We start from the raw sequence: 115,343 nt of genomic DNA, 5'->3' as shown, positions 1-115,343 counted from the left end.
CGCAGCAGGTCGCGTTCCTCCCCGTGACCGCGCTCCACGGCGTAGCGGGAGCCGCCGGTGAGCAGGCGTTCCAGCTCGCCGGGGCCGTCCGGCCGCCATACGCCGCCGGGCCCGGCCCCGCGCGGGATCGCCCGGTCCAGGCCGTCCATGACGGCGGTCAGCGCGGGGCGGAGCGCCGCGCCGTCGCAGTCGGCGGCGAGCAGCCGCACCCCGCAGGAGATGTCGAAGCCGACGCCGCCCGGCGAGACCACCCCGCCGGCGTCGACGTCGGTCGCGGCGACCCCGCCGATGGGGAAGCCGTAGCCCCAGTGGATGTCCGGCATGGCGTACGAGGCGGTGACGATCCCGGGCAGCTCGGCCACGTGCACGACCTGCTCCAGGGACTGGTCGGCGTCCGCGAGCAGGCCTGGGGAGGCGAACACCACGCCGGGCACCCGCATGCCGGCGTGCGGTGCGATGCGGTAGCGGAAGGCGCCTTCCTGGACCAGTTCCATCTCGACCTCCGCCCCGGTACTGCTCGGCGTCCGCGGACCGCCGGACGGGCAGGCCGGCTCCCCCTCCGGCGGTGTGCGGCACGAGTACCCGTGCGCGTGGGTGGGTCACACGGCGGGAGCGGCCCGGGTGCCCGGGGTGAGCTGCTGCTGGACGAGCGGGCCGTAGCGGTCGGCGAGGGCGTCGGTGTCGGCCCCGCGCAGGTGCGGTCCGCGGGCGATGCCGTACATCACCCCGACACCGACCACCGCGGCGACGGCCAGCTCGGCGCGCAGCCCGGCGTCGGGGCCGGTCAGCCGGGCGGCGAGGCGCTCGGTCACCTGGGCACGGAAGTTGGCGCGCAGGAGGTCGCCGAGATCTCCGTGGAGCGGGGCGAAGGTGATGCGCAGCAGCGGATCGGTGCCGCGCTCGCGCTGGCTGGTCAGCACCTGGCGGACCATGTGCCGGCCCAGGGCGTCGAGCGGGGCGTCCAACAGGTCGTCGGCGTCGGTGTCGAAGGACATGACGCGGGCGAACAGGTTGTCCTTGTTGCCGAAGTACTTCAGGATCAACGGCGGGCTGACACCGGCTCGTTCGGCTACGGCCTTGAGGGTGATGTCGGCGTGCGCCTGGCGGGTCAGCAGATACCGGCACGCCTTCAGGATCGCCGCCTTGGTGGCCTCGGCGTCGCGGCGGGCGGGGGCGGTCGTACCGGGTCGGGGCGGGGTGGTGCTCACGCTCCTCATGTTCCCTCCAGCGCCGCGTCGCGGGCGCCCCGGGTGCTCCGGGGGTTCCGGACGCGCCGGTGGCGGCCGCGGGGACCGTCGCCCGGGATGGCCAGGGCGGCCACGCAGGCGGCGAGGGCGACGCCGCTCGCCATGGCGAAGGCGAGCAGATAGCCGTTCAGGGTGGGTACGGGGATGCCGGCCACGGCGCTGCTGTGGTGGACGAGGACGGCGGCGACGGCCGCGCTGGAGGTGGCCTGGCCGATGGTGCGCATGAGGACGTTGACGCCGTTGGCGGAGGCGGTCTGCCCGGCGGGGACGGCCCGCAGGATCAGGGTGGGCAGCGCCGAGTAGGCGAGGGTGGTACCGGCCGTCACCACGGTCGCGCCCAGGATGATCATCCAGAGTTCCCGGCTGTCGGCGATGCGGACGGCGTAACCGAAGGCGATGACGGCGGCGCCCAGGGCGAGGGTGATCCGGGGGCCGCGCGCGGCCGAGATCCGGGCGGACAGCGGGGAGAACAGCAGCATGGTGATGCCGCCGGGCAGCAGGCACAGCCCGGTCTCCACGAGCGACAGGCCGAGGCCGTAGCCGGTGGCCTTCGGGGCCTGTACGAGCTGGGCGGTGACCAGGGAGTTGGCGTAGAAGGCGAATCCGACCAGCAGCCCGGCCACATGGGACAGGCCCACCTGCGGGCGGCGGACCAGCCGCAGGTCGACCAGCGGCCGTTCGGCGCGCAGTTGCTGCCACCACCAGCCGGCCAGGACCACGACGGCGCCGAGGAACAGCCCGAGCACCCGGGGGCTGCTCCAGCCCCAGGTGCCGCCCTGGGACACGCCCAGCAGCAGGCAGACCAGCCCGGCGGCGAGGCCCAGCGCGCCGGGCACGTCGAAGCGGCCGGGCTCGCGCACGGGTGACTCGCTGACCGCCCACCAGGTCGCCGCGACCCCGAGGGCGCTGAGGGCGCTGGTCATCCAGAACATGGTGTGCCAGTCGGCGTACTGCACGACCAGTGCGGCGAGCGGCAGGCCGAGGGCGGCGCCGATGCCGACGGTGGAGCTCATCATCGCCACCGCCGAGCCCCGGCGCTCGGGCGGGAGTTCGTCGCGCAGGATGCTGATGGAGAGCGGGACCACGGCGGCGGCCGCGCCCTGGAGCGCGCGGGCGGCGATGAGCACCCCGATGTCGGAGGTCAGGGCGCACATCACGGAGCCGACGGTCATCAGGACGAGTGCCGAGATGAGCACCCGGCGTTTGCCGTACATGTCGCCGGCCCGGCCGAGCACGGGGGTGAGGACGGCGCCGGAGAGGAGGGTGGCGGTGACCATCCAGGAGACGGCGGCGGCCGAGGCGCCGGTGAGCCGGGGCAGGGCCGGGAGCAGGGGGACGACGACGGTCTGCATGATCGCCATGAGGATGCCGCCCGAGGCCAGCACCGGGATGGTCAGCCGGTCCCGCAGCCGGGGTGGCTTGACTGCGGGTGGGGGTATCGGGGCGGGGTGGTCCATCGGTTCTCCTGCGGACGGCACATGGGCGGCGAGGTGAATGACGATTCACCCTAACGGGTGAATGGTCATTCACCAACGCTTTAATGTCCGCGCCCCCGGCTTTTCGTGCCGGCGTGAGAACCGTCAGACGAGGTTTTTCTCCAGGGCCAGGAGATAGTTCCGCATGAAGTGGTCGCGGATGCCGTCGGAGGCGGGCGCGAAGGCGTCGGCGGTCACCCCTTTGGCCCGGTCACCGAGGGCCGACAGCATCGGCATGGTCTCGTGCACCTTGCCGTGGGAGTCGATGTAGCGCAGTGCCCGGACATGGGTGAAGGCCGGCTCGGGCGGGAGCTGGGGGACGATGTCGTTGTTGTTGACGAAGCGGTACATGCGGCCGCCGAAACCCTTGTGGAAGGCCTCGGCGAGCAGTCGGTCGCAGGTGCGCGGCTGGCCATAGGTGTAGACGCCGTCCGCGGCCAGGTGCGGCTGCTCCAGGTAGAGCCGGGCGCCGGCGAGCATGGCGAGGGCGCCGCCGAGACTGTGCCCGGTGAAGTAGACGGTCTGGCCGTCGGTGCGCAGCTCCGCGAGGGCGTCGCGGACGCCGGGGTAGACCGATTCCAGGGCCTCGGCGAATCCGTCGTGGACGTATCCGTGCCCGCCGGGGCCGGGCCGCGGCGGGGTGGTGGCGTCGGAGAGCCAGTCCTTGATCTGGGCGGGTTCGGTGCCGCGGAAGGCCGTGATGATCATGTGGTCGCTCGCCAGGGTGTACGCCTGGGTGTCCTGCAACGGGAAGGGCGGGGTGAAGCGGGTCTCGTGGTGGCGGACCTGGTCGAAGCCCCACTGGGCGGCCTGGTCCTCGATGACGGCCCGGTCCTTGTAGGCCAGGTCGGCGGCGCGGGCCAGCCAGTAGGCGCGCTCCAGGCTGTAGCCGGACGAGGTGTGGTCGAAGGCGGTGGGTACGGCCATGCAGGAGGGTCCCTTCCGGGGTGTGGGGGGGCGGCAGCCGGTCCGCCGGTCAGCTCCGGCCGGCGGTGGAGCGGGCGTGCTGGAGGGCGCGGGCCGCCCGGGGGCCGAGCCAGCGCTTGAGCCGGCGCAGCACCTCGAGCTGTCCGGCGGCCTTGTCGAGGCCGTAGTACAGCTGCGGCGGGACGTACGGCAGCAGCGGCGAGTGGCGCTGGCCGAGCAGGGCGAACATGCGGTGCGGGGGCAGGTCGATGTAGCGGGGCAGGTTCTCGTACCACTGGGCGCTGTACCGGGCGGCGCTCTGCGCGGACAGCAGCTCGGACGTGCGGCGGCGTTCGTAGGCGGCGAGGGCCTGGGGCAGGGTGGTGTGCTCGGTGAGGGCGGTGGCCAGGCACATGGCGTCCTCGAGGGCGAGGGTGGTGCCGGCGCCGATGGAGTAGTGGGTGGTGTGGGCGGCGTCGCCGAGCAGCACCAGGTTGCCGTGGTGCCAGCTGCGGTTGGTGACGGTGCGGAAGGTCTGCCAGCCGGCTCCGGGGCGGCCGATGAGGGGGTGGCCGTCGAGGACGCCGGCGAAGAGCTTCTCCAGCAGGGCGAGCCCCTCGCTGCGGTCCGCCCGGTCCAGGCCGAGGCCGGTGCGGGTCTGCGGGGAGCATTCCACGACGCAGGTGCTGTGCTCCTCGCTGTAGCCGTAGCCGTAGGCCCAGATCCAGCCGTGCTCGGTCTCGGTGAAGGCGAAGGTGAAGGCGTCGAAGACCTTGGTGGTGCCGAGCCAGACGAAGGAGTTGCGGCCGGAGGCGATCTCGGTGCCGAAGCGGCCGGAGTGGCGGCGGCGCAGGGCGCTGTGCACACCGTCGGCGGCCACGACGAGGTCCGCGTCGGCGGGCGGTTCGGTGATCTCGCTCTCGTACTCCAGCCGCACCCCGAGGGCGCGGGCCCGGTCGGCGAGCAGTTCGAGCAGCCGGTGCCGGCCGATCCCGTAGCCCTCGTCGCCGCGGTGACGGGTGGTCAGTCCCCGTACGTGGGCGACGCCTTCGCTCCAGCGGACGGAGTGCTCCTCGATCGCCCGGGCCGACTCGGGGTCGTGCGCCCGGAGCCGGTCGAGCAGGCTGTGCCAGTAGGTGACGCCCCAGCCGTAGGTCGAACCCTCCGGGTCGCGCTCGTGGACGGTGATGTCCCGGGACGGGTCCTGCCGTTTCAGCAGGATGGCGAGATACAGGCCCGCGGGCCCGCCTCCGACGCAGACGACCTTCACGTGCACACCCCTGACAGTCACTCGATGTGGTCGATCGGCACCGCACAGTAGCAGGGGCAGGCGGGTCGTCCGATCGCGCCAGTTTGACGTCGTGAGCCACGCCACTCGGACGGACCGTCCGCGCGAAAGATCACCGGAAAGCCGGGCGGACGGGCAAGGAATTCCCCGTTCCGGAGCAGATCGGCAGATCGGCACAGCAAGATCAACTTGGTTCAACACTGTACGACATGTGGCCAATTGTCCGGATCGTAGCCAACCCGTTCCGGGGGATTTCTCCGCTTCGCCGACCCCCCGATAGGCATGCGACGTCACCACCGCACCACCCGTTCAGGAGGATCCGCATGCCACAGATCACCCGCCGCCGCGCGCTCACCGCCGCGGCCGCGCTCGCCGCGACGGCCTCGGCCGCCGCCGTCGTCGCCCCCGCCGCCGCGGCCGCGGCCGGCCACGAGCACCCCCGCTCGGACACGTTCGACGAGGTCTACCGGGGCCGCCGGATACAGGGCCGGCCGATGGCGATGGACGGCGGCCACCACCACGAACACGGCGGCGGCTACGAGGTGTTCATCGACGGCATGCCGCTGCACGTGATGCGCAACGCGGACGGCACCTGGATCAGTGTCGTCAGCCACTACGACCCGGTGCCCACCCCCCGCGCCGCCGCCCGCGCCGCGGTGGACGAGCTCCAGGGCGCCCCGCTGGTGCCCATGCAGATGGCCATGCCCACCAACTGACCGCCCCCGCAAGGACTTCCGGAGCACCACGCACCATGACCGTACGCAAGAACCAGGCCGCCCTGACCGCCGACGAGAAGCGCCGGTTCGTCGCCGCCGTCCTCGAGCTCAAGCGCAGCGGACGCTACGACGAGTTCGTCCGCACGCACAACGCCTTCATCATGTCGGACACCGACTCCGGGGAGCGCACCGGCCACCGCTCCCCCTCCTTCCTGCCCTGGCACCGCAGATTCCTGCTCGACTTCGAGCAGGCCCTTCAGTCGGTGGACTCCTCGGTGGCGCTGCCGTACTGGGACTGGAGCACCGACCGCACGGTGCGTGCCTCGCTGTGGGCGCCGGACTTCCTGGGCGGCACCGGGCGCAGCACGGACGGCAGGGTGATGGACGGCCCGTTCGCCGCGGCCTCCGGGAACTGGCCGATGAACATACGCGTCGACGGCCGTACGTTCCTGCGCCGCTCGCTCGGCACGGCCGTGCGCGAACTGCCGACGCCCGCCGAGGTGGAGTCGGTGCTGTCGATGGCGACGTACGACATGGCGCCGTACAACAGCGCCTCGGACGGCTTCCGCAACCATCTCGAGGGCTGGCGCGGGGTCAATCTGCACAACCGGGTGCATGTCTGGGTCGGCGGGCAGATGGCCACCGGGGTCTCCCCCAACGACCCGGTGTTCTGGCTGCACCACGCCTTCATCGACAAGCTGTGGGCCGAGTGGCAGCGGCGGCACCCGGACGCGGGCTATGTGCCCACGGGCGGCACGCCGGACGTGGTGGACCTGGACGACACCATGAAGCCGTGGAACGACGTGCGCCCGGCGGACCTGCTGGACCACACGAAGTTCTACACCTTCGACCGCTGACCGGTCCCCGGGCTCGTCAGGCCTGCGCGGTACGGCACTCCGGGTGACCCCAGCCCTGCGCGTTCTTGGCGATCTTCTCGCCCGCCGCGTAGGAGCGGCCGCACGGACAGCGGCCGGGGAACTTCGCCTTGATGGTGCGCGAGGAGGCCGCGCCGCCGGTGCGCCGGGGCGCCTTCGCCCGCGGGGCGGACGCCTTCGGGGTATCGGGCGAGGGCGGCGGCGCCGCCGAGCCGAGCGCGCTGCCGGCCGCCTCCTGCACGGAGGCGGCCTGGCTGGCCGCACGGTCGGCGAAGTCGTTCAGCGGGTCGCCGTCGACCTGGTGGGCCGGGACATAGCGGAACTCGACCGAGCGGCCGTCGAGCAGGGTGTCGATGCGGACCACCAGGTCCTGGTTGGCGACCGGCTTGCCGGCGGACGTCTTCCAGCCGTTGCGCTTCCAGCCGGGCAGCCAGGTGGTGACGGCCTTCATCGCGTACTGGGAGTCCATCCGGATCTCCAGCGGCACGTCCGGGTCGACGGCGGCGAGCAGCCGCTCCAGGGCGGTCAGCTCGGCGACGTTGTTGGTGGCCCGGCCGAGCGGGCCGGACTCCCAGCGGGCGGGGGTCCGCTCGTCGGCGTCCGCGACCACCCACGCCCATCCGGCCGGTCCCGGGTTTCCCTTCGAAGCCCCGTCGCACGCGGCCACCACACGTTCACGCATACGCCCGATCATGCCATGACCGCGCCGCCCGCCGGTCCGGGCCCGGTCAGACCTCCACGACCTCGGGCCGCTCGCCCTCGGTGGTGGTGATGTCGATCACCGAGAAGTTCGCGCCCTGCGGGTCGGTGAGCGCGGCGAACCGGCCGAACGGGCTGCTCATCGGGCCGAAGCGGAGGATGCCGCCCAGCTCGCGGGCGCGCGCCACGGCCGCGTCGCAGTCGGCCACGGTGAAGTAGACGTTGATGTACGACGGCACCTCGGGCGGGAAGTCGTCGGTCATCCGCATCCGGCCGAGGACGGTGTCCTCGCCGACGTCGAAGAGACGGAAGTCGACCGTCTCGTCGCGCATGTCCTTCATCCGGTAGCGGAAGACGCCGGCGAGGAAGCCGTCGGTCTTCTCGGGTTCCCTGGTGAAGACCTCCGCCCAGCAGTAGGCCCCCGGCGTCCCGGTCGCCTCGAAGCCCTCGTGGGTGCCCGCCTGCCACACGCCGAAGACGGCTCCGCTGGGCTCCCGGGCCAGGCACATGGTGCCGAACTCACCGACCTTCATCGGCTCCATCAGCACCTCGCCGCCGTTGTCCCGGATCTTCGCGGCGGTGGCGGCCGCGTCCGGCGAGGCGAAGTACAGGCACCACGCCGACTGGCCCTCCTGGCCGGGCATGGGCGGGACGACCGCGGCGACCGCCTTGCCGTCGGCGTAGGCCTGTGTGTAGTTGCCGTACTCCGACGAGGACTCGCCGAAGGTCCAGCCGAGGACGTCGCCGTAGAACCGCTTGGCTCCCTCGACGTCGCTGAACATCGCATCCGCCCAGCAGGGCGTTCCTTCGGGTGGTACGGCCATGCTCCCGGCCCTCCTGGTCGGTCCCGGGCGGAAGACCCGCCCACGGCGCGGATCGTCCCCCCTGGGGCGTTTCATCCCGGTCTTCACGCTAGTCATCCCTCGGTCGGGGCGCTCGGCGAACGGGTGCGCGAGGGGGCGGCCGGGGGCCCTGACGCGGCCCGAAACCCGGGCCCAGGGGCGCACGGCGCCGGTCCGACGGGGGCGGGGGCCGCCCTCGGTGGTTCTGCGCTGTCCGGAACCGTAACCGCCCCTTTCGCGCCGTACCAGGCGATCACCGGGCCTGTTTGGCTGGTCCCGGAGCGCACACCGCCATCCCACCGACCGATCCCGTCACGCCTCTTCCTTCACTGCTGGAGGGAATGTGTCCACACCGGACAGCGCCGTCGGATCCACCGTCGACGAACCCGTCCCCGGCCCGCCCGGCGCCGAGCGGGCCACGAGTCTGAGCACCCATGCGGCACGCCAGCTCGCCACGACCACCAAGTCCGCACCGCAGATGCAGGCCATCACCTCCCGGTGGCTGTTGAAGAGCCTGCCCTGGGTGGACGTCAGGGGCGGCACCTACCGTGTCAACCGGCGGCTGCAACTGCGCACCGGTCGCGGCCGGGTGCACTTCGAGCAGAACGGCGCCGACGACATCCGGGTCATCCCGGAGACGCTGACCGAACTGCCGATACTTCGCGGCTATCCCGACACCGACGTGCTGCGGGAGCTGGCCGGCCGGTTCCAGCCCCGCCAGGTGCGCGCCGGGCAGGTGCTCTTCGAGGCCGGGCAGCCGGTCACGGAGGCCTACCTGGTCGTGCACGGCCGGTTCACCCGCTACACCACCGGCAAGTACGGCGACGAGGAGATCACCGGGGTCGTCACCGACGGCGACCAGATGGGCGACGAGGCGGTCGGCCAGCCCGACCCGCTGTGGCTCGGCTCGGTGCGGGCCGAGACGGCGGGCGTGGTGCTCGCCCTGCCCTGGGGCGTCGTCCAGGAGTTCATCGAGCGGGTGCCGTCGCTGGCCGAGCATCTGCGGGCCTATGTCGAGCAGCAGCGCCGGCCCATGAACCGCAAGGGCGAGGCCGAGGTGCCGGTGCAGGCCGGCCATGTCGGCGAGCAGTCCCTGCCCGGCGGCTTCGTGGACTACGAACTCGCCCCGCGCGAGTACGAGTTGTCCCTCACGCAGACCGTGCTGCGGGTGCACACCCGGGTCGCCGACCTCTACAACGACCCGATGGACCAGACCGCGCAGCAGCTGCGGCTGACGGTCGAGGAGATCCGCGAGCGCCAGGAGTGGGAGCTGGTCAACAACCGGGAGTTCGGGCTGCTGCACAACGTCGACTACGGGCAGCGGATCAGCACCTTCACCGGGCCACCGACCCCGGACGACATGGACGAGCTGCTGTCCATGCGGCGCAAGACCAAGGTGTTCCTCGCCCATCCCAAGGCGATCGCGGCGTTCTTCCGGCAGTGCAACCGGCGCGGGCTGGTGCCCGGCACGGCGAGCGTCGACGGGCACGAGGTGCCGGCCTGGCGCGGTGTGCCGATCTTCCCGTGCAGCAAGATCCCGGTCAGTGACGACCACACCAGCAGCATCATCGCGCTGCGCACCGGCGAGGCCGACCAGGGCGTGATCGGCCTGTACCAGACGGGCATCCCTGAGGAGTACCAGCCGGGGCTGAACGTGCGGTTCATGGGCATCGACACGGCCGCGATCATCAACTACCTGGTGACGGCGTACTACTCGCTGGCCATCCTCGTGCCCGACGCGGCCGGGATCCTGGAGAACGTCCAGATCGGCAGGGTGCCCGAGTGACGATTCCGACCAGTTCCCGCGTGACGGCACGGAGCACCGTATGAGCACTTCCCGCACCGCCTCCGCACTGCCGGGGCCGCCCAACCTCGCCCGCAGCCTGCGCTCCCGGCGCGGGGGCGCGATCCCCGGGCTGCTGTACCGGCCCGCGGTCCCCGCCGACCCGGAGAAGGTGCGCGAGATCGACCGGCGGCTGGAGGCCTGGGCCCGCGCGGAGGACCTGTTCCCGGCGGCCTGGCAGGGCGACTTCAGCGGCTTCCAGTTCGGCCGGGCGGTGGTGCTCCAGCATCCGGGCGCCGCCGACCTCGAGCGCCTCACCGTGGCGGGCAAGCTGCTGCTCGCCGAGAACATCGTGGACAACTGCTACTGCGAGGAGGACGAGGACCGCGGGGGGTCGCACCGGGGGCTCGGGGCCCGGCTGATCATGGCCCAGGCGGCGCTCGACCCGTTTCACGGCATCCCCGAGCTGGAGGAGGAGTGGCGCCGTGGGGTGCGGGCGGACGGTCCGCTGCGCTCGTACCACTTCGCCCTGCGGGACTTCGCGGTGTTCGCCACGCCCAGCCAGACGGACCGGTTCGTGCACGACATCGCCCGGCTGCACCTGGGCTATCTGGCCGAGGCCGCCTGGGCGGAGACCCGGTACGCGCCGCGCGTCTGGGAGTACCTGGTGATGCGGCAGTTCAACAACTTCCGTCCGTGCCTGTCGATCGTCGACGCCGTGGACGGCTACGAGCTGCCCGAGCAGGTCTACGCCCGCCCCGAGATCCAGCGGATCACCGCCCTGGCCTGCAACGCGACGACGATCGTCAACGACCTGTACTCCTTCACCAAGGAACTCGCGAGCGACCCGACGCATCTCAACCTGCCGCAGGTCGTCGCCGCCGCCGAGCGGTGCGGGCTGAAGGCCGCCTATCTGAGGTCGGTCGAGATCCACAACCGGATCATGTCGGCCTTCGAGGAGGAGTCGGCCCTGCTGTCCGCGACCTCACCGCTCGTGGAGCGCTATGTCCAGGGCCTCGCGGCCTGGGTGGCGGGCAACCACGAGTGGCACGCGACCAACACCCACCGCTACCACCTGCCCGACTACTGGTAACCGCCGCCGGAACGCCGTCACATGTGCGAGAAGGAGTCACCCTTGACCACCGTCCCCGCCGCCCGGACCACGCCGGTTCCGGTCCCCGCCCAGTCCACCTACCAGAGTCGGGTCGCGGAGTACTGGAACGCCGAGGAGAACCCGGTCAACCTGGAACTCGGCAAGATCGACGACCTGTACCACCATCACTACGGCATCGGCGAGGCCGATCTGTCGGTGCTCGACGAGCCCGATCCCGACCGGCGCCGCCGGCGCATCACCGCCGAGCTGCACCGCCTGGAACACGCGCAGGCCGAGCTGCTCGCCTCCCATCTCGGACCGCTCTCCCCCGCCGACCGGGTCTTCGACGCCGGCTGCGGCCGGGGCGGCGGCAGTGTCGTGGCGCATCTGCGGTACGGCTGTCATGCCGACGGCGTGACGATCTCCGCCAAGCAGGCCGGGTTCGCCCATGACCAGGCGCGGGCGCGCGGCATCGACGACAAGGTGCGCTACCACCACCGCAACATGCTCGACACCGGCCTGCCGACGGGCGCGTACGCGGCCTCCTGGAACAACGAGTCGACCATGTACGTCGAGCTGGACCTGCTCTTCGCCGAGCATGCGCGGCTGCTGCGCCGGGGCGGCCGGTATGTGGTGATCACCGGCTGCTACAACGACACCTACGGACAGGCCTCCCGCGAGGTGTCCCTGATCAACGCCCACTACATCTGCGACATCCACCCGCGCTCGGCGTACTTCCGGGCGCTGGCCCGCAACCGTCTGGTGCCGGTCCACGTGGAGGATCTGACCGCGGCCGCCATCCCCTACTGGGAGCTGCGCAAGCAGGCCGACCATCTGGTCACGGGCATCGAGGACACCTTCCTCGACGCCTATCGCAACGGCAGCTTCCAGTACCTGCTGATCGCGGCCGACCGGGTCTGAGCCGGAGCCGCACCCCGGGTGCGGCTCCCCGTCCTACTCGCCCGCGTACGCCCGCTCCAGGGCGGCCACGTCGAGCTTCCCCATGGCCATCATGGCGCGCATGGTGCGGGCGGCCTTCTCCTGGTCCGGGTCGCTGATGAGGTCGATCAGACGGCCGTAGACGACCTGCCAGGAGACGCCGTAGCGGTCCTTGAGCCAGCCGCACGGGCCGCCCTCGCCGCCGTTCTCGGTGAGCCTGTTCCAGTAGTGGTCGATCTCCTGCTGGTCGGAGCAGTGGATCTGGAACGAGATCGACTCGTTGAACGTGAACTGCGGGCCGCCGTTGAGGGCCACGAACTTCTGGCCGTTGGCGGTGAACTCCACGGCGAGCACGGAGCCGGCCGGGCCGGGGCCGGCCTCCGTGTGGCGGCCCACCCGTTCGATGCGGGAGTTCTTGAAGACCGACACGTAGTAGTGCGCGGCTTCCTCCGCCTGGCCGTCGAACCAGAGACATGTGGTGAAACCGTCGGTGGTCATGAGCGCTCCCGGATGTCGTCGTACGGTCACCAGTGTCGACCGGTACTCGCCGGGAAACTCATCGGCCGGGCCGCCCGCAGTCCGTCCGGGTGACCCGGCGGGCCGGTCAGGCGGCCAGGCAGAGTCCCTGGTACGACCGCTGCGGGGCCCTCGCGGCACGGCGGGCCGGCGTCATGCGCCGGGTCAGCTCGCCGTGCGTGAGCGACAGCAGGTCGCCGAGGCCCAGGCCGAGGGCGTGCGCGGCGGCGGCGAGGACCTCGGACGAGGCCTCCTTGCGGCCGCGCTCCACCTCGGACAGATAGGGCAGCGAGATCCGGGCGGCGTCGGCCACCTCCTTGAGCGTGCGCTGCTGCGCCAGCCGCTCGCGGCGCAGCACCTCGCCGACAAGATCACGCCACAGGGGCTCGCGGGGCGCGGGCGCCGGCTCCTTCGGGCGGGCGGCCGGACGCAGGGGGACCACTCGGGCTGAGGTGCTCGTCTGGTTGCTCACCCGGTCAGCCTAGGAGCCGGGCCGGGAGCGGTGCAGGCGTACGGATTCCGCCGTGAGGGAAATCCGCCCGCATGCGGACCGTGACAGCGGGTACCCGCCCTGTGAGAGAGCCCGCGGACCGGCATGAATCGCCGGGTCACGGGTATGGGAGACAGACGCCGAACCATGACTTTCGTGGGAAACGTGACTTTTGTGGGAGAGGTAATGAACACCGCCGCGATCCGGCCGGCAGCAGAGGTCGTCGAGGAGACCGAGCGGGACGGGACGGGTGCGGGGTCACTGCCTGGTATCGCCGACCCCGCGTCCGTGGCCCCGCGTGACGCCCGCGAGCTGTCCCGCCAGTTCTTCCGCCGTCTGACCGAGCTGGAGGAGGGGACGGCGGAGTACCAGTACGCGCGCAACACCCTCATCGAGATGAACATGTCGCTGGTGCGGTTCGCCGCCGGGCGGTTCCGGGGCCGGGGCGACGACATGGAGGACATCGTCCAGACCGGCATGATCGGTCTGATCAAGGCCATCGACCGGTTCGAGCTGGCCCGCGAGGTCGAGTTCACCTCGTTCGCGCTGCCGTACATCGTCGGCGAGATCAAGCGGTTCTTCCGGGACACCACCTGGGCGGTGCACGTACCGCGCCGGCTCCAGGAGCTGCGGGTGGAGCTGGCCAAGGCCCGCGAGGAGCTGTCCAGCCGGCTGGACCGGGACCCCACGGTCACCGAGCTGGCCACGCTGATGAACCTCACCGAGAAGGAGGTCGTCGAGGCCCAGCTCGCCTCCAACGGCTACCACTCCGCCTCCCTGGACGCCGCGCTCACCGGTGACGGACCCGAGGGCGGCGAGGCCGTGCTCGCCGACTTCATCGGCGTCGAGGAGGAGGGGCTGCGGCTCGTCGAGGACTTCCACGCCCTGGCGCCGCTGATGGCCGAGCTGAGCGAACGGGACCGGCAGATCATCCATCTGCGGTTCGTCGAGGAGGCCACCCAGGCGGAGATCGGCGAACGGCTGGGCTGCTCCCAGATGCATGTGTCGCGGCTGATCAAGCGGATCATCATGCGGCTGCGCGAGGGCATGCTCGGCGAACTCGGCTGCGCCTGACGGGCCGGCGGGCCCTGGCCCTGAGGGGCCCGCCGTGCCTGACGGGCCAGATGGCCTAAGGGGCGCGGGCCGTGCCTGCGCCCGGCAAGGTCGGCGGCCGGGCGCTCAGCGCCTCAGCTCGAAGCGGGCGCGCACGCGCTTGCCCACGGGGACCCGCTCCACGGTGACCTCGGAGGCGAGCGCGTGCACGATCTCCAGACCGTGCCGCCCGACGCGCCGGGGGTCCTTGGGGTAGAGGCGGGGCAGGGTGCTGCTGCTGTCGTACACGTACACCGTGACGGCGTGGTCGGTGCCTTCCAGCTCCAGGATGTACGGGCCGTTGCTGTGCCGGTCGGCGTTGGTCACCAGCTCGCTCACGACCAGGAGCAGCTCGCCGTCGGCCTGTGAGCCGACCTGGGCACACCATTCGGTGCGCAGCTGCTCCAGAAACCGGGCGGCGAAGGCCCGGGCCTCGGCGATGCAACCGGGTTCACCGGTGTAATGCGCCGCTCGCCGCAGCGGCTCCACGGGTACGTCGAAACCAGTCGGTATCACTGTCCCGCCCAGGTCCTTGGTCATGCTGTCTCTCTCGGAACTCCCGGTACGGCCGATCGCCATTGCAGCAGTCCTTGTACCCCGAGCCCGGCCCGGCAGTCCCCTGAGGCGTTCGCCCACCGCGCACAATGCGCTGGCTCACACCGCCGGACCGCTCAGCCGACCGGTGCCGAGCCGCCCTGCGACTCGCCGGGTGCCTCGCCACCGGGCGAGGCGGGGGCCTGCTCCGACCCCGGTGCGCTCTGCGACTCCGGCCCGCTCTGCGAGGCCGGTGCGCCCGACGAGGTCTCCGCACTGGACGAGGGCGCGGGCGCGGAGCCCGAGCCGGAGCTGGAGGACTCCTTCGACGGGGACTCCTTCGACGGCGAACCGGACGAGGGTGCGGCCGGGCCGGAGGAGGACGACTCCGAGGACGACGACTCCGACGGCGACGTCAGCCCCTCGTGCGACTTCGGCTTCGACGACGAGGGGGACGGCGAAGAGGACGACGAGGAGGACGACGGCGACGTCAGCTCCTGGGGCTTCTTCGACGAGGAGGACGACGAGGACGACGAGGACGACGAGGAGGACGAGGAAGAGGAAGAGGAAGACGACGACGAGGAGGACGGGGACGAGGAGGACGACCAGGGAGAGGAACCCGACGGGCGGGGCTTGCCCGACGAGGGCCTCGGGACGCACGGCGTCGACGGGACGCCCGGCGCCCCGGTCGCACCCGGCGAGGGCGGACACGGCACCCTCGGGATCCACGGGTGCGGGATCACCGGCGGTTTGGCGTGCTGGTCGTGCCGGCAGTGCTGGTCGGCGCGGTGCCGGTGGATCCAGTCGTGGTGGTGGGAGTCGTACAGCACGAAGACGTTGACGACGACCGGTGCGGGGGTCACGACCACCACGTTCGAGGGCCGGTACGTCGGCCAGCGCTGCCCCACGAAGTGCGGGGCGGTGCGCTCCGGGACCGGCGAGGTCAGCGGGTTGCCGCAGGCGCAGCGCACCCGGGGCACGCCGTGCGCGTCCACCAGTACGGCGGTGCCCGCCTGGAGGACGGACTGGTAGCTGGTCGCGGCGCCGTCGTGGTAGCCGTGGTTGGTGACGCGGGTGTCGACGCGCAGCTGGACCGGGGTGAGCGAGCGCAGGAAGGCGGGGACGCCGGACGGCTGGACCCCGGCCACGGAGGCGAACGCGCGGGTCTTGGCGGGGTCGGCCCGAAGAGCCTTGATCTGGGCCTCCACATCGCAGGAGGCGACCTTCTCGGTGCCGCCGTACAGGCCCGGCGCGCCGCCCTCCACTCCCTGGACCGCGTTGGCCGCGCCGGACGGCGCGGCGGAGGCGGGTGCGGAGGGTGCAGGCGGTGCGGAGCTCTGCTTCGCGGTCGACGTGGTGAAGGGGTCCTGGCCGGTGCTGCCGGCGGGCTGGAGGAAGACCTCGCCGCCCTTGGCGGAGGAACCGCCGCCCCCCGGCCGGGTGAGGACCAGACCGAGAACGACGGCGGCGACGAGGGCGGCGGTGAGCGCCGCGACGCGCGGGACGGACTTCCACCACGGCCGGCGCGGTCCGTGCGGACCGGTGGCGCCGCTCGGCGGTCCGGCGGGCGGCGGTCCGGCGGGCGGCCGGGAAGAGCCCGACAGCGGGCCGGAGGGCGGCCCGGTGGGGCGGCCGGAGGACGGAGGTTCGACGCTCACGAGCACTTCTTCCCGTCGCGATCGTCCCGATGCGCGGCTTTTCTCAGTCACGTTCGGATTAGTGCTAATAGCTGCACGTTGCTCCCATTGTGTGCCGCAGAGCCGTCCGGCTCGCAAGCCGACGCGGACGGCCCACCCGGCGGGCGCGGGGCCGCGGGTCTGTCTAGCGTGACTGGCGTGAGCCCTCCGACCGTCTCCGCGCGGCCCGTCGCCCCTCATGGCTGGGTGCAGGGCGTGGCCGTGGTGCTGACCGGACTGGCCGTCATGGTACTGGTGGCGGCGCTGGGGCTGTGGGCGGCCGGCGCGGCGGATCTGCCGGACGGCGCGTTCCCGCGGGTGGTGGCCGCGACGGTGGTGGCCGCGGTCGGCGGCAGCGTGGACCTCTCGGGCAACGCCGGGGCGCTCGCCGAGAGCCGGGCCGGGCTGAGCGTGATGCCGCTGTCGGTGACGCTCGCCGGTGCCCTGGTGGTCGGCGCGGGCTTTCTGCGCCCCCTGCGGCACCGGGCGGTCGCCTCGGCCGCGGAGCTGGCCGGCTGGGCCGCCCGGATCGCGGTGCCGTGGCTGGCGGCGCTGATCGGGCTGGCCTTCGCCGCCCGGCAGACCTTCGCGGTCGATCTGGGCAGCGGCACCCTCAGCGACCTCGCGGGCCTGTTCGGCGCCGCGCCGACGGTCGGGTTCACCACGGACGTGCCGCTGACGGTGCTGTTCGGGCTGCTCTGGCTGGCGGGGGTGCTGCTGCTGGCGCTGCTCGTCGCGTGCGGGGCCCCGCTGCCGGGCCGGCTGCTGCGGCTCCAGGAGTCGGTGCGCCCGCCGGCCCACGCGATGGTGGTCCTGCTGCTCGCCGCCGTCGGCGTGGTTCTCGTCGCCTCGCTGGTCACGGCGGCCGTCCACGGACGGCTCCGCGCGATCCTCGCGCTGATCCTGCTCGGCCTGCCCAATCTGTCCTGGCTGGCCCTGACGGTGGGGCTCGGGGCGACCTGGAACGGCCGGGTGGACGGCCCGTTCGGGCTGCCGATGCCGCATGTACTGGACGCGATTCTGCGCACGCCCGACGTCTCGGCGCTCAATCTGCGCTCGCTCACCGCCCACGACGGCCGGTGGTGGTGGCTGGTGGCCGTGGACGCGGTGCTGCTGCTCGCCGTGGCCTTCCGGGCGGCGGTCCGCTCCCCGGCCGTCCCGCCGTGGCGGCATGCGGTGCAGCTGGCCGTGGCGCTGGCACTGACGGTGCTGATGATCTGTCTGACGGGGCGGATCTCGGCGCACTACGGGCTGTCCCTGCTGGGCATCGGCGACCTGGGCGGCAGTCTGTCCGGCGAGGTGTTCCTGGAGCCGCAGCTGTGGCAGGCGGTGGGGCTGGGCGCGCTGTGGGGTCTGGTGACCGGCTTCCTGGGCGCGCTGCCGGCCCGGCTGGTGCGCCGCGGGCGAGGGACGAGCACCCCGCCGCCGGCCGACTAGGTCTCCTGTCCGCCTTGTCCGGGCAGCATCTCTAGGCCGCCGTGTCCCGGGCGCGGAACACCGGTGCGGCCCAGCGCGGCGGCCGGGGCGGCACGGTGACCGTGCGGTCCACCTCGGTCGCGGGATGGTCGTCGGCGGGCGCGGGGGCCAGGGTCGCGCGGAGGGCCGCGATGAAGGCCAGGCAGGTGTCGTAGCGGGCGTCCGGGCTCTTGGCGAGGGCCGTGGCGAAGACGGGGTCGACGGTGCCGGGGAGGCCGGGGCGAATCCCGCTGGGCGGGGGCGGCTCGTCGTACTGGTGGGCCCACAGCAGCGCCATGTCGTCCTCCCGCTCGAAGGGCGGGTGGCCGGTGAGCATCTCGTGGACGACGCAGGCCAGGCCGTAGACGTCGCAGCGGCCGTCGACCGGGCGGCCGGAGATCTGCTCGGGGGCCACGTAGTCGAGGGTGCCGACGAACTGGCCGACGCTGGTGAAGCCGGTCAGCGACAGCGACTTCTTGGTGAGCCCGAAGTCCGTGAGGTAGACGTGCTCGGGGTGGTCGCTGTCGGTGCCCTCGGCGACCAGGATGTTGCCGGGTTTGACGTCCCGGTGGACCAGTCCGTGCTCATGGGCGGCGTCGAGGGCGGAGGCGACCTGCGCGGCCATCCGCACCGTGTCCGGCAGCGGCAGGGGCCCGCGCAGGTCGAGCAGATGCCGCAGGTCGCTGCCGGAGACGTACCGCATGGCGATGTAGAGCACGCCGTCGGTCTCGCCGGCCTCGAAGACCGGCACGATGTGCGGGTGGTCGATCGCGGCGGCGACGCGGGACTCGTGGGTGAAACGCTGCCGGAAGGTGTCGTTGCGGGCGAGTTCGGGGGCGAGGAGTTTGAGCGCGACCGTGCGCTCCAGGCGCAGGTCGCGGGCGCGGTAGACGACGGCCATGCCGCCGCGCCCGATCTCGCTCTCGATCAGGTAGCCCGCCACCTGCCGGCCGATCAGCTCCGAGGGACGGCCGGAGAACAGGCTGGTCCGGCCGGCCATCAGGGTTCACCCTCGGAGGCGACGAGCCGGGTCGGGGTGTGCCCGGTGGCGTCCTCCCCGGTGACGGAACGGTCGGTGGCGTAGGTGGTGAGGCGCCGTCCGTCGGCGTACTCCCAGCGGCCCTCCTCGGCGTCGTAGAGCCACATGGACGTGCCGTCGAGCACGATGCCGAGCCGCAGTCCGCGGGTGCGCTCCTCGAAGGCCTCGCCGTCCAGGGTGCCGGCGGCCAGCTCCGCGACGGCCGCCCGGTAGCCGGCCAGGGCCTCGGCGGCGCGGTCCAGCAGGGGGCGGGGGTCGGCGGTGCCCGCGGTGCCGTCGGCGGCGGGCGGGTCCTCCGGTACGGCGACCAGCCGGCGGCCGTCGACCCAGGCGGCCCAGCCGTTGGCGCAGCGGATGTGTCCCCAGTCGCCGCGCCACTCCACCAGCTGGACGGGGAGCAGCGGGTCGAGGGGCATGGTGGGGCGGGCCGGGTCGGGGGCCTCCCAGGCGGGCAGGCCGCGCGCCGGGACGACGTGCGTGGGCCGGAATCCGGGGGTCGTCATCGCCGCCTACCTCCGCATCACGGCCGGCTCCTGCCGGCGCAGCAGCCGGGCCACCACCAGTCCGTAGACGGCGGACAGCACGAGCAGCATGGCCAGGTCGAGCAGCCAGACGCCCGGCGCGTGCCGGAACAGCGGGTCGGCGGTCAGCCGGTCGGGCATGATCCGGGAGAGTCCGACGGTGCCGGCCATGGCGCCGAGCGCCCAGCGGGCGGGCACCAGCCAGGAGAGCTGGTCGAGGCCGGGGACGCCGTGCAGTCTCAGCAGGGCGCCGCAGAAGACCACCTGGACGATGGCGAGCAGCACCAGCAGCGGCATCGTCACCTCCTCCTTGCGCACCAGCGCGGAGACCAGCAGCCCGAGCATCATCGCGGTGAAAGCCAGCAGGGCGACGGCGAGGGTGAGTTCGGCGAGCGGCGGCAGCAGGACGCCGCGGCCGCCGGGGGCGTTCAGGTCGACGCCGAGGAGGCCGACCAGGGTGAGGACGACGGCCTGGGCGACCGTGACCGTGCCGAGCACCACCACCTTGGAGAGCAGATAGCTGGATCTGGGCAGGCCGACGGCGCGTTCTCGCCGGTAGAGGGCGCGTTCCTTGACCAGTTCGCGCACCGCGTTGGCGGCGCCGGTCAGTACGGCGCCGACGCAGAGGATGAGCAGCGCGTTCATCGCGGTGTCCCGGGCGAGCCGGCCGCTCGCCAGGGCGCGGGCCATGGCGCCCATCACGAAGGGCAGGGCGACCATGACGAGCAGGAAGGTGCGGTCGGCGCTCAGGACGGCGGTGTAGCGGCGGATCAGGGTGCCGAGCTGGGCCCGGGCGGAGCGCGGGCGGGGCGGGGGCGCGGGGCTGACCGGGGCCGGTCCGGGGTGGTGGGGCCGGCCGGTGGATCCGGTGACGTAGTGCCGGTGGAACGGCGACTCGCGGTACTGCCGGGCCCAGTCGCGGTCCGCGTCGCGGTCGAAGGCCTCGAAGGCCTCGGGCCACTGCTCGCAGCCGAAGAAGGCGAGGGCGTCGCCGGGCGGGCCGTAGTAGGCCACCGTGCCGCCGGGGGCGAGGACGAGGAGGCGGTCGCAGACGCCGAGGCTGAGGACGCTGTGCGTGACCACGACGACGGTACGGCCGTCGTCGGCAAGCCCGCGCAGCATGTGCATCACGGAGCGGTCCATGCCGGGGTCCAGGCCGGAGGTCGGCTCGTCCAGGAAGAGCAGCGAGGGCTTGGTCAGCAGTTCCAGGGCGACGCTGACGCGCTTGCGCTGGCCGCCGGAGAGGCTGTGCACGGGCTGGCCGGCGCGCTGCTCCAGGCCCAGTTCGCGGATGACCTCGTCGACCCGGGCGCGCCGCTCGGCCGGGTCGGTGTCCTCGGGGAAGCGCAGCTCGGCGGCGTAGGTGAGGGCGGCGCGCACGGTGAGCTGCGGGTGCAGGATGTCGTCCTGCGGGACGAGGCCGATGCGCCGGCGCAGCTCGGCGTAGTCGCGGTAGAGGTCGCGGCCGTCGTACAGGACGGTGCCGCGGTCGGCGGGGCGCTGGCCGGTCAGGGCGTTGAGCAGGGTGGACTTGCCGGCGCCGCTGGGGCCGACCACCGCGAGCAGGCACTTCTCCCCCACCGGGAAGGACACGTGGTCCAGCAGGACCGTGCGGTCCTTGCCGACGGTGACGGTGAGGTCCTGGACGTCGAGGGAGACCTGGCCGGTGTCGACGTACTCCTGGAGCTGGTCGCCGGCCGGGCAGAAGGCGGAGTGGCCGATGCCGATGATGTCGCCGGGGGCGACCCGGGCCCGGGTGACGGGGCGGCCGTTGAGGTAGGTGCCGTTGTGGCTGCCGAGGTCGATGATCTCGTGGCCGCCGTCGGGGTGGGCGCGCAGTTCGGCGTGGTGGCGGGAGACGGTGAGGTCGTCCACGACGACGTCGTTGCCGGGGGCGCGGCCGATGCGGACGGCGGTCAGGGCGGGCAGCGGGCGGACGCTGCTGGGCCGGCGGAAGGTGCCGGTCCGCTCGGGCAGGGATACCGCCGAGGGGCGGCCGGGAGCGGGTTCGGGGGCGGGCAGGAGCAGGGCGCGGGGGCCGTCGACGGGGTTGCCGAAGCGGATCTCGCTGCCGGGTGCGAGCTCCCATTCGCGGACCCGGTGGCCGTGGGCGTAGGTGCCGTTGGTGCTCCCGGTGTCGGCCAGGGTCCAGTGGTCGTGGTCGCAGCGCAGCACGGCGTGGTGCCACGAGACCCGGGCATCGTCGAGGACGATGTCGCTCAACGGGTCGCGTCCGACGTGGTAGTCGTGGCCCGGACTCATCACCGTGGACCCGGTGTCGGTCTCCAGGACGAGTTCGGGCACAGCCGGGGCGACCGACCGCTCCGCCATGGCCAGAATTCTACCGATCCGCTCAGATGTGCGCCTGCTTGTACCGGTCCGTCCGAGCGGGATGGACATGGACACGTGTCACGCGAGCTCGACCAGCGCGGGGCCGACGCGTTGCATCCGGAGCGCGTCCACGGACTCGGCGAGCAGTTCGTACTCGGTGGTGTCGTCGCTGGCGGCGATCCGCACCAGCCGCCCGGCCGCCAGCTCGTCGGCGGTCCGCTCCTGCCGGGCGTCGTCGGCGCACCAGGCGCGCAGCAGGGCGGGGACGTCGGCGACCGTGTCCGCGACCGGCACCAGCGCCCCGGCCGGGATGGCGGGGTCCCCCGGGCTCGGGTCGAGCCGCTCCGCGATCCAGGACGCCCGGTCCCGCAGCCACCACAGGGCCAGGGCGAGCGTCGGCGCGCGATAGGTGCCGAGCGGTACGCCGATGCGCCTGCCGTCGCACATGCCGTACGCCGTGACATGGCACAGGAACTCGTCGTGCACGTCTCACTCCCCCGTCGCCTCGCTTACCGGGCGGGCCTCGCTCTTCGTGCGGCTCCTGTGGGGTGATGTGTCCCTGACGTTCGAGTATCGCCACTTCCGACACACTGTCACCATGACTTTTTGGCCAGTCTGTCGGCATATTCGCCGTCCGTTGTGGCCGGAACGAGGCTGGTCGCACGAGCCGCCGGGGCATGACCCCGGAGGTAATCGACCGGCCGCCGAGGTGCCGGGCATGGTGGTCACACCGGATCGGCGAAGCCCGGATCCGGGCCCCGACCAGGAGAGACGACCTCGATGGAGGCTGATTCACCATGTCCGTGAACACCGATCGCTACGCGACCGCCGCCGCCCGCTACTTCGAGGCGTGGAACGCCACCGAGCCCGAGGCCCTGAGGAAGGCGGTCGCCGCCGCGTGGACCCCGGACGGCGGTTACACCGACCCGCTCGCCGACGTCCGCGGCCACGAGGGCATCGCGGCCGTGATCACGGCGGTCCACGAGCAGTTCCCGGGGTTCGTCTTCCGCCCGCTGGGCGCGGTGGACGGGCACCACGACACCGCGCGCTTCGGCTGGGAGCTGGTGAACGAGGCCGACCAGTCTGCGCCGGTGGCCGGGTTCGACGTGGTCACGCTGGACGAGGAGGGCCGGATCCGGCAGGTGCTGGGGTTCCTGGACCGGGTGCCGGCCGGCGCCTGACACCCCCCGGTCAGGAGGGGATGACCCCGGGCCGGAACGGCTCGACGCCGACGATGTGGCGTACCCGTTCCGGCTCGACCAGGACGTGCACGCGCTGCTCGCCCTCGATCAGCCAGGGGTAGCGGTCCAGGCCCAGGTACTTGTGGGTCAGCCGGTCCATCCCGCGTTCGGCCGCCTCGCCGGTCACCAGCCGCACCGCGCGGCCGGAAATCTGCACCCGGTCGTAGGGGTTGTCGGGGTCGGCGTGCGAGAGGTGGACGCGGGCGTCGTGGCGGAGGTTCTCCTCCTTGATCCGGCCGACCGAGGTGTTGAGGACGATCAGCCCGTCCTCCAGGCCGACCCACATCGGTGTGACATGCGGAGCGCCGTCCGGTGTCACCGTGGCGACGTACCAGAAGTTGGGTCCCACCAGCCGCGCCCGCACCCGCTCCTCCAGCCGAACCGTCATGCCCGCTCCTCCTCTTGATCACTGTCTGGCACAACCACTGTGTCACAGAGGTGCATTGACGATGCGTCACCAGTGCCCGCAAGGCCGTACCCGCCGCGGCGGAAGGGGCGCAGCCAGGCGCAGGCCGCCGCCATGCCGAGGGCGCCGACGGCCAGTGCGGTCCGGGAGCCGGCCGTGGCGGTCAGCCAGCCCCCGAGGAGACCGCCGACCGGTGCCGCACCCATCACGATCGTGCGGATCGAGGCGTTCATCCGGCCGTGCAGGGACCGCGGGGTGAGCGAGGTACGCAGGCTGCGCTGGGTGATGTTGAAGACGATGACCAGGGCGCTCATCACGAAGTGCGCGGCCGCGATCAGGCCGGGTGCCAGGGCGTGCGGGGCCAGGGTCGCCGCCGGCACGACCGCCGACGCCGCCCCCGCGACGGCGAGCGAACCGGTCAGCGCCGTGGGCACGCCGAGCCGGTCGGCGACGCGGGCCGCGGCCAGGGCCCCGGCGCAGGCTCCCGCCCCGGAGGCGGAGAAGACCAGGCCGACCTGGAACGGGGTGAGCCCCACGGTGCGGGTGACATGGACGAGGAAGGCGGGTTCGCTGAGGAACAGGAAGAGGTTGAAGGTGCCCGAGGCGCCGGTCAGAGCGCGCAGCGGCGGGCTGCCGAGGACGAACGCCGCTCCGCCGCGCACCTCCCGCCACACCGCGCCCCGCTCCTTCGGTGCGCGGGCGGCGGGTGGCTCCGGCGGCAGCCGCCAGGTGAACAGGGCCGACAGCAGACAGGTCGCCGTGCCGGCCAGGATCGCCAGGGGCGCGGTGCACAGCTGGACGGCCATGCCGCCGAGCGAGTTGCCGAGGACCAGCGATCCCGAGGTGCTCAATTCGATCCTGCTGTTGCCCCGGACCAGTTCTTCGGGGCGCACCAGGGCCGGCAGGAACGCGGCGTAGCCGATGTCGGAGACCACCGCGCAGGCTCCCGTCAGCAGGGCCACGGCGATCAGCAGAGGCACCGAGAGCACACCAGACAGGTAGCACAGCGGGATCACCAGCAGCAGACCGCCGCGCGCCAGGTCGGCGAGGATCAGCAGCGGACGCTTGGCGCGGCGGTCCAGCCACACCCCGGCGAACGGGCTGACCACCAGATAGGGCAGGGTGCCGGCCATGCTGAGCAGCCCCACCCCCACCGGGCCGCTGTGCAGGGCCAGGGCCGCCAGAGGCAGCGCGACCACGGTGATGTTCGCGCCGAACTGCGCGACGGTCTGCGCCAGCCAGAGGGCGCGGAAGCCGGCGTTGTACCGCAGCCGTGTCATGGTCGGCCCGCCTCCGCCCGCAGGTCGGCGATCACCTGCGGATGGCGGACGATCCCGTCGTGGTCGGCGGCCACCTCGCGCAGGTCGAAAGTGCCGCGCACGCGCTCCCGCCAGGGCCGCACATCGGTGGCGTCGGTGCCACGGTGGAAGAGGACCCGGCCGTCGTACACCGGCGGCCGGTAGCGGCCGAGCGCGAGGACGTTGGCCCGGAAGACGTCGAAGTCCGCGCCGGGCGCGTCGCGCAGGTACCAGGCGCGCAGCGTCTCCTCGTCCGGGGGTTCGGCGCCCGGGAAGCCGCTGTCCAGCAGGGCGAGCAGCGCCACGGTCTCGCCCTCGGCGCGCAGCCGGCAGGCGATCTCGAAGGCGACGACACCGCCGAACGACCAGCCGCCCAGCCGGTAGGGGCCCCGTGGCTGCACCCGCCGGATCTCCGCCAGATACTCCGCGGCCATGGTCTCGATCCCGGTCGTCGGCCCGGTGGCGGCCAGGGTGTACACGGCGCCGAGCGCGGCGGCCAGCTCCCGGTAGCAGAGGATGGTGCCGGCCACCGGGTGCACCAGGAACAGCGGCGCCCGCTCCCGGGCCGTGCCGGAGCCGGACCGGTCCAGCAGGGCCGCCTGCCCGGCCACGGTCGGATGGCCGAGCACCTCGCCGACCGGCAGCCGGGCACCGAACTCCTCGTGCAGCAGCGCGACCAGCCGCAGCGCCGTCAGGGAGTCACCGCCGGCCAGGTGGAAGTCCTCGTGCACTCCGACCGGGCCGGTGCCGAGGGCCCGTTCCCAGACGGCGGCCACGCGGGCCTGAGTGTCGGTGACGGGGGGCGCCGGCGCCGCGGCGCGGTGCCGGGCGGGCTCTGGCAGGGCCGCCCGGTCGAGTTTGCCGTGCCGGGTCAGCGGCATCCGCTCCAGCCGCACCACCGCGGACGGCAGCATGTGGGCCGGGAGCCGGTCCCGGGCGAAGCCGATCAGTTCGGCCGCGCCGACCGGCTCCCCCACCACGTAGGCGACCAGCCGCCCGGCGCGCGGGACGACCGCGCACTCGCGCACCGCCGGGTGGCGGGCGAGTACGGCCTCCGTCTCGCCCGGCTCCACCCGGAAGCCCCGGATCTTCACCTGGTGGTCCACCCGGCCGAGGAACTCGATCTCACCGTCCGGCAGTTGCCGTGCCAGATCGCCGGTGCGGTACATGCGCCGCGCCGTCCCGTCCGGCAGGGTGTGTACCGGGAACCGCTCGGCGGTCAGCTCGGGCAGGCCGTGGTAGCCGACCGCCAGCGGGACGCCGGCCACATACAGCTCGCCCTGGACGCCGAGGGGCACGGGCAGGCCGTACCGGTCGAGGATGTACGTCTCGGTGTTGGCGATGGGGCGCCCGATGGGGACCGTCCCGCGCCCGTCGGGGACGCAGGCCCAGGCGGTGACCTCGATGGTCGTCTCGGTCGGCCCGTAGAGGTTGTGCAGCGCCGCGCCCGGCAGCGCCGCCATGAACCGTTCCTGCACCTCGTACGGCAGCGCCTCGCCACCGCTGATCACCCGGGTGAGGCTGGTGCAGCGCGCGGAGGCAGGGTCGTCCAGGAAGGCCTGGAGCATGGAGGGGACGAAGTGCACGGTGGTGATGGACTCGTCCTGGATCAGCCGGGCCAGGTAGCCGGGGTCGCGGTGTCCGCCGGGTTCGGCGAGCACCAGCGTGCCACCGCAGGCCAGTGGCCAGAACAGCTCCCAGACGGAGATGTCGAAGGTGTACGGCGTCTTCTGGAGCACCTTCTCGCCGGGCGCCAGCGGGTCTTCGGCCTGCATCCACAGCAGCCTGTTGCACACCGCGCGGTGCGTGACCACCACACCCTTGGGCTCGCCGGTCGAGCCGGAGGTGTGGATGAGGTAGGCGGGGGCGTCCGGGTCGGCCTCCGGGACCTCGGGCGTGTCCGGGGCGTCGGGCGCCGCGTCCTCCGGGACGGACCCGTCCTCCAGTGCGGCCACGTCCTCCTCGGTCAGCAGGAGCCGGACGTCCGCCCGCGCGGCCAGGGCCGCCCGCCGCCGTGGCGGGTCCGCGGGGTCGAGCGGGACATAGGCGGCTCCGCACTTGAGGACCGCGAGCAGTGCGACGGGCAGCCGCGGCGAGCGGTTCAGCAGCAGCCCGACGAACTGCCCCGGGCCCACCCCGCGGTGGCGCAGTGCCCTGGCCAGCCGGTCGGCGCGCCGGTCGAGTTCGCGGTAGGTCAGGGCCTCGCCCGCGCAGCGTACGGCGGTCAGCCCGGGGGTGCGGTGCGCCTGGCCGGTGACCAGCTGGTGGATCAGATGCGGCTGCGGATAGTGCCGCTCGGTCCGGTTCCAGGCCCGCTGCTGCTCCTGCTCGGCGCCGGACAGCAGGACGCAGCGGGTGTGGTCGGCGTCGGGCCGCCGGGTCATCGCGTCCAGTGCGGCCAGGTAGTAGCCGTGCGCCAGCGCGGTCTGCCGCTCGGTGAGCTGTGCCGCGTCGTAGCGCAGGGCCAGGTGCAGCCGTCCGGTGGCGCTGTCGACGGAGAACTCGGCGCCGAAGGGGAACTCCACCTCTCCGGCCCGTTCCTCGGCGAGGATCTCCACCCGGGAGTGCGGGGCGTTCCGTTCGACGTGGAAGTGCGTGAAGTTGAAGAAGGCCTCGAACAGGGCCGGGCGTCCGGTGCCACGGAGGATTTCGGCGAGGGGGTGGTGGCGGTGGCGGTGGATCTCCAGGTCGGCCGCGGCGACCTGGCGGATCAGTTCCGTCCAGGTGCCGGCGGTGAGCCGGGCCCGCAACGGGAGGGTGTTGAGGAACAGGCCGATGACCCGGTCGCCGTCGCGCTCCTCGGTCCGGCCGTGGTGGACCACGCCGCTGACCACGTCGTCGGTGGCCGTGAGCAGGCCCAGCACGCGCAGATGGGCGGCGAGCAGCACGGTGCGCACCGGGACGCCGAGGGTGCCGGCGAGTTCCGTCACGGCGGTCGACAGGCGTTCGCTCACCGGCAGTTCGAGGTGGCGCATCGCGGCGGGCCCGGACGAAGGCCGCCAGCGGGGCAGCCGGGCGAGGGTCGTGCCGTCCAGTCGTCGGCTCCAGAAGTCCCGGTGTGCCGGGTCCGCGCAGGCAGCCTCCTCAAGGGCGACGTAGTCGCGGAAGCGGGCGGCGGGCGGCGGGACCGGTCCGGTGCGGGTGTAGCGGTTGAGGAGTTCGGTGAGCAGCGAGCGCTCGCTCCAGCCGTCCAGGACCGCGTGGTGCTCGGTGACGAACAGCCGCACGGTGTCCTCGGACAGCCGCTGGACGTGGAAGCGGATCAGGGGCGGCTTCCCGAGGTCGAAGCGTGTCGTGCGTTCGTGTGCGAAGCGGGCGGCGACCAGGGCGTCCTGGTCCGGGCGTCCGCGCAGGTCCTCGACGGTCAGCGGGGTGGGGACGCGTTCGTGCACCAGCTGGACCGGGCGGCCGAAGCCGGTCGGCGCGAACGAGGTGCGCAGCAGCTCATGGGCCTCGGTCAGTCCCGCCACGGCGTCGTACCAGGCCCGTTCGTCGAACGCCGTGTGCAGGAGGTAGCTGCTGACGTTGTGGTAGAAGCCCGACCGCTCGTAGTGGACCACCATGCCGCACTGCAAGCGGGTCATCGGGTAGGCGTCGGTGACGCCGGGGCCGATCCGCTCCCGGTCCGCCGCGTCGAGCAGCGCGAACGGCTCCGGCCCGGCGGTCTCGGCGCCGGGCTCCGGCCCGGCCGCGGTGACGACTCGGGCGAGGGAGCGAATGGTCTGATGCTGCATCAGGTCCGCGACGTCGAAGCGCAGTCCGCGACTTCTGCCGCCGGCGACGACCTGGATGCTGCGGATCGAGTCGCCGCCGAGGGCGAAGTAGTTGTCGTCCACGCCGATCCTGGGCCGGTCCAGGACCCGCTGCCAGATCTCCGCGAGCGCCGCCTCGGTGGGGGTGGCGGGGGCGGTGAAGACCTCGACGGCGGACTCCCGTGGGTCGGGCAGGGCCCGCCGGTCGACCTTGCCGTTGGCGGTGAGCGGCAGCCGGTCCAGCGTCACCAGATGCGCCGGGACCAGATGGCCGGGCAGCCGGGCCGCCAGCTGCTCACGCAGCGATGCCGGGGTGCGGTCCGTGACGGCGTAGCCGACGAGCCGGCCGTCCCGGTGGGTCACCAGGGCGTCGAAGACGCCGTCGAGGGCGGCCAGCGCGGCCGTGACCTCGCCCGGCTCGACCCGGAAGCCCCGGATCTTCACCTGGTCGTCGATCCGGCCGTGGTACTCCAGGCTGCCGTCGGGCAGCGCGCGGACGAGGTCCCCGGTGCGGTACCGGCGGCCGTCGGGCAGCTCCGGGAACCGGTCGGCGGTCAGGTCCGGCCGGTGAAGGTAGCCGAGGGCCAGGCCGGCGCCCGCGATGTGCAGTTCGCCGACCACGCCCGGGGGCACCGGCCGGCCGTGCCGGTCCAGGATGTGCGTGCGCAGGTCGGGCAGGGGCACGCCGATGGGGCTGCCGGCGCCCTCGCGCTCGGCGTCCGCCGCGGTCAGCGGGCGGTAGGTGGCGTGCACGGTGGTCTCGGTGATGCCGTACATGTTCACCAGCCGCGGCGCGTCCTCGGCGTGCCGGGTGTACCAGTCCCGCAGCACCGCGGGGTTGAGCGCCTCCCCGCCCAGGACGACATGGCGCAGGGACAGCTGTCCGGTCGCCTCCCGGTCCGCGTGGATCAGCTGGGTGAACGCCGACGGGGTCTGGTTGAGCACGGTGACCCGTTCCCGGCACAGCAGGTCGTGGAGGCCGGCCGGGCTTCGGCTGGTGTCGAAGGGTACGACGACCAGCCGGCCGCCGTGCAGCAGGGCGCCCCACAGTTCCCAGACCGAGAAGTCGAAGGCGTAGGAGTGGAAGAGCGTCCACACGTCGTCGGCGCCGAAGCCGAACCAGGCGTCGGTGGCGGCGAAGAGCCGGGCGACGGCGCGGTGCGGCACCAGGGTGCCCTTGGGCCGGCCGGTGGATCCGGAGGTGTGGATGACATAGGCCGGGTCGTCCGGCCGTACCCCGCTGTCGGGCGCGGTGGCCGGGTACCGGGCGAGGGCCGGGTCGGTCGGCCGCACCAGGGGGCCGGTGTAGCCGGGGACGGGGTCGACGGCGACCACGAGGTGCGGCCGGGTGTCGTCGAGCAGGAGGCGGGTCCGGGCCGGGGGGTCGGCCGGATCCAGCGGTACGTAGGCGCCGCCCGCCTTGAGGATGCCGAGCAGGCCGACGACCAGCTCGATGGAGCGTGGCGCGCTCAGGCCGACCAGGACGCCGGGGCCGACGCCGAGGTCCCGCAGCCGGTGGGCCAGCCGGTTGGCGCATCCGTCGAGTTCGCCGTAGGTGAGGCGCTGCCCGGCGCAGCAGACGGCCACCGCGTCCGGCCGCTCCGCCGCCCGCGTGGCGAACGTCTCGTGGCAGCAGGAGGTCACCTCGAAGGCGCGGGGGGCGGGGCCCGGCGGCGGGGCTGCGACCGGGAGGCCGGCAAGGGGCCGGTCGGGGTCGTCCAGTACGGCGGTGAGCAGCCGGCGGTAGTCCTCGGCGAACTGCGCCACCAGCCGGGCGTCGAGGGTGTCGCCGCGGTACTCCAGCGCGCAGTGCAGGTCCCGGCCGTCGTCGCGGATGTCCAGGGTGAGCGCGAACTTGGCGTGCACCCAGGGGAAGTCCACCGGTTCCAGGACGATGCCGGGCAGGGGACTGTGCGCCGGCCGGCCTTCGTGCAGATGGAAGGCCGCGCGGAAGAGCGGGGAGTGATCGGTGCCGCGGGCGGCGCCGACGGCGTTGACCACCTCGTCGAAGGGCAGGTCCTGGTGGTCCAGGGCGTCGAACACGGTGTCGCGCACGGTCCGGGAGAGCGCGCGGAAGCCGGATGGTCCCCCCACGTCGGTTCGGATGGCGACCGTGTTGGCCAGCAGCCCGACCGTGCGGTCGAACTCGGCGTGGTGGCGTCCTGCGACGGGGGTGCCGACGACGATGTCGTCCAGGCCGGTGTAGCGGCCGAGCAGTACGCTGTAGGCGGTCAGCAGGATGGTGAACGGCGTGCTGTCGTGCTCGGCGGCGAACGCGCGCAGCCGGGGGACGAGACGGCCCGGCAGCCGGAAGCCGTGGCTGCCGTCGGGCCCGGGAGCACCGAACAGCGGCGGGAACCCCATCACCGGCAGCTCACCGCCCAACCGGCGCTTCCAGTAATGCCGTTGCTCATCGGCCTCGGGGCCGGTCAGCCACTTCTGCTGCCGGGCGGTGAAGTCGCGGTACTGCGCGGCGGGCCGGCCCCGGTCGGTGAACAGCTCGTCAAGGAGCACGTCGACCGACCAGCCGTCGGTGACGATGTGGTGCATGCACAGCAGCAGAAGCCACTCGTCCGGGCCCCGGCGCAGCAGCCGGAACCGGACCAGCGGGCCGGTGTGCAGGTCGAACGGGCGGTCGCGCTCGGCCTCCAGCCACCGCTGGACGTCCTCCTCCGGCAGCCGGGCGTGTGCCGCCCCGGCCGGCTCCAGGCAGTCGAAGTCCAGCCGTCCCTCGGGGTCCACGATCTGGGTCAGCCGGCCCTCGTGGAGCGCGAACCGGGTGCGCAGCGCCTCGTGGGCGGCGAGCAGGCGGTGGGCGCCCGCGGCCAGGGCTGCGGTGTCGAGGCTGCCCCGGATCGCGTGGCACATCGGCACGTGATAGCGGGGCGACCCTGCGGCCAGCTGCTCCAGGAAGTACATGCGCTGCTGGGCGCTGGAGGCCGGGTGTTCCACTGGGTGCTCCTATTCGGTGGGCAGGACGCCATGGGCGGCCAGGAAGGCGAGCGCCGCCTCGCGGGTGCGCGGGTCCCGCAGCAGAGAGGTGCGGTCGCAGGCGATCCGCACATCACCGCCGGGGGTTTCGGCGGAGACGATGTTCAGTGCGGGGCCCGGCCGCTGCGGCGGGGGCGCGGTAAGCGCGGCGAGCAGATGGGTGAGCCAGTCGAGGCAGGAGACGGTCAGCTGGGCGGCGAGCGCGTCGGCCTCGCCGGCCGGGCAGCCGTCGGCCCGCAGGGCCTGCGACACATGGCCGGTCAGGTTGCGGCGGGCGGCGGTGAGGAAGCGGTCGGGACGGTGGACCAGGGCGGCGAGTTCCCCCGTCTCCGGTGCCGTCGCGCTCGCGCCGAGCTGGGCCAGCGTGGTCCGGTAGGCGTCGAGCACGGTGGCGGCGGTGACGGGCTCGGCGTCGAAGAGGACGACCGGCGGCCGGTGGCCGCCGGTGGCGAGCCGGGTGGCCAGTGCGCCGGCCAGCGGGGCCGAGGCACAGTAGGCCAGCACCGCGCGGCACTCCCCCGCGGGGCGGCGCGCGAGCAGTTCCGCCAGGTATGCGGGGGCGGCCTGGGCGGTGGGCGGCGGCGCCAGCAGCTCGGCCAGGCGCAGTCCGGTCGCCGCGGTGAGCCCCAGTTCGGCCACCCGGGCCTCGCGGCGCAGGCCCGGGTAGTCCAGCACGCAGAGGTAGCCCTCGTGGCGGGCCGCCGTCGCGGTCACCACGGGAACCTGGTCCGGGTGAAGGGGTAGCCGGGCAGCGGTGCGCGCGGCCCGGGGCCGGTCAGCGCGGCCCAGTTCAGCCGCGCGCCGCGCCGGTACAGCTCGGCGAGTGCGGCAGGGCCGTACGACAGCCAGCCGCTGCCCGGCAGGACGCGCCGGCCGAGCCCGGCCAGGGGCGCGTTCGGGGCGATCTCCACGAAGTCCCGGCAGCCGGCCGCGCCGAGGTCGCGCAGCGCGGGGTCGAACAGCACGGTGAACCGGGCCTGGCGGACCAGGAAGTCCGCGTCCGGGAGCCAGCCGGCCGGGAGCAGCTCGCCGTAGGCCGGGCTGGCCAGCGGGATCGTGAGCGGACGCCAGTCGATCCGGCGGGCCTCGGCGGCGAGGCCGTCGAGGACGGGGTCGAGCAGGGCCGAGTGGAAGGCGGTGGTCACGGCCAGCCGGCGGTACGGCACCTGCCGCCGGTCCAGCCAGGACTCGGCGCGGCCCACGGCCTGTTCCGTCCCGGACAGCACCTGTGCGGTGGGCGCGTTGACCGCCGCGAGGTCGGTCCCGGTCGCGGCCGCCGCGTCCAGAGCCAGGTCGAGCGGGGCGGCGAGGGCGAGCATGGCTCCGGGCCCGGTGGACCGGGTCAGCCGGTCGCGGGCCGCCGCGAACCGGACGGCGTCGGCGACGGTCAGCGCGCCCGCGGTGCAGAGGGCGGCCAGTTCACCGAGGCTGTGTCCGATGACGTACTGCGGCTCGACACCCGCCGCCTGCCAGAGCCGCACCAGGGTCAGCTGGTGCACCAGGTGGCCGGCCTGCGGCCGGCCGAGCAGCTCGCCGTGCTCCGCCAGCAGCGCGCGGACCGCCGGGTGTTCCCGGTGCCGCCCCAGGTCCGCCGGGCCGCCGCCCTGCCCGGAGAACGCGAAGGCGAGGGGTCCGAGCGGGGTGGCGGGCGGCGGTGGCTGGTCGAGGAGCGGGTCGAGGGCCCGGGCCAGGTCGCCCGCGGTACGGCCGGACACCGCGAGCCGCCAGGCCGGATGAGGCCGCCCCAGAGCGAGCCGCCGGGCGACGTCACCGGCGGGCACCGGCCCGAGCCGCCCCAGCCACTCCCTCATCTGCCGTCCGACCCGGCCCAGCGACTCGCGGTCGGGCGCACTGAACGGCACGAGAACCTCGCCGGGGGGCGGGGTGGGGCGATCGGGGTGAGGTGCGGGCGGTTCTTCCAGGACCACGTGGGCGTTGGTGCCGCCGAAGCCCAGGGCGCTCACGCCGGCGCGTCTCGGGGTGGTGCCGGACGGCCAGGCCGTGTGTTCGGTGACCAGGGTGAAGGGGCTGTCCGCCCAGGGCAGTCGGGGGTCGGGCGCGGTGGCGTTCACGGTGGGCACCAGCTCGCCGTGGGACAGCATCAGCACGGTCTTGACCAGACCCGCCATCCCGGAGCAGGTGTCGAGATGGCCGACGGAGGGCTTGACCGAGCCCAGTCCGCAGCGGTCCGCGCGCCCGCCGGCCGGGGTCAGGGCCTGGGCGAGGGCCGCGAACTCGGCGGGATCACCCACCTCGGTGCCGGTGCCGTGTGCCTCGACATATCCGATGGTCTCCGGGCCGACGCCGGCACGTGCGAGGGCCTGGCGGACCGCCTCGGCATGGCCGCGCACCGAAGGCGCGGTGAAGCCCGGCTTGGCCCGGCCGTCGTTGTTGACCGCCGACCCGAGGAGGACCGCGTGCACCGGGTCCCCGTCCGCCAGCGCCCGGTCCAGCCGCTTGAGCAGGACGACGGCCACCCCGTCGCCCCCGACGGTGCCGTCGGCCGCCGCGTCGAAGGCCCGGCACACCCCGCTCGGGGAGAGGATGTACCCCGGGTCGGGGCGGTACGCGGGGACGGGGGTGTAGCGGACGGCCGCCGCACCGGCGAGCGCGAGATCGGCGTCTCCGGTCAGCACCGCCTGGGCCGCCAGGTGCACGGCGACCAGGGAGGTGGAGCAGGCGGTCTGCACGGTGACGGCGGGCCCGGTCAGGCCGAGCCGGTAGGCGACCCGCGTGGCCAGGAAGTCCCCTTGACCGCCGATCAGGTCGCCGACCGCCTCGACGGGGTCGTCCGTGGCGGCCGCCCGGGAGTGGTACGGCGGCTGCGGGCCGTAGAGGTTCATGCCGCAGCCGGCGTAGACCCCGATCCGGGTCCCGTCGTCGGCGCTGTGCGCGTGACCGCCGTCCTCCAGCGCGTGGTGGCAGCATTCCAGCAGCAGGCGGTGGGCGGGGTCGGTGCGCCGGGCCTCCTCCGGGGTCATCCCGAAGAAGGCGGCGTCGAAGGCGTCGGCGTCGGCCAGCGGCTCGCCCACCGAGCAGATGCCGGTGCGCAGGTTGTGCCAGAACGCGCCGACGTCCGGCGCGCCGGGGAAACGCGCGGCCATGCCGATCACGGCCACCCGGCGGTCCTCGCCGACGGGCACGGCGGCTCCGTCGACTCCAGCAGCTCCAGCAGCTCCACCAGTTCCAGCGGCACCAGCGGCACCAGCGGCACCAGCCAGGTACGACGCCAGTGCGGCGATCGTGTAGTGCTCCGTCAGCGCCGCGACCGGGATCGCCCGGTCCAGGGTCTTCTCCAGCCGGACGCGCAGCCGGGTCAGCATGAGCGAGGTCAGGCCCAGGTCGTGGAAGGGCGTGTCCGGGTCGGCCGGCCGGCCCAGGAGCCCCGCGACCGCCTCGTGCACCGTCGTCCGCACCGGGCTCATGCCTCCTCCCCGAAGCGGGCCGCCAGGGCACGGATCGTGGGAGCCGCGAGGAACTGGGTCATCGGGATCCTGCGGCCCAGCTCGCCGCGGAGCCGTTCGAGCATGCGTACGGCATGGAGCGAGTTGCCCCCGGCCTCGAAGAAGGAGACGTCGACCGGCACCTGGTCGGCGCCGAGTTCCACGCACCAGACCTTGTGCACCCGTTCCTCGGCCGGGGTGCCCGGCGACCGGTCGGGCGGCACAGCGGCCGGCTCCGGTTCCAGCTCGGCGAGGCGGGCGCGGTCCAGCTTGCCGTTGCCGTTCACCGGCAGGCGGTCCAGCAGGACCCACGCCGCCGGGACGAGATGGTCCGGCAGCGACTCGGCGAGCCCGGCGCGCAACACCGCGACCCACTCCGGGCGGGGCTCGCGCAGGACGACGTACGCGACCAGCCGGGGCTCCGGGTCGAGGTGGCCGAGCACCGCCGCCTCCGCCACCTCGGGCAGGCCGCTCAGCACGGACTGGGTCTCGCCGGGTTCCACCCGGTGGCCCCGGATCTTGATCTGGTCGTCGAGCCGGCCCAGGAACTCGAGGTCGCCGTCGCGGTTCTGCCGGACCAGGTCGCCGGTGCGGAAGAACCGCTCCGATCCCGACCGGGTCACGAACCGCTCGGCGGTCCGCTCCGGGTCGCCGAGATAGCCGGCCGCGACGGGTGCCCCGCCGATGAGCAGTTCGCCCGCCACCCCGGGCGGCACCGGCCGACCGTGGGTGTCCTCGATCCGCAGGACGGTGTTGGCGATGGGGCGGCCGATCGGCGGCGGTGTCCCGCGGTCCGGGTCGACCGGGTGCGAGGTGACGACGACGGAGGCCTCGGTCGGCCCGTACTGGTGGTACAGCCGGGTGTGCGGCTGGGCGGCCAGGAACCGGGTGAGCGCGGGCACCGGCCGGAGCTGCTCGCCGGCCGAGAACACCTCGCGCAGCGAGGGCATCGGCTCGGCGCCGTCCAGCAGATACGTCAGCGGGGTGCCGGGCATGCACAGCCGTTCCACCCCATGGCGGCGGACGACATCCGCCACCGCGGCCGGCTCGTAGCGGTCCGCGTCGTCGAGGAGAACCAGCGCGGCGCCGCCCGCCAGGGTGGTGAAGATCTCCTGCACGCTCACGTCGAACCCCGGCGAGGTCCACTGAAGGGTGCGCAGCGGCTCATGGGCCGCCAGCTGCCAGCGCACCAGGTTGACCGGCCCCCGGTGGGGCACGGCCACCGCCTTCGGGGTGCCGGAGGAGCCGGAGGTGTAGAGGCAGTAGGCGAGGGAGTCGGCGTCGGCCGGGATGCCGGGCGGGGTGCTCGGCAGAGCCTCGTCGGTGTCGGTGTCGGTCACGACGAGCACGGCGCGGCTGTCGTCGGCCAGGAACCGGCGTCGCCGGGCGGGCAGGGCGGGATCGATCGGCACGTACGCGGCACCGCACTTGAGCACCGCGAGCAGGGCCGTGATCAGGCCGGTGCCGCGCGGCAGGCAGACGCCGACGGTGTCCCCCGGCGTCACACCGTCGCGGATCAGCCGGTGGGCCAGGCGGTTGGCGGCCGCGTCCAGTGCGGCGTAGGTCATGGTGCCGTGGTCGCCGACGAGGGCCGGGGCGTCCGGGGTCGCCGCCGCGGCCCGCTCGAACAGCTCGTGCAGACAGGCCGGTTCGTCCGAGGTGACCGGTCCGGTGAGTTCCGCGAGCGCCCGTTCGTCGCGCTCGGTCAGCCCGGCCGCGCCGGACAGCGGGGCCCGGGGCCGCCGGACGGCCGTGCGCAGCAGCTCCTCGACGTACTCCAGCAGCCGGGCGACGGTGTCCTGCTCGAACAGCGCGGTGTCGTACTCGGCGGTGCAGCGGACTCCGTCCGGGTGCGCGGTGAGGTAGAGCGTGAGGTCGAAGGGCGCCTGGGCGCGGGGGACGTCGAGGAGCCGGGCCGACAGTCCGGTCCGGCCGAACTCCGCCCGCTGCTGCTCCTCGTACTCCACCAGCACGGTGAACAGGGGGTTCACGCCCGGCCGCCGCTCGGGGTTGACGGTCTCCACCACCTGGTCGAACGGGACGTCCTGGTGGTCGAGGGCGCCCAGCACCGCACCCCGGACGCGCCGGAACAGCTCGGCGAACGAGGGGTCGCCGGACAGGTCCAGACGGACGGCGGCGGTCTCCACGAACATGCCGATCATGTCCTCGGTGCCGGTCGGCCGGTCGGTCATGGCGATGCCGAGGACGACGTCGTCCGTGGCACCGAACCGGCCCAGCACCGAGCCGACGGCGCCGAGCAGGGCGGCGAACGGCGTACCGCCGAGGGAGCGGCTCAGGGAGCGGATCTCCCGGGCCAGCGCGGCGTCCAGCTCGTGTACGAGGGTGGCGCCGGTGCCCTCGTGCGCGGTGCCGCGCGGCCGGTCGGTGGGCAGCCCGAGGGGCGGGGCGCCGGCCAGCGTGCTCTTCCAGTACTCCAGGCTCTCGGCGCTCGGCGCGGTCCGCGGCCGCCAGGGTCCGTCGAGCGGCGGGAGGCCGCCGGGCTCGCCGACGTAGTGGGCCGCGAGGTCCCGGCAGAAGACGGCGGTGGACAGCGAGTCGAAGACGATGTGGTGCGCCACCAGGTAGAGCAGATGCCGGTCCGCGCCGAGCCGGGCCAGCCGGACCCGCCACAGCGGTCCCCCGGTCAGGTCGAAGGCGGGTTCGCCGGCGGTGCGGTGCAGTTCGCGGACGGCCTCTTCGTCGGTGCTTCCGGTGAGATCGACCAGCGGGCAGTCCGGGTCGAAGGCGGGCCGGACGAGCTGCCGTACCCCGTCGGGGGTCTCCTGGAAGACCGTGCGCAGCGCAGCGTGCCGGTCGGTCACCCCGCGCAGGGCCGCGCGCAGCGCGGACAGGTCCAGCGGGCCTTCGAGCAGCAGGGCCTTGGGCTCGTGGTGGACGGTCCGCCCCGGGTACATCCGGTCCAGCAGCCAAAGCCGCTGCTGTGCGGCCGAGGCGGGAAGGGTCTCCACCCGGATCTCGGGCGGGGGCCCGGCGTACCGGTCCTTGAGGGCGGCCAGGTGGGGCAGCGCGGCGAGCATCCGCTCCCCGGGGAGGCCGAAGTCGACGAAGCAGCCGATCTCGTCCGCGCCGGCGCGCACCAGGGCGTCCAGCACCGGCCGTACCCCCTCCGGGCTGCCGATCAGCGCCCGGTTCTCGCAGTAGTCCCGGTAGGCGCGGCCGAGCAGGAAGTCGAGGTCGTCCGGGTGGGTCCGGGAGAGGTCGACGTCGATGCCGAGGCTGTTCATGGTGGTGTCGAAGAGGGAGAGGGAGGAGCGCAGATAGCCGAGGAAGGGGTCGTACGCCTCCTGTCGCGCCCGGTCCTGGTCGGGTCCCAGGTAGGTGTGGACGAGGACGACGACCCGTCCCTCGTCCGGTGCCAGCCCGCACTCGGCCCTGGTCCGGCGGTAGCGGGCGATGTTCTCCGCCAGCTGTTCCACGCTCTGCTGCATCAGGTTGGTCACCACGCCGAGGCCCTCCCGGGCGGCCCGTTCGTAGCTCGCCGGGTCGGAGAGGACCGCGAGGAAGAGGGGCAGCCGCGGCTGTACCGGTTTCGGGTGCAGGCTCACCTCGACCGGGTCGCCGGTGCCGGAGCGGGCCGTCAGCCGGGCACCGGACCACAGCTGTCTGACGGAGGCCAACTGCTCGTACATCACCTCGCGTTGGCGGCCGTAGTGCTCCGGCGCGAGGGCGAAGTCGCCCGCGTGCCAGCCGTGGGCGACGCACAGCCCGGCGCGGCCGCCGGACAGGTTGTCGACCATGGACCACTCCTCGGCCACCCGGACGGGGTGGTGCAGCGGCAGCACCACCGAGCCGGCGTGCAGCCGGATGCCGGTGGTCCGGGTGGCCAGCGCGGCGGCCAGCACCGAGGGGTTGGGGAAGAGGCCGCCGAAGGAGTGGAAGTGGCGCTCGGGGATCCACAGTGCGTGGAAGCCGTGGGTGTCGCCGAACTCGGCGGCGGTGAGCAGGTCCCGGTAGCGGGCCGGGTGGTCGTCGCCTTCGGGGTAGTCGCCGAAGAAGTAGAGGCTGAAGTCGACGGGTGCGGCGGGCGGCTGTGCGGCGGGGGTCGGCCCGGCGTCGCCGGCCAGCCGTCCGGCCAGCTCGCGGACGCCTGGCGCCGCCTCGAACAGCTCGCGCACCGGGACACGGACGCCGAACCGGTCGTACAGCTTCCTGGTGAGGGCGAGCAGGCTGAGCGAGTCGCCGCCGAGTTCGACGAGCGAGCGGTCGGGGTCGACCGCCGCCACGGGAATGCCGAACTGGGCGGCGACGAGGGCGCGGACCTCGTCGAGGATCTCGGGCATGGGGGTCTTCTCCTCAGGAGGTGCGGCGCCAGAACGCACCGAGGCCGTCGATGTCCTCGATCTCGTCCCGGACGCCGTGCTGTCGGCGCCAGTCGTGCACGGCGTCCCGGCAGACCGGGATGTGGTAGTCGTCGACGATCACGAACCCGCCCGGCGACAGCCTGGGGTAGAGCGCGTCGAGGGTCAGGAACGTGGAGTCGTACAGGTCGCTGTCGAGCCGCAGCACGGCGAGCCGCTCGACGGGGGCGCCGGGCAGCGTCTCGTGGAACCAGCCCGGCAGGAAGCGGACCTGGTCGTCCAGCAGGCCGTAGCGCTCGAAGTTCCTTCGTACGGTGGGCAGATCGACCGCGATCGTGTCGTTGTGCAGGTGGGTGGCGAGCTCGCGGTCGCCGTGGTGGCCGGACGCGTCCGGCGGCGGCATGCCTTGGAAGGAGTCGGCGACCCACACCTGGCGGTCGGTCACATCGTGGGCGCGCAGCACCGCGCGCATGAGGATGCACGCCCCGCCCCGCCAGACGCCGGTCTCGATGAGGTCGCCCGGTACGCCGTCGGCCAGGACCCGCTCGACGCAGCTCTGGAGGTGGTCGAGCCGGAGCAGGCCGATCATCGTGTGCGCGGTGCTGGGCCAGTCCACGCCCAGCCGGCGGTTGAGGTCGTCGTAGGCGGTGGCCGGGGCCCAGGGGGCGGGGATCGGCGGATCCTCGTAAAGGGTGTTGGCCAGCGCCTTCTTCATGAGGTCGAGGTACAGCTCACGGGGCTGCGCGTTCATCGCCCCTCCTTTCCGGCGGTGCCGCGGTCGTCGCGCAGCAGTGGGGCGAGGCCGCGCACGGTGGGCGCGGCGAGAAAGTCCTCGAGGGCGATCGGGCCCCGATGGCGCTCCCGGAGCCGGGCGATCACCAGCGCGGCCGACAGGGAGCTGCCGCCCAGGTCCAGGAAGTGCTGGTCGCGACCGATGTCCGGGCGGCCGAGCACGGCGGACCACACCGAGGCGACGGTCCGCTCCCACTCGTCCTGCGGGGGCTCGCCCTCGGCCGGTGCGGCCGGCGGGTCCGGCAGGCGGGCGCGGTCGGTCTTCCCGTGGGCGGTCAGCGGCAGTTCGGGTACGGCGACCACCTGCCGGGGCACCAGGTACTCGGGCAGCGACCGGGCCAGGTAGGCACGGACGCCGGAGGGGTCCCCCACCACATAGGCGACGAGCTGTGGCTCGCCGGCGGCCTGCCGGGCGGCGACCGCGCATTCCCGCACCCCCGGGTACCGGCCGAGCACCGCCTCGACCTCGCCGGGGTCGACCCGGTGGCCGCGGATCTTCACCTGGTCGTCCGCCCGGCCGAGGTAGTCGTACGTCCCGTCGGCCCGCCGGGCGGCGAGGTCACCGGTCCGGTAGGCGGGTCCCTCGGCCCAGGGCACGGGGAGGAAGCGCCGCCCGGTCAGCTCAGGGTCGTTCAGATAGCCGTACGAGACGCCCGCACCGGCGAGCCACAGCTCGCCGTCGACCACCCGGGCCGTGAAGCCCGGGATCGGCCGGCCGATCGGCGGTGCGTCCGGCCATTGCGCCGGTGGTCCGGTCAGGGTGTGCGCGGTGGCCACATGGGTCTCGGCCGGCCCGTAGTGGTTGTGCAGCCGGCACTCCGGCAGGGCGGCGAAGAAGCGGCGCAGCTGCGGGGTCACCCGGAGTGCCTCGCCCGCGGCGGCCACCTCGCGCAGCGCGCGCGGGTACCGGCCGGTGTGCAGCGCGACCTCGGCGAGGCGGAGCAGTGCGACGGGCGGCAGGAAGAGCCGCTCGATCCCCCACTCGTCCAGCAGTCCGGCCAGCCGGACCAGGTCCCGGCGCTCGTCCTCGGCCGGCAGATACAGCGGGCCGCCGCTGCACCAGGCGGTGAACGCCTCCTGGACGAAGACGTCGAAGCCGAGCGGGGCGAACTGGAGGGTGCGCAGCGGCCGGGCCGAGGTGCTCGCCAGCGTCCAGGCGACCAGGTTGTCCAGGCCCCGGTGCGGCATCCCGATCGCCTTCGGGGTGCCGGTCGAACCGGAGGTGAAGACGACGTAGGCCAGTTGTTCCCGGGCCGGGGCCGGGTCGGCGCCGGGCGTCAGCCGCAGGCCCGCGGTGAGGTCGAAGCGCGCCCCGCTGTCCCGGCGCAGCTGCCTGAGCCTGGCCTCGGGGTAGGCGGGGTCCAGGACGCAGAAAGCACCGCCGGCCAGCAGCGTGCCCAGCACGGCGACCGGGAGTTCGGCGGTGCGTCCGGTGTGGACGGCGACCACCTCGCCGGGGCGCAGTCCGCCCGCGGCCAGCCGGCCCGCCAGTTCCTCGGCCCGCTGCCACAGCTCCGCCCGGCTCATCCGGCCGTCCGCGGTCACCACGGCGGCGGACCGCGGCCGCTCGCGCAGCCGAGCGCGTATCAGTTCCAGAACTCGTGCCATCTCCCGCTGCCCTCCGGCGGATCCGCCCGGGAAGCCCGGGCGCTCCGCATCACATCAGCGAGCTGTTCTGCGCCGGTACCGCGGCGGTTCCGGCCGCGCCGGAGGGCGTTGACCGGCTCGTCGATCAGGCATAGATCGGCGTCTGTGAGGCTCTGACCGGCCCCGATCGCGGCGCCCTTGCCGGCGAGGAAGCGGAAGTACGCAGATGACTCATGGTGACAAGGCGGCAGCAGGTCCCTCCGCAGACGTGGGCGACCTGGCGTTCAAGGTGCTCGGTCCGCTGGAGGTGTGGAGCGACGGCCACCGGGTGAACCCGGGCGGCGCCAAGCAGCGCCAGGTCCTGGCGACGCTGCTGCTGCACGGCAACCGGGTGGCCCCGATCTCCCGGCTGGTCCGGGCCGCCTGGGAGGAGGAGATGCCGCTCACCGCGGCCAACCAGGTACGCAAGATGGTGTGGGACCTGCGGCGCAAACTCCCGGCGGGTGGCCGGATCGTCACCGAGCCGCCGGGTTACCGGCTGGTCCTGCGTGACGGCCAGCTGGACTCCTGGCGGTTCGAGAACCTGCTGTCGCGCGCCGAGGCCGCCGTCGCCGAGAACCGCCCGGAGACCGCGATCGCCCATCTCGGGTCGGCGCTGGAGCTGTGGCGCGGGAGGGCGCTGGCCGGGATGACCGGCTCGGTGCTGACCTGTGCCGGCCGGGATCTCGACGAGCGCCGGCTCGTCGCCACCGAGCGCTGGATCGACCTGCGGCTCGGCTGCGGCGAGGCGCGGGCCCTGGTGCCGGTGCTCCAGTCGCTGGTCGCCGAGCATCCGCTGCACGAGACGCTCCGCGAGCGGCTGATGCTGGCCCTGTACCGCATCGGACGGCGGGCCGAGGCGCTCAGCGTGTTCGCCCAGGGCCGCGCGGAACTCCTCGACCTCGGCATCGACCCCGGCGTCGCGATGGCCCGGCTTCAGGAGCGGATCCTGAACGACGACCCCGAACTGCTGCTGCCCGAGCCGACGCGGCACGACCGCACCGGCCGCGAGACGGTCGTCCCGGCGGCCGCCGCACCCGCCCCGCCCGTCCCCAGCATGCTGCCCTACGACCTTCCGGACTTCACCGGCCGAAAGGAGGAGCTTCGGACACTGGCCCGCCTGGCGGCCGGCGTCTCGGACGGCGCTCCGACCCTGGTCACCGTCAACGGCATGCCCGGGGTCGGCAAGACCGCCCTCGTGGTGCACGCCGCCCATCGGCTCGCCGAGGCCTTCCCCGACGGCCGGCTCTTCGTCGACCTGCATGGCTTCTCCCGCGACAGCGGCCCGCTGTCCCTGACCGACGCGCTGCGCCGGCTCCTGCTCGCGCTCCCGGAGCCACCCGGGCACATCCCGGACGACGTCGACGGCCGGCTGGCGCTGTGGCGGACACGGGTGGCGGGGCGCCGCATCCTGCTGGTGCTGGACGACGTGGGCGACACCTCCGTCGTCCGGCAGCTGCTGCCGGGCACGGGTGGCTGTCTGGTGCTGGTGACCGGCCGGGTGATGATCAACGATCTGGACGGCGCCGTACCGCTGCCGCTCGGGCCGCTGCCGGAAGCGGACGCGACCGGCCTGCTGGCCAGGATCGTCGGCGCCCACCGCATGGACGACGCGGACGCGGCGCGCGCCCTGGTGGACGGGTGCGGGCGGCTGCCGCTGGCCGTCCGGATCATCGGCACCCGGCTCACCCACCGCCGCGCCTGGAACCTGGCGTACGCGGCCCGGCGGATGCGCCGCGAGAACCTGCGTCTGCAAGAGCTGACGCTGGCCGAGCGGAGCGTCGCCGACGAGATCCTGCTGTCGTACCGGCGGCTGCGGCCCGATCAGCGGCAGATGCTGGTGAGTCTCGGCGCCCTCGCCTCCGGCGGCTTCGACGGCCGCGCCGCCGCGGGCCTCGCCGGCGTCCCGCTCCCCCGGACGGAAGAGCTGCTGGAGGAACTGGTCGACTCATGCCTGCTCCTCCCGCTGCCCGTCCCCGGCCACTACCAGCTGCACGAACTGGTCCGCAGCTTCGTCCTCACCCGGCCCACGGCAGATGAGCCCGAGGCAGTCGCCCAGGGGCTCGGCGCCGACATGCAGGGACCCGGGGCCGGCGCACACGGGCTTGAGGGCGGGACGTACGGACCCGGGGCCGGGGTTGCCGCGCAGCGCCCCGGAGCCGGTACGAACGGGCCCGGGGCCGGGCTCGCGAGCCTGCCGTTGCCCGGCCGCCGGCCCGGCTGCCGGTGCGCCTGAACGGTGACCGGCAGCCTCAGCGGGCCGCCACCGGCTCGCGCAGCAGACGCAGCCGGGGCGTTCCTGCCGACGGGCAGTCGAGCCGGGCCCGGCCGCCGACCGGCAGGGTGGACATCGGGTCGGCGTGACCCAGGTCGAACCCGGCGGCGACCGGGAGACCGGCGGGCAGGCAGCTCAGCAGCACCTCGTCGTGGCCGGCGTACCCGGAGGCCGTCCTCCCCGGGCCGTTCACCCTGCTGACGACCACTCCGCCGGCACGGCGGAAGACGCCCGCGAGCCGGAACTGCTCCAGCCGCGCCCAGAGTTCGTCCGGGGCCAGACCGTCGATCTCCAGGAACACCAGGGAACCGTCGGCGGGTTCGGGCCACAGGGAGGTGCCGAGCAGCAGCCCGAGCACCACCAGCGACCCGCCCCACAGCGGCCCGGCCGCCTCGCCCGGGCACAGGGTGCGGGTCGGCTGTGCGCCGCTGTTCCCGCTCCTGCGCCGGGTGTCCTCGCGGTCCCAGAAGAGGTTCTCGTCCGACCAGTCGGCCGCGGTGGCCACCGTCCGCTCGCGCCAGTCGTGCGCCCGGCCGAGCACCTGGTCGAACTCGGCCGCGGTCGATTCCCACGGCCCGTCGGCCTCACCCCACTCGGAGACGACCATCGGCCCGTGGAAGGCGACCAGCCCGGAGCGCTGCGGGACCAGGTTGACCAGTGAGGTCAGGTCGCTGTAGCCGACGAGCGGCTTGCCAACCCGCCCGATGCGCCCGAAGTCCAGGTGGGGCAGGACGGGAGTGAGGGTCCAGCCGCCGACGGCGGCGATCACACCGTCGGTCTCCTCCAGCAGGGTGTGCAGTTCCTCCGCGAGCGCCTCGGGGGGCAGGGTGCCCGCGCCCTCCGCCGACCGGCAGGAGTCCCCGGGTACGACGGTGTAACCCTGGGCGCGCAGTGCGGCCAGCCCCCGGGCGAAGCGACGCGGGAACAGCACCGGCGCCGGGCTGCTCGGCGCCCACACCCCGAGCCGGGCGCCGGCCGGCAGCAGGGCGGGCCATCGGGCGGCCGTCGCGCCCGTCGCCGTGGTCGTCGGGGTCGTCATCGGGGTCGTCATCAGTTGGCTCCCGTCGTCTCGATCGTGTGATCCGGTCGGTGCGCCCACTCCTCGCGGCCGTGCCGGACCAGGTGCTCCCGCAGGGCCGCCGGCGACAGCCGGCGGGGCGGTTCGGCGCGGCCCCGGTGGACCCGCAACTCCCGTTCCTCCTCGCCGGGGCCGGTCACGACCACCCGCCAGGGGACGCCGACGGCGTCGGCGAAGCGCATGCGCGCACCGAACGACGCGCCGTGCCGGTCGTCCAGCACGGCGGGGATCTTGTGCCGCAGCAGGTCCGTGTAGACCTGGACCGCCGCCTCGTCCGCCGCCGCCGACCTGCCCTGCGCCGTCACCAGCACATCGAAGGGCCGTACCGCGGCGGGCAGCGCCACGCCGTCCGGCGTCCGGTGCTGCTCCAGCAGGGCCAGCACACACCGCTGGATGCCCAGGCCGTAGGTGCCCATCACCGGCACCCGGACCTGGTTGTCCGCGGCGCGGAACCGGACGGCGAACTTCCCGGCGTGCTCGTAGCCGTACCCCATGGCGACCCCGCCCTGCGGCAGCGCGTCCTCGGGGCCGGTCTCCCGCGCGGGGTCGCGGTGGTACGGGATGGTCCGGTTGCGCGGCCGGTCGCCCCGGGCGTAGGGGAAGATGAACTCGAAGCCGCCGGTGGTGTCGTCGCTGACCAGTTCCGCGCGCACGCCGAGGGCGTCCAGTACGGCACGCAGCGTCTCCTGCGCGTGCCGGGCGCTGCGCAGATAGCCCGCGTGGTCGGCGTCGAGGCTGGCGAAGAGACAGCACTGGAACTGCCGGGAGTTGTAGATGCCCTGCGGGCGGTCGCGGAACCGGAAGATCTCCCGGAACTCGAACAGCCGCATCGGCAGCTGCCGGTGGGATCCGAGACCGGCCCGGCCGAGGTAGGCCAGCAGGGGTTCCTCGCTGGTGGCGGAGAGGGTGTACTGCTCGAACGGCTCGGCGAACCCGATCAGTTCACCGGCGTACTTCTCCAGCCAGCCGGCCGGTGCCACCGTGTCGATCCGGCTGACGGCCGGTCCGTGGAACTCGGCGTACCCGGCGAGTTCCAGTTCGCGGCGCACCACCTGCCGGATGTTGGTGATCAGCCGCTGCCCGACGGGCGAGAACCACGGGAAGCCCGCGTCGGTGAACCGGGCGAGCCCGAGCTGGTGGGGCAGGTCCGCCTCCGCGGACTCCGGGGGCGGCAGCGGCCGACCCAGCAGTTCGGCGTGCGGGATCCTGTTCAGTCTCATACGTGCTCCGGCTGCGTCCGATGGTTCGCCAGCAGCTCGACGAGCCGCCAGGGGGGCAGGTATCGCTCGGTGAGGCGGACACCGAGGTGGGCCAGCGCGTCCTCCACCGCGGCCACCACGGCGGCGGGGGCCAGTACGGCACCGCCCTCGCCGAGTCCGCGGAAGGGCACGTCACCCGGGCGTTCGGTGTCCGCGTGCACGATCTCGATCGGCGGGACCGTGCGGGTGGTGGGCAGCAGGTAGTCGGTGAGGGAGGCCGACAGCTGGCGGCCGTCCGCGGCATAGCCGGACCGCTCGTGCAGCACGGTCGCGATGCCCTGCACCGCTCCGCCGCGCAACTGCCCGTCGGCCACGGCCGGGTTGATGATCCGTCCACTGTCGGCGACGATCAGATAGCGGCGCACCGCCACGGTCCCGAGGTCCGGGTCGATCTCCACCCAAGCGCAGTGGGTGGCCTCCGCCCAGCCGGTCTCCGCGCCGTCGAACACCTCGGTCACGTCCAGCCGCCCGTCCGCCGCGCCGAAGTGCCGTCGCAGCAGGCCCGGGAGGTCGGTGAGGACGGTGCCGTCGGTCCGGGAGACGATCTCTCCGGCCGCGAGGTCGAGGTGGTGGGCGGGGCGCCCGGCCTCGGCGCCGGCGGCGGTCAGCAGCCGTTCGCGCAGTGTGCGCGCGGCGCGCAGCACCGCCCCGCCGGCCAGCGCGGCCGCCCGGCTGGCGCCGGTCCCGGCCAGGCTGTACGGCACCTCGGCGGTGTCCCCGGAGACGACGTCGATCTCCGCCATGGTCAGGCCCAGGATGGACGCGGCGATCTGGGACAGCGTGGTCGCCTGCCCCTGGCCGTGCGGGATCTGGGCGGTCCGGATGGTGAGCCGCCCGGCCGGGGACAGCACCAGCCGGACCGGTTCGGGGCCGATGTGCGAACCGACGGCCTCGCTCAGGCTCCATGGGCCGGGCGCGGGTTCCAGCAGGGTGGTGATGCCCAGGCCGAGCAGCCTGCCCTCGGCGCGGGCCCGTGCCTGCTCCGCCCGGAAGGCGCCGAGCCGGGCGCGGCCGCGGCCCAGCCGCAGGGTCGAGCCGAGGCGGGGCATGTCGGCCAGTGAGGCGCCGACGACGGTACGCGAGTCGGGGCCGTCGACCCGGGCCAGGTGACGCAGCCGGTAGTCCGCCGGCTCCTCGCCGAGTTCCCGGGCGATCAGGTCCATGGTGCGCTCGGCCGCGAAGACCGCCATCTCCCAGGGCCCGCGGTAGGCCACATAGGGCGTCCGGTTGGTGAGGACCAGCCGGCCGCGGAACTCGTACGCCGGGATCCGGTAGCAGTTCGGCAGCAGGCAGCCCACGAGGGCCACGAAGACGGCGCTGGCGATCGGCGGTACGGGGTAGGCGCCCTGGTCGGCGGTCAGGTCGGCCCTGAGGCCCAGGATCGCGCCGTCCGGGCCGAGCGCCACCTCGATGTCGATCTCCTCGCCCCGGGCCTGGCCCGCCGCGGTGAGGTGCTCGCGCCGGTCCTCGATCCAGCGGACCGGACGGCCCAGCCGGATGCTCGCCCAGCACACGGCCGCGTCCTCGCGGTACATCCCGCCCTTGATCCCGAACGAGCCGCCCATGTTCGCCGGCACCCGGACCCGGATCAGCTCCGGGTCCAGGCCGAGCACCTCGGCGAGGAACGCGCGGTGCGAGTTCGGCGACTGCGAGGCCACGTCGTAGCCGAGGCGGCCGGTCTCCGGGTCGTACACGGCCAGCCCGCCGCGCGGTTCGAGCGGCGCGTTCTGCACCCGCTCCTGGCGCAGCCGGTGCCGCACCACGCGCGTGGCTTCGGCGAAGGCGGACTCGCAGTCGCCGTGCCGGCGGTGCTCGGTGTACAGCACATTGCCGTCGACCTCGTCGAAGAGGGGCTCGGCGGTGGCGGCGCGGGGGTCCATGACGGGCTTCAGCACCTGGTAGCCGACGGCCACCAGGTCGGCGGCGTCCTCGGCCACGCGGGCGCTGCCGGCGACGACCAGGGCCACCGGGTCGCCCTCGAAGCGGACCCGGTCGCCCTGAAGGGGGGCGAACGCCGGTGAGGTGTAGCCGGGCAGGGGACAGCCGACGGTGATCGGGTTCAGCGAACCGGCCAGGTCCGCCGCGGTGTAGACCGCGACCACCCCGGGTACGGCCAGGGCCGGCGCGACATCGATCCCGGTGATCCGGGCGTGGGCGTGCGGGCTGCGGACGAAGCGGGCGTGCAGCATGCCCGGCACGGTCAGGTCGGCCACGTACCGGGCGTCGCCGGTGAGGAAGTCCCGGTCCTGCGGGCGCAGCGCGCTGCTGCCGATGCCGTCGTCTCCGGGTTCCGCCCGGGGCGGGGTGCCGGCGGGAAGGGTGGCGGCGGCGGTCAGCACGGCCCGCACGATGCTGTCGTACCCGGTGCACCGGCACAGGTTGCCGGCCAGCCGGGTCCGTACCTCCGCCTCGGTCGGGCGGGGGTTCTCGGTGAGCAGCGCGTGAGTCTCCATCAGGAAGCCCGCGGCGCAGAATCCGCACTGGAAGGCGTGCTCCGCCCAGAACACCTCTTGCAGGTGCCGCAGGAGCGGGTCCGCCGCGGCGTCCTCCGCGGTCCGTATCGCGCTCCCGGCGACCTGACCGGCCGGCACCGTGCAGGAGCGGGCGGTCCGGCGGTCGACCAGGACCGTGCAGGATCCGCACACCCCCTCCTCGCAGCCCAGCCGGACACTGGTACGTCCGTGTCGTTCCCGCAGTTCGTCGGCGAGGGAGACGCTGCCGTCGGCGGCCGGCGGAAGCGCGTCGATCGGCGCGCCCGGCCGGCCCGGCGTCGCCCGGTTCGGACTGCTGGGTGTGTCCGGCCCGTTCGGTGTGGGCGCGGATGGGGTCATGGGTGCTCCCGGCGGGCTCGGGTGGTTGCTTGGGCGAGGGCCTGGCGGGCCAGGACGCGGGTGACGTGGCGGCAGTAGGCGGCGGGCGGGCCGTTGGTCTCCGGCTCGGGGACGTCGAGCGGCACGGTGTCGGCGGCGGCGTCCGCGGCGGCGTCCGGCAGGGCGGTGACGTCGATGACGGCAGGGGCCGAGACCCGGGTGGAGACGGTGAGTTCGGCGCGCCGGAGGGTGCCGTCCGGTGCCGTCTCGACGACGGCCGCCACGCAGACGACCGGCCGGCCGCCGGTGGGGTGGGACAGGTCGCACAGCGCCTGCCCGATCCGTCCGGCTCGCACCGGCACGCTGACGCCGACGACCAGTTCGCCGGGGCCGAGCCGGGTGGTGTGCGGCCCGGTGATCCAGGACCGCAGCCCGCTGCGGCGGTCGCCGTCGGGACCGGCGAGGTGCAGTTGTGCGTCCAACGCGACGGCGGCGGTCAGGAGTTCGGAGCCGGGCGCGGCGAAGGCCAGCGTGCCGCCGAGGGTGCCGCGGTTGCGTACGGCGGCGTGCCCGGTCCGGGCGGCGGCCACGGCGAGCAGCGGGGCCGCCGCAGCGACGCGCGGGTCGGTCTCCAGGGTGCGGTGCCGGGTCATCGCCCCGATGCCGAGGTGGCCGCCGGTGGTCGTCAGGTGGGCCAGCCCGTCGACGCGGTTGAGGTCGACCAGGGTGCGGGCGCGCCGGATGCGTGCGGCCAGCAGCGGGACGAGGCTCTGACCACCGGCCAGGGGGACCGCCTGCGCACCCGGATCGGCCAGCAGGTCCAGCGCGTCGCGCAGGTGCCGCGGCGAGCGGTACTCGGTCTGGGGGATCTTCACGGCCGTCCTCCGGTCGGTCGGCGCAGCGGCCGGTGCCGGGAGGGGGGAGACTCCCGGCACCGGCCGTGCGGGGGTCAGCGCTGCGGGCCCACCTGCGAGGCGGTGAACAGCTCCGGCTCCCCCAGCTCGTCGGCCTCGCAGCGGACGAGCAGCTCGGTGTAGCCCATGTGGGAGAGGTTGTCGCGGAACAGCCGCATGAACGCCGCGTACTGCTCGACCAGGGCGGCACGCGCGTCGGGCGCCAGCTCGTCCAGGTGCGGGCGGGCGAGGATGTCCCGGACGAAGCCGTCCACCACCTCGTCGGAGATCCAGTCGAAGGCGTACTTCTCCTGGTGGAAGGGGATGCGGCCGTCGCCGAGGAAGAAGTCGAGCCAGTAGGACTCCTCCAGCGGTTCGACCGTCACCTGGATGGCCTCGGTGACGTCGGAGAGCAGCTTCTCCGAGGGCTGCTTGACGTAGTACATCGGGATCGCCGCGATGAAGCCGCCCGGACGCACCACGCGGGTGTACTCGGTCAGGGCGCGGTCCCGGTCCGGGATCAGCGAGGTGACGTTGCCGCAGAAGACCAGGTCGAAGGAGTCGTCGGCGTAGCCCGTCGAGGTGGCGTCGTTGACCTCGAAGGTGATGAGGTCGGCGACGCCGAGGCTCTCGGCCCGGCGGCGGGCCTCCTCGATGCTGCGCTCGTTGATGTCGATGGCGGTCACCCGGCAGCCGACCAGACGGGCCAGCTCGATGGCGGTGATACCGGTGCTGGTGCCGATCTCCAGCACATGGCTGTCCTTGCCGAGATGGGCGCGGGTGGCCAGGTGGGAGACGCTCGCGACGCCGCCGGGCGGGCGGTTGGTCTCACGCACGACGGAGATCAGCTCGTTGTAGTTCATGGCCAGGATGTCGGCCGCGGTGAGGTTGCCGAGGTTCATGGGAAATTCCTCCCGATTGTTGGGGTGTTCGAAGTGGTGGGCGTGGTTCAGGGAATGGCGGGCAGGCCGTTGGCCCGCTCCAGCAATTGCAGGTCGCGGATGTCACCGTGGCGCAGCACCCACATGAGGAACCGCTCGACGCCCATTCCGAAACCGGCGGTGCGCAGCGGCTTCTCCTGCTTCATACGGAGGTACCAGTGGTAGTCCTCCTCGGGTACGGCGTGCGCCGCGAGGGCCTTGCGGGCCTGCTCGGCGTCGACGTGCCGCTCGCCGCAGCCGATGACCTCGCCGGGGCCGATCAGCAGGTCGGCGTTCATGGCCTTCTGGCCGGTCTCGTCCAGCGCCTGGTAGAAGGGCACGGAGAGATGGTCGGAGTGGGTCAGCCAGACGGGCCCGTACAGCTCCATCAGCCGGTGCTCGCCGGCCCGGGTGATGGTCCGCCAGCCGTCGTGGAAGCGGAAGTACTCGGGGGCTCCGTCGAGCGCCGCGACCGCGTCGTCGAAGCTGATCCGCGCGGTGGGCCGGGCCAGGAACTCCGTCAGGTGGCCGGTGCCGGCGGCGACGCGGGCGAGCGGCTCCGCCAGGTCGCGGACCACGGCCGCCGCCAGGTGGCGCACATAGGCGTCGGCGACGTCGATGACGTCGTCCAGCCCGCCGGGGATCTCCGCCTCGCTGTGGAAGAACTGGGCGAGGTGGGTGGCGTCGGTGTCCTCGCCGCGGAAGCTCGGCATCAGGTAGTAGCAGCCGTCGTCGGCGAGCCGGCAGCCGTACTCCAGCAGGAACTGCATGGAGTCGGCGAGGTAGGTCGGGATGCCGAACAGGTCCACCTGTACCGGCAGCGAGTCGCTGCCGAGTCCCATGGGCGACGAGATGGACGAGGTGGTCACCGGCAGATGCAGTGCGCGCACCCCGCGCTCGCGCCAGAAACGCGCCGTCTCGTAATTGACGAGGTCCTGGAGTTCGACGAGGGTCGAATACAGCGGGTCGTCAAGAATTCTGAGATAGCGCGGCAGGCCGGCCGCGGATTCTTCTGCTGTCGCGTCTTGTTCGACAATCGACACGTCATGCACCTCCGATTCGCACGGCTGGTGTCGCCGTCTTCTTCTTCATCGTGCTGGCCGGCTGTCCCGGAATTGTTCCGGTCGCTTCGTGGCCGTCAGCGGGGAAAGGGAATGCGAAGGGAATCGAGCCATGCCTCGACCAGCGGGCGGCTCAGCAGCTGCCGGCGGAAGACGGTGCTGCACCGCAGACCGTCGCCGGAGTCGGAGATCCACAGGCTGATGTCGAACATCGCGTCGGTGAGTGTGGGTACGTCGATCTCCCCGCGGACACCGCCGAGTTCGAGGCCGAGCGGTGGGTTGCCGGAGATGAAGACGGACCGCCGCTCGTAGGAGAACTCCCCGCTCGTTCCGTCCGCGTTCCCCACCGCGTCCAGTACCGCGTCGTACGGCAGTCCCTGGTGCCGCATCGTCCACAGCACGCCCTCGCGGACGGCGGCGACGGTCTCCGGCAGGCCGGCGGAGGGCGGTGCGTCCACGGTGACCGGCAGCACGCTGACGAAGTTGCCGAGGACGCCCCTCGCCTGCGGCACGAAACGGCCGGGGAACGGGGAGAAGAAGCTGAGGCCCTCGCCGAGGACGCTGGGCCGCATGGCGTGCAGCACCTTGGCCGTGGCGAGCATGAAGCCGGACACCCTCAGTTCCCTGGCCTCGCGGACATGCCGTTGGTAGTCCGCCCCGGTCAGGCGGACCGAGGCCTGTTCCCCTTCGGACGTCAACTCCCGCCAGGGCACAGGCCGTTCGAGGACCGTTTCGGGGATGCCGGCCGGCAGTCGCTGCCGCCAGGCCGCGCGCAGCCCCGACTCGCCGCCCCCGGCCAGGGCCCGCCGCTCGGCGGCCGCCACCCGGGCGAGGGAGGCGCGGCGCCGGGCCGCGAGGAAGCGGGACTCGTCGTCACCGCCGTAGGCCTCGTGCAGGTCGTCCAGGAACTGGGCGTAGGAGATGCCGTCGCACACGGTGTGGTCGATCTTGATCACCAGGCAGCAGCCGGCGCCTTCGCTCCGTACGCAGACCACCTTGAGCAGGCGGCCGTCCCGCAGGTCGAAGGGGTTGCGGATCTCGGCGTCCGCGATGCGCCGTGCCGTCTCGTGCAGCTCGTGCCGTCCGACGGCGCCCAGGTCCACCACCTCGAGCAGGGGCTGCCACGGCGGCTCGGTCCGGTACTGGGGGCCGAGGTCCGGGTGGACCCGATAGCGGCTGGTGAGCGCGGGGTTGGCCCGGACGGTCCAGCCCAGTGCGCGTTCCAGCCGCGCGGGTTCGACCGCCGGCTCCGGGAAGGCGAACAGAAAGCAGGTGACGTTCTCGGAGGGGATGGTTCCGTCGTCGCGCTGCTGGTACCGCAGGCCTATGCCCATGCGGTGCGGGACGCTGTGCCAGCCGTCGGGCCGGTCGGGCGGGGCGGCTGTGGTCATGGACGGGCTCCTCGGGGATCGGGGGCGATGGGGGCGGGAGCGGGGCTCTCGGCCGGATCCCGGCGCCGGACGGCGACCAGGCCGACGGCGTGCAGCAGGGCGGCCGCGGTCTGGGCCGCCGCCAGCCCGAGGAACACCCCGTGCAGGCCAAGCCCCTGTACGGTCGAGCCGCTGACCAGCCAGCCGGCGGCGGCCCCCGTCAGCGCGAGGGTCGTGGCGACGGTGAGGGTCTCGGCGCGCACCGCGGCCGGCACCCGCAGGGCGCGGACGGCCGCGACCGGAGCGCTGGACACTCCGTTGAGCAGCCCGGCGACGGCCAGCGAGGCGGTCAGCGCGGGTACGCCCAGTGGCAGCAGCAGCGTGAAGAAGGAGAGGGCGAGCAGCGCCCGGCCGGTCACCGCCAGCACCGGTGCGGGCAGGCGCCGCAGCAGCGGGCCCACCAGCAGGGTGCCGAGCAGCGCTCCGCCGGCGAACCCGCCGGACAGCAGGCCGGCCACGGCGGGCATGCCGTGGCCGCGGCTCAGGGCGATCACCGGGATGGTGGCGAACAGGCCCTGCCAGGCAAACTCGGAGAGGGCCAGCGCCAGGGACCAGGTGGCCAGCAGCGGATCCGCCCACAAGGTCCGCACCCCGACGGTCAGCGCCCCGCGCCCGGTACCCGACGCCTCCGCAGCCCACCCGCCGGCCGACAGTCGACGCAGTACCAGAACCCAGCCCGCGCCCGGCCGCTCCCCATCCCGAGCCCGTGCCGACAGGCGACGCCGGATCAGAAACCGACCCGCGGGCGACCGCTCCCCGCCCCAAGGCTCCGGCGGAAGGTCACGCCGACCCGGAATCCGACCCCCACCCGGCCGCTCCCCGGCCCCTCCATCCGCCGACAGCCACCGCCGGACCAGAACCCAGCCCGCGCCCGGCCACCGCTCCCCAGCCCGAGCCTCTGGCGCAAGGTCACGCCCTGCCGGAACCCGACCCCCACCCGGCCGGTCCCCCACCCGTCCATCCGCCGACAGGCGACGCCGGGCCGGAAGCCGATCCGTGCCTGGCAGGGCGGCAGGCCGGGTCTGCACCGGCAGGTGACGGCGTATCAGCAGCGCCGAGGCCGCGAAGGTCGCCGCGTCGAGGGCGACGACCCGGGCGGGGCCGAGGACGCCGACCAGCAGCCCGCCCAGTGGGGGGCCGATCATCAGGCCCAGACGCATGGCGCTCTGCAGCGCGGCGGTGGCCCGGCTGAGCAGCTTCTCGTCCTCGCCCGTGAGGTCGGGCAGCAGCGCCTGCTGGCTCGCCGCGTACGGCGCCAGCCAGCCGCCCATGGCGAACATCACCAGGGCGGCCGCGGGCACGCTCAGCGCGTCGTAGGCGGCGAGGACGGCCAGCAGCGCGACCAGCGTGCCGCGGGCGCAGTCGCCGAGGAGCATCACCCGGCGCGGCCCGAGCCGGCCCGCCCAGGACGCGCCGAGCACCCCGAGAAGCACGGTGCCGCACAGCCCCGCGCCCATCACCAGCCCCATGTCCCCGGGCGAGTGCGTCCGGGTGAGGACCAGCCAGGGGATCGCCACGGTGCTCAGCCCGCTGCCGAGGACGGACGTGGCCTCGGCGGCGAGCAGGGCGCGCAGCGTCCGGTGCCGACGGAGCCGGACCGGCGCGGGGGCACCCGTCATGACCGGTGCCCGAGCACCTGCGCGGTGAAGTCGCCGAGCCGGGGCCAGTCGAACAGGGTGGTCAGCGGAACCTCGCGCCCGAAGCGGCGGGCGACGCCGATCACCAGGCTCTCGGCGAGCAGCGAGTGGCCGCCCAGCTCGAAGAAGGAGTCCTCCGGGCCGATGCCGTCGATCCCCAGGACCTCCTCCCAGACCTCGACCATGGCCCGGACCGTCGCCGCGTCCGCCGCCGCGGTCGCGTCCGGCGTGCCGGTGTCCGCGGCGGCCGTGCCGGTTCCCGCGAGGATGTCGGCGAGGGGGGCGTCGGGGTGTTCGGCGATGGTCCAGAGCACGTCCTGGTAGTCGGCGGCCATCGCCGTGAGGAGCGTGCGGCCGAGGGCGCCCGCCGGGTCCTTCCACAGCACATGGGTGCCGGCACTGTCCTCGCGGACCATGACGGCGAGGGTGAACCCGGCGCTGCTCTCGATGTCGAGCATGCTCAGCACGGCCTTGGTGTCCGGGCCGGTCAGCGGCAGTTCCTGCACGTCCAGGCCGTCGCGCAAGCCCGCGTGCCAGAACTGGAACACGCTGCGGTGGGTCAGTTCGCGCGCCTGGGGGCCGACCAGGCCCGCCGCGCGCATGATCGCCGGCAGCGGCAGCTCGCCGTGCAGCAGCGCGGCCTTGACCTGGCCGCGGACCTGCTGGAGCAGCTCGGTGTAGGTGTCCGAGGGCGCCATCCGGCAGCGGATCGGAAGCGGGTTGACGAAGTATCCGATCTGCTGGCGGGTCTCCTCCGGTATCCGGCCGTGGAACGGCAGGAAGGAGAGGATGTCCGCGGCGCCGCTGTAGCGCCGCAGCAGCGCGTAGTACCCGGCGAGCAGTGCCGTCACATAGGAGACGCCCGCCGCCTGGGCCCGGTGCCGCAGCGCGTCGGAGAGGTCCGCGGGCAGCCGGTCGCTCACCATCGTGTAGCGCGGCTCGTCGGCCGGGGCGGGCAGCGGCAGGTCCGGCGCCCCGGACCCCAGCTCCCGGCGCCAGTACTCCCGGTGGGCGGATCCGGCGTCCGTCTCGGCGAGTTCGACCGAGCGCCGGGCATGCCGCTCGAGGACGGCCGGGTCGTCGGGGACGGTGATCGGCTCGCCCGCGTAGGCCTGCCGGAGCGCGTCGAGGAGGAGCAGCACGGAAGCGCCGTCGCTGACCAGGTGGTGTGTCACGAGCAGCAGCACCGTCCAGTCCGGCCCGTCGATCAGCTCGACCCGGGCGAGGGGCCCGCGGCGCAGGTCGAACGGCACCTGCCAGGCCTGGCGGACCGCGAGGTCGCGGTCGAGGCGGGTGGCCGACACGCGGACCGGGACGGCCGGGGCGTCGGACCAGTCGAGACGGTTGCCGTCGGGCCCGGCCGTCACCCGCGCCCGCAGGTGCGGGAAGGCCGTGCCGAGCTGTTCGACCGCGGTGCGCAGCCGGTCCGGGTCGATGGTGCCGCGCACCAGGAGCGGCAGCGGGATGATGTGGGTCGCGGCGTCGGGCGCGAGTTCCCAGGCCACCCGCATGGCCTCCTGCCCGACGGAGAGCGGGATCGTGTGCTGTGCGGTGTTCATGAGGTCCTCTCAGGCTGGTGGGGCAGGCCGGCCCGCCCCTCGGCGAGGGCGCGCCGGTCGGTCTTTCCGGAGGGGCTGCGCGGCAGCTCGGCCATCGCCACGAAGCGGCCGGGCACCATGTGCCGGGGCAGGACGCGGCCGGCCTGGGCAGCGGGGTCCGGGTGCGGGCGGGCCGGATCGGGCACGTAGTAGGCGGTGAGCTGCTTGGTGCCGGTGCGGCTCTCGCCGAGGACCACGGCCAGGTCGCGGATGCCCGGGAGGCGGCGCAGTACGGTCTCCACCTCGCCGAGTTCGATCCGGAAGCCGTTGATCTTCACCTGGTCGTCCTCCCGCCCGGCGAAGCGGAGCCGGCCGTCCCGCAGCTCGGCGAGGTCCCCGGTGCGGTAGCAGCGCCCGGCGGGACCGTCCGGCAGGTCCAGGTGCCGGAACCGCTCCGCGGTGAGGTCGGGGCGGTTCAGATAGCCGGCGGCGACGCCCGCGCCGCCGATCCAGATCTCGCCCAGGACGTTCTCCGGGACAGGCCTGAGCCGTTCGTCGAGGAGGTGCAGTGCACAGCCGTCCAGCGGGGTGCCCAGGTCGCCTACGGCCTCGGCGGGGTCGGCGGGCAGCGTCGCGGTGGCGGCGAGCACGGTGGCCTCGGTGGGGCCGTAGCAGCTGACGAACTCGCAGTCGGCGCCGACGAGTTCACGCCAGCGGCGGACGTCGGCGGGGTCGATGACCTCGCCGCCGAGGACGACCCGGCGCACGGTGGCGGGCGGCGCGGGCAGGGACCGTACGGCCTGGACCAGATAGCGGAAGACGGAGGGGACGGCGCCCAGCACCGTGACGCGCTCGCGGACCAGCAGCTCGGCGCAGGCGCGGGGCGAGAGCACCGCCTCGGCCGGCACCACCACCAGCGTCCCGCCGGTGGCGAGGGCGCCCCACATCTCCAGGACGGAGAAGTCGAAGGAGTAGGAGTGGAACAGGGTCCAGACATCGTGCTCGGTGGCGGGGTACCGCGCGGTGAATGCCTCGATCATCGCGACGACGTTGCGCCGGCGTACCTCGACGCCCTTGGGGCGACCGGTGGAGCCCGAGGTGTAGATGACGTAGGCCACGGCGTCGTCGTCGCCCGGGCCCGCCGGGGGCACCGGCCCGGGCTGCGGCCGGGTGAGGTCGAGCCGGTCGAGCCGGAGCACGTCGAGGCCGGGCCGGGCGGGTTCGGCGAGGTCCTGGTCGGCGAGGACCAGGGCGATGCCGCTGTCCTCGATCATGTGGTCGCGCCGCTCGGCGGGGTAGGCGGGGTCGAGCGGCACATAGGCATGGCCGGCCGCGCCGACGGCGAGGACCGCGACCACGAGATCGGCGGTGCGGCCGAGGTGGAGGCCGATGCGCCGGCCGGGGGCGGGACAGCGCTCGTGCAGTACGGCGGTGAGCGCCCGGACCCGGCCGGCGAGTTCCGCGTAGGTCAGCTGCTTCTCGGCGTCGCGGACCGCGATCCGGTCGGGTACGCGTTCCGCCTGCGCGGTGAAGAGCCGGTGGAGGGAATGCAGGGACAGGGGGGACAGGGGGGACTGGGGGGACAGGGGGGCGGTGGGCACGGCGGGTCTCACCTCTCGTCGGCCGGCTGCGGGCAGGGGTGTCACAGGCCGAGGCGGACGCGCAGCCGGCGCATCCAGGCGTCGGCCTGGAGGATCATTTCGACGTCGGCCCGGCCGAACCAGCCGCCGCGGTCGAGCAGGCGGGGGTCCTCGGTGATCGCGGTGGCGCGGCCGACGTCCAGCAGGGGGCGCACCGGGGCCGTCGCGTCGTCGAGCAGGCTCCGCAGCCGGTCCAGCAGGAAGGCCTTGTACCGCTCGTCGTAGGTGGCCGGGTAGGTCGACTTGATCCGGTGCAGCACGGAGGGCGGCACCAGGTCCCTGGCGATGTCCCGCAGTTGGCTCTTGGTGCGGCCGCCGGTGAACTTCAGCTCCGGGGGGACGTTGTACATGAAGGAGTAGAGGGCGTGGTCGGCGAAGGGGAACCGGAGTTGCAGCCCCGCCGCGGTGCCCAGCCGCTCGGCGTGCAGCATGGTCTGTTCCAGCAGTCGTCCGGTGGTCAGGTGGTCCAGCTGCCGGACGGCGCGGCGGGCCGGCGAGTCCGTCGGCAGGGTGGGCACCTCGGCCAGCGCGGCGTCGAAGGTCCGCTCGAGATAGCCGTCGATGTCGACGGAGCGCAGCAGTTCGCCGCTGAACAGCCCGGTGCCGATGCCGTACGGGACGCCGAACCGCCGGGACTGCTCCAGCCAAGGGAAGCCGCGCAGTTCGCGCAGCGTGTCCAGCTCGCCGTACAGGCCGCCGAACATGGTGTCCGCGGCCTCGCCGCACAGCGCCACGGGCACCCGCTCGGCCGCGCGCCGGGCGAGGAGGTAGGGGGTGACGTTCTTGTCGCCGAAGGGCGAGGGATGGTCCTTGGCGGCGAGGACCTGCTCGCGGGTCGGCGGGTCGCAGACGTCCGCCACCGTGACCAGGACGTCGTGGTGTTCGCAGTCCCAGAAGCGGACCACGTCCTCGATGAAGGGGAGGTCCGGCACCCTGGCCCGGGTGCCGTCGAAGGCCACGGTGAAGGAGACGGCCCGCCGGTTCGTGCCGTGGCTGACCAGCCCGGTCAGCAGGCTGGAGTCGAGGCCGCCGGAGAGCAGGACCGCCGGCTCGTGCCCGGCGATGTCCTCGGCGACGGATGTCCGCAGCAGTTCGTCGGCGCGCGCGGTCGTCGCGTCCGGGTCCAGGACGTGGTCCCGGGCCTCCAGTGCCCAGTAGCGGTGCGTCCGGGTCCGGTCTGCGGTGATGCGCACCAGGCCGGCCGGCGGGACCTCGCGGACACCGCGCAGCGCGCCGTACCCGGACGGGCGCAGCTGGGTGACGACGGCGCACACGCCGTCGGCGTCCAGTTCGGGGGTGACCAGCCGGTGTCCGGCGAGGACGGCGAGGTCGGAGGCGAACAGCGCCCCGTCGGCGGTCGGGATCCAGCTCAGCGGCTTGACGCCCATCCGGTCGCGGCCGAGCAGGAGTTCGCTCCGGGTCGCGTCCCAGATCGCGAAGGCGAAGGCGCCGTCCAGGTGCTCGGCCACGGCCGCGCCCCATCGCAGATAGGCGTGCAGGATCAGCTCGGCGGGCGACGGCGGCGTTCCCGTGGCCGTCGCGTCGGCGCCGACGGCGGCCCGGAGCCCGGCGGCGTTCTTGAGGTAGCCGTCGCAGACCGCGGCGGCGACCGTCCGGCCGTCCGCCGTGGCCACGGCCGGCTGCTCGGAGCCGTGCCACGCCTGGTCGGTGCGCTGGATCAGGGCCGCGTGCCGCTCGGTCCAGGTGGCGGCGGTGCGGGGGCCGCGCACGGCGAGGCCGGCCGACATGTGGGCCACGGCCGCGTGTTCTCCCGTCAGATCACGTGCGTGGTCGACCCATCCTGCAATGCCTGACATCCGACGCCTCACCTCGGTCGTAATCGCAGCGACGACCGCACGCTAGGTTCGGCGGGTACCGAATCGGCTCCCGTCCGGTTTCCCGGATGCGCCGTGGACGGTCCGGTGAGGGAACGCGGAAAGAATCCGGATGCGATCCGGCGGGGCGTAGATCAGACGTTGATCGCGAATAGATCGCCCCCTGCCAGAATCGGTGACGACCACATCGCACGACACGAGGGGACTTATGACCAGGCGCGACGCACATGACCGCTGCTGGGTACGGGCCGTGGTGGCCGGTGCCGCTCTGCTGGCCGTACTGACGGGGGCCGCGGCGACGGCCGCGCACCAGTCCGGCACGCACTCCGCGGTGGCGTGGAACAGCACCGGCTCCGACTACGACCCGCCGAAGCAGGTCATGTAGGTCCGCGGAGCGGACAGCGCCCGGCCCCGCGGTCGGCCCGGCCGGACCGGCCGCGGGGCGGCAGGCGTGTTCAGACGGATTCCCCGCCGGGCACCTCGAGCAGCGCGGCCGCCTCGGCCGCGTCGGGCAGGCCGAGCCGCAGGAACACCTCGCGCGCCCGCTCCCACCTCTCCCGCGCCTCGGCCGTACGGCCCAGGTCCGCGAGGACCCGGCCCAGCACCATCAGCGCGTTGCCCCGGTCCCGTTCGGCGTCGATCTCCTCGCACTCCACCAGCGCCCGCTCGGCGTGCGCGAGCGCGCTCCCCGGGCTGCCGCCGGCGCGCAGGCTGTCGGCGAGCCGGTAGCGGGCGTGCGCCGCCCGGCCGCGCAGACCGGCGTCCGCGGACACGGTCAGACACGAGTCGAACCAGGTCACCGCGCCCGGGTAGTCGCCCAGGGCGTGCAGGGCGAGCCCGAGGACGTACATCGCGTACGCCCGTCCCGGCTCGTCCTGTCCGTACGGCAGCCCGTCCAGCATCCGGTGGCACATCTCGGCCGCCTCCGCGGGGCGGCCGCCGCGGACCAGGGCCAGCGCGGCGTTGCCCGTGGTGGCGACCTCCCCGGCCCGGTGGCCGAGGGTGCGGGCGAGGGCGACGGCCTCCTCGAAGTGGCACACCGCCTCGTCGTAGCGCGAGAGGTACTGCGCGATGAGCCCCAGGTCGTTGAGCACCTGGCGCAGGATCACCGTGTCGCCGACGTCCCGGCAGGCCGCCGCGGCCGCCCGTGCCTCCGGTTCGGCGTCGCCGAGCCGGGTCGCCGCGAGGGCGATGGTGCTGCGCAGAAAGCGGGCCCGGCCCTCGGCCCGGCGATCACCGTGCGCCACGGACGCGCGGACCAGCGCATCGGCGGTGGAGGCGAGTTGGGCGTAGCGGGCGTCGGGGTCGAACGGGCTGAGCGCGATGAGCAGGTCGATGGCGCGCCGCAGCCGTATCACGGCCGGCGAGGTGCCTGCTGCTTCGGTGTCCTCCCCCGCCGACGGTGCGGCCACCTGGGCGGCGAGGACCCGGGCGCCGTCGGCCTCGGCCCGCACCCACCGGCGGGCCGCGGCGAGATCGGCGAAGCCGGGCACGTCGGCCGCCGGGGAGCCGAAGGGATCGACGAGGGGGTCGCAGGGCACGGCCTGCTGAAAGGCCCGCCAGGCGGTCGCCAGCAGATGGCCGAGCAGCCGGTCACGGGCGGCCGCCGCCTCGTCGGGCCGCTCGTGCGCCGACTTGCGCCGGGCGAAGGAGCGGAGCAGATCGTGGTACCGGTACCGGCCGGGCTCCGTCGAGACGAGCATGCAGGCGTCCACCAGGGACTCCAGGAGGTCCTCCGCGGTGGGCTCGTCGGCATCGAGCATGGAGGCGGCGGCCGTCACCCCGAGGTCCGCGCAGTCCACGGCGGCGAGCCGCCGGAACGCGGTCGCCTGCTGCTGGGTCAGCTGGCGGTAGCCCAGTTCGAAGACGGCTTCCACCGTGAGTTCGCCGATGCGCAGTTCGTCGATGCGGCGCCACTCCACGGCGAGCCGCTCGTTCAGGCTGGCGATCGACCAGCGGGGCCGGGCGGCCAGCCGGGCGGCCACGATCCGTACGGCCAGCGGCAGGAAGCCGCACGCCTCCACCAGGCCGAGGGCCGCCGTCCGCTCCGCCGCCACCCGTTCGTCGCCGATGGCCCGGCCCAGCAGGCGCACGGCCTCCGCGCTGTGGAAGACGTCGACGTCGGCCTGGAGGGTCACCGGCAGCCCGGCCACCCGGGTGCGGCAGGTCACCAGCACCGCGCAGCCGACCGCGCCGGGCAGCAGTGGCCGCAGTTGCCGGCTGTCGCGGACGTTGTCCAGGACGATCAGCAGCCGGCGCCCGTCGGTCATCGACCGGAACAGCGCGGCCCTGGCCTCGACGTCCTCGGGCAGCGCCTCGGCGGTGACCCCGAGCGCCGCCAGGAAGGTCGCCAGGACGACGTCGGGTGCGCTCGGCACGTCGTCGCCGCCGTGCAGATCGGCGTACAGCTGCCCGTCCGGGAAGGCGTCCCGCACCCGGTGGGCGACGTGCAGCGCCAGCGCGGTCTTGCCGACGCCGCCCATGCCGGCCAGCGCCACGATCGCGGGGGTGCTGCGGCCGGTCTGGCGCAGCGCGTCACCGACGGCCGACACCAGCGCCTCGCGTCCGATGAAGTCAGGTTCGCCGGGCGGCAGTTGGGCGGGACGCGGGGGCGGTGGCGCGACGGCCGGCCGCTCCGCCCGCGCCGGGCCGCCGTCCCCCTGCGCGTCGGTTGCGCGTTCGGGCTCCGGTACGACGGCCGGGGCGGGCGAGGGCAGCAGTGCCGGATCCCGTTCCAGGATGCGCCGGTGCAGCTCCGCGAGGTCGGGGCCGGGCTCGACGCCGAGTTCCTCGACGAGCACCTGGCGGGCGCGGCGGAACACGCCGAGCGCATCCGCGGCCCGGCCCGTCTGGTAGAGGGCCCGCATCAGCAGTGCGTACGGCCGCTCCCGCAGGGGCTGTTCGGCGGTCAGCTCCGCCAGCTCCGAAACGCAGCCCGCGGCGTCGCCCAGCTCCAGGTCGTACGCCAGCCGCTGTTCGAGCAGGGTGATCCGCAGCTCGGCCAGGCTTCGGCGCTGACGCTCCGCGAACGGGCCGGGGATGCCCGCCAGCGGCTCGCCCTCCCACAGCGCGAGCGCCTCGGCGAGCAGGCGCCGGGCCTCGGCCGGCCGGCCCTGTGCGCCGGCCAGCCCGGCCTGTGCGGCGAGTTCCCCGGCCCGTAGCGCGTCGATCGACTCGTCCGGCACCACGAGCTTGTAGCCGTCCCCGAAGGAGACCAGCACCTCCGGCTCCGCTGTGTCGGACCGCAGGACCTTCCGCCAACGCCAGGCATAGGTACGCACGGTGGACAGGGCACGGTCGGGCGGCTCGGGACCCCACAGCGCCTCGGTCAGCTCGACGCCCCCCGCACTCCGTCGCGGCCTGAGCAGCAATGTGGCGAGCATCGCCTGCTGTTGCGGATACCCCACCGCCAGCGCGGTGTCGCCCCGGCGAACCTGGAGTGGTCCGAGCACCGAGAATCGGAGATCCGCCATGTACCTGACTCTTTCCCTGTCGATCTTGCCCGTCCGGATTATCTGCCGATAGGACAGGGCGTGTCGAAGCGGACGCGCCGCGCAGCGACGAGCACTGCCCGGTCACACGCCCCCGCATCCCCCAGCACAAGGGATGCAGGATTTCCCCGTTCCGTTCACTGTCCAGGCACAAGTGAAAGACCCCGGACCGGCAGTCGACGGCCACTAGCTGCCGCCGGGCGCTTCCCCGGCCAGGTCCGCACCTATGGTCTGATCATGAACTTACCGAGCCATACGGATCAGCCCCGCCTCCCGCTGACCGCCTATCAGCGGGACGTGTGGGCCTCCGCCGTACTGCACCCGGACGATCCCCAGTTCAACTGCTGTGTGACCGAACGTCTCACCGGTCCGGTGGACCGGCGGCTGCTGGCCGAGAGCGCCGAGGCGGTGCTGGCCCGGCACGAGACGTTCCGGCTCTGTTTCGACGACCCGGACGGTACGCCGGTGCAGTGGGTCGGCGCCGCGGCACCCGAGGTGCGCCGGCTCGACCTGGAGCGGGAGGCGGACCCGGCCGCGGCCCGCGCCGCCTGGCTGGAGGCCGACCTGCTGCGCCCCCTGCCGCTGCGCGGCGGCCCGCCGGTGCGGGTCACGCTGCTGACCGAGGGGCCCGACACGGTGGTGCTGCGGCTGACGGCGCACCATCTGGTCGCGGACGGGTGGACCTGCGACCGGGTGACCCAGGAGATCCTGGAGGAGTACGCGCACCGGCACGCCGGGGCACCGGCGCCCGCCGCACACCCCGTTCCGGTCGCCGACTTCCTCGCGGAGGAGGCCCGCTACCGGGCCGGTGACGCCTTCGGCGAGGATCTGGCCCACCACCGGGCCGCGCTCGCGGACACCGGCACCGCGCTGTTCACCCGCCGGGCCCCGAGCGGCGCCCGGCGCCGGGGCATCCGCACCGTGCCCGTCGACGGCGCGCTGGTGCGGCGGATCCGGGAAGCCGGCCACTCCCCCTTCGCCTATGTGGCGACCGTCCTCGGCGGGCTGCTCACCCGGCTGCACGGCAGCGAGGACGTCGTCCTCGGCATCCCGCTGCTGAACCGCGCCGGCTGGACGGCGACGCCGTACGGCCAGCTCGCCAACACCCTGCCGCTGCCGCTGCGGCGCCCCGGGGCGCGCCCGGTCGGCGAGCTGGTGCGCGAGACCCGCGAGGCGGTCCGGGGGCTCCAGCGGCACGAACGGATCGCGCTCGGCGACCTGCTGACCGGGCTGGCCGCGGACGGCGCGGGCGGTTCCCGGCAGCTGTTCGACGTGACGCTGTCGTATCTGCGCTACGAGCGGCCCGCCGTCCTCGACGGGGTGCGGCGCGAGACCGGCATGCAGGCCCCCGGGTACGACCAGTCCGCGCTCAACGTCTTCGTACGGGACTTCGGCGACACCCCCGGCATGGAGATCGACCTGGTCCACGCGCTCGACGTGTTCGACGAGGACCTGCCGATCGACGCGGTGGCCCGCCAGTTGGAGCGGCTGCTCGCGGGCTGCCTGGACGACCCGGCGGCGGAGCTGTCCGCCGTACCGGTGACCGGCCCGGCGGAACGGGACGCCCTGCTCGCCCTGGGCCGGGGCCCGGCCGCGCCGGAGCGGGAACCCGGCACCCTGCACGGCCTGTTCGAGCTCCAGTGCACCCGGCGGCCGGACGCCGTCGCGGTGACGGACGCCGCCACCGGCCGCTCGCTGACCTACGCGGAGCTGGAGCGCCGCGCCAACCGCGTGGCCAGGGGCCTGCGGGCGGCCGGCGTCGGCGACGGGGACCGGGTGGCGGTGGCGCTGCGCCGCGGCCCGGACCTGCTCCCGGCGCTGTTCGGGGTGCTCAAGGCGGGCGCCGCGTATGTGCCGGTGGACCCGGACTACCCCGCCGGGCGGATCACGCACATGCTCGACGACTGCCGGGCCGCGGCGGTCGTGCTGGACGACAAGGGCGCCCGGGCGCCGTGGGCCGCCGGCCGGGAGCACGCCCGCCGGGTGGCCGAGCTGGAGGCGGGGCAGGACGACACCCCGCCGGAGACCGGCGCCGGTCCGGGCTCCCTCGCCTATGTGATCTACACGTCCGGGTCGACCGGCCGGCCCAAGGGCGTGATGGTCGAACACCGGTCGGCCGTCAACCGGCTGACCTGGATGCAGCGGCTGTACCCGGTGGGCGCGGACGACGTCCTGTTGCAGAAGACCCCGGTCTCCTTCGACGTGTCCGTGTGGGAGCTGTTCTGGTGGGCCGCCGAGGGGGCCCGGCTGGTGCTGCTGCCGCCCGGCGCCGAGAAGGACCCGCGGGAGGTGGCCCGCACGGCCCGCGACCACGGTGTCAGTGTCCTGCACTTCGTCCCCTCCATGCTCGGCCCCTTCCTCGACCTCGACGAGCCCCCGGTCTCCTCGCTGCGGTACGTCTTCTGTAGCGGCGAGGCCCTGCCGCCCGGGCATGTCGAACGCTTCGCACGGACCTTCCGCACGGGCCCGGACGGGCCGCCCCGCCTGGTGAACCTGTACGGCCCCACCGAGGCCGCGGTGGACGTCACGGCGTACGACTGCCCCGGCGACCCGGCGCTTCCCGTGCGCAGGGTGCCGATCGGACGGCCGGTGGACAACACGCTGCTGTACGTCCTCGACGCCCACGGAAACCTTCAGCCGGCCGGTGTGCCGGGCGAGTTGTGCATCGGCGGCGTCCAGGTCGCCCGGGGCTATCTCGGGCTGCCCCGACTCACCGGGGAACGGTTCACCGCCGACCCGTTCGTGCCCGGCGGACGGATCTACCGCACCGGGGACATCGCCCGCTGGCTCGCCGACGGCACCCTGGAGTACCTGGGCCGGGCGGACGGCCAGGTCAAGATCCGGGGCAACCGGGTGGAGACCGGCGAGGTCGCCGCCGCGCTGCGCGAGCTGCCCGGGGTACGCGACGCGGTGGTGGCCGCCACCACCGCCGGGGGCGGCGGCACCCGGCTGGCCGCCTGGTACGTGGCCGGCGACGACGACCCGGGCCCGGACCGGCTGCGCGCGGCGCTCGTCGCCCGGCTGCCCGCGTTCATGGTGCCCGCCCTGCTGTGCCGGATCGACCGGGTGCCGCTGACCCCGAGCGGCAAGACCGATGTACGGGCGCTGCCCGACCCGCGCGGAGCAGCGGAGCCGTCCGGCGACGCCGCGCCGGCCGACGGGGTGCAGGCCGCGCTCGCCCGGATCTGGGCGGAGGTGCTGGGCGTCGAACGGGTCGGCGTGCACGACGACTTCTACGCCCTCGGCGGCGACTCCATCCGGCTGCTCACCGTCCGGGCCCGGGCCGAGCGCGAGGGCCTGCGCTTCTCCCTCGACGATCTCGTGGCCGCACCGACCGTGGCGGCGCTCGCCGCCGTCACCGTCACCGACGCGCCGCCCGGCCCGGCCGCGACGGAGGGACCGCGCCCCTTCGCGCTGGTGTCCCGCGTCGACCGGGCGGCGCTCGGCGACGCCGAGGACGCCCACCCGCTCTCCCGGCTCCAGCTGGGCCTGATCTTCCACTCCCGGCGCCGGCCCGGCACCGCCGTGTACAAGGACGTCTTCCGCTATGTGCTGCGGATGCCGTGGGACGAGGCGGCGTTCCGTGCCGCCGCGGCGCGGCTGACCGCCCGGCACCCCGTGCTGCGGTCCACGTTCGCGCTCGCCCGCGTCTCCGAGCCGCTCCAGGTGATCCACCCGCAGGCACCGGCCGGTGCGGACTGCGTGGACCTGCGCGGCCGTACCGAGGCGGAGGCGGAGGCGGAGATCCTGCGCCACGTGGACGAACGCCGGGTGCACGACTACGACTTCGAGCACGGCCCGCTGTACTTCCTGCGCGCGTATGTGCGCCGCGACACCGTGGAGCTGGTGCTCGGCTTCCACCATGCGCTGCTCGACGGCGCCAGCGTCGCCAACCTGCTGCGGGACCTGCTCCAGACGTACGCGCACACCCTGGGGCTCGGCGCCGCCCCGGTGCCCGGCGGGCCGCTGCCGCCGCCCGCGGCGCACGTGGCCGCCGAGCGGGCCGCGCTGGACTCCGCGGAGAGCCGCGCCTATTGGGGCGAGGTCGTGCGCGGGGTCGACGTACCGGCGCTCGCCGGGGCCCGCGCGCACCGGCCGCCCAGCGACGGGGAGCAGATCGTGTGCCGGCGGGAGCTGCCGGCCGACCTCGCCGACGCGCTGCGGGCCGCCGCCCGGGCGCACGGGACGCCGGTCAAGTCGGTGCTGCTGGCGGCGCACTGCCTGACGCTGGGGCTGTTCACCGGCGCCCCCGAGGTGCTCACCGGGCTGGTCACGCACGGCCGGACCGAGGGGGAGGGCGAACAGGCCCTCGGTCTCTTCCTGAACACCGTCCCCCTGCGGCTGCCCACCTCCGGTGCCAGCTGGTCCGCGCTGGCCCGGCAGGCGCTGCACCGCGAGCGCGAGGGGTTCCCGCACCGCCGCTACCCGCTCAGCGCCATCCAGGAGGAGCACCCCGGCAGCGAGCTGGAGACGGCGTTCAACTACGTCCACTTCCGGCAGCTCACCGAGGTGCTGACGCTTCCGGGCATCCGGCTGCTGGACTTCAGGACCTGGGAGGAGACCAACTTCACCCTGCTGGTCAACGCGGTGCACGACCCGGTGGACGGACGGATCGGACTGCGCGTCGACTGCGACGGACGGGTGTTCAGCCCGGACCAGGCCGAGCTGCTCGCCGACACGCTCGTCGCCGTGGTGCGCCGGATGGCCGAACACCCTCTGGAGCAGGCCGGGTTCGACTTCCTCGCGGCGGAGCCCGCCCGCCCGGTGCCGGCGCCGGTGAGCCAGGAGTGCGTCACGGACCTCTTCCTGCGCCAGGCCGCCCGCACCCCCGATGCCCCGGCCCTGGACCACGCCGGCGACATCTGGAGCTATGCCCGGCTGGCCGGCACCGCACGGGCCGTGGCGCACCGGCTGCGCGCCGAGGGCACCGGCCGCGGCGACCGGATCGGCGTGGCCATGGACCGGGGCCCGCAGGCGGTCGCCGTGCTCCTCGGTGTCCTGCTCACCGGGGCCGCCGTGGTGCCGCTGGACCCGGCCTATCCGCCGGCCCGGCTGGCGCGCATGGCCGACACCGCCCGGCCCCGCCGTATCGTCGCCGCCGCCCGGCACGCGCACCTGGTGGCGGACTGCGCGCCGCTGCTGTCCCCCGAGTCGCTGACCGCGCCCGGCACACCGGACACGGCCGGCAACATCCCGGGGCCCGGGCCCGCGGACACCGCCTATGTGCTGTTCACCTCCGGCTCGACCGGCGTCCCCAAGGGCGTGGCGATGCCGCACCGGGCGCTGGCGAACCTGGTCGGCTGGCAGAACCGGGTGCCGAGCGGTGCCGTCGGCGGCCGCACCCTGCACTTCGCGCCGATCGGCTTCGACGTCGCCTTCCAGGAGATCTTCTCCACGCTGTGCGGGGGCGGCACCCTGGTCCTGGCGGACGAGGAGCAGCGCCGCGACATGCCGGCGCTGCTGCGGCTGCTGGACGAGGCGGGCGTGGAGCGGGTGTTCCTGCCGTTCGTGGCGCTCCAGCAGCTGGCGGAGACGGCCGACGCGCTCGGCCCGGTGCCGCGGCGGCTGCGGGTGGTGGTCTCCTCCGGCGAGCAGCTGCGGGTGACCGCCGCCCTGCGCCGGTTCCTCGCCGCCCTGCCGGGTGTGCTGCTGGAGAACCAGTACGGCCCGACCGAGTCGCATGTGGTCACGTGTCACAGCATGACCGGCGATCCGGCCTCCTTCCCCGAACTGCCGCCGGTGGGACGCCCCGTGGACGGCGCGCAGGTGCTGGTCCTCGACCCTCGGATGCGTCCGGTGCCACCCGGTGTGCAGGGCGAGATATACCTGGGCGGGGTCTGTCTCGCCGAGGGGTACGTGGGCCGCAAGGACCTCACCGAGGAGCGGTTCGTCCCCCATCCGTACGGCGCCCCGGGCGAGGTCCTGTACCGCACGGGCGATCTCGCGGTGGTCCTGCCGGGCGGGGACATCGTGTGCACCGGCAGGGCCGACGGCCAGGTCAAGATACGCGGCTACCGGGTGGAGCCGGCCGAAGTGGAGGCCGCCGTCCTCGACTTCGCCGCGGACCGGCCCGGCATCCGGGAGGTGGCGGTCGTACCGCGCCGCCGGGCCGACGGCGAGAACACCCTGGCCGCCTTCCTCGTCGGCGACCGGGACCGCACGGACACCGGGGAGCTGCGCCGGCATCTGCGCACCGTGCTGCCTGCGTATCTGGTGCCCGCCTCCCTGACCTGGATACCCGCGCTGCCGCTGACCCCCTCCGGCAAGCGCGACGACCGGGCGCTGGCCGCCACCGCCCCCGCGCAGGAGGCGAAGCCGCGGGGCGCCCGGCCCGTCCCCGGCAGTCACGAGGCGGTCCTGGCGGACACCCTGGCCGATCTGCTGGAGCTGCCCGCCGACGCGATCGGTGTCGACGACGACCTCTTCGACCTGGGCGGCACCTCGCTGACGGCGATGCGGCTGACGGTGGTCATCGAGCAGCGCTACGGCGTCACCGTGCCGCTGGCCGAGTTCATCGCCACCCCCACCGTCGCCGGGCTGGCGCGGCGGCTGCGCGAGCGGAACGCGTCGGTCACCTTCGACCCGCTGGTGCCGATCCGCCCCGAAGGGGACCGGCGCCCGCTGTTCATGGTGCACCCCATGGGCGGCAACGTGCTGTGCTACGTGCAGCTCGCCCGCCATCTGCCCGCCGGCCGGCCGCTGTACGGGCTCCAGGCGGCGGGCGCGGTCCCCGGCACCGAGCCCCGCCGCTCGGTGCCCGAGCTGGCCGCCGACTACATCGCCGCCCTGCGGCGGGTGCAGCCGCACGGCCCCTACTCGATCGGCGGCTGGTCCTTCGGCGGCTTCGTGGCCTTCGAGATGGCCGTCCAGCTGACCCGGGCCGGCGAGGAGGTCGCCGACCTGGTGCTGCTGGACACCACGGCCCTGGACCCCGGGCCCCGGGCCCGCCATGACGAGGACGCGCTGCTCGGCTGGTTCTGCTGGGAGTTGCTGTGGCTGGGCCGCGGCGGTGCCTCGCCGCAGGAGCGGATACCGGCCGAACTGACCACACCGGACGAGAAGTTCGACTTCATCGCCGGCCTCGCCGTACGCGCCGGAGTGCTGCCTCCGGGAAGTTCCGGGGCCGTGGTCCGCCGGCTGTTCCGGGTGTACGAGGCGAACTGGAACGCCACCCTGGCCTACCGGCCCGAGGTGCCCGAGCAGGACATCACCCTGCTGCTGGCCGCCGAGCCGCTGCCCGAGGTGCTGCTCGCCATGCACAGCGCGGGCGGCAGCCGGCACGCGGACCCGCTGAACGGCTGGCAGCACATGACCCGCGGCCGGCTGCGCGCCGTCACGGTCCCCGGAAACCACCTGTCCATCGTCGAACACCCCCATGTCACCCACACGGCCGAGATCATCGGCCGCATCCTCGACGGCCGTCCCGTCCCGTCCTCCACCGGAGTCGCCGTATGACGCACCACCCCTCCCCCGAGCCGTCGTCCTCCCGGCTGCCGGTGATCATCGCCGGGGCCGGCATCGGCGGGCTGACCGCCGCCGTCGCCCTGCGCCGGGCGGGCATCCCCGTCGAGATCTACGAGCGGGCCACCCGGCTGCGCGCGGCGGGCTCGGGCCTGTCCGTGATGAGCAACGCCGTCGCCGCGCTGGCGTCGCTCGGCATCGACCTGGGGCTGTCCAAGCGCGGCCAGGACGTCGAGACGTTCCGGGTCCTCGACGAGAGCGGGAAACTGATCCGCGAGCAGCCGCTCAAGGCCGTCACGGACGCGCTCGGTGTGCCGTCGGTGTGCGTGACCCGGGCCGACCTCCAGGAAGCCCTGCTCGCCGAGCTGGACGGGGCGCCGCCGGTCCTCGGGCACGCGGTCGCGGACTATGAAGCGGGACCGGACGGGGTGACCGTGCGCTTCGAGAACGGCACCACCGTCCGGGGCAGCGCCCTGGTCGGCGCGGACGGCTTCCACTCCGCCGTCCGCCGCGGCCTGGTGGGGGCCGAGCCGAGCCAGGACAGCGGCTACATCTGCTGGCTGGCCGTCACCCCCTTCGCCCGGCCGCACCTCCCGGCGGGTTACGTGGGCCACTACTGGGGGGCCGGCCGCAGGTTCGGCCTGATCGACGTCGGCCATGGGCGCTACTACTGGTGGGGCACGAAGAACATGCCCGCCGAGCGGTCCCGCGCCTGGGACGGCGACAAGGCCGAGATCCTCGACACCTACGCCGGCTGGGCCGACGAGGTCTGCGACATCATCCGCGCGACCCCCATGGAGTCGGTGCTCGCGGTGCCCTCGCAGGACCGGCCGTTCCTGGAGCGCTGGGGCGAGGGCCCGGTCACCCTCCTCGGTGACGCCGCGCACCCGATGCTGACGAGTCTCGGACAGGGCTCGGCGATGGCCATCGAGGACGCGGTCGTCCTGGCCGGCTGCCTCGGCGCGTCCCCCGACGACCCGGCCGCCGCCTTCCGCCGCTACGAGGACCTGCGGCGGGACCGGGTCCGGGCGGTGGTGGCGGCCTCCCGGGCGGTCAGCGAGACCGAGCAGCTGGAGGACCCGGCGGCCCGCCGCGCCCGGGACGAGGCCCTGCGCGACGCCGACGAGCAGGCGCTGCGCGAACAGTTCCGCGCCCTGCTGCACTGGCCCCCGCTGCCGCTGCCCTCGGCCTGACCCCGCCGGAGAACGGGTCCGGCCGTCCTGGGGGACGGCCGGACCCGCAGGGACGGGTACCCAGGCGGGATTGAGTACGGGTGCTCAGGAAAGGTGTTCGGGCCGGCTCGTAGCGTCCAGGCCATGCACACAGACCACGCTGCTCGTAAGCCGGTGCACCGGGTGGGGATCACCTCGGTGGCGTCCTGCCTGCCCGGGCGAGAGGTGACGTCCCAGCAGTTACAGGAACGGATCTCCGCCTCGGCCGGGCTGCGGCTGCCGCCGCGGCTGCTCGAACGGGTCACCGGGATCACCGCACGCCGGGCCGTCGCGGAGGGCGAGTACGCCTCGACGCTCGCGGTGCGGGCGGCCCGCACCGCGCTGGCCCGCGCCGGGCTGACCCCGTACGACGTGGACCTGCTGGTCTTCGCCTCCGCCACGCGGGACGTGGTCGAGCCGGCGACGGCCCATGTCGTCCAGGCCGAACTGGGCTCCCGCGCCCATGCCCTGGATGTGACGAACGCCTGCAACAGCTTCGTCAACGGGATCGACACGGCTCGGGCGATGCTGCTGGCCGGCCGGGCCCGCCGGGCGCTGGTGGTGACCGGGGAGACGCCGAGCCGGGCGGTACGGCACCGGCCCTCCGGTCCCGAGCAGCTGCGGGACGGCTTCGCCGGCTACACCTTCGGGGACGCGGGAGCCGCCGTCGTCCTGGAGACGGTGGACCGGGGCGGCATCCTCGACGTGGACACCGAGACGCACTCCGAGCACTGGCAGGTCGGCGGGATCTTCGGCGGCGGCTCACGCCACCCCCGCGAGGACGAGCACACCTACTTCAGCGGTGACGGCGGCGAGCTGCGCGAGGTGTTCGAGAAGGTCGGCACCTCGGTGCTGGACCGGATGCGGCAGCGCACCGGCCTGGGCTGGACCGACTTCCGGCACATCCTGGTGCACCAGGTCACCGTGCCGTACCTGGAACGGTTCGTGGAGGTCACCGGGGTGCCCCGGGACCGGCTGGTCGTCACCGTCCCCACGCTCGGGAACATGGCCAGCGCCACGCTGGGCGTGCAGCTCGACCGCGTCCATGCGCGGCTGCGCCCCGGCGACCGGGTGCTGTTCGTCGGCCTGGGCGGCGGCGTGAGCATCATGACGATGGTGTGGGAGCACGCGTGAGCGCCCTGTGGGTGGTGGTGCCCGCTCACCAGGAGGCCCGGCGGATCGGCGCGACGCTGGAGGCGCTCGCGGCGCAGCGGGACCGTGGCTTCACCCTCGTCGTCGTGGACAACGCCTCCAGCGACGGCACCGCGACGATCGTCCACGACTTCGCCCGCCGGGCGCCGTTCCCGGTCCATGTGCTCCGCGAACCGGAGAAGGGCGTCGGCTGCGCGGTGGACACCGGGTTCCGGTACGCGATCCGCAACGGCGCGACGATGCTGGCCCGCACCGACGCCGACTGTCTGCCGCACCCCGGCTGGACCGCCGCCGCCCGGGACGCGCTGCGGCACGGCGCGGGCCTGGTGTGCGGCCGGATCGACGCGCGGCGCGACGAGCACGGGCCGCTCGGGCGCGCCGCGTTCCGCGCCCTGGTGCGCGGCGCCGCGTTCTTCGGCCGGATCCGCCCCGCGCACCGGCGCCGGCACGGCTATCTCACCCCGTACCGGATGCACGCCGGGAACAACATGGCCATCACGGCCGCCCTGTACGAGGCCGTCGGGGGCATGCCGCGCCGCCCCTCCCCCACCGACCGCCTCTTCCTCAACCGGGTCCGCCGCCGTACCACCGCCATCGTCCACGCCCGGGCCATGGTCGTGGAGAACTCCACGCGGCGGCTGCGCAGTTACGGCCTGGTGGGCACCGCCCGCTGGTATCTCGACAAGGGCCCGGGCCGGCACACGGAGGATCCGCGCTGATGCTCGACACACTCGCCCGCGCCCTGCGCACCGACGCCCCCGAGCGGCCGGCCGTGCTCGGCGCCGGCCCGATGGGCGCCGTACGTACCCGGGCCACCCGCGGGGACCTGGCCGACCTCGCCGACCGGTACGCCGCCGCGCTGCACGCCCGCGGTGTGGCGCGGGGCGGCACCGTGGGGGTCGCGGTCCGGCCCGGGCCCCGGGCGCTGGCGGTGCTGCTCGCCGTGCACCGGCTCGGGGCGCGGGCCGCGGTGCTCGACCCCGGCGCCGGTCCGGACGTGCTGCGCGCCCGGCTGGCCCTGGCCCGGCCCGACCTCGTGCTCGCCGACGCGGCCGCGCAGGCGGTCGCCGGGTGGGCGCGGCCGCTCGCCCGGCGGGCGCGGCTGGCCCTGCCGGACCTCGCGGAGCTGGGGCCGGTGGCCACCATCGGGCCCCGGCTGCCGGGCTGCGCCCCCGCGGTGGACTCCGGCGTCCGCAGGGTGGTCCCGCCCCGGCCCGTGGACGAGGACGGCGACGCGGTCATCGTGTTCACCTCCGGCACCACGTCACGGCCCCGCGCGGTGGTGCACACCCGTTCCTCGCTCGCCGCCGGTATGGCCACGGTGGCCGACCTGGTCGGGGTGGTGGCCGGCCGGCCCGTCCTCGGCGGGACGTTCTTCGTCCTGGTGCCGTCCCTGGCGGGCGGCGTGCCGGTCGCACTGCCCGCCCGCTCGCCGCGCGTGCTGGCCCGGCAACTCGGCCGGCTCGCCCCGCAGGCCACCTATCTGACGCCGCCGCAGCTACGGCAGGTGCTGGCGGAAGGGGGCCGGTTCGCGGGGCGGGTGTGGACCGGGTCGGCGCCGGCCGGTGCCGAGCTGCTCACCCGGGTCAAGCGGGCGGGCGCCACCGAGGCCTGGGGCGTGTACGCGCTGACCGAGCTGTTCCCGGCCGCCGCGGTGGAGGAGGCGGAGAAGGCCGCGTTCACCGGCGGGGGCGATCTGGTGGGGGCTCCGCTGCCGGGGGTGGCGGCCCAGGTGGACGCCTCCGGCGAGCTGCTGCTGTCCGGCCGCGCCGCCCGGGACCGCTATCTGGGCGAGGACCCCGACCCGTGGGTCGCCACCGGTGACCGCGCGTGTCTCGACGGCGGCCGGATCGTGTTGCAGGGCCGGCTCAAGGACATGGTGCTCAGGCGGGCGGAGAACATCTATCCGGGCCTGTACGAGCCCGCGTTGCACGTGCCCGGTGTCGAGCTGGCGCTGCTGGTCGGGGTACCGGCCGGGGACGGGGACGAGCGGCTGGTCGCCGTGGTGCAGCCGCGCCCGGGGGCCGACCCCGGGGCGCTGCGGGCCGCGCTGGCCGGCCCGCTGGAGCGGATGGGGTCCGCGCGGCCGGACGCGGTGGTGTGGGCGGACATCCCGCTCTCCGGCCGCTCCCGCAAGCCGGACCGCTCCGCGACGGCCCACCTGGCCGCGGCTCGCCTCGGCCTGCCGGCCCGGGCGGCCGGAGGCCGGCGGTGAACGCGCGGACCGGCCAATCGCCGTGGGGCCACCGGCCGTTGGGGACCGACGGTCCGCCAAGGGCTGACGAACCGGCCCGTCCCCTGGCCGTCGCGCCCACCGCGTCCGGGATCCGGGCGGCACGCCGCCGTGACCGGCGCGTGTACACCCGCTCCCACCCCGTGCTGTTCGCCCTGCTCGCGGCCACCCGCCGCCGGGCGGTGACCCGTGTCGGCGGCATCCTGCTGGTGCACGGCACCGAGGCCTACCGGCACGCCCTCACCCGCGTGCCGCTGGACCGCACCGCGGCCGGCACCACCGGCGGCGCCGCTCGCGAACTGTCCACCGGGGGCGCCCTGTTCGACCAGGCGGGCGCCGGCCACCGGGACACCCGCCGGACCATCGCCGACGGGCTCGGCGCGCCGGGGGTACGGCGGCTGCGCCCGGTCTGGGAAGAGGTGCTGGCCCGCCGGCTGGCCCCGCTCGCGGCAGGCCGTACCGTCGATCTCGTGCCGGTGGCGCGGGAGTTGGCGGGCGCGACCGTGTGCGCGCTGCTCGCGGTGGATGCCGACCCGGAGGATGTCGCCGAGGCGGCCGCGCTCGCCGCGGCCACCGCCGTGCGCGACCATCTGCCCGGCCCCCGCCTGCCCGGCACCGCCCGCAGGGCCGCGGCGGCGACGGCGCGTCTTCAGGCCCTGCTCGGCGCCGGACCGGCCACCGCTCCGGGCGGTGCGGGCGAGAGCCCGGCGCTGCGGGCGATGCTGGCGGTCGCCGCCGTCAACACCACCGTGGCGGCTCTGCCGCGCGCCGCCGCCTGGTGCGCGGACGCGGCGCTGTGGGACCAGGCGGCCGACGACCGGCTGCGGCCGGTCCTGGCGGGCGAACTGCTGCGGGCGCTCGCCCCCTCCCCGCTGCTGCCGCGCGCGGCGGCGGCCGACGCGGACCTCGACGGGTGCCCGGTACGGCGCGGGGACCGCCTGATCCTGGTCGCACGGCACGCCGCCCGGGCCCACACCGATCCCCCGGACGCCCTCGACCCCGCACCGCCCGCCGTGGCCCAGCTCGTCTTCGGCGCCGGCGGCCACGCCTGTCCCGGCGCCCGGCCGGCCCGGGCCCAGCTCGAGGACGTGCTGGCCGCGCTCGCGCCGTACCGCCCCGCCGTGGTGCGGGCCGTGGCCGACCGCTCGTCGGCGCTGCCCGCCTGGCGTTCCCTCACCGTCCGTGCCACCACCACGAGTCCCGCGGAGGACGACCGATGACCACGATCGCCGTCACCGGCGCGAGCGGCTTCTGCGGCTCCCATGTCGCCGTCACGGCCGCCGCGCGGGGCGCCCGGGTGCTGTGCGTGGGGCGCCGCCCCGGCCCGGTCGGGCGGCACATCCCCTGGGACGCCGCCCGCGAGGTGCCGGACCTGTCCGGGGCGGACCTCGTGGTGCACTGCGCGGCGGCGGTCGGCGATCCGCTGCCCGGCTCCCCCGCCGAGGCCGTGATGCGTGCCGTCAACATCGACGGCACGGCGCGGCTGCTGGAGGCGGCCGCCGGCCGGCCGGTGGTGTGGGTGAGCAGTGCCAGCGTCTACGCGCCCGGCCCCGGCCGGGCCCGGATCACCGAGGACCATCCGGTGCGCGGCCAGTTGAACGCGTACGGCCGCACCAAGGCGGCCGGTGAGGCGCTGGCGCTCGCGGCCGGCGCGGTGGTGCTGCGGCCCCGGGCGGTCTACGGCAGCGGGGATCCGCACCTGGTGCCGAGGCTGCTGTCCCGCGTCCGCGCCGGGCGGCTGCTGCTGCCGGGCCCGAGCGTCCGCCTCAGCCTGACGGCCGTGCAGAACCTGACCGACGCCTGCCTCGACGCGGCGGGGTGGCCGCCGGGCGCCTACAACATCGCCGATCCGGTGCCGTACGACCGGGACGGGGCGATGCTGGCCGTCCTCCGGGCGCACGGGGTACGGGCCCGGATCCACCGTGTTCCGCCGGTGCTCGCCCATGCCGCGGCGCGCGCAGCCCGGCTGTGTCCGGGCGGGGAGCCGTCGCTCACCCGCTACGCGGTCGACCAGCTCGCCCGCTCGGTGGTCCTGGACGTGTCCAAGGCCGAGGCGCAGGGATGGAGAGCGGCCCGCTGCCTCGCCGACTACACGAACACGGTCTGACGGCACCGGCAGCCGCGCGCGCCGGCTCCTGGGTCTCCCCCACCCCCAACCCTGGCGATATCGTATTGCGGAAACAAAATGTCGCTTGATGGAAGAAGGACCGCGTGGGGGGCTTGAGATTGGTGCGCCTGGAGAGACGGAACGCGGTCGGCGGAGAGGGCGCGGAGTTCCCGGCGCGGGTGCTGCGCGGCCTCGCCCAGGTCATGTTCCTGGACAACGCCCGGGCGGGCGCCGTCTTCGGGCTGGCGCTGCTGGCCGCGGACTGGCGGTACGCCGCCTACGCCGTGGGCGGCGCCGCCCTCGGCACCGCCGCCGCGGAACTGCTGGGGGTGGCCCGCGACCGGGTGCGGGCCGGGCTGGAGGGCTTCAACTCCGCGCTGACCGCGCTCTGTCTGGCGGTGTTCCTCGACGCGGGCAGGCCGGCCACGGCGCTGCTCGCCGCCGCGGCCTGCCTCGTCGTCACGGTCGTCACGGCCGCCGTCGTACGGCTGCTGCACACCTGGGAGCTGCCGCCGCTGACCATGCCGTACTGCCTGCTGGCGGGCGCGGTCACCCTGGCCGCGCCCGGGTTCCGGCGGGTCTGGCCGCACGGCGGGAGCGGGGCCGCGCCGCCCCGCGCCGCCTCCGGGCCGGCGCTCCTCGGACCGGACGCCGTGGGGGCGGCGTTCTTCCGCAACCTCTCCCAGGTCTTCTTCCTGGATCAGTGGTACGCCGGGGCCCTGCTGCTCGCCGGCCTGTTCCTGGCGAGCCGGACGGCGGGATGGGTGGCCAGTTCCGGCAGCGCCACGGGCCTCCTGACGGCCTGGGCGCTCGGGACGCCGGCCGCACGCATCGCCGACGGCACGATGGGCTGCAACGCGGTGCTCGTCGCGCTGGCGCTCTGCGGGGTGTTCCTGGCCGCCACCCGCGCGACCCTGCTCTACGCGCTGCTCGGCGCGGCCACCGCGACCGCGCTCACCCCGGCCGTCGCCGGTCTGCTCGCCCCCTCCGGCGGGCATCCGCTCACCTGGCCGTTCGTGCTGACGACGCTCTGCTTCCTGGCCGCCGCCCGGTCCTTCCCGCGGATCCTGCACCGGCGGCCGGCGTGACCACCGGTGCCGTCGGCTACCCGGGCACCACCTATGATCATGGCCATGTCCGAACTGCGCGAGCGCTCCGCACATAACCAGCTGGCCCCCGGGGAGCGGCTCCTGGGCTACGGCACCGTCGTCCCCGCCAAGAGCGCGAAGGGCATCGGCGTGAACGCCGGAAGCTTCCTCGGGAACGAGCTGGTCAACAGCGTCGGCGCGCAGTCCGGCCGGGCCGGCAGCATCGCCTCGGGTCTGCCGCAGACCTCCGGCGCGCTGCTGCTGCGCGTGACCGACCAGCGCGTCGGACTGGTCAAGCCCCTGGACGGCACCCCGGTGTGGGAGGTGCCGCGGTCCTGGGTGACCCGGGTCGAACGCCGGCCCAGGCTCCAGCTGATGGCCCGGTTCCGGCTGCACTGCGCCGACGGCTCCTGGATCGCCTTCCTCACCATGCGGCGCCGCACCATCGAGCAGTTCCGCTCGCTCATCGGCTGACGGCGGCGATCGCCGTCACCCTATAGTTGCGCCATGAGCAACCGAGTCTCGGACGGCGACCCAGCGGGCGCCGCGGCGGGCGGGGTGCAGTCCGTCGACCGTGCGATCAGCGTCCTGGAGATCCTGGCGCGGCGCGGCGAGGCCGGGGTCACCGAGGTCGCCGCCGAGATCGACGTCCACAAGTCGACCGCGTTCCGGCTGCTCGGGGCGCTGGAGGCGCGGGGCCTGGTCGAGCAGTCGGCCGAGCGGGGCAAGTACCGGCTGGGCTTCGGGATCGTACGCCTCGCGGGCGCGGTGACGGGCCGGCTGGACGTCACCCAGCAGGGCCGGGCGGTGTGCGAGCGGCTCGCGGCGGAGATCGGCGAGACCATCAACATCGCGGTGCTCCAGGAGCATTACGCGGTCAACCTCCACCAAGAGCGCGGCCCCGGCGCGGTCGGGGCGCACAACTGGGTCGGCCAGCTCACCCCGGTGCACGCCACGTCCAGCGGCAAGATCCTGCTGGCCCACCTGCCGGAGCGGGAGCGCGCCCGGATCCTCGCGGCGGCGGGGCTGCGCAAGCTGACGCCGCACACCCTGACCGCGAGGACGCGGCTCGAGAAGGACCTCGCCGAGGCCCGGACGCGCGGCTACGCGGTGACGCTGGAGGAGCTGGAGCTGGGCCTGCACGCGATGGCGGCCCCGATCCGCTCCCATGACGGCGAGGTCGTCGCCGCCCTCAGCGCGTCGGGGCCGGCCTACCGCTTCACCGAGGACCGCATCCACGCCCTGGCGCCCGCGCTGCTCAAGGGCGCCGAGGAGATCAGCCACCGCATGGGCCACCTGGGCTGAGCCGCGGGCACCCGGCGGACCCTCACCCGCGCAGCCGGGACATGGCCGGATCGAACAGCGGCTCCTGCGCCACCACCGCCGCCACGCGCCGTCCGAAGTACCCGATGTGCACGGTCCGGCCGGGCACCGCCAGCTCCGCCGGGAGCCACGCGTACGCGATCCCGGTGCCGACCGTGTAGCCGTAGGCGGCGCTGGTGACATGGCCGACGGCGCGCTCACCGTCGTACACCGGCTCCTTGCCGAGGACGGCGGACCGCGGGTCGGCGAGGGTGAGGCAGGTCAGCTTCCGCCGTACCTCCGCCGCGCGGCGCTCCAGTGCGGCCTTGCCGACGAAGTCGTCCTTGTCGAGCCGGACGGCGAAGCCGAGGCCGGCCTCGTAGGGGTCGTGCTCATAGGTCATGTCGGTGCCGAAGGAGCGGTAACCCTTCTCCAGACGCAGGCTGTTGAAGGCGCCGCGGCCGGCGATGATCCCGCCGAGCGGCTCGGCCGCCCGCCACAGCGTGTCCCACAGTTTCAGGCCCTGGTCGGCGGTGGTGTACAGCTCCCAGCCGAGTTCGCCGACGTAGGAGAGGCGCAGCGCGGTGACGGGCACCGAGCCGATGTAGGCGTGCCGGGCGCGGAAGTACCGCAGGCCCTCGGCGGAGAAGTCGTCGTCCGTCAGCGGTTGCAGCACCTCGCGGGCGAGCGGCCCCCACAGGCCGATGCAGCAGGTGCCGGCGGTGATGTCGCGGACCTGGACCGTGCCGTCGGCGGGCAGGTGGCGGGAGAACCAGTCGAGGTCGAGGTTGCCGTTGGCACCGACCTGGAAGCGGTCGGGGGCGAGGCGGGCGACGGTGATGTCGCTGCGGATGCGGCCGCCCTGGTCGAGCAGCAGGGTGTAGGTCACCGAGCCGACCGACTTGGCGACCCGGCCGGTGCACAGCCGCTCCAGGAAGCCGGCGGCACCGGGGCCGGTGACCTCCAGGCGCTTGAGCGCGGTCATGTCGTACAGGGCGGCCGTCTCGCGGGTGACCTGCGCCTCGGCGCCGACGATCGGTGACCAGTACCGGGCGGCCCACTCGTCCGGGGTGGGGATCGAACGGCCGTCGAGGAGGCCCGCGTTGGCCTCGTACCACTGCGGGCGCTCCCAGCCGTTCGCCTCCAGGAAGAACGCGCCGTGTTCCTGCTGGCGGCTGTAGAAGGGGCTGGTCCGGATCGGGCGGGGGGCGCCGGAGGGCTGGAGGGGGTGGAGGATGTCGTACACCTCCTCGAAGTTCCGGCAGTCGCGGGCCAGCACGTACTCCGGGGCGAGCTGGTGCGGCTCGAAGCGGTTGACGTCGCACTCGTGCAGGTCGAAGGAGGAGCAGTAGCCGTCGACCAGCCACTCGGCCATGGCCCGGCCGACGCCCGCGGAGTGGGTGACCCAGACGGCCTCGGCGACCCAGAAGCCCTGGACGTCCGGGGACGGGCCGAGCAGCGGGAAGTTGTCGGTGGTGAAGGAGAACAGGCCGTTGATGCCCTGCTCGATCCCGGCCTCCTTCGTCGCGGGCAGCAGGGACTGGGTCTCGGTCCAGGCGTCCGCGAAGTCCTCCTCGGTGAACGCGAGCACGGACGGCATCGACTCGGCCTCGTCCACGGAGAGGATGTCGTCCGCGGAGACGGGCATGGGGCGGTGGCCGTAGTAACCGATGCCGAGGCGGTCGAAGCGGTCCCGGTAGTAGAGGTCGGCGTCCTGGTGGCGCAGGATCGGCCGCACCGCCTCCTGACTCTGGCCGGCGAGGGCGGGGACGGGGCCGGTCCAGGCGAGCTGGTGGGCGAGCGGGGTGAGGGGGAGGTTCATCCCGGCCATGCGGGCGATGCGCGGGCCCCAGATGCCGGCGCAGCAGACGACGATGTCGGCGGGGATCTCGCCGCGGTCGGTCAGCACGCCGGTCACCGCGCCGTCGGCCGTCAGCACGTCGAGGACCTCGTGGCGGGCCAGGACGCGCACGCCGCGCGCGGTGGCCCGGCGCAGCTGCGCCTCGACGGCGAGCACGGCCCTGGCGAGGCCGTCGGTCGGCACCAGCAGGCCGCCGAGGACCCGGTCCCGGTCGACGAGCGGATGCCGCCGCACACACTCGTCCGGGGTGAGCAGGTGCGCCTCCACCCCCCAGGCGGTGACCCAGCCGTGCCGGCGGTGCAGTTCCGCGAGGCGCTCGGGGGTGGTGGCCACCTCCAGGCCGCCGACCTGGAGGAAGCAGGGCTCGCCGTCGACGTCGAGGGAGCAGAACTTCTCGACGGTGTAGCGGGCCAGTTCGGTCATGGTCCGGGCGGAGTTGGTCTGGAAGACCAGGCCGGGGGCGTGCGAGCTGGAGCCGCCGGTGGCGGGGACGTCGCCCTGGTCGACCACGGTCACCTCGGTCCAGCCTCGGGCGGAGATCTCGTCCGCCAGGGCCGCTCCCACGACGCCCGCTCCGATGATGACCACTCGGGGTCCCGCCATCGCTCAACCTCCGCACATTGAGGCCGACAAAGTTGCTTTCTACGCAACTTGGTTCAGGCTGCGCAACTCAATGTGCCCGTCGCCGCGGAGGGGTGTCAAGGGGGGCGGTGACGGCGCGAAACGGCCCGGAAAGCGGCAACGCCCGGCAGACGGCGCGCCGTTGTGCGCACCGCCCGCCGGGCGTGGTGGACCGGCCTTCCCGGGGCCCGGGTCACTTCAGCCAGGCGGCCACCTTGTCCCGGTTCGCCTCGACCCACTTCTTCGCCGCCGCGTCGTCCGACATCTTGTCCACGGCGATGTACCTGGCCACCGTGTTCTGGTCGTCGTTCGTCCAGGTGAAGTTCTTCACCAGCCGGTACGCCGGGCTGCCCGACCGGGCGAAGCCCGCACTGACGATCTTGTCGAGGTCGTACACGGGGTAGTCGCAGGCGACCTTCGCCGCGTCGGCGTCGCACCCCTTCCTGTAGGCGGGCAGGCCGACCTTCACCAGCGGCACCTCCGACATGAACCACTGGGGCTCGTAGAAGTAGCCGATCACCCACTGCTTGTTCTTCTCGGCGGTGCGGAAGGCCTGGATGAGCGCGGTCTCGCTGCCCGCGTACACCACCTTGAAGTCCAGTTTCAGGTTCTTGACCAGGGCGGCGTCGTTGGTGACGTACGACGGGTCGCCGTCGAGCAGCTGACCCTTGCCACCCGACTCGGAGGTGCGGAACCGGTCGGCGTACGTGTCGAGGTTCTTCCAGTCGGTGATGTCCGGGTGAGCCTTGGCCAGCCACGGCGGCACGAACCAGCCGATGACGCCCTTGTTGCCGGTGGGGCCCGCCTCCACGGCCGTCTTCTGCTCGGTGATGTACTTCTTCTTCAGATCGTCGTGGCCCCAGTTCTCCAGGACGGCGTCCACCTCACCGGTCCCGAAGCCCTGCCAGGCGATCTCCTCCTTCAGGTCCTTCTTCTTCACGGTGCAGCCCAGGTCGTGCTGTGCCACGTACGCGACGACCGCCGCGTCCGCCTGGTAGCCGACCCAGGGGTTGACGGCCAGGTTGAAGGTGCCGCAGGCGCCGTGGGAGGCCTTCGCGCCCGCGGAGCCGGTGTCGCCGACCTTCGCCCCGCCGCAGGCCGTGAGGGTGAGGGCGAGGATGGCCAGGCCGGCCGCGCCGGCGCGCCAGTGGTGTGCCATGGTGTCGTGCTCCTTATGCCCGCGTGCGTCGCGCCGCAGCCTGAGTGATCCGGTCGAACATGACTCCGAGCAGGACGATGGCGAGTCCCGCCGCCAGCCCCTTGCCGTACAGCTCGCCCCGCGAGAATCCGGCCACGACGTCGTAGCCGAGGGCGCCTGCCCCTACCAGGCCGCCCACCACCACCATCGACAGCACATAGATCAGGCCCTGGTTGACCGCGAGCGTCAGGGCGCCGCGTGCCATCGGCAGCTGGACCTTGGTGATGATCTGCCAGGTGGTGCACCCGGCCGAGGTGGCCGCCTCCACGGTGGACCGGGGCACGCCGCGCACCCCGTCCGCGATGATCTTGATGGCGACGGGCGCCGCGTAGACGACGGCCGCGACGATCGCGGTGAACCGGGTGGCGCCGAACAGCGCCAGGAACGGCACGAGATACACGAACGGCGGCATGACCTGTGCGGCGTCCAGGGTGGGCCGCACCAGCCGGTCCGCGAGCCGGCTGCGCCCCATCCAGACGCCGACGACCACGCCGAGGACCATGACCAGCGCCGTCGCGACGACCGTCGAGGCCAGCGTGGTCATGCCGTCCGACCAGACGCCCGTGCCGACCAGCAGGCCGACGCACACCGCCGTGGTGAGGCCGGCGCGCCGGCCGCCCAGCACCAGGGCCGCGCCGGCCAGGACGGCGCCGACGAGCCACCACGGGGAGTCGGTGAGCAGCGACTGGAAGGGGTTGAGCAGGCCGTTGGTGAGGCCGTCGCGGACGGCGTTGGTGAGGCCAGACAGGTGGTCCTGCAACCAGGTGGTCGCGGTGTCCGCCGCGCTCGCGATGCGGCTTCCGGCGCTGCCGCCGCCGGGGAACTCCGCCGCCCACACATAGGTGTGCGAGAGGTAGACCAGCACCGCCGTGAGCACCGCGCCCGCGCCCAGCAGCGGCCGGCGCCACTTCGCGAAGCGGCCGCCCGATCGCCGCGCGGTCTCCTCGCGTGCGCCGGCCGCGGTCGTGACCCGGTCCAGCACGATCGCCATGACGACGATGGCGAGGCCCGCGTTGAAGGCCGTACCGACGTCGAGGGACTGGAGCGCCTGCATGACGGTCTTCCCGAGGCCGGGGGCGTCGATCAGGGCCGCGACGGTCACCATCGCCAGGGCGGCCATGATGGTCTGGTTGACGCCCATCACCACGGTCCGTCGGGACATCGGCAGCAGCACCTTCAGCAGCGTCTGCCGGCGCGTGGCGCCCATCGACTCGGCCGCCTCGACCGTCGTGCGGGGCACCGTGCGCAGCGCGTGTGCCGTGATGCGGATCGCCGGCGGGGCCGCGTAGACGACGGTGGCGATGGTGGCGGAGGCCCCGCCGATGAGGAAGAACAGGGTGAGCGGCGCCAGGTAGACGAAGGTGGGCATCGTCTGCATGAAGTCGAGGAAGGGGGTGATGACCCGGTTGAAGCGGTCGGACAGCCCGGCCCCGACGCCCAGCGGGATCGCGAACAGCAGCGCCACGAGCACGGCGCACAGGATGAGCGCCAGGGTGTCCATGCTCTCCTGCCACAGGCCCTGCACCCCGAAGAAGGTGAAGCCGGCCACGGCCAGCAGCGCGACCCGCCAGTTCCCCACGGCCCAGGAGACATAGCCGGCCAGCCCCACGACACCGAGCCAGCCGATCTGCGGGACCGGGCGGGTGCCGGACGGCTGGGAGATCAATTGCTGGACGAAGGTCACCAGGGTGTCGATGACCAGCCGGATCTCGTTGAAGAAGTACAGGAAGAGCGGGTTGGAGTTGCGGTGGGCTCCGACGGTGTCGTCGAGGTCGTTGATCCACCGGTGCAGACCGGTGAGGTCCGCCGCCGCGAGCGACAGGGTCTGCCGTCCGCGCAGTACGGCGAAGAGCACCAGCCAGACCACCAGGATCGCGCCCACCAGCACGGACCGGCGGACCCTGCGCCCGTCCGCGCCCCGAGGCGGCTCTTCGGCGGCCGCCGCCCGCTCCGGTTTCTCCAGGACGACGGTCATCGGGCGTCGCCCTCCCGCCCCGCGACCACCGCGAGGATCTCCTCGTCGCCGACGATGCCGAGCAGCGTGCCGTTCTCGACGACCTTCACGGGCTTCTCGGCGGCGAGCACGGCCCGGGTCGCCTCGCGTACCACGACGTCGGGGCCCAACTCCGGGCCGTCCAGGGCGTCTTCGTCGGCGGGCGGGCGCATGATCCAGCGCAGGGTGAGGACGTCGCCGCGCGGCACGTCCCGCACGAAGTCCCGGACGTAGTCGTCGGCGGGGGCGCCGACCAGTTCGTCACCGGTGCCGCACTGGACCGTCCGGCCGTCGCGCATGATCAGGATGCGGTCGCCGAGTTTCAGCGCCTCGGAGAGGTCGTGGGTGATGAACACCATGGTCTTGCCGACCTCGCGGTGCAGGCGGACGACCTCGCTCTGCATGTCACGGCGGATCAGCGGGTCGAGCGCGGAGAACGGCTCGTCGAAGAAGAGGACGTCGGGGTCGCCGGCCAGGGCGCGGGCGAGTCCGACACGCTGCTGCATACCGCCGGAGAGCTGGTCGGGGTAGGAGTTCTCGTATCCGGCGAGGCCCACCAGTTCGACGGTCTCCAGCGCACGCCTGGTCCGCTCGGCCCGGCCCATGCCCCGGATCTCCAGCCCGAACGCCACGTTGTCCACGACCCTGCGGTGCGGCAGCAGGCCGAAGTGCTGGAACACCATGGAGAACTTGCTGCGCCGCAGTTCGCGCAGGCGTCTGGCGTCGGCGCCGCGGATGTCCTCGCCCTCGAAGACGATGTCCCCGGCGGTGGGTTCGATCAGCCGGGTCAGACATCGCACCAGGGTGGACTTGCCGGAGCCGGACAGCCCCATGACGACGAAGACCTCGCCGGGCGACACCTCGAAGTCCACGTCCCGGACGGCGGCGGTGCACCCGGTGCGCTCCATCAGCTCCCGGCGGCTGAGCCCGCACAACTCCGCGGAGCCCGGCACCTCGTCGGCCTTCGGCCCGAACACCTTCCACAGCCGGCGCACGGAGATGACCGGGGTGCGCGCAGTCGAGTCCTGGGACGTGTCGCGCCGCTGCGACACCTCGGTCTGGGCTGGGGTCATGACCGACCTCTCTTCGCCGTTCAGCCGCGGAACCAGTGCTGCGGCCGGGGTTGGATGTTCTGCCAGACGTGCTTGGGCTCCCGGTACTCGTCGAGGCCGGCCGGCCCCAGTTCGCGGCCCACGCCCGAGCGCCCGAAACCGCCCCACTCCGCCTGCGGCACATAGGGGTGGTAGTCGTTGATCCACACGGTCCCGTGGCGCAGCCGGCGCGCGACCCGCTGGGCCCTGCCCGCGTCCTGCGTCCAGACGGCTCCGGCCAGGCCGTACTCCGTGTCGTTGGCGATGCGGACGGCGTCGTCCTCGTCGTGGAAGCGCTCCACGGTGAGGACGGGCCCGAAGGACTCCTCGTGCACCACCCGCATGTCCTGCCGGCACTCGTCCAGCACGGTGGGCGGGTAGTAGAAGCCGCCCGCGAGCGCGGGGTCCGCGGGGCGGGCGCCGCCGCAGCGCAGTACGGCTCCCTCGGCGAGGCCCGCGGCGACGTACGCCTCGACCTTCTCGCGGTGCGGCGCGGAGATCAGCGGCCCGGTCTCGGCGCCGGGGTCGAAGGGGCCGCCGAGGCGGATGAGCCGGGCGCGGCGCACGACCTCGTCGACGAAGGCGTCGTGCAGGCAGTCCTCGACGATCAGCCGGGCGCCGGCCGAGCAGACCTGCCCGGAGTGCAGGAAGACGGCGGTGAGCGCGAAGTCGACGGCGGTGTCGAAGTCGGCGTCGGCGAAGACGACGTTCGGGTTCTTGCCACCCAGTTCCAGCGCGACCTTCTTCACCGTCGCCGCGGCGGCGGCCATGACGCGCCGTCCGGTCTCCAGCCCGCCGGTGAAGGACACCAGGTCCACGTCCGGGTGTTCGGCCAGCGGCGCGCCGGCCTCGGCGCCGGCGCCCAGCACGAGGTTGGCGGCGCCGGCCGGGAGCCCCGCCTCCGCCAGGGCCCGCATCAGCAGGATGGCGGTGGAGGGCGTCAGCTCACTGGGCTTGAGGACCACGGTGTTTCCCGCGAGCAGGGCCGGTGCGACCTTCCAGGAGGCCTGGAGCAGCGGGTAGTTCCAGGGGGTGATCAGTCCGCAGACGCCGACCGGCTCGTACTCGACCCGGCTGAGCGCGTCGGCGCGGCCGGTGTCCACCACCCGGCCGGCGCTGGTGCCGGCGATGCCGCCGTAGTAACGGAAGCAGGCGACGACGTCGGCGAGGTCGTACTCGCTCTCCACCAGGCGCTTGCCGGTGTCCAGGGACTCGGCGCGGGCGATCTCCTTGGCGTCGCGCTCCAGGATGTCGGCGGTGCGCAGCAGCAGCGCGCCGCGCTCCCGCTCGGGGGTGTGCGGCCAGGGGCCCTGGTCGAAGGCGAGCCGGGCCGCCGCGATGGCCGCCTCGGTGTCGGCGCGGGTCGCCTCCGGGACCGTCGCCACGAGCGTGCCGTCCGCCGGACAGCGGATCTCCCTGCGGCCGCCGGCCAGCGCGGCGCGCCATTCCCCGTCCACGTACAGATCTGCCACGGCCACGCCCTTCGAGGAGAAGCAGTTGCGCATGGTGCATCGGATTGCTCGTGGTGGAACACCCTGGCCGACGGGGCCGACACCCGTCAAGGGGTCGGCGCCCCCGCCTGTCCCGCCTGTTTCCGGGCGTCGGGGTGGCGGTAGTAGGCGACGTCGGACGGCGGCAGCGGCTTCTTGCCGAGGATGAGGTCGGCCGCCTTCTCGGCGATCATCATCACCGGGGCGTAGATGTTGCCGTTGGTGACGTAGGGCATCACGGACGCGTCCACCACGCGCAGCCCGTCCAGCCCGTGCACCCGCATGCTCAGCGGGTCGACGACGGACATCTCGCCGGTGCCCATCGCGCAGGTGCACGAGGGATGCAGTGCGGTCTCGCCCTCCTTGGCCACCCAGGTGAGGATCTCCTCGTCGGTGTCGACCGAGGGGCCGGGCGAGATCTCGCCGCCGTTGTAGGGGGCGAGGGCGGGCTGGCCGAGAATGCGGCGGGCGACCCGGATCGCCTCGACCCACTCGCGCCGGTCCTGCTCCGTGGAGAGGTAGTTGAAGCGCAGCGCGGGCTTCACCCGCGGGTCCCGGCTCCTGATCTTCACCGAGCCGCGGGCGTCGGAGTACATGGGGCCCACGTGCACCTGGTAGCCGTGGCCGCCGGCCGGTGCGGAGCCGTCGTAGCGGACGGCGACCGGCAGGAAGTGGAACATCAGGTTGGGGTACTCCACGTCCTCGTTGCTGCGCGCGAAGCCGCCGGCCTCGAAGTGGTTCGTGGCCGCGGGCCCGGTCCGCAGCAGCCACTGGAGCCCGATGAAGGGGGCCCGCCACTTCGCCATGTACGGCTGCACGGAAACGGGTTGCCGGCAGGCGTACTGGACGTACACCTCCAGGTGGTCCTGGAGGTTCTCGCCGACGCCCGGCAGGTGGTGTACGACGTCGACGCCGAGGGCGGACAGCTCGGCGGCGTTGCCGACGCCGGAGAGCTGGAGCAGCTGCGGGGTGTTGACGGCGCCGCCGCACAGGACGACCTCGCCGGCCCGGACCTGCTGGGGCGCGCCGCGGCCGCGCCGGTACTCGACGCCGATGGCGCGCTTGCCCTCGAACAGCACCCGGGTGACGAGGGCGCGGGTGCGGACCGTGAGGTTGGGCCGCCTGCGCACGGGCTTGAGGTACGCCTTGGAGGCCGACAGGCGCCGCCCGCGGTGGACGTTGCGGTCGAACGGGGCGAAACCTTCCTGCCGGTAGCCGTTGACGTCGTCCGTGGGGGCGTACCCCGCCTGCCGGGTGGCTTGGAGGAAGGCGGTGAAGAGCGGGTTGACGGCCGGGCCGCGCTCCAGGACCAGGGGGCCGTCATGGCCGCGGAACGCGTCGTCCGGGTCGGCCGCCAGGCAGTTCTCCATACGGCGGAAGTAGGGCAGGCAGTGGGCGTAGTCCCAGGTCTCCATGCCGGGTCCGGCGGCCCAGCGCTCGTAGTCCATGGGGTTGCCGCGCTGGAAGATCATGCCGTTGATGCTGCTGGAGCCGCCGAGCACCTTGCCGCGGGCGTGGTAGATGCGCCGGCCGCCCATGTGCGGCTCGGGCTCGGACTCGTACTGCCAGTCGTAGAAGCGGCTGCCGATGGGGTAGGTGAGCGCCGCGGGCATGTGGATGAAGACGTCCCACGGGTAGTCGGGGCGGCCCGCCTCCAGGACGAGCACCCGGTTGCCGGGGTCGGCCGAGAGGCGGTTCGCCAGTGCGCTGCCGGCCGATCCGCCGCCGACGATGACGAAGTCGTAGTGCAGGAGGGCCATGGTGCCTCGTCTCACTCGCGCCGTCGATTGCCGGGCATGCTAGTACGGGTATCTCAATGCGCACCAGGTTGCGAACAACGCAACTTGTAAGGGCTGGGTAGCCAGCCTGTTACTTGCGTCCGCGTTGTTTACCACGCGTATAGTTTCGTTATGAGCAACATGAGTCCGGACATCGAAACGAACGGCTCGCCGTCCGGCGGGGTGCAGTCCGTCGACCGCGCCATCAGCGTGCTGGAGATCCTGGCGCGGCGAGGCGAGGCGGGTGTGAGCGAGGTTGCCGCCGAGATCGAGGTGCACAAGTCGACCGCGTTCCGGCTGCTCGGCGCCCTGGAGGCGCGGGGTCTCGTGGAGCAGACCGGCGAGCGGGGCAAGTACCGGCTCGGCTTCGGCATCGTCCGGCTGGCGGGGGCCGTCACCGCCCGGATCGACCTCACCCAGCAGGGGCGACCGGTGTGCGAGCGGCTGGCCGAGGAGATCGGCGAGACGGTCAATATCGCCGTACGCCAGGAGCAGTATGCGATCAACCTCTACCAGGTGCGCGGCACCGCCGCCGTCACCGCGCACAACTGGGTCGGCCAGCTGACCCCGCTGCACGCCACCTCCAGCGGCAAGATCATGCTGGCCCATCTGCCCGCCGGGGAACGGGCGGAGCTGCTGGCCCGGGCCGGCCTGAAGAAGCTGACCCCGCACACGATCTCGGCGAAGACGAAGCTTGAGAAGAACCTCGCCGCGGCCCGGGAGCGCGGTTACGCCTGGACGCTGGAGGAACTGGAGATCGGGCTGCACGCCATGGCCGCCCCGATCCGTGACCGGGAGGGCCGGGTCATCGCGTCGATCAGCGCCTCCGGGCCCTCGTACCGGTTCACCGAGGAGCGTCTGCACGAGCTGGCTCCGGTGCTGGTCAAGGGCGCGGAGGAGATCAGCCACCGGATGGGGTACCTGGGCTGATCCCGGCGCCCGACCGCCGCACGGCCCCGCCGACGCCCGCCGGCGGGCCGGGGGCATCCCTCACTCCGGACGGCGGGTACCGAGACGCTCGTTCACCCAGTCGTGGAAGGCACCGATGTGGTGCTCGCTGGGCACGAGCACCCCGCCCTTGGCGTACAGCCGTGACCCCATCCCCGGCTGGGTGCGCTCGCAGGCCTCGAAGTCCTGGCGGTTGACCCGGTCGAACAGCTCCACCGACCGGCTGACGTCCCGGCCGCTCTCCACCACCCCGGGCAGATAGAGCCAGTCGCACTCCACGACGGTGCGGTCGGCGGCGGCCGGGTACATCCGGTGGAAGATCACATGGTCGGGCACCAGGTTGATGAAGACCTGCGGTTTGACGGTGATGGCGTAGTAGCGGCGGTCCTGTTCCTCGGACACCCCCGGGATGCGGTCCAGCCCCGCCGAGCCGTCGACGGTGAAGCCCTGGATGTCCGCCCCGAACTCCGCGCCGTGGCCCACGTAGTACTGGGCGGCATAGCCGTCGGCGAACTCCGGGAGGACCTCGGTGAGTTCGGGATGGATCGTGGCGCAGTGGTAGCACTCCATGAAGTTCTCGACGATGAGCTTCCAGTTCGCCCTGACGTCGTAGACGATCCGGCGGCCCACCGAGAGCCGGTCGACGGCGTAGTGCTCGATCGACTCGACATCGCCGAGCCGGGCGGCCACCGCGCCGACGACGTCCTCCTCGAAGGAGGGCGGGTCCTCGGCCAGGCACACCCAGACATAGCCGAGCCATTCGCGCACGGCGACGCCCACCAGGCCGTACTCGGTACGGCCGACGTCCGGCATCCTGGTGAGGTTGGGGGCCGCGACGAGCCTGCCGTCGAGGTCGTACGTCCAGGCGTGGTACGGGCACTGGAAGGCGCGCCTGACCTCGCCGGCGCCCTCGGTGCGGAGCCTGGCGCCACGGTGCCGGCACACGTTGAAGTAGGCGCGGACCGAGTGGTCCCGGGCGCGGGTGACGAGGATGCTCTCGCGGCCCACGTCGACGGTGCGGAAGGCGCCGGGCTTCGGCAGGTCGGCGGCGCGGGCGACGCAGAACCACATCGTCTCGAAGATGCGCTCCTGCTCCTGGGCGAAGACCGCGGGGTCCGTGTAGGCGGCACCGGGCAGCGTGGCGATCAGGCTGTCCGGCAGGCTGGTCGAGGTCACGGTGCACTCCTCGGGAGACGTCGAGGGTCGGTGGATCACGCCGGGGCGCCGTGGGACGCGGCGGCGCCGAGCTGCTTGCGCCAACGGGTGAAGACCCGCGGCCGGTTCATCCCGAGCACGGCGACCGGGCGGCCCGCCCGCCGGTAGACCGCCAGGAAACTGCGGTCGTCGGTCGAGCCCTCCTCGACCGTCACGCTGTCGGCGCCGGCCGCGTGGCCGGCGAACTGGATGCGCACTCCGTACTGATCGGACCAGAAGTACGGCGGCCGGGGTGGCACCGGTTGCGTCGCACCGCCCCCGAGCAGCGCGGCGACCGCCGCGTCGGGCCGTTCCAGCGCGCCGGTCCAGTGCTCGACCCTGCGATGGCCGCCGGTGTGCGGGTCGTACCAGTTGGCGCAGTCGCCGACGGCGACCACCCCGGCCACCTCGGTGCGCCCGTCGGCGCCGCACCGCACGCCGTTGTCGAGCGGCACGCCGGAGCCTTCCAGCCAGTCGACGCAGGGACGCGCACCCACCCCGACGACGACGGTGTCGGCGGGCACGGTCCGGCCGTCCGCCAGCAGGACGGCGGACACCCGGCGCCCGCCGCTCAGCCCCTTGACCCCGACCCCGCACCACAGCCGTACGCCGTGGTCGTGGTGGAGGGCGGAGACGACCCCGCCCATGGTCGCGCCGAGCGGTCCGGAGAGCGGGGCCGGCGCCGCCTCGACCATGGTCACGTCCAGGCCGAGGGTGTACGCCGTGGCGGCGACCTCCGCGCCGACGAACCCGGCACCGATCACCACCAGCCGGCCGCCGCGGGCGAGGTCGTCCCGCAGGGCGCGGGCGTCGTCGAGGGTGCGCAGCACATGCACCCCGGCGAGTCCCTCGGTGCCGGGCAGGGTGCGGGCGGCGGCTCCGGTGGCGACCACCACGCCGTCGGCGCGTACCTCCCGGCCGTCGGCGAGCCGGATCGCGCGTCCGGCGCGGTCGAGTCCGGTGGCGCGGACGCCGAGCAGCCACTCCGCCCCGAGTGCCTCGTCGTCCCGCTCCAGCGCGAGATCCGCCGCGTCGAGGGTGCCGGCCAGGAACTCCTTGGACAGCGGCGGCCGGTCGTAGGGGCGATGGGGCTCGTCCCCGACGACGACCAGCCGGCCGTCGTAGCCCCGCTGCCGCAGGGCGCGCGCGGCCGACAGTCCGGCCAGGGAGGCGCCGACCACGGCCACCGTCCTCACGCGGGGCCTTGGGCCGCACGGGCGGCGATGCACGGCGGCAGGTTGGGCGCCTGCGTGGAGAGCCGGACATGGATCACGCCGTCCTCGACCACCACCTCGTGGGTGCGGACGGGGAGCCTGGCCGGGGGTGCGTCCACGGCTCCGGTCCTGAGGTCGAAGGTCGAGGCGTGCAGCGGGCATTCGACCGCGCAGCCCTCCAGCCAGCCGTCGGCGAGCGAGGCGTCCTGGTGGGTGCACGTGTCGTCGATGGCGAACAGCTCGCCGTCTTCCGTGTGGAACACCGACACGGGCGGGTCGGTGTCGAGCCGGTAGGCCTCGCCTCGCGGCAGATCCGCGAGGCGGCACGCGGGAATCATCATGACACCTCGGTGCGTATAGCGAAACGGATTGCGATGAGCGCAACGTCAGTCTGGGGGCGCCTCTGAAGCCTTGTCAAGGCGCGCACCGGCCTGGGTGCGCAGGGGCCGGCGCCGGTTTCCCGGGCAGCCCGAAGCGCCCGCGAAAGCGCAGGTGAGCAAGGGGGACAGCGGTGTCCCCCGGTACGCCGACGGCCCTGCCTGCGGTGCCGTCCACGGGGTCGTCACCGGAGGCAGGGCCGCGCGTGCGCGGGGTGTCGCCCCGGAGGTCAGAGGAGCACCACCGAGCGCAGGACGTCGCCCTGGTGCATCCGCTCGAAGGCCTTCTCCACCTCGTCCAGCGCGATCGTCTCGGTGACGAAGGCGTCCAGGTCGAGCCGGCCCTGGAGGTAGAGGTCGATGAGCAGCGGGAAGTCCCGGGAGGGCAGGCAGTCGCCGTACCAGGACGACTTCAGCGCCCCGCCCCGGCCGAAGACGTCCAGCAGCGGCAGTTCCAGCTTCATCTCCGGAGTGGGCACGCCGACCAGCACGACCGTCCCGGCGAGATCGCGGGCGTAGAAGGCCTGCCGGTACGTCTCCGGGCGGCCCACCGCCTCGATCACGACATCGGCGCCGAAGCCTCCGGTCAGCTCGCGCACCGCCTCGACCGCGTCGGTCTCCCGGGAGTTGACCGTGTGGGTCGCGCCCAGGGTGCGGGCCGTGGCCAGCTTGCGGTCGTCGATGTCCACCGCGACGATCCGCGCCGCGCCCGCCAGCCGGGCCCCGGCGATCGCCGCGGCGCCCACGCCCCCGCAGCCGATGACCGCGACGCTGTCGCCGCGTCCGACACCGCCGGTGTTGAGGGCGGCGCCGAGGCCGGCCATCACCCCGCAGCCCAGCAGCCCGGCGGCGGCCGGCGACGCGGCCGGGTCCACCTTGGTGCACTGGCCGGCCGCCACCAGCGTCTTCTCGGCGAAGGCGCCGATCCCCAGGGCCGGCGAGAGTTCCGTGCCGTCGGCCAGGGTCATCTTCTGCCGGGCGTTGTGCGTGCTGAAGCAGTACCAGGGCCGGCCGCGCAGACAGGCCCGGCAACTCCCGCAGACCGCACGCCAGTTGAGGATCACGAAGTCCCCGGGCACCACGTCGGTGACGCCCGCGCCGACCGACTCGACCACGCCCGCCGCCTCGTGCCCCAGCAGGAACGGGAAGTCGTCGCTGATGCCGCCCTCCCGGTAGTGCAGATCGGTGTGGCAGACACCGCAGGCCTGGATCCTGACCACGGCCTCACCCGGGCCGGGGTCGGGCACGGTGACCGTCTCCAGACTGACGGGGGCGCCCTTGCTGCGCGCGACGACGGCGCGGACCTGCTGAGCCATGGCCACTCCTCGGCTGACAGAGCTGACACAGGGGGCGAGATGTTGCCTGCGTTGCCTATTGCGGCACGCATCTCATGTTCCGCAACGAAGCATCGCGGAGGCCGGGGTGGTGGTCAAGGAGTGCGCTCGGCCCGGCATGATGATCACCATGACCTTCATCGCCCAGACCCCGATCACCGGCCTGGACCTCACCGGGTTCACCGAGCGCGAGCCCGGGCTGTGGACCGACGCGACGGGTGTCATCCTGTCGGTCCACTACTTCCCCCTGGTCCCGGACCTGCCGGCCCCGCTGCACGAGCTGGACCGGCTACGGTTCGCGAACGCGCACGGCGTCGCGCGGTCCGGGGGCGGCCTCATCGAGGCGGTGACGGGGAGCGTGGACGGGGTCCCGGCGCTCCGTCAGCTGATCAAGATGCCCTTGCAGAGCAAGTCCGGGCAGGCCTTCATCGGCAGCTGGACGCTGCCGAAGGACCGGTGCAGCGTGGTGGTGAAGGTGCAGGCCGGCGAGGCCGGGGTGAGCGGCGTACGGGAAGCCGTGGTGGCGGACCGGGTGGGGTTCACCGACTACTTCCAGCCGCACCCGTACGGCGGCGGCGGACAGCTGGGCGGACTGCCGTACCACGTGGCCGACTTGGAGCAGTGGGATCCCGAGTTCCCGGACCACCCGCTGACCCTGGTCCGTGCGGCGCTGCACCGCATCACGCCGACCGTCACGCTCCACGACCAGTTCAAGGCACTGCCGCCGTTCCCCGGCCCGCCGCCGTCCCCGCAGGGCGGCCAGGTCCCGCCGCCGTTCCCCGCCCCCGCGCCGTACCCGGGGCCGCACGCCCCCGCCACGGGACCCGGCGCCCCGCCGCACCCGGGCCCGGTGCCTCCGCCCGGGCCCCGGCGCGGCTGGTTCCGCCGCAAGGGTGTCTAGAGTCCGCGGCGCGGCGGCCGGGATGCCGGGCTACTGACGTACGATCGCGTCGATCCGCGCCAGTTCCTCCGCGTCGAAGTCCAGGTTCCGGATCGCTCCGACGCTGTCCTCGATCTGCTGGGCGCTGCTCGCGCCCACCAGCGCGGAGGTGACCCGTTCGCCGCGCAGCACCCAGGCGAGGGCCAGCTGGGCCAGCGTCTGGCCGCGGGACTTGGCGATCTCGTCCAGGGCGCGCAGCCGGCCGACCAACTCCTCGGTGACCGCGTCCGAGTTGAGGAACGGGCTGTCGCTCGCGGCACGGGAGTCCTCGGGGATGCCGTCGAGGTAGCGGCCGGTGAGCAGGCCCTGCTCCAGCGGGGAGAAGACGATGGAGCCGACCTGGAGCTCGTCCAGGGCGTCGAGCAGGCCCTCGTCCTCGGGGCGCCGGTCGAGCATCGAGTAGCGCGGCTGGTGGATGAGGAGCGGGGTGCCGAGCCCGGCGAGGATCCGGGCGGCCTCGCGGGTCTGCTCGGCGGAGTAGTTGGAGATGCCGACGTAGAGCGCCTTGCCCTGCTGCACGGCCGAGTGCAGCGCGCCCATCGTCTCCTCCAGCGGAGTCTTTGGGTCGGGGCGGTGCGAGTAGAAGATGTCGACGTAGTCCAGGCCCATCCGCTTCAGGCTCTGGTCCAGCGAGGACAGCAGGTACTTGCGCGAGCCCCATTCGCCGTAGGGGCCGGGCCACATCAGATAGCCGGCCTTGGTGGAGATGACCAGCTCGTCGCGGTACGGCGCGAAGTCGGCCTTCAGCGCCTCGCCGAACGCGGACTCGGCGGCGCCGGGCGGCGGGCCGTAGTTGTTGGCCAGGTCGAAGTGGGTGACGCCGAGGTCGAAGGCGCGGCGCAGGATGGCACGCTGGGTCTCGACGGACCGGTCCGGTCCGAAGTTGTGCCACAGGCCGAGGGACAGCGCGGGGAGTTTCAGGCCGCTGCGTCCGGTGCGCCGGTAGGGCATGTCGGCGTAACGGTCGGGGTGTGCGGTGTACAACGCGACTCCAGAGGGGTTGGCACACGGTATCCCGGTTCCGGTGAGCCCTGCGGCTCCCGTCACCGGTACCACTCTCGCCCGGGCGGTGTGCAGCGGTCCAACAGAAGAATCCGATGGGATTCAGCGACTAGGCTGCTCAATCATGGAACTGCGCCAGCTCGAGCACTTCGTGGCGGTGGCCGAGGACCGGCATTTCACCCGGGCCGCCGAACGCCTGATGGTGTCGCAGTCGGGTCTGTCCGCGTCCATCCGGGCGTTGGAGCGGGAGCTGCGGGCGCCGCTGTTCGTGCGGACGACCCGGCGGGTGACGCTGACCGAGGCGGGCCGCGCCCTGCTGGTGGAGGCCGAGCGGGTGCTGGCGCAGGTGCGCTCCGCGCACGAGGCGGTGGCCGCGGTGCAGGGCGTGCTGCGCGGCACGCTGGCGCTCGGCACCGAGCAGTGCATCGCCGGGGTGCAGGTGGCGCGGCTGCTGGCCGCGTTCCGCGGGCGCCATCCGGACGTGGAGATCCGGCTGCGCCAGGCGGGTTCGGGCGCGCTGGCCGAGGAGGTCGCGGCGGGGCGGCTCGATCTGGCCTTCGCCTACCGCACCCAGGCCGACACCGACCAGCTGCGTTCGGTGTCGCTGGCGAGCGAGCCGATGACCGTGCTGTGCCATCCGCGGCACCGGCTCGCCGCCGCGGTGGCCCCGGCCGTGCTCGGCCCGGACGACCTCGCCGGGGAGGTTTTCGTGGACTTCCACCCGGACTGGGGTCCGCGCCGTACCACCGATGCGGCGTTCGCCGCGGCGGGCGTCCGGCGCACGGTCGCGCTGGAGGTCAACGACGTGCACAGCCTGCTGGACCTGGTGGACGAGAACCTCGGGATCGCGGTCGTACCCCGGCACTTCCGGCACAAGCGGCCCGCGCTCACGGCGCTGCCGCTGAAGGGCGCCGGGGCGGTGGAGTACGAGACGGTCGCGCTGCTGCCGCCCGAGCGGTCCACGAGCCCCGCCGCCCGCGCGCTCGTCACCCTGCTGGGAACCCTGGACACGCTGCGCACGCCGGAGGCGCCGCAGAGCGGGGCAGCGGCGCCGTCCCGGCCGGGCTGCTGACCCCGCCGGCCGGTTCACCGGATTCCGGGCGCGGGCGGGACGGCTCTTTGCGATGGTGGACGGTATGCATGCCAAGGACATCCTCATCGACGGCTACGGCCGCATCCAGGAAGAAGTCCATGCCGCCCTCGACGGCATCGGCCCCGAGGCGCTGCACCACCGCCCGGCGCCCGACGCCAACTCCGTCGCCTGGCTCGTCTGGCATCTCACCCGGGTGCAGGACGACCACATCGCCGACGCCTTCGGCCTCGACCAGGTGTGGCTCTCCCAGGGCTGGGAGAAGCGCTTCGGCCTCGATCTGCCCCGGCAGGACACCGGCTACGGGCACAGCCCCGCCAAGGTGGCCAAGGTGCGGGTCGAGTCGGCCGACCTGCTGACCGGGTACTACGACGCCGTCCACAAGCAGACCCTGGGCGCCCTGCGCACTGTGGCCGCCAAGGATCTGGAACGGATCGTGGACGAGCGCTGGGACCCCCCGGTCACCCTGGGGGTCCGCCTGGTGAGCGTCCTGTCCGACGACCTTCAGCACATCGGACAGGCCGCCTACCTCAGGGGGCTGGTTCAGAGCGCGGCCGCGTAACCGGGCAGCACCACGTCCTCGATGAGGGCCTTGCGCTCGTCGAACGGGATGAAGGCGCTCTTGAGGGCGTTCACCGTGACCGTGCGCAGGTCCTCGACGGTCCAGCCCGCCTCGTCGACCAGCAGGGACATCTCCCGGGTCATCGTCGTGCCCGAGACCAGCCGGTTGTCGGTGTTGAGGGTGACCCGGAAGCCCAGGTCCTTCAGGGCCGTGATCGGGTGCTCGGCGATCGAGGTGGCGCAGCCGGTCTGGAGGTTGGAGGTGGGGCACATCTCCAGGGCGATGCGGCGGTCGCGCACCCAGGAGGCGAGCCGGCCCAGCTTGCCGTCCACGATGTCCTCGGTGAGGCGGACGCCGTGGCCGATGCGCTGGGCGCCGCACACCTGGAGGGCCTGGTGGATGCTGGGCAGGCCGTGCGCTTCGCCGGCGTGGATGGTGAACGGCACGCTCTCGCGGCGCAGGTGCTCGAAGGCGGCCAGGTGGTCGGCGGGCGGGAAGCCGTCCTCGGCGCCGGCGATGTCGAAGCCGACGACACCCGCGTCCCGGTAGGCGACGGCCAGGTCGGCGGCCTCGCGGACCCGGTCGAACATGCGCATGCCGCACAGCAGGGTGCCGACGCGGACCGGGGTGCCGGCGGCGGCCGCCTTGGCCATACCGGCGGCCAGGCCCTGCTGCACGGTCTCCACGACCTCGCTCATGGTGAGCCCGCCCCGGGTGTTCAGCTCCGGCGCGTAGCGCACCTCGGCGTAGACGACGCCGTCGGCGGCCAGGTCGAGGACGTACTCCTCGGCGGTGCGCAGCAGGCCCTCGCGGCTCTGCATGACGGCGAGGGTGTGCTCGAAGGTGGCTATGTAGCGGACCAGGTCGCCGGAGTTGGCGGCCTCGAAGTACCAGGCGGCCAGCTCGTCGGGGTCGGTGGTCGGCAGGGTGTGGCCGATCTCGGCGGCGAGTTCCACGACGGTGGCGGGGCGCAGGCCGCCGTCGAGGTGGTCGTGCAGGACGGCCTTGGGCAGCCGGCGGAGGATCTCGGGGTCGATGCGGTGCGCGGTCATGGCAGGCGTTCCTCGGGTGGTGCGGTGGGATCTCAGTGGGTGGCGGGCTGGAGCAGGTCCCAGCGGTTGCCGTACAGGTCCTGGAAGACGGCGACGGTGCCGTACGGCTCGTGCCGCGGCTCCTCCAGGAAGGTCACGCCGGCGGCGGTCATCCGGGCGTGGTCACGGGCGAAGTCGTCGGTGTGCAGGAAGAAGCCGACGCGGCCGCCGGTCTGGTCGCCGGTCCGGGCGCGCTGCGCCTCGCCCTTGGCACGGGCCAGCAGCAGACCGGTGCCCGGTCCGTCGCCCGGCTCCACGACGACCCAGCGGGAGCCGTCGGGGCGCGGGGCGTCCTCGGCCAGACGGAAGCCGAGGGCCTCGGTGTAGAAGCGGATCGCCTCGTCGTAGTCGTCGACGACAAGGGTGACCAGGGCGACGCGTCGCATCGGAACCTTCCGGTGGGGGTGGTTAGCCGAGGAGGTTATACGTAAAACCCGACGGATGCCAGTCCCTTTTCTACGCGCGTCGCTACGACCGTTCGGCGGGCCTGGGCAAGGGGCACGGGAGCCGGCGGAGCAGCCGGCAGCGGCGCGGGCGGCACGGGGTGTGAGGGGGCCGGCGAGCAGGGCCTGGGCACGCTGCGGAACCGGGCCCCCGGCCGCCGCGGCGGCCGCACGCTCGGCGGCCTTGCTTAAGGAGTGGCCGTCAGGGCCGCTCTTCGCCCTGGGCGACCTCGATGCGGTGGTGGAAGTCGGCCATACCGGTGACCGAGGCCACGCAGGAGCCGGCGGCGCAGACGAGCAGCAGGGCGGCGACGGCGCGGCCGGCGCGGGGCGCGAGCGGGGCGGCCAGCAGGGCCTGGACGCGCTGGGGGACCGGGCCGCCGGCCGCCGCGGCGGCGAAGGCGGGACGCGACGAACGGGCCGACTGACCGGCGAGAGCCGCGCGGGCGATGGCCCGGGCGGTCAGCCGCCGGTCGCCGACCGAGGCGGCGGCGTCCTCGTCGGCCGCGCGCTCGGCGGCCAGCCGGATGGAGTCGCGGACCCGGCGGAGCGCAGGATGGCAGTGCGCGGCCAGTTCGGCGGCGGCGAGGAAGTAGTGGTGGCCGCCCGCGTTGTGCGCCCGCTCATGGGCGAACAGCGCCTCCCGCTCCCGGCCGTCCAGGCTGCGCAGCATCGCGGTGGTGACGACGATCCGGTGCGGGCGGCCCGGCAGGGCGTAGGCGTCGGGGCACGGCGAGTCCACCACGCACAGGTCCCCGGCGGCGGGCCCGCGCCCGGCCTCGGTGCGGGCGGCGCGGAAGGCACGGGTCTGGCGCAGTACCGAGCGGACCAGGCTCAGCGCGCACACGGCGAGCGCGCCGACGGAGGTGGCCGCGGCCGGGAGCACGACGAGGTCGGAGGCGGTGCGCAGCGGGTGGACCAGCTCGCCGAACGCGGCGAAGAGCGGCAGCTTGAGCAGCCCGGTGAGCACGAACGCGCCGAGCGCCGCCAGCGAGCAGCCGGCGAAGACGACCGCGCATCCGGTGAGCGCCCACAGCGCGGTCAGGGGGGTCAGCCGGGCGACGGCGCGCCGGGCCAGCGGGGGCAGCGCGCAGGGCAGCAGCAGGGGCAGCAGGAGCAGCGCGGTCATCGGTCGTCGGATTCGAGCAGATCCCGCAGGATGCGTTCGTCGTCGGGGTTGAGCTGGGCGACGAAGCGGGCGAGGACCGTCTCGCGGTCGCTGTCCCGGTCCAGCTCGCTGTGCATGCGGCGGGCGGTGAGGCCCTGGGCGTCCTGCGCGTCGCGGACCGGCGCGTAGGCGTAGCCGCGGCCCTGGCGCTCCCGCTCGACCACACCCTTGTCGTACAGCCGGGTGAGGATCGTGGTGACCGTCGTACGGGCGAGGTCCGCGCCGAGGCTGCGCTGGACCTGCGCGGGCGTCTGGGGGGCGCCGGCGGCCCAGAGCGCGGCCATGACGCTCGCTTCGAGCTCGCCCGCCGGCCGGCGCTCGTCCTTCGCCTCGGTCATGGAACGTCCTTCACCCCGTCTTCGCCTGCGGCGGCCCGTGCGCCCGCCCGTCCGATGGTAGTCAATCGTTCCTTCGTACGGCCGTGCCCCCTGGGCCGTGGCCGTGGGGGCACGGGACCGGTCAGCCGGCGGTGGTGTGCAGGGCGTCCAGCCGCTTCTGTTCGTCCGCGGTGAGGCGCAGGGCGCCCGCGGCGACGTTCTGCACGAGGTGGTCCGGGTTGCCGGTGCCGGGGATGGCGAGGACGTGCGGGCCCTGGTGCAGGGTCCAGGCGATGCGGATCTGCGCGGGGCTCACGCCGTGCGCGCGGGCGATGTCGCGCACGGTGTCGTCGTGGTCGTCGGTCGCCGCCCGGGCCGCGGCCTCGCCGGCGACGGCGTAGAACGGCACGAAGGCGATGCCGCGCTCGCCGCACAGGCGCAGCATCTCGTCGTCGACGGGGTCGGGCCGGTCCAGGGCGTACCGGTTCTGCACGGAGACCACCGGGGCGATCTCCAGGGCCTCGGCGAGGTGGTGCGGTGCGACGCCGGAGATGCCGAGGTGCCGGATCATGCCCGCCTCGCGCAGTTCGGCGAGGGCGCCGAAGTGCTCGGCGATGGAGTCCTGGCTCATCCGCCGCAGGTAGACGAGGTCGAGGTGGTCGCGGCCGAGCTGGCGCAGGTTCTCCTCCACATGGCCGCGGAGCTGGTCGGGGCGGGCCGCGGTGCCCCACTCGCCGTGGTAGTCGCGGAACGGGCCGACCTTGGTGGCGATCACCAGGTCCTCGGGGTACGGGGCCAGCGCGGTGTTGATCAGTTCGTTGGCGGAGCGGGTGGCGGAGAAGTAGAAGGCGGCGGTGTCGATGTGGTTCACGCCGAGTTCGACGGCCCGCCGCAGCACCGCGAGGGAGCGGGTGCGGTCGCTCGGGGTGCCGAGGTGGAAGGCGGCGCTGCCCGTCAGCCGCATGGCGCCGAGGCCGATGCGGTGGACGGGCAGATCGCCGAGGGTGAAGGTGCCGGACGCGTCCGCGGTGATCGCTGTGCTCATCGCCGGATGATCGCACAACCGTCCGGCCCACCGCGTCAGTTCAGGGGCTTGGCGAGGACCGCCTTGCGGTGGCTGAACGTCTCGATGGAGTACCGGCCGTGGTAGTTGCCCATGCCGCTCTCTCCGACACCGCCGAACGGCAGGTCGGAGACGGTGAGATGGGCCAGTGGCAGGCCGTGGCCGAGGCCGCCGGAGGAGGTCTCGGCGGCGATCCGCGCCCGGGTCTCGTCGGACTCGGAGAACACGTACAGGGCGAGCGGCTTGTCGCGGTCGTTGATGAAGGCGATCGCCTCGTCCAGGCCGGCGACGGTGACGATCGGCAGGATCGGACCGAAGATCTCCTCCTGCATGACGGGCGCCTTCGGGTCGACGTCGGCGAGGACCGTCGGCGCGATGTACTTGGCGCTGCGCTCGCTCGCGCCGCCGACCGCGATCCGGCCCGAGTCGAGCAGGGCGGTCAGCCGGTCGAAGTGCCGTTCGTTGATGATCCGGCCGTACTCCGGGGAATTCTGCGGGTCGGTGCCGTAGAGGGTCTCGACCGCGCGGACCAGCGCGGCCTCCAGGGCGGGGGCGGTCACCGGGTCGGTCAGGACGTAGTCGGGGGCGACGCAGGTCTGGCCGGCGTTGAGGAACTTGCCGCGGGCGAGGCGGTCGGCGACGGCGTCGAGGTCGGTGCCGCGGTCCACGAACACCGGTGACTTGCCGCCCAGTTCGAGGGTGACCGGGGTGAGGTGCTCGGCGGCGGCGCGCATCACGATCCGGCCGACGGTGCCGTTGCCGGTGTAGAAGATGTGGTCGAAGCGCTCGGCGAGCAGGGCCGTGGTCTCCGGGACGCCGCCCTCGACGACGGCGACGGCGTCGGTGTCGAGGTAGGCCGGGATCAGCTCGGCCAGCGCGGCGGAGGTGGCCGGGGCGAGTTCGCTGGGCTTGGCGACGACCGCGTTGCCGGAGGCGAGCGCGCCGACGAGCGGGGCGAGCAGCAGCTGCGCCGGGTAGTTCCAGGGGGCGATGACGAGGACGACGCCGAGGGGGTCGTACTGCGTCCAGGCCGTGGCGTCGGCGCCGAGGTGGGCCGGGACGGGCGCGGGCTCGGGCCGCAGCCACTCCGCGAGATGCTCCAGGGTGTGGTCGATCTCCCGGATGGTGAAGTCGATCTCGGTGCGGTAGGCCTCGGTGCTGCTCTTGCCGAGGTCCGTGTGGAGGGCGGCGGCGAGGTCGGCACCGCCCTCCGTGAGCATCGCGCGCAGCCGGCGCAGCTGCTCGGTGCGCCACTCGACGGGCTTGGTGCGGCCGGTGGCGAAGGTGGCGCGGAGCCGGGCGACGACGTCGGCGGGCTGCTCGGGGGTGGGGTGGTTCATGGGTGCCTCGCTGAGGGTCAACGTTCAGATGTAAAGGCCAACCTTTCATGCACTCAAGTTAATTTCCGCCGCCCCCAGGGAGTGGCCGAGGTCACACGGCGACCGGTCCGGGCCGGTCGCTGAGGGTGGCCCGGAGGCGATCGATGCTCGTCCAGGCGGCCTGATCGGCTTCGTTGTTGCCGGGGGCCGAGGGGCCCGGACGGAACCCGTCGGCGGCGAGGGCGAGGGTCAGGGGGACGACGAAGCCGTCGGGCACACAGGGCATTCGGGCATGCCCTCAAGGCCGGCGAGCCGGACGCCGGGCCGGGGGTGAGGGAACGGCAGCGGCGGGTTCGGGGCCGCCATGGCGACGGAGGTGGGCCAGGACGGCGCGGACCCGGCGGTGGCCGCTGTCGCCCGCCGACAGCCCGAGTTTGAGGAAGACGCTGCCGATGTGTTTGTGGACGGCGTTGTCGGTGACGAAGAGCCGCTGGGCGATGGTGGCGTTGTCGTGCCCTTCGGCCATAAGCGCCAGGACCTCGCGCTCGCGGGGGGTCAACGTGTCGACGGGATCGCCGCGGACGGCGAGGAGCTGGGAGATGACCTCGGGGTCCATGGCGGTACCGCCGGCGGCCACGCGGCGCAGTGCGTCGGTGAACTCCGCGATGCGGCTCACCCGGTCCTTGAGCAGGTAGCCGATGCCCCCACGGGGGTCGGAGAGGAGGCGGCCGGCGTATTCCTGCTCGACGTACTGGGACAGGACCAGGACGGGAAGTCCGGGGCGGTCGCGGCGGGCCTGGAGGGCGGCGCGGATGCCCTCGTCGCGGAAGGTCGGGGGCAGCCGCACGTCGACGATGGTGACGTCCGGGCGGTGGGCCTCGACTGCGGCGAGGAAGCCGGAGGCGTCCTCCGTGATCGCGGCGACCTCGAAGCCCTGGGAGCCCAGCAGGAGTTCGAGTCCGGAGGACAGCAGGACGTTGTCCTCGGCGATGACTACGCGCACGGCAGCTCCACGGTGATGGTGGTCGGCCCGCCCGGCGGGCTGGTGATCTTCATGATGCCGTCCAGGGCGGCGGCGCGGCGGCGCATTCCCTCCAGGCCGCTGCCTCGGGATGCGTCCGCCCCGCCGGCCCCGTCGTCGGTGATCTCCGCGGACAGCATCGCGCCGTTGCGGGTGACATGGACGGCGGCCTTGGTGGCGCGGCTGTGCCGGGCGATGTTCGCCAGCGCCTCGGTGACGGCGAAGTAGGCGACCGCTTCGACCGCGGCGGGGACCTCGCCGAGATCGCCGATGTCGATGCGGGTCGGCACGCCGGCCCTGTCGGCCAGGGTGCCGAGCGCGCCTTCGAGGCCCTGGTCTGCCAGGACCGGCGGGTAGATGGTGCGGATGACGGAGCGCAGCTCGGTCATGGCCTCCTCGGTCTCGGCCTGGGCCTGCCGTACGAGCGCGGCGGCCGCGTCCGGGTCCTGGGGAAGGCTGTTCCCGGCCACGGCAAGCCGAATGGCGATGGCCACCAGCCGGGCCTGGGTGCCGTCGTGCAGGTCGCGTTCGATCCGGCGGAGTTCAGCGCCGTGCGCCTGAAGGACATCGGCGCGCGTCCGGGTGAGTTCGGTGACGCGCGCGGCCAGTCGTTCCGCGGGAGACGGTGCCAGGACTGCCAGGCAGCACCGCGCGTGCAGCCGGGCGAGCGGCGGCAGGGCGACGGCCGCCAGAACCGCAAGGAGCAGGAGTTGCGCCAGGTTGGCCGTCAGCGCGGAGGCCCAGCTGTCGACACGGAAACCGCACAGCAGCAGCTGTGGCGGATCCGACGCGGGGAAGGCCCGCCACCCCACGGTGACGACGAGGGTGAGGAGCAGGTTGCCCAGGCACAGCAGGGCGAACAGGCCCGCGGGCAGGCCCGTGGCCACCTGGGTCACGAGCCATGCGAGGTCCCGGCGCAGGGCACGGGGGCGCGGCTCCACCGGCCGGCCCAGCACCGCCCCGGCGCGCCGTCGGTGGCGCTCCGCCCACGGGGCTGCCAGCGACGGTATGCACAGCAGTGGCGCCGCCACGAGTGTCACCGTCGCGGTCAGCAGGGTGCCGAGGAGATAGCATCCGCTGCGCCCGGTCCGGACCAACCGTGCGCGGGCCTCACCTGTCACGCCGTGCACTGGTTCGCCCTCGTCTGTCGAACAGGACCCGGAGGGGCCGTCGGAGCCGCCACTGTATGTGCCGGGCGCCCCCGCGACACTACAGCCCTCTGTAGTTTTCAGGCGGCCGCCAATGGTAGCGACATGCAGTTCAACGCTTACATAGCGTGTGCTCCATGAGATCGACGACCCCGGCCTCCGCGCCTCAGAACCGCCCTTCCCAGCAACGTCACCGCCGGATCGGCCGGCGGTGGCTGGCCGTCGCTGCGGCCGTACTCGGCACAGTGGGTGCGGCCATTGCCGTCCAGCCCTCGGACGGCGCGACCGCGCGGTCCGCGCCCGGCTACCGGCAGGAGGACCTGCGCCGGGACACCGAAGCCATCCGGGCGCTGGGAATCACCGGCGTCCAGGCGCGGGTGACCACCGACTCCGGCCGGGATCTGGTGGCCACCGCCGGCGTCGCCATGGCGGGCGGGAACCGCCCGGTGCCCCGCAACGGCTACTTCCGGATGGCCAGCACCGGCAAGGCGCTCATGGCCACGGTGATCCTTCAGCTGGCCGACGACGGCAAGCTGTCCCTGGACGACACGGTGGACCACTGGCTGCCCGGTGTGATCGACGGCAACGGCAACGACGGGCGGAAGATCACCGTGCGCCAGCTGCTACAGAACACCAGCGGCCTCCATGACGACCTGCCCGGCTTCGACACCCCGCAGCAGTACTACCGGCACCGCTACGACACCTACACCCCCGAACAGATCGTCGCGAGGGCGATGAAGCACCACCCGGACTTCCGGCCCGGCACCGGCTGGAGCTACTCCAACACCGGCTACGTCGTCCTCGGCATGATCGTCGAGAAGGCGGCCGGGCACCCCTGGCAGCAGGAGGTCGGGGGCCGGATCCTGAAACCGCTCGGCATGGACCACACCTACCTGCCGGGCACCGCGTCCACCCTTCGCCGCCCGCACTCCGACGGCTACCAGGTCTTCGCCTCCGGCGAACGGACGGACGTCACCGAACAGATCGTCCCCGACCTCGGCGGCTATGTCTCCACCACAGCGGACGTCAACCGGTTCTTCCGGGGGCTGCTGGGCGGCAGGCTGCTGTCCCGGGCGCGCATGGCCGAGATGCAGGACACCGTGCCCGTTCCCAAGCAGTTCGAGGTGTTCTGGCCCGGCGGACGCTACGGCCTCGGCTTGGTCAACCGCCCCCTGAGCTGCGGCGGGAGCTACTGGAGCCACGAAGGAGGCGAAGCCGGCTACATCACCCTGAACGGCGCCACCGACGACGGCAGCCGCACCGTCACCGTCTCCATGTCCACCAGCTTCAACGACCTCTCTGACACGATCCGACAGCAGAAGGCCGCCAGCGCCCTCGTCGACCACGCGCTGTGCGGAAAGCCATGATGACTGTCGGGTGGCTGGGCCGCGGCTCGCGGCAGCCTCGCAGCCGGTGTCATCTACCGGCGGGCCAGGTCTCTTTCTCCAGGTTCTCGGCGGCAGAGGGGGGCAGCGGATTGAGCGCCCGGGTGTGGTCGAGAGAGCAGAAGGCGTCGTAGCGCTGGGCCAGGACGGTCGGGACGTAGTGGCCGACGCGTTCGAACTGCGGCCGGTACACCACGCCGATCGCACGGTGCCCGCGCTCCTCGTGGAACCACTCCGCCCGGCCGGCCGACGGCGGCCGCTGCAACTGCACCGGCGGGAACACGAACAGCGCCCGCTCCCCGTCCAGCGCCCGGTGCAGCAGGTCCTCCAGGCTGCCCGCCCGCGCCGGGGGCACGTCCATGGTCCGCGGTACGTCGCTCCAGGCGTCGGCGGCGATCACGGTCCCGGCGTACGATCCGAACCCGACCAGCACCACGCCCTTGCTCATACGGCGCTCGCGGACCAGCCGGCCGATGTTGACCAGGCCGGTGTCCGCCATGTCCGTGGCCCGTGCGTCGCCGATGTGGGTGTTGTGCTCCCAGACCACCGCCTTGGCACCGGGGCCGTGGTGCTCCATCAGCCGGTCCAGGGTGTCGGCCATGTGGTGGTCGCGGATGTTCCAGGACTCGGGCCCGGCGTCGACCATGGCGCGGTAGTACCGCTCGGCACCGGCCAGCACCTCGGTGTTCCGCCGGGCGGCGAACTCCGCGAGCGAGCCGTCCTGGGCCGCCGCCCGCGCCGCCCGCTGCCGCGACTCCATGAGCAGGCCGACCACCTGCGGCGCACAGCCCTCGGGCACATACCGGGTGGACAGCGCGTATGTCTGCGGGTCCTCGACGTACGGCTCGAAGCAGCGGTACGCCTCCAGGGCGGTCTCCACCTGGCCGGGGTCCTCGGGAGCGCCGGGCGCGGCGACGACGGAGCAATGCACCGCCTGGCAGTCCGGCCAGTCGCCCTCCACCGCGACGAAGGAGAAGCCCTTCTCCTCGATCAGCCGGCGGGTCAGCACGTCACGGACCTGGTAGTAGTCGGCGGTGCCGTGGGACGCCTCGCCGAGCAGCACATAGCGCGCGTCTTCCACGGCCGCGCCATCGGGTTCCCCCAGCCACGCGTGTGTCACACCCACGTACCGGAACCAGCCCACCCACCTCTACACATAAGGGCGAAATAAGGGCAAACTGGTGCCAGGCGGCGCTCACCGCACACCGCACTGGCTGCGGTCCGGCCTGAAAGGCAAAGGAGACGAGTCATGGCCAACGTCTCGCACAGGGGTGACATAACGAGCCACCCCGATGTCTCCGAAATGCGGGCTCGCTACGCCCGCATGCTCGGCGGTCGCGATGTGGCGCTCGTGGACGGACCGGTGTTCCTGCTGGGTCTGTACTGCGCGGCATCGCCGTGGATCGTGCACTACACAGCGAGCCAGCCGGCGCTCATGACGCACAACCTGATCATGGGGATCGCGATCGGCCTGCTGGCCCTCGGATTCACCCGGGCCCCGGAGCGGATGTACGGCCTCAGCTGGGCCATGTGCGCCATGGGCGTGTGGCTGATCATCGCTCCCTGGATCGTGGGCAGCGGCCCGGACGCGGGCGTGATCATCAACAACATCGTCATCGGCGCACTGGCGATCGTCCTCGGACTGGTCTGCGCCGGTACGGCGGCCAAGAGTGTCCCCAGGCCTTGAGGAGAAGACCGAGGAAGGGAGAGTCACCTGAACAGGAACATCGACCAGGCCGGTCCGCCCGGGCGGACCGGCCCCTTCATGTGCCGCCAGGACACGGACCGGACAGGGCGGCTCAGCCGCTCACGGTGAAGGACATCCACACATCGGGGGCCAGCTCCGGCCGGTCGGGCACCGGCCGCAGCTCGCGGGTCCAGGCATCCCCCGCGGCATCCTCCGCAACCCGCTGCCAGAAGCGCACGGCGGCGGGGTTCTCCTGCTGGTAGGCGATCTCCCACGGCCCGGGGTGCCGGGCCAGCACCGCCCGGACGGCCCGCAGCCCGAGGCCCCGGCGGCGCGCGCCGCGCACCACGAAGAAGCTGTTCAGAACCCGCACCGGGCCGTCCAGTGCGCGCACGAAGGCGAACCCGGCGGGGCGTTCGCCGCACAGCAGCAGGTACGGCGCCCAGCCGGGAGCGGTGAAGGCGGAGTCCACGCGCTCGCTGCGGAAGCCACCGTCGGCGGCCGGCAGCACACCCGCGTACTCGGACAGGTCATGCCGGAACATCAGCCACAGCCGTTCGACGGTGGGCCGGTCATCGGGGGTCGCGGGACGGACGAGCAGGTCCGGAATCATGGTTTCGGTCATGAACGAGAGCCTCCCCGGGCGGACTTGCGGTCCGCCCGGGGAGGCTCTCGACGACTGCGGTCACCCTAGCGCACGGCAGGCACGCGCGTCGCCCGGCCAGGTTCGTTGACTCTCCCCGTGCCACTCCCTACCTTGAGCCGGATTTATACGTTTTCCTCGCTTTTCGAGGGTTGGAGACTCCGTGTTCCCTCGCCCCGCCCCCGGCTCCCGCCACACCGTCACCGCGCTGCTCCTCGCGACGCTCCTCGCGCTGACCGCCGGAGCGTGGGCCCACTCGCCGAGCGCGCGGGCGCCGTACCCGCCGGTCCCGCTCACCCGGGTGCCCGCCGCGGCCGGGACGAGCACCCCGCTCGCCGGGTACGCCGTGCGGTCCACGGCCGAGGTGAGCGACTCGGCGGCGGCGGTCTCCTCCCCCGGCTATCCGACGCAGGGCTGGTACCCGGCGGGGCCCCGCTCGACCGTGCTTGCCGCGCTCCTCGCCGACGGCGTCTACCCCGACCCGTTCCGCTCCACCAACCAGCGGGAGATCCCGCGGGCCGACTTCGAGGTGCCGTGGTGGTACCGCGCCGACTTCACCGTCGAGGACACCACGCGCCGCACCTACCTCGACTTCAGCGGGGTCGTCTCGGCGGCCGACGTCTATGTCGACGGCCATCGGGTGGCGCAGGCGGCGGACGTCACCGGCGTCTACACCCACCACGAGCTGGACATCACCGCGCTGGTGCGGCCCGGCACCAACACGGTCGCCTTCCGCGTCCGGCCCAACGATCCGGACAACGACCTCACCATGGGCTGGCTCGACTGGCTCCAGCCACCACCCGACCGGAACATGGGCATCGTCCGGGACGTCCTGGTCCGCCGGGGCGGCCCGGTCGCGCTGCGCGACGCGCACGTCGTGACCCGGCTGGACGTGCCGTCCCTCGCCACCGCCGACCTGACGGTCCGGGCCCGCGTGCGCAACGACTCCGGCACCCCGGTCACGGCGCTGATCAGCGGCCGCGTCGCCGGCACGGAGCTGTCCCGGACCGTGCCGCTCGCCGCCCACCGGACCACGACCGTCACCTTCTCCCCCGCCGACGTCCCGGGACTGCACCTGACGGCGCCGAGCGTGTGGTGGCCGGCCGGGATGGGCGGACAGCCGCTGTACGACCTCGACCTCACCGCCTCCGTGTCCGGTACGCCGTCCGACACCGCGCACCAGAGCTTCGGCATCCGCGACGTCCGGGCCCCGCTCGACGCGGACGGCGCCCGCCAGTACCGGATCAACGGCCGCAGGCTGCTGGTCAAGGGCGGCGGCTGGGCCCCGGACGAGTTCCTGCGCTGGGACGACCGCTATGCCGAGGACCGGCTTCGATACGCCGTCGACCTGGGCCTGAACACGCTCCGGCTGGAGGGCCATCTGGAGCCGGACGAGTTCTTCACCCTGGCCGACCGCCTCGGCGTGCTCACCCTGCCCGGCTGGGAGTGCTGCGACAAGTGGGAGGGCGACGTCAACGGCAGCGAGGCCGGCCGGGAGTGGACCGCCGCCGACCACCCGGTGGCGAAGGCGTCCATGGCCGCGGAGGCCGCCCGGCTGCGGGACCACCCGAGCGTGCTGTCGTTCCTGATCGGCAGCGACTTCGCCCCGGACGCCCGGATCGAGCGGGACTACCTGGACGCCCTGAAGGCCGCCGACTGGAACACCCCGGTGATCCCGGCCGCCTCGGCCAACTCCTCACCCCAGCTGGGCAGTTCGGGCATGAAGATGACCGGCCCCTACGACTGGGTACCGCCCCGCTACTGGTACGCCAAGCGCGAGGGCGGAGCCACCGGCTTCAACTCGGAGACCAGCGCGGGCCCGAGCATCCCCACCCTCGACACCCTGCACCGAATGCTGACACCGGCGGAACTCGACACCCTCTGGAAGGAACCGGACACCCGGCAGTACCACCGCTCGCCGTCCCCGGTCTTCGGCACACTGGGGATCTACGACGACGCGCTCACCGGCCGCTACGGCGCCCCCACCGGCCTCACCGACTACGTCCGCAAGGCGCAGCTGGCCCAGTACGAGAACGTCCGCGCCCAGTTCGAGGCCTACCAGCGCAACGCCACGGACCGCACCGCACCCGCCACCGGGGTGATCCACTGGATGTTCAACAGCGGCTGGACCTCCCTGCACTGGCAGCTGACGGACCGCTATCTGGACCAGGGCGGGTCCTACTTCGGCGCCAAGAAGGCGAACGAGCCGCTGCATGTGCAGTACTCGTACGACGACCGCTCGGTCGTCGTGGTGGACAACCGGCACACCCCGGCCGACGGTCTGACCGTACGGGCCACCCTGTTCGCCCCCGACGGCACCCAGAAGTACGACCGCACGGTCCACGGTGTCTCGGTCGGCGGGGACGGGGCGCACACCACCGCGCTGACCCTGCCCTCCTCGGTGAGCGGTCTGCCCCGCACCTATCTGCTCCGCCTGCTGCTGACCGGCGCGGACGGCCGGGAGACGGACCGCAATGTCTACTGGCTGTCCACCAGCCCGGACACGGTCGACTGGAGCAGCACCACCTGGTACTACACGCCGACGGACGACTACGCCGACCTCACCGGCCTGGCCGCCATGGCCCGGGTACCGGTGTCGGCGACCGCGTCGACCGAGTCGTCCGGCGGCACGTCGACCACCACGGTCACCCTCCGTGCCACGGGCACGGGCCGTACCCCGGCGCTGCTGACGGACGTCCACCTCGTGGACGCGCAGGGCAGGCCGGTGCTGCCGGTGCGCTGGTCGGACAACGAGGTGAGCCTGTGGCCGGGCGAGTCGGTGACACTCACCGCCACCTGGCGCACCGCCGATCTGCGGGGTGCCGCACCCCGGGTGCGGGTCTCCGGCTGGAACACTCCGGAGCAGACGGCGCCGGCCGGCTGACAAAAAAAAAGGGGGGTGGGCCGGCAAGGCGGCCCACCCCTGCGCTCAGCTCACGTTGAGCGCGGTGTCGTCCACGACGAACGACGTCTGGTACTTGGAGCCCTCGGTGCCGGTGAACTTCAGGGTGACGGTCTGCCCCGCGTAGCCGCTGAGATTGAAGCTGCGCTGGGTGTAGCCCGAGCCCGCATTGAGGTTCGAGTACGTCGCCAGGGTGCCGAGGACCGTGCCCGAGCTGCCCAGGACCTGCACCTGGAGGGTGTCGTAGGCCGTGCTGGTGGAGGTCTCCGCCGTGTCCACGTGCAGATAGAAGCTGAAGGTGGCCGTCGAGCAGCCGGACGGGATGGTCACCGACTGGGAGAGGGTGTCGGTGGTGGCGGTGCCGTAGCCGTCGAGCCAGGCGTAGTACGAGCCCGAGTGGGCCGGCTCGCCGGTCGAGTTGGTGATGACGCCGCTGTTCGCGCTCCAGGCGGTGCTGCCGGACTCGAAGCCGTTGTTGCCGAGCAGCTGGCCGGCGGCGCAGGACGTCGAGCCGCCCCCGGTGCCGCCGCCGCTGCCGCTGCCGCTCGCGCCGGACAGCCACTCGGTGGCGTTGAGGGCGAGGGCCGCGTTGGTGGCGCCGGAGTCGTTCCAGCCGTCGTACAGCGTGTTGCCGGACTGTCCGGTGCCGTCGTCGATGGGCGAGCTGTCGCCCCAGAACGCGATGCGGCCGCTGCCGAAGGTGCTGGTCAGGAAGAACGCGCCGGTGTTGCCCGAGGAGCCGGTGCGGTACACCAGGCCCTTGACCGCCGGGTTGTCCGAGGGCTTGAGGGTGGCCGTGGTGCCGTCGGCGATCAGGCTCTTGGTGACGGTGCCGAAGGAGCCGTGCAGCACCGGGTTGGTGCTGTCGCTGATGGCGGGCGGGTAGTCGGACTTGACGTCCAGCGAGTCGATCGAGAAGCCGAACGGGTCGGTGGAGTCGACGCTGTTGTTCGACATCAGGTCGTTGAGGATCTCGACCGCGTCGTAGCCGTCGTTGTTGCGGTCGGCTCCGGTGTGGTCGGAGATCATGAACAGACCGCCGCCGTTCTTCACGAAGTTCATGATCGCCGTCTTCTCGGCGGCGGTGAACATCGTGTTGGGCTCCGGCAGGACCAGCGTGTCGAAGTTCGACAGGTCGGTCGTGGCGGAGCCGCCGTAGCTGAGGCTGGAGCCCGACGGCAGCGTCTTGAGGCTGTAGTTGCCGGTCTTCTGGAGCGCCACGCCCCAGGAGGACAGGGCGCCGGTCCAGTCGGTCTCGGCGGACGGTGAGGAGTTCTGGCCGAGCGGGTCGGGCTGGCTGGTGGAGATGATCCAGTCGGCGTTGCCGGCCGTCTCCGCGTGGGCGTTGTCGAACAGGATGCGGTGCGTGGTCGCCGCGTGGGCGGGGGCGCTGGCGCCGACCTGGAGGGCGGCTCCGGTGAGGAGCATGCCCAGTCCGGCCAGGGCGGTGGTGAATCTGCGGCGGGATCTCCTGGATCCAGGCATCCGGCGAACCTCCATGAGGGGTGGGGAGACGGCGGTGGGGGCGCCAAGTCTGCGCGCGTAGAACCCGCTTGAGGGTTCTACACGCGTCGATTGATTGAAAGGTACATGGCATGAAGGCCCGGTGAACAGAAAGTCCCGGCAATAACCGGAGCGCGCCGGCCGGCGCGTCAGCCGCCGTACAGGTAGGGCGTGGTGGTGCTGAGCTGGTGGAATCCGAGGCGCTGAAGGATCGGGCGGCTCATGGGCGAGGCGTCGACCTGGAGATAGCGGTATCCGTGCTGGGCGGCGACGCGGGCGCGGTGGGCGACCAGGGCACGGTAGATGCCCCGGCCCCGCCACGCCTCGACGGTGCCGCCGCCCCAGAGCCCGGCGAAGGCGGTGCCGGGCACCAGTTCCATCCGGGCGGCGCTGACGGGTTCGTCACCGGCGAGCGCGACCACGGCGACGACCGTGCCGGGGTCGGCGGCCAGCCGGGCCAGCAGCTGGTGCCGCAGCCGGCTGCCGTCGGTGCCGAAGGCCTGCTCGTGCACCGCGACGACGAGGTCGACCCCGGCCGGGTCGGTGGCCCGCACGAGCCGGATGCCGGCGGGCGGTTCGGCGTCCAGGGCCAGCCGGGCGACCTCGCCCATCATCAGGGCCTCTTCCGGCTCGGGCCGGAACCCGGCGGCGGCGAGCCGGGCGCCCAGATCCTTCGGCCGGTCGTGGCCGTAGAGCTTCCACTCGAAGTCCAGGCCGAGGCCGGTGAAGCGGTCGATCTGGTCCTGGATGGCCCGGTCCGCGTCCGCCGCGTCCAGCCCGGACCACAGCACCGCGCTCCAGCCCTGCGGGCCGGCGACGTGGCGCACCACCCCGCCGACCCGTTCGATCCGGGCCCCGGGGCCGTCCGGCCGTGCGCCCCGGCGCATCTCCTGGTCGTAGCGGGCGAGTACCGCCGAATGATCCATACGGCCACTGCACCATGTCCGCCCCGGGCGGGCAACGCAATTCCCGATGGGCCGGGCGAGGGCCTTTCTTTCGGATCAGGTCGGCTTCGAGTGACGGCGCCTTCTGGACGCCGACAAGATCCGAAAGAGAGGCCCTAGGTGTATTGCCCTGTGAGGTTGGGGACGCGGCTGGCGGGTGGTTTGCCTGCGAGCGCGGTGTGTCCGCGGTGGTGATTGTAGGTGTGCAGC

General features: G+C 73.6%; 85 protein-coding genes and 1 pseudogene (1 of these 86 running past the window's edge). 27 read left to right on the top strand and 59 right to left on the bottom strand.

The window, feature by feature from the left end:
• The 5 genes from ACWCV9_RS27435 to ACWCV9_RS27415 all read right to left on the bottom strand — a co-directional run.
• Positions 1 to 494 carry the beginning of an RtcB family protein gene (locus tag ACWCV9_RS27435; protein ID WP_450790458.1) on the bottom strand. It extends 919 nt beyond the left edge of the window, so the window shows 494 of its 1,413 coding nt (coding positions 1-494); the start codon lies at positions 492 to 494; the stop codon falls past the left edge of the window.
• Positions 495 to 599: 105 nt separating this feature from the next.
• Positions 600 to 1,217 carry a TetR/AcrR family transcriptional regulator gene (locus ACWCV9_RS27430; RefSeq protein WP_450790457.1) on the bottom strand — a complete coding sequence of 206 codons (618 nt, stop codon included), beginning with the start codon at positions 1,215 to 1,217 and terminating at the stop codon, positions 600 to 602.
• Positions 1,214 to 2,704 carry an MDR family MFS transporter gene (locus tag ACWCV9_RS27425; protein WP_450790455.1) on the bottom strand — a complete coding sequence of 497 codons (1,491 nt, stop codon included), beginning with the start codon at positions 2,702 to 2,704 and terminating at the stop codon, positions 1,214 to 1,216. Before ACWCV9_RS27425 ends, ACWCV9_RS27430 begins: the two co-directional genes overlap by 4 nt.
• Before the next feature lie 123 nt (positions 2,705 to 2,827).
• Complete coding sequence (locus ACWCV9_RS27420) at positions 2,828 to 3,649, bottom strand: lipase family protein (RefSeq protein ID WP_450790453.1); 822 nt, start codon at positions 3,647 to 3,649, stop codon at positions 2,828 to 2,830.
• Positions 3,650 to 3,698: 49 nt separating this feature from the next.
• Complete coding sequence (locus ACWCV9_RS27415; protein ID WP_450790452.1) at positions 3,699 to 4,904, bottom strand: FAD-dependent monooxygenase; 1,206 nt, start codon at positions 4,902 to 4,904, stop codon at positions 3,699 to 3,701.
• 335 nt (positions 4,905 to 5,239) lie between these two features.
• On the opposite strand from ACWCV9_RS27415, the gene melC1 reads away from it, so the two are divergent.
• Positions 5,240 to 5,632 carry an apotyrosinase chaperone MelC1 gene (gene melC1, locus ACWCV9_RS27410; RefSeq protein WP_450790451.1) on the top strand — a complete coding sequence of 131 codons (393 nt, stop codon included), beginning with the start codon at positions 5,240 to 5,242 and terminating at the stop codon, positions 5,630 to 5,632.
• Positions 5,633 to 5,667: 35 nt separating this feature from the next.
• The gene (gene melC2, locus ACWCV9_RS27405; RefSeq protein WP_450790449.1) at positions 5,668 to 6,489 is read left to right on the top strand and encodes a tyrosinase MelC2; all 822 of its coding nucleotides are present in this window, start codon (positions 5,668 to 5,670) and stop codon (positions 6,487 to 6,489) included.
• A 16-nt stretch (positions 6,490 to 6,505) separates the two neighbouring features.
• On the opposite strand, the gene ACWCV9_RS27400 is transcribed toward melC2, so the two are convergent.
• Both ACWCV9_RS27400 and ACWCV9_RS27395 read right to left on the bottom strand, forming a co-directional pair.
• Entirely contained in the window at positions 6,506 to 7,201 is a 696-nt protein-coding gene (locus tag ACWCV9_RS27400; RefSeq protein ID WP_450790447.1) for a ribonuclease H family protein, read from the bottom strand.
• 34 nt (positions 7,202 to 7,235) lie between these two features.
• Complete coding sequence (locus ACWCV9_RS27395; RefSeq protein WP_450790445.1) at positions 7,236 to 8,030, bottom strand: VOC family protein; 795 nt, start codon at positions 8,028 to 8,030, stop codon at positions 7,236 to 7,238.
• 361 nt (positions 8,031 to 8,391) lie between these two features.
• On the opposite strand from ACWCV9_RS27395, the gene ACWCV9_RS27390 reads away from it, so the two are divergent.
• Genes ACWCV9_RS27390 through ACWCV9_RS27380 form a run of 3 tightly spaced genes read left to right on the top strand, consistent with a single transcriptional unit; the run spans position 8,392 to position 11,845 of the window.
• Positions 8,392 to 9,834 carry a family 2B encapsulin nanocompartment shell protein gene (locus ACWCV9_RS27390; RefSeq protein WP_450790443.1) on the top strand — a complete coding sequence of 481 codons (1,443 nt, stop codon included), beginning with the start codon at positions 8,392 to 8,394 and terminating at the stop codon, positions 9,832 to 9,834.
• A gap of 40 nt (positions 9,835 to 9,874) precedes the next feature.
• Entirely contained in the window at positions 9,875 to 10,924 is a 1,050-nt protein-coding gene (locus ACWCV9_RS27385; protein WP_450790442.1) for a family 2 encapsulin nanocompartment cargo protein terpene cyclase, read from the top strand.
• Between the two features lie 42 nt (positions 10,925 to 10,966).
• Positions 10,967 to 11,845 (top strand): geranyl diphosphate 2-C-methyltransferase, encoded by an 879-nt coding sequence (locus tag ACWCV9_RS27380; RefSeq protein ID WP_450790440.1) that lies wholly within the window; start codon positions 10,967 to 10,969, stop codon positions 11,843 to 11,845.
• A gap of 33 nt (positions 11,846 to 11,878) precedes the next feature.
• Here ACWCV9_RS27380 and ACWCV9_RS27375 read toward each other — a convergent pair whose 3' ends face one another.
• Both ACWCV9_RS27375 and ACWCV9_RS27370 read right to left on the bottom strand, forming a co-directional pair.
• Complete coding sequence (locus ACWCV9_RS27375; RefSeq protein ID WP_450790438.1) at positions 11,879 to 12,361, bottom strand: VOC family protein; 483 nt, start codon at positions 12,359 to 12,361, stop codon at positions 11,879 to 11,881.
• A 106-nt stretch (positions 12,362 to 12,467) separates the two neighbouring features.
• A complete protein-coding gene (locus ACWCV9_RS27370; RefSeq protein WP_450790436.1) occupies positions 12,468 to 12,851 on the bottom strand; it encodes a helix-turn-helix domain-containing protein in 384 nt (127 codons plus the stop codon).
• A 204-nt stretch (positions 12,852 to 13,055) separates the two neighbouring features.
• On the opposite strand from ACWCV9_RS27370, the gene ACWCV9_RS27365 reads away from it, so the two are divergent.
• Complete coding sequence (locus ACWCV9_RS27365; protein ID WP_450790435.1) at positions 13,056 to 13,943, top strand: RNA polymerase sigma factor SigF; 888 nt, start codon at positions 13,056 to 13,058, stop codon at positions 13,941 to 13,943.
• 105 nt (positions 13,944 to 14,048) lie between these two features.
• On the opposite strand, the gene ACWCV9_RS27360 is transcribed toward ACWCV9_RS27365, so the two are convergent.
• Positions 14,049 to 14,501: an ATP-binding protein gene (locus tag ACWCV9_RS27360; protein WP_450790433.1), complete on the bottom strand. Its 453-nt coding sequence runs from the start codon at positions 14,499 to 14,501 to the stop codon at positions 14,049 to 14,051.
• Between the two features lie 434 nt (positions 14,502 to 14,935).
• Positions 14,936 to 16,153 (bottom strand): annotated as a pseudogene (locus tag ACWCV9_RS27355) (DUF6777 domain-containing protein); the annotation flags it as partial.
• A gap of 177 nt (positions 16,154 to 16,330) precedes the next feature.
• Between ACWCV9_RS27355 and ACWCV9_RS27350 the strand changes: the two are divergent.
• Positions 16,331 to 17,608 (top strand): streptophobe family protein, encoded by a 1,278-nt coding sequence (locus tag ACWCV9_RS27350; RefSeq protein ID WP_450790432.1) that lies wholly within the window; start codon positions 16,331 to 16,333, stop codon positions 17,606 to 17,608.
• Between the two features lie 31 nt (positions 17,609 to 17,639).
• Here ACWCV9_RS27350 and ACWCV9_RS27345 read toward each other — a convergent pair whose 3' ends face one another.
• The 4 genes from ACWCV9_RS27345 to ACWCV9_RS27330 all read right to left on the bottom strand — a co-directional run bounded on the left by ACWCV9_RS27345 (position 17,640) and on the right by ACWCV9_RS27330 (position 22,003).
• Positions 17,640 to 18,626, bottom strand: coding sequence for a serine/threonine-protein kinase (locus ACWCV9_RS27345; protein ID WP_450790430.1), 987 nt, complete (start codon positions 18,624 to 18,626; stop codon positions 17,640 to 17,642).
• The gene (locus tag ACWCV9_RS27340; RefSeq protein ID WP_450790429.1) at positions 18,626 to 19,168 is read right to left on the bottom strand and encodes a hypothetical protein; all 543 of its coding nucleotides are present in this window, start codon (positions 19,166 to 19,168) and stop codon (positions 18,626 to 18,628) included. Before ACWCV9_RS27340 ends, ACWCV9_RS27345 begins: the two co-directional genes overlap by 1 nt.
• A gap of 6 nt (positions 19,169 to 19,174) precedes the next feature.
• Positions 19,175 to 21,517, bottom strand: a complete 2,343-nt coding sequence (locus tag ACWCV9_RS27335; protein ID WP_450790427.1) for an FHA domain-containing protein — start codon at positions 21,515 to 21,517, stop codon at positions 19,175 to 19,177.
• Between the two features lie 78 nt (positions 21,518 to 21,595).
• On the bottom strand, positions 21,596 to 22,003 hold the full coding sequence (locus tag ACWCV9_RS27330; protein ID WP_450790425.1) for a hypothetical protein: 408 nt from the start codon (positions 22,001 to 22,003) through the stop codon (positions 21,596 to 21,598).
• A gap of 311 nt (positions 22,004 to 22,314) precedes the next feature.
• On the opposite strand from ACWCV9_RS27330, the gene ACWCV9_RS27325 reads away from it, so the two are divergent.
• Complete coding sequence (locus ACWCV9_RS27325; protein WP_450790423.1) at positions 22,315 to 22,698, top strand: nuclear transport factor 2 family protein; 384 nt, start codon at positions 22,315 to 22,317, stop codon at positions 22,696 to 22,698.
• A 10-nt stretch (positions 22,699 to 22,708) separates the two neighbouring features.
• Here the strand turns inward: ACWCV9_RS27325 and ACWCV9_RS27320 are convergent, their stop codons facing one another.
• The 8 genes from ACWCV9_RS27320 to ACWCV9_RS27285 are packed head-to-tail and all read right to left on the bottom strand — an operon-like array spanning position 22,709 to position 41,367.
• On the bottom strand, positions 22,709 to 23,146 hold the full coding sequence (locus ACWCV9_RS27320; RefSeq protein WP_450790422.1) for a TIGR03618 family F420-dependent PPOX class oxidoreductase: 438 nt from the start codon (positions 23,144 to 23,146) through the stop codon (positions 22,709 to 22,711).
• On the bottom strand, positions 23,143 to 24,444 hold the full coding sequence (locus ACWCV9_RS27315) for an MFS transporter (protein WP_450790420.1): 1,302 nt from the start codon (positions 24,442 to 24,444) through the stop codon (positions 23,143 to 23,145). The genes ACWCV9_RS27320 and ACWCV9_RS27315 overlap by 4 nt, the downstream gene beginning before the upstream one ends.
• Entirely contained in the window at positions 24,441 to 31,166 is a 6,726-nt protein-coding gene (locus ACWCV9_RS27310; RefSeq protein WP_450790418.1) for an amino acid adenylation domain-containing protein, read from the bottom strand. Before ACWCV9_RS27310 ends, ACWCV9_RS27315 begins: the two co-directional genes overlap by 4 nt.
• Positions 31,167 to 31,175: 9 nt before the next feature.
• Positions 31,176 to 31,919 (bottom strand): hypothetical protein, encoded by a 744-nt coding sequence (locus ACWCV9_RS27305; protein ID WP_450790416.1) that lies wholly within the window; start codon positions 31,917 to 31,919, stop codon positions 31,176 to 31,178.
• Positions 31,916 to 34,630 (bottom strand): type I polyketide synthase, encoded by a 2,715-nt coding sequence (locus ACWCV9_RS27300; protein ID WP_450790415.1) that lies wholly within the window; start codon positions 34,628 to 34,630, stop codon positions 31,916 to 31,918. The genes ACWCV9_RS27305 and ACWCV9_RS27300 overlap by 4 nt, the downstream gene beginning before the upstream one ends.
• Positions 34,627 to 38,949: a MupA/Atu3671 family FMN-dependent luciferase-like monooxygenase gene (locus ACWCV9_RS27295; protein WP_450790413.1), complete on the bottom strand. Its 4,323-nt coding sequence runs from the start codon at positions 38,947 to 38,949 to the stop codon at positions 34,627 to 34,629. The genes ACWCV9_RS27300 and ACWCV9_RS27295 overlap by 4 nt, the downstream gene beginning before the upstream one ends.
• 13 nt (positions 38,950 to 38,962) lie before the next feature.
• Entirely contained in the window at positions 38,963 to 39,718 is a 756-nt protein-coding gene (locus ACWCV9_RS27290) for a TylF/MycF/NovP-related O-methyltransferase (RefSeq protein WP_450790411.1), read from the bottom strand.
• Positions 39,715 to 41,367 carry a non-ribosomal peptide synthetase gene (locus tag ACWCV9_RS27285; RefSeq protein WP_450790409.1) on the bottom strand — a complete coding sequence of 551 codons (1,653 nt, stop codon included), beginning with the start codon at positions 41,365 to 41,367 and terminating at the stop codon, positions 39,715 to 39,717. Before ACWCV9_RS27285 ends, ACWCV9_RS27290 begins: the two co-directional genes overlap by 4 nt.
• 205 nt (positions 41,368 to 41,572) lie before the next feature.
• Between ACWCV9_RS27285 and ACWCV9_RS27280 the strand changes: the two genes are divergently transcribed.
• Complete coding sequence (locus tag ACWCV9_RS27280; RefSeq protein ID WP_450790408.1) at positions 41,573 to 43,621, top strand: BTAD domain-containing putative transcriptional regulator; 2,049 nt, start codon at positions 41,573 to 41,575, stop codon at positions 43,619 to 43,621.
• A 16-nt stretch (positions 43,622 to 43,637) separates the two neighbouring features.
• Here ACWCV9_RS27280 and ACWCV9_RS27275 read toward each other — a convergent pair whose 3' ends face one another.
• The 11 genes from ACWCV9_RS27275 to ACWCV9_RS27225 form a co-directional block, all read right to left on the bottom strand.
• Complete coding sequence (locus ACWCV9_RS27275) at positions 43,638 to 44,711, bottom strand: S66 peptidase family protein (protein WP_450790406.1); 1,074 nt, start codon at positions 44,709 to 44,711, stop codon at positions 43,638 to 43,640.
• Complete coding sequence (locus ACWCV9_RS27270; protein ID WP_450790404.1) at positions 44,711 to 45,958, bottom strand: His/Gly/Thr/Pro-type tRNA ligase C-terminal domain-containing protein; 1,248 nt, start codon at positions 45,956 to 45,958, stop codon at positions 44,711 to 44,713. Before ACWCV9_RS27270 ends, ACWCV9_RS27275 begins: the two co-directional genes overlap by 1 nt.
• Positions 45,955 to 48,828 carry a molybdopterin-dependent oxidoreductase gene (locus ACWCV9_RS27265; RefSeq protein WP_450790402.1) on the bottom strand — a complete coding sequence of 958 codons (2,874 nt, stop codon included), beginning with the start codon at positions 48,826 to 48,828 and terminating at the stop codon, positions 45,955 to 45,957. Before ACWCV9_RS27265 ends, ACWCV9_RS27270 begins: the two co-directional genes overlap by 4 nt.
• A complete protein-coding gene (locus ACWCV9_RS27260; protein WP_450790400.1) occupies positions 48,825 to 49,682 on the bottom strand; it encodes an FAD binding domain-containing protein in 858 nt (285 codons plus the stop codon). The genes ACWCV9_RS27265 and ACWCV9_RS27260 overlap by 4 nt, the downstream gene beginning before the upstream one ends.
• Before the next feature lie 74 nt (positions 49,683 to 49,756).
• Entirely contained in the window at positions 49,757 to 50,602 is an 846-nt protein-coding gene (locus tag ACWCV9_RS27255; protein WP_450790399.1) for a class I SAM-dependent methyltransferase, read from the bottom strand.
• Positions 50,603 to 50,649: 47 nt separating this feature from the next.
• Positions 50,650 to 51,663 carry an amino acid--tRNA ligase-related protein gene (locus tag ACWCV9_RS27250; RefSeq protein ID WP_450790398.1) on the bottom strand — a complete coding sequence of 338 codons (1,014 nt, stop codon included), beginning with the start codon at positions 51,661 to 51,663 and terminating at the stop codon, positions 50,650 to 50,652.
• Positions 51,664 to 51,758: 95 nt separating this feature from the next.
• Positions 51,759 to 53,072: a condensation domain-containing protein gene (locus ACWCV9_RS27245; protein WP_450790396.1), complete on the bottom strand. Its 1,314-nt coding sequence runs from the start codon at positions 53,070 to 53,072 to the stop codon at positions 51,759 to 51,761.
• Positions 53,069 to 54,730 (bottom strand): MFS transporter, encoded by a 1,662-nt coding sequence (locus ACWCV9_RS27240; RefSeq protein WP_450790394.1) that lies wholly within the window; start codon positions 54,728 to 54,730, stop codon positions 53,069 to 53,071. Before ACWCV9_RS27240 ends, ACWCV9_RS27245 begins: the two co-directional genes overlap by 4 nt.
• On the bottom strand, positions 54,727 to 56,307 hold the full coding sequence (locus tag ACWCV9_RS27235) for a condensation domain-containing protein (RefSeq protein ID WP_450790392.1): 1,581 nt from the start codon (positions 56,305 to 56,307) through the stop codon (positions 54,727 to 54,729). The genes ACWCV9_RS27240 and ACWCV9_RS27235 overlap by 4 nt, the downstream gene beginning before the upstream one ends.
• Positions 56,304 to 57,887, bottom strand: coding sequence for an amino acid adenylation domain-containing protein (locus ACWCV9_RS27230; protein ID WP_450790390.1), 1,584 nt, complete (start codon positions 57,885 to 57,887; stop codon positions 56,304 to 56,306). Before ACWCV9_RS27230 ends, ACWCV9_RS27235 begins: the two co-directional genes overlap by 4 nt.
• Before the next feature lie 41 nt (positions 57,888 to 57,928).
• Positions 57,929 to 59,674, bottom strand: coding sequence for an asparagine synthetase B family protein (locus ACWCV9_RS27225; protein WP_450790561.1), 1,746 nt, complete (start codon positions 59,672 to 59,674; stop codon positions 57,929 to 57,931).
• 295 nt (positions 59,675 to 59,969) lie between these two features.
• Between ACWCV9_RS27225 and ACWCV9_RS27220 the strand changes: the two genes are divergently transcribed.
• The gene (locus ACWCV9_RS27220; RefSeq protein WP_450790388.1) at positions 59,970 to 60,146 is read left to right on the top strand and encodes a hypothetical protein; all 177 of its coding nucleotides are present in this window, start codon (positions 59,970 to 59,972) and stop codon (positions 60,144 to 60,146) included.
• Between the two features lie 70 nt (positions 60,147 to 60,216).
• Here ACWCV9_RS27220 and ACWCV9_RS27215 read toward each other — a convergent pair whose 3' ends face one another.
• Entirely contained in the window at positions 60,217 to 63,234 is a 3,018-nt protein-coding gene (locus ACWCV9_RS27215; protein ID WP_450790387.1) for an AfsR/SARP family transcriptional regulator, read from the bottom strand.
• A gap of 255 nt (positions 63,235 to 63,489) precedes the next feature.
• Between ACWCV9_RS27215 and ACWCV9_RS27210 the strand changes: the two genes are divergently transcribed.
• From ACWCV9_RS27210 to ACWCV9_RS27165, 10 genes are all read left to right on the top strand, one after another.
• Positions 63,490 to 70,707 carry an amino acid adenylation domain-containing protein gene (locus ACWCV9_RS27210; RefSeq protein ID WP_450790385.1) on the top strand — a complete coding sequence of 2,406 codons (7,218 nt, stop codon included), beginning with the start codon at positions 63,490 to 63,492 and terminating at the stop codon, positions 70,705 to 70,707.
• Entirely contained in the window at positions 70,704 to 71,906 is a 1,203-nt protein-coding gene (locus ACWCV9_RS27205) for an FAD-dependent monooxygenase (RefSeq protein WP_450790383.1), read from the top strand. Before ACWCV9_RS27210 ends, ACWCV9_RS27205 begins: the two co-directional genes overlap by 4 nt.
• 123 nt (positions 71,907 to 72,029) lie before the next feature.
• On the top strand, positions 72,030 to 73,058 hold the full coding sequence (locus ACWCV9_RS27200) for a 3-oxoacyl-ACP synthase III family protein (protein WP_450790381.1): 1,029 nt from the start codon (positions 72,030 to 72,032) through the stop codon (positions 73,056 to 73,058).
• Complete coding sequence (locus tag ACWCV9_RS27195) at positions 73,055 to 73,795, top strand: glycosyltransferase family A protein (RefSeq protein WP_450790380.1); 741 nt, start codon at positions 73,055 to 73,057, stop codon at positions 73,793 to 73,795. Before ACWCV9_RS27200 ends, ACWCV9_RS27195 begins: the two co-directional genes overlap by 4 nt.
• The gene (locus ACWCV9_RS27190) at positions 73,795 to 75,291 is read left to right on the top strand and encodes a class I adenylate-forming enzyme family protein (RefSeq protein WP_450790378.1); all 1,497 of its coding nucleotides are present in this window, start codon (positions 73,795 to 73,797) and stop codon (positions 75,289 to 75,291) included. The genes ACWCV9_RS27195 and ACWCV9_RS27190 overlap by 1 nt, the downstream gene beginning before the upstream one ends.
• 140 nt (positions 75,292 to 75,431) lie before the next feature.
• Positions 75,432 to 76,529: a cytochrome P450 gene (locus ACWCV9_RS27185; RefSeq protein WP_450790376.1), complete on the top strand. Its 1,098-nt coding sequence runs from the start codon at positions 75,432 to 75,434 to the stop codon at positions 76,527 to 76,529.
• Positions 76,526 to 77,416, top strand: a complete 891-nt coding sequence (locus tag ACWCV9_RS27180; protein WP_450790375.1) for an NAD-dependent epimerase/dehydratase family protein — start codon at positions 76,526 to 76,528, stop codon at positions 77,414 to 77,416. Before ACWCV9_RS27185 ends, ACWCV9_RS27180 begins: the two co-directional genes overlap by 4 nt.
• 104 nt (positions 77,417 to 77,520) lie before the next feature.
• Complete coding sequence (locus ACWCV9_RS27175; RefSeq protein ID WP_450790373.1) at positions 77,521 to 78,504, top strand: urea transporter; 984 nt, start codon at positions 77,521 to 77,523, stop codon at positions 78,502 to 78,504.
• 45 nt (positions 78,505 to 78,549) lie between these two features.
• A complete protein-coding gene (locus tag ACWCV9_RS27170; protein ID WP_450790371.1) occupies positions 78,550 to 78,978 on the top strand; it encodes a hypothetical protein in 429 nt (142 codons plus the stop codon).
• Between the two features lie 33 nt (positions 78,979 to 79,011).
• Positions 79,012 to 79,809 (top strand): IclR family transcriptional regulator, encoded by a 798-nt coding sequence (locus ACWCV9_RS27165; protein WP_450790370.1) that lies wholly within the window; start codon positions 79,012 to 79,014, stop codon positions 79,807 to 79,809.
• A 22-nt stretch (positions 79,810 to 79,831) separates the two neighbouring features.
• Here the strand turns inward: ACWCV9_RS27165 and ACWCV9_RS27160 are convergent, their stop codons facing one another.
• The 6 genes from ACWCV9_RS27160 to betA form a co-directional block, all read right to left on the bottom strand.
• Positions 79,832 to 82,270: a GcvT family protein gene (locus ACWCV9_RS27160; RefSeq protein WP_450790368.1), complete on the bottom strand. Its 2,439-nt coding sequence runs from the start codon at positions 82,268 to 82,270 to the stop codon at positions 79,832 to 79,834.
• A 211-nt stretch (positions 82,271 to 82,481) separates the two neighbouring features.
• Positions 82,482 to 83,447 carry an ABC transporter substrate-binding protein gene (locus ACWCV9_RS27155; RefSeq protein ID WP_450790367.1) on the bottom strand — a complete coding sequence of 322 codons (966 nt, stop codon included), beginning with the start codon at positions 83,445 to 83,447 and terminating at the stop codon, positions 82,482 to 82,484.
• Between the two features lie 13 nt (positions 83,448 to 83,460).
• Positions 83,461 to 85,461: an ABC transporter permease gene (locus ACWCV9_RS27150; protein ID WP_450790365.1), complete on the bottom strand. Its 2,001-nt coding sequence runs from the start codon at positions 85,459 to 85,461 to the stop codon at positions 83,461 to 83,463.
• The gene (locus tag ACWCV9_RS27145) at positions 85,458 to 86,552 is read right to left on the bottom strand and encodes a quaternary amine ABC transporter ATP-binding protein (RefSeq protein ID WP_450790363.1); all 1,095 of its coding nucleotides are present in this window, start codon (positions 86,550 to 86,552) and stop codon (positions 85,458 to 85,460) included. Before ACWCV9_RS27145 ends, ACWCV9_RS27150 begins: the two co-directional genes overlap by 4 nt.
• 20 nt (positions 86,553 to 86,572) lie before the next feature.
• On the bottom strand, positions 86,573 to 88,042 hold the full coding sequence (locus tag ACWCV9_RS27140) for an aldehyde dehydrogenase family protein (RefSeq protein WP_450790361.1): 1,470 nt from the start codon (positions 88,040 to 88,042) through the stop codon (positions 86,573 to 86,575).
• A gap of 86 nt (positions 88,043 to 88,128) precedes the next feature.
• Complete coding sequence (betA, locus tag ACWCV9_RS27135; protein WP_450790359.1) at positions 88,129 to 89,820, bottom strand: choline dehydrogenase; 1,692 nt, start codon at positions 89,818 to 89,820, stop codon at positions 88,129 to 88,131.
• A 150-nt stretch (positions 89,821 to 89,970) separates the two neighbouring features.
• Here betA and ACWCV9_RS27130 point away from each other — a divergent pair, with 150 nt between their 5' ends.
• Positions 89,971 to 90,768, top strand: a complete 798-nt coding sequence (locus tag ACWCV9_RS27130) for an IclR family transcriptional regulator (RefSeq protein WP_385841099.1) — start codon at positions 89,971 to 89,973, stop codon at positions 90,766 to 90,768.
• 60 nt (positions 90,769 to 90,828) lie between these two features.
• Here ACWCV9_RS27130 and ACWCV9_RS27125 read toward each other — a convergent pair whose 3' ends face one another.
• The 4 genes from ACWCV9_RS27125 to ACWCV9_RS27110 form a co-directional block, all read right to left on the bottom strand.
• Positions 90,829 to 91,962, bottom strand: a complete 1,134-nt coding sequence (locus tag ACWCV9_RS27125) for an aromatic ring-hydroxylating oxygenase subunit alpha (RefSeq protein WP_450790357.1) — start codon at positions 91,960 to 91,962, stop codon at positions 90,829 to 90,831.
• Positions 91,963 to 91,997: 35 nt separating this feature from the next.
• Complete coding sequence (locus ACWCV9_RS27120) at positions 91,998 to 93,176, bottom strand: NAD(P)/FAD-dependent oxidoreductase (RefSeq protein WP_450790355.1); 1,179 nt, start codon at positions 93,174 to 93,176, stop codon at positions 91,998 to 92,000.
• Positions 93,173 to 93,535: a bifunctional 3-phenylpropionate/cinnamic acid dioxygenase ferredoxin subunit gene (locus tag ACWCV9_RS27115; protein ID WP_385841102.1), complete on the bottom strand. Its 363-nt coding sequence runs from the start codon at positions 93,533 to 93,535 to the stop codon at positions 93,173 to 93,175. The genes ACWCV9_RS27120 and ACWCV9_RS27115 overlap by 4 nt, the downstream gene beginning before the upstream one ends.
• Positions 93,536 to 93,801: 266 nt before the next feature.
• On the bottom strand, positions 93,802 to 94,887 hold the full coding sequence (locus tag ACWCV9_RS27110) for an S-(hydroxymethyl)mycothiol dehydrogenase (protein ID WP_385841103.1): 1,086 nt from the start codon (positions 94,885 to 94,887) through the stop codon (positions 93,802 to 93,804).
• A gap of 148 nt (positions 94,888 to 95,035) precedes the next feature.
• Between ACWCV9_RS27110 and ACWCV9_RS27105 the strand changes: the two genes are divergently transcribed.
• Positions 95,036 to 95,806, top strand: coding sequence for a hypothetical protein (locus ACWCV9_RS27105; protein ID WP_450790353.1), 771 nt, complete (start codon positions 95,036 to 95,038; stop codon positions 95,804 to 95,806).
• 30 nt (positions 95,807 to 95,836) lie between these two features.
• On the opposite strand, the gene mgrA is transcribed toward ACWCV9_RS27105, so the two are convergent.
• Positions 95,837 to 96,829: an L-glyceraldehyde 3-phosphate reductase gene (gene mgrA, locus ACWCV9_RS27100; protein ID WP_450790351.1), complete on the bottom strand. Its 993-nt coding sequence runs from the start codon at positions 96,827 to 96,829 to the stop codon at positions 95,837 to 95,839.
• Between the two features lie 142 nt (positions 96,830 to 96,971).
• Here mgrA and ACWCV9_RS27095 point away from each other — a divergent pair, with 142 nt between their 5' ends.
• Both ACWCV9_RS27095 and ACWCV9_RS27090 read left to right on the top strand, forming a co-directional pair.
• Entirely contained in the window at positions 96,972 to 97,919 is a 948-nt protein-coding gene (locus tag ACWCV9_RS27095; protein ID WP_450790350.1) for a LysR family transcriptional regulator, read from the top strand.
• 64 nt (positions 97,920 to 97,983) lie between these two features.
• Positions 97,984 to 98,499 (top strand): mycothiol transferase, encoded by a 516-nt coding sequence (locus ACWCV9_RS27090; RefSeq protein ID WP_450790348.1) that lies wholly within the window; start codon positions 97,984 to 97,986, stop codon positions 98,497 to 98,499.
• On the opposite strand, the gene ACWCV9_RS27085 is transcribed toward ACWCV9_RS27090, so the two are convergent.
• The 9 genes from ACWCV9_RS27085 to ACWCV9_RS27045 form a co-directional block, all read right to left on the bottom strand.
• Positions 98,481 to 99,551, bottom strand: a complete 1,071-nt coding sequence (locus tag ACWCV9_RS27085) for an adenosine deaminase (RefSeq protein WP_450790346.1) — start codon at positions 99,549 to 99,551, stop codon at positions 98,481 to 98,483. The two genes, ACWCV9_RS27090 and ACWCV9_RS27085, sit on opposite strands and share 19 nt — an antisense overlap.
• 32 nt (positions 99,552 to 99,583) lie before the next feature.
• Complete coding sequence (locus ACWCV9_RS27080; protein ID WP_385841109.1) at positions 99,584 to 99,976, bottom strand: VOC family protein; 393 nt, start codon at positions 99,974 to 99,976, stop codon at positions 99,584 to 99,586.
• A gap of 259 nt (positions 99,977 to 100,235) precedes the next feature.
• On the bottom strand, positions 100,236 to 101,162 hold the full coding sequence (locus ACWCV9_RS27075) for a M48 family metalloprotease (RefSeq protein WP_450790344.1): 927 nt from the start codon (positions 101,160 to 101,162) through the stop codon (positions 100,236 to 100,238).
• On the bottom strand, positions 101,159 to 101,539 hold the full coding sequence (locus ACWCV9_RS27070; protein WP_450790342.1) for a BlaI/MecI/CopY family transcriptional regulator: 381 nt from the start codon (positions 101,537 to 101,539) through the stop codon (positions 101,159 to 101,161). The genes ACWCV9_RS27075 and ACWCV9_RS27070 overlap by 4 nt, the downstream gene beginning before the upstream one ends.
• Before the next feature lie 121 nt (positions 101,540 to 101,660).
• On the bottom strand, positions 101,661 to 102,563 hold the full coding sequence (locus tag ACWCV9_RS27065) for an aldo/keto reductase (RefSeq protein WP_450790340.1): 903 nt from the start codon (positions 102,561 to 102,563) through the stop codon (positions 101,661 to 101,663).
• A gap of 35 nt (positions 102,564 to 102,598) precedes the next feature.
• Complete coding sequence (locus ACWCV9_RS27060) at positions 102,599 to 103,921, bottom strand: aldehyde dehydrogenase family protein (RefSeq protein ID WP_450790338.1); 1,323 nt, start codon at positions 103,919 to 103,921, stop codon at positions 102,599 to 102,601.
• Between the two features lie 91 nt (positions 103,922 to 104,012).
• A complete protein-coding gene (locus ACWCV9_RS27055; RefSeq protein ID WP_450790336.1) occupies positions 104,013 to 104,186 on the bottom strand; it encodes a hypothetical protein in 174 nt (57 codons plus the stop codon).
• Between the two features lie 12 nt (positions 104,187 to 104,198).
• Complete coding sequence (locus ACWCV9_RS27050) at positions 104,199 to 104,903, bottom strand: response regulator (protein ID WP_450790334.1); 705 nt, start codon at positions 104,901 to 104,903, stop codon at positions 104,199 to 104,201.
• A complete protein-coding gene (locus ACWCV9_RS27045; protein ID WP_450790333.1) occupies positions 104,894 to 106,042 on the bottom strand; it encodes a sensor histidine kinase in 1,149 nt (382 codons plus the stop codon). Before ACWCV9_RS27045 ends, ACWCV9_RS27050 begins: the two co-directional genes overlap by 10 nt.
• Positions 106,043 to 106,206: 164 nt before the next feature.
• On the opposite strand from ACWCV9_RS27045, the gene ACWCV9_RS27040 reads away from it, so the two are divergent.
• A complete protein-coding gene (locus ACWCV9_RS27040) occupies positions 106,207 to 107,436 on the top strand; it encodes a serine hydrolase (protein WP_450790332.1) in 1,230 nt (409 codons plus the stop codon).
• A 49-nt stretch (positions 107,437 to 107,485) separates the two neighbouring features.
• Here ACWCV9_RS27040 and ACWCV9_RS27035 read toward each other — a convergent pair whose 3' ends face one another.
• Positions 107,486 to 108,535, bottom strand: coding sequence for an erythromycin esterase family protein (locus tag ACWCV9_RS27035; RefSeq protein ID WP_450790330.1), 1,050 nt, complete (start codon positions 108,533 to 108,535; stop codon positions 107,486 to 107,488).
• A 168-nt stretch (positions 108,536 to 108,703) separates the two neighbouring features.
• On the opposite strand from ACWCV9_RS27035, the gene ACWCV9_RS27030 reads away from it, so the two are divergent.
• Positions 108,704 to 109,141 carry an SPW repeat protein gene (locus ACWCV9_RS27030; RefSeq protein WP_385841115.1) on the top strand — a complete coding sequence of 146 codons (438 nt, stop codon included), beginning with the start codon at positions 108,704 to 108,706 and terminating at the stop codon, positions 109,139 to 109,141.
• 112 nt (positions 109,142 to 109,253) lie between these two features.
• Here ACWCV9_RS27030 and ACWCV9_RS27025 read toward each other — a convergent pair whose 3' ends face one another.
• Complete coding sequence (locus ACWCV9_RS27025) at positions 109,254 to 109,766, bottom strand: GNAT family N-acetyltransferase (protein WP_450790328.1); 513 nt, start codon at positions 109,764 to 109,766, stop codon at positions 109,254 to 109,256.
• Between the two features lie 181 nt (positions 109,767 to 109,947).
• Here ACWCV9_RS27025 and ACWCV9_RS27020 point away from each other — a divergent pair, with 181 nt between their 5' ends.
• On the top strand, positions 109,948 to 112,668 hold the full coding sequence (locus tag ACWCV9_RS27020) for a glycoside hydrolase family 2 protein (RefSeq protein ID WP_450790326.1): 2,721 nt from the start codon (positions 109,948 to 109,950) through the stop codon (positions 112,666 to 112,668).
• A 45-nt stretch (positions 112,669 to 112,713) separates the two neighbouring features.
• Here the strand turns inward: ACWCV9_RS27020 and ACWCV9_RS27015 are convergent, their stop codons facing one another.
• Positions 112,714 to 114,171, bottom strand: coding sequence for a hydrolase (locus ACWCV9_RS27015; RefSeq protein WP_450790325.1), 1,458 nt, complete (start codon positions 114,169 to 114,171; stop codon positions 112,714 to 112,716).
• A gap of 167 nt (positions 114,172 to 114,338) precedes the next feature.
• Positions 114,339 to 115,115, bottom strand: a complete 777-nt coding sequence (locus ACWCV9_RS27010; protein WP_450790323.1) for a GNAT family N-acetyltransferase — start codon at positions 115,113 to 115,115, stop codon at positions 114,339 to 114,341.
• Between the last annotated feature and the right edge of the window lie 228 nt (positions 115,116 to 115,343).

It is taken from the genome of Streptomyces sp. NPDC001606 (assembly GCF_053596835.1).
This window is presented reverse-complemented; position numbering and strand designations above follow the sequence as displayed.

What these genes read in the sequence shown, in the direction of transcription:
- ACWCV9_RS27160 (WP_450790368.1), bottom strand. Translation starts at nt 82,270, where the DNA reads ATGGCGGGACCCCGAGTGGTCATCATCGGAGCGGGCGTCGTGGGAGCG.
- ACWCV9_RS27315 (WP_450790420.1), bottom strand. Translation starts at nt 24,444, where the DNA reads ATGACACGGCTGCGGTACAACGCCGGCTTCCGCGCCCTCTGGCTGGCG.
- ACWCV9_RS27265 (WP_450790402.1), bottom strand. Translation starts at nt 48,828, where the DNA reads ATGACCCCATCCGCGCCCACACCGAACGGGCCGGACACACCCAGCAGT.
- ACWCV9_RS27335 (WP_450790427.1), bottom strand. Translation starts at nt 21,517, where the DNA reads ATGGCGGAGCGGTCGGTCGCCCCGGCTGTGCCCGAACTCGTCCTGGAG.
- ACWCV9_RS27190 (WP_450790378.1), top strand. Translation starts at nt 73,795, where the DNA reads ATGCTCGACACACTCGCCCGCGCCCTGCGCACCGACGCCCCCGAGCGG.
- ACWCV9_RS27200 (WP_450790381.1), top strand. Translation starts at nt 72,030, where the DNA reads ATGCACACAGACCACGCTGCTCGTAAGCCGGTGCACCGGGTGGGGATC.
- ACWCV9_RS27270 (WP_450790404.1), bottom strand. Translation starts at nt 45,958, where the DNA reads ATGAGACTGAACAGGATCCCGCACGCCGAACTGCTGGGTCGGCCGCTG.
- ACWCV9_RS27085 (WP_450790346.1), bottom strand. Translation starts at nt 99,551, where the DNA reads ATGACCGCGCACCGCATCGACCCCGAGATCCTCCGCCGGCTGCCCAAG.
- ACWCV9_RS27420 (WP_450790453.1), bottom strand. Translation starts at nt 3,649, where the DNA reads ATGGCCGTACCCACCGCCTTCGACCACACCTCGTCCGGCTACAGCCTG.
- ACWCV9_RS27290 (WP_450790411.1), bottom strand. Translation starts at nt 39,718, where the DNA reads ATGAACGCGCAGCCCCGTGAGCTGTACCTCGACCTCATGAAGAAGGCG.
- ACWCV9_RS27055 (WP_450790336.1), bottom strand. Translation starts at nt 104,186, where the DNA reads ATGCCCTGTGTGCCCGACGGCTTCGTCGTCCCCCTGACCCTCGCCCTC.
- ACWCV9_RS27060 (WP_450790338.1), bottom strand. Translation starts at nt 103,921, where the DNA reads ATGAACCACCCCACCCCCGAGCAGCCCGCCGACGTCGTCGCCCGGCTC.
- ACWCV9_RS27325 (WP_450790423.1), top strand. Translation starts at nt 22,315, where the DNA reads ATGTCCGTGAACACCGATCGCTACGCGACCGCCGCCGCCCGCTACTTC.
- ACWCV9_RS27295 (WP_450790413.1), bottom strand. Translation starts at nt 38,949, where the DNA reads ATGCCCGAGATCCTCGACGAGGTCCGCGCCCTCGTCGCCGCCCAGTTC.
- ACWCV9_RS27400 (WP_450790447.1), bottom strand. Translation starts at nt 7,201, where the DNA reads ATGATCGGGCGTATGCGTGAACGTGTGGTGGCCGCGTGCGACGGGGCT.
- ACWCV9_RS27080 (WP_385841109.1), bottom strand. Translation starts at nt 99,976, where the DNA reads ATGCGACGCGTCGCCCTGGTCACCCTTGTCGTCGACGACTACGACGAG.
- ACWCV9_RS27395 (WP_450790445.1), bottom strand. Translation starts at nt 8,030, where the DNA reads ATGGCCGTACCACCCGAAGGAACGCCCTGCTGGGCGGATGCGATGTTC.
- ACWCV9_RS27130 (WP_385841099.1), top strand. Translation starts at nt 89,971, where the DNA reads ATGAGCAACATGAGTCCGGACATCGAAACGAACGGCTCGCCGTCCGGC.
- ACWCV9_RS27025 (WP_450790328.1), bottom strand. Translation starts at nt 109,766, where the DNA reads ATGACCGAAACCATGATTCCGGACCTGCTCGTCCGTCCCGCGACCCCC.
- ACWCV9_RS27075 (WP_450790344.1), bottom strand. Translation starts at nt 101,162, where the DNA reads ATGACCGCGCTGCTCCTGCTGCCCCTGCTGCTGCCCTGCGCGCTGCCC.
- ACWCV9_RS27065 (WP_450790340.1), bottom strand. Translation starts at nt 102,563, where the DNA reads ATGAGCACAGCGATCACCGCGGACGCGTCCGGCACCTTCACCCTCGGC.
- ACWCV9_RS27015 (WP_450790325.1), bottom strand. Translation starts at nt 114,171, where the DNA reads ATGCCTGGATCCAGGAGATCCCGCCGCAGATTCACCACCGCCCTGGCC.
- ACWCV9_RS27300 (WP_450790415.1), bottom strand. Translation starts at nt 34,630, where the DNA reads ATGAGCCCGGTGCGGACGACGGTGCACGAGGCGGTCGCGGGGCTCCTG.
- ACWCV9_RS27275 (WP_450790406.1), bottom strand. Translation starts at nt 44,711, where the DNA reads ATGACGACCCCGATGACGACCCCGACGACCACGGCGACGGGCGCGACG.
- ACWCV9_RS27110 (WP_385841103.1), bottom strand. Translation starts at nt 94,887, where the DNA reads ATGGCTCAGCAGGTCCGCGCCGTCGTCGCGCGCAGCAAGGGCGCCCCC.
- ACWCV9_RS27105 (WP_450790353.1), top strand. Translation starts at nt 95,036, where the DNA reads ATGACCTTCATCGCCCAGACCCCGATCACCGGCCTGGACCTCACCGGG.
- ACWCV9_RS27375 (WP_450790438.1), bottom strand. Translation starts at nt 12,361, where the DNA reads ATGACCACCGACGGTTTCACCACATGTCTCTGGTTCGACGGCCAGGCG.
- ACWCV9_RS27210 (WP_450790385.1), top strand. Translation starts at nt 63,490, where the DNA reads ATGAACTTACCGAGCCATACGGATCAGCCCCGCCTCCCGCTGACCGCC.
- ACWCV9_RS27220 (WP_450790388.1), top strand. Translation starts at nt 59,970, where the DNA reads ATGACCAGGCGCGACGCACATGACCGCTGCTGGGTACGGGCCGTGGTG.
- ACWCV9_RS27360 (WP_450790433.1), bottom strand. Translation starts at nt 14,501, where the DNA reads ATGACCAAGGACCTGGGCGGGACAGTGATACCGACTGGTTTCGACGTA.
- ACWCV9_RS27205 (WP_450790383.1), top strand. Translation starts at nt 70,704, where the DNA reads ATGACGCACCACCCCTCCCCCGAGCCGTCGTCCTCCCGGCTGCCGGTG.
- ACWCV9_RS27235 (WP_450790392.1), bottom strand. Translation starts at nt 56,307, where the DNA reads ATGAACACCGCACAGCACACGATCCCGCTCTCCGTCGGGCAGGAGGCC.
- ACWCV9_RS27180 (WP_450790375.1), top strand. Translation starts at nt 76,526, where the DNA reads ATGACCACGATCGCCGTCACCGGCGCGAGCGGCTTCTGCGGCTCCCAT.
- ACWCV9_RS27170 (WP_450790371.1), top strand. Translation starts at nt 78,550, where the DNA reads ATGTCCGAACTGCGCGAGCGCTCCGCACATAACCAGCTGGCCCCCGGG.
- ACWCV9_RS27340 (WP_450790429.1), bottom strand. Translation starts at nt 19,168, where the DNA reads ATGACGACCCCCGGATTCCGGCCCACGCACGTCGTCCCGGCGCGCGGC.
- ACWCV9_RS27145 (WP_450790363.1), bottom strand. Translation starts at nt 86,552, where the DNA reads ATGACCCCAGCCCAGACCGAGGTGTCGCAGCGGCGCGACACGTCCCAG.
- ACWCV9_RS27365 (WP_450790435.1), top strand. Translation starts at nt 13,056, where the DNA reads ATGAACACCGCCGCGATCCGGCCGGCAGCAGAGGTCGTCGAGGAGACC.
- ACWCV9_RS27215 (WP_450790387.1), bottom strand. Translation starts at nt 63,234, where the DNA reads ATGGCGGATCTCCGATTCTCGGTGCTCGGACCACTCCAGGTTCGCCGG.
- ACWCV9_RS27040 (WP_450790332.1), top strand. Translation starts at nt 106,207, where the DNA reads ATGAGATCGACGACCCCGGCCTCCGCGCCTCAGAACCGCCCTTCCCAG.
- melC1 (WP_450790451.1), top strand. Translation starts at nt 5,240, where the DNA reads ATGCCACAGATCACCCGCCGCCGCGCGCTCACCGCCGCGGCCGCGCTC.
- ACWCV9_RS27430 (WP_450790457.1), bottom strand. Translation starts at nt 1,217, where the DNA reads ATGAGGAGCGTGAGCACCACCCCGCCCCGACCCGGTACGACCGCCCCC.
- ACWCV9_RS27285 (WP_450790409.1), bottom strand. Translation starts at nt 41,367, where the DNA reads ATGGCACGAGTTCTGGAACTGATACGCGCTCGGCTGCGCGAGCGGCCG.
- ACWCV9_RS27030 (WP_385841115.1), top strand. Translation starts at nt 108,704, where the DNA reads ATGGCCAACGTCTCGCACAGGGGTGACATAACGAGCCACCCCGATGTC.
- ACWCV9_RS27165 (WP_450790370.1), top strand. Translation starts at nt 79,012, where the DNA reads ATGAGCAACCGAGTCTCGGACGGCGACCCAGCGGGCGCCGCGGCGGGC.
- ACWCV9_RS27115 (WP_385841102.1), bottom strand. Translation starts at nt 93,535, where the DNA reads ATGATGATTCCCGCGTGCCGCCTCGCGGATCTGCCGCGAGGCGAGGCC.
- ACWCV9_RS27070 (WP_450790342.1), bottom strand. Translation starts at nt 101,539, where the DNA reads ATGACCGAGGCGAAGGACGAGCGCCGGCCGGCGGGCGAGCTCGAAGCG.
- ACWCV9_RS27385 (WP_450790442.1), top strand. Translation starts at nt 9,875, where the DNA reads ATGAGCACTTCCCGCACCGCCTCCGCACTGCCGGGGCCGCCCAACCTC.
- melC2 (WP_450790449.1), top strand. Translation starts at nt 5,668, where the DNA reads ATGACCGTACGCAAGAACCAGGCCGCCCTGACCGCCGACGAGAAGCGC.
- ACWCV9_RS27150 (WP_450790365.1), bottom strand. Translation starts at nt 85,461, where the DNA reads ATGACCGTCGTCCTGGAGAAACCGGAGCGGGCGGCGGCCGCCGAAGAG.
- ACWCV9_RS27255 (WP_450790399.1), bottom strand. Translation starts at nt 50,602, where the DNA reads ATGAACCTCGGCAACCTCACCGCGGCCGACATCCTGGCCATGAACTAC.
- ACWCV9_RS27090 (WP_450790348.1), top strand. Translation starts at nt 97,984, where the DNA reads ATGCATGCCAAGGACATCCTCATCGACGGCTACGGCCGCATCCAGGAA.
- ACWCV9_RS27280 (WP_450790408.1), top strand. Translation starts at nt 41,573, where the DNA reads ATGACTCATGGTGACAAGGCGGCAGCAGGTCCCTCCGCAGACGTGGGC.
- betA (WP_450790359.1), bottom strand. Translation starts at nt 89,820, where the DNA reads ATGGCCCTCCTGCACTACGACTTCGTCATCGTCGGCGGCGGATCGGCC.
- ACWCV9_RS27320 (WP_450790422.1), bottom strand. Translation starts at nt 23,146, where the DNA reads ATGACGGTTCGGCTGGAGGAGCGGGTGCGGGCGCGGCTGGTGGGACCC.
- ACWCV9_RS27425 (WP_450790455.1), bottom strand. Translation starts at nt 2,704, where the DNA reads ATGGACCACCCCGCCCCGATACCCCCACCCGCAGTCAAGCCACCCCGG.
- ACWCV9_RS27010 (WP_450790323.1), bottom strand. Translation starts at nt 115,115, where the DNA reads ATGGATCATTCGGCGGTACTCGCCCGCTACGACCAGGAGATGCGCCGG.
- ACWCV9_RS27225 (WP_450790561.1), bottom strand. Translation starts at nt 59,674, where the DNA reads ATGTCGGCCGGCCTCGCCGTGCGCGGCCCCCGCACCGCCGCCACCTGG.
- ACWCV9_RS27095 (WP_450790350.1), top strand. Translation starts at nt 96,972, where the DNA reads ATGGAACTGCGCCAGCTCGAGCACTTCGTGGCGGTGGCCGAGGACCGG.
- ACWCV9_RS27240 (WP_450790394.1), bottom strand. Translation starts at nt 54,730, where the DNA reads ATGACGGGTGCCCCCGCGCCGGTCCGGCTCCGTCGGCACCGGACGCTG.
- ACWCV9_RS27155 (WP_450790367.1), bottom strand. Translation starts at nt 83,447, where the DNA reads ATGGCACACCACTGGCGCGCCGGCGCGGCCGGCCTGGCCATCCTCGCC.
- ACWCV9_RS27345 (WP_450790430.1), bottom strand. Translation starts at nt 18,626, where the DNA reads ATGGCCGGCCGGACCAGCCTGTTCTCCGGCCGTCCCTCGGAGCTGATC.
- ACWCV9_RS27245 (WP_450790396.1), bottom strand. Translation starts at nt 53,072, where the DNA reads ATGACCACAGCCGCCCCGCCCGACCGGCCCGACGGCTGGCACAGCGTC.